Below are 115,343 nucleotides of genomic sequence, written 5' to 3'. Positions count from 1 at the left end.
AAGTCATGATAAATCTTTAAGGTTTCTTGGTAATACTGTTCCACCTCTGCCCGACGGCTTGTATCACTTTGTAACAAATTAGCAAGGTTATTGAGCGTAGTCGCGACATAAGGGAGATAGACAGCAGGTTGTTTGTCGGCTAAGTCATGATAAATCTTTAAGGTTTCTTGGTAATACTGTTCTGCCTCTGCCCGACGGCTTGTATCATCTGCTACTAAATTAGCAAGGTTATTGAGCGTTTGAGCGACATCAGAGAGATAGACCGCAGGTTGTTTATTGGCTAAGTCACGTCTAATTTTTAAAGCTTCTTGGTAATGCTGTTCTGCCTCTGCCCGACGGCTTGTATCACTTGCTACTAGCAATGCAAGGTTATTGAGCGTCATCGCGACATAAGGGAGATAGACCGTAGGTTGTTTGTTGGCTAAGTCACGATAAATCTTTAAGGCTTCTTGGTAATACTTTTCTGCCTCTGCCCGGCGGTTTGTATCACTTGCTACTAATGTAGCAAGGTTATTGAGCGTACCCGCAACATCAGGAAGATAGACCGCAGGTTGTTTGTCGGCTAAGTCGCGTCTAATTTTTAAGGCTTCTTGGTAATACTGTTCTGCCTCTGCCCGACGGTTTGTATCACTTGCTACTAATATAGCAAGGTTATTGAGCGTCCGACCTAAGTCACTTAAACGGGTTTTATCTGTTTCTACTAAGGGGCGTAACCAGTTTAAAATCGTCTGGTACGTTAGGATTGCCGTGTCGCGGTCACGGTAGGTTCTTGGTGATTCTCGGAGTGTATCTGCATAGGTAATGGCGTATTCAAAATTCTCAGGACGTAATTCATACGCCTTTTTTAAATGTGGATAGGCTTCATTCGGTTTAAAGGCAGCCAGTGCAACGCGGGCTTGTGTAAAATGTGCTGCTGCTTTTAAATCAATTTGCTTTTCTACTGATTCCAAAGCGGCTAACAGTTTATCCAGAATCTGTTTTGCTTTTTCCAATTCAGCGGTTGATAAAGCCGTCTGTGCTTCTGTGAGTAATTGGGTTAAGTGTTCATCCGTTTGCGCATTCACCTGTGCTTGCAAGTTTTCGTATGCTTTTCGCAATTCGTTATAATTCTTCACAACTTCTTCAGCAATTTTGGCTTTATCAACCAGTTCATTTCTTTCTTCTAAATATTTAATGCGTTCATCAAGTGATTCAAGTAACTTCTTTTCAAGCTCATGATGTACTACGGGGTCAACACCACAAATAATCGTAACCTTCGCCCCATCAGCATTTTGCACAAGAGAATTACAATATCCATCAGCCTGTTGGCTTTGGTCATTAAACGCATAAACGGGGGGGAATATTGCCCAAATTGCTAAACAAATTGTTGTACGGCGCATAATGGTTCTCGCTTATTTGTTAGGTGTGCAACTACCAGATATCGTAATATTATTTCCACCCGAAATAACTGTATTACAATCACCTGTAGCGGTTTGCGATTTATCGGGAGAAATCACTGCTATTAATACAAGCAATAAAACAATACCAATAAGCCCTATACCCCACCATCGCCATTGATGCACAATCACTTGAATCATATTGTTGTTTCCATTGATTTGATTGCCGTCAATACGAATATTCGAGCCTGTTTGGGGTTTATCTTTGTCTGCTGATGCTGAACTTCCCTCCAATTCACTAATCTGTCTATTCACTATTTCAATCTCTTTTTCTAGCTTAAATTTTCTGGCGGCATCGGTTTCTACTATCCAAGCTTTTTGTAAATATGCTTTCTTTTCTTGCGCTAGCTTAATCAACGGTTGTTGTTCCATTATTTCACGCTTACATTTTCAGAAAATTTAGACAATTAAATAAGAGAGTTATTTGTATAGCAAGCCCTAGAGAAAGCGACGATTCATTGTTTTATCCTTGTTTTGTTCTTGGTAATATCTGTATATGCCACTGTATTATAATGATTTTTACTATTTAATGACATTCCCTACTCTGGTAAATCTTGATTAGGCGTATTTGTTGCCTGCTTTGTTTTTGCCCGTTCTAGGGCGGCGGCAATAACGGCTTGTTTTGAGGCTTGCGCGTTGTCTGTGTTGGTTTCAACTTTATCAGGTAAGATTTTTTTCTGTTGATGTTTGGCGGCTTTAGCCGCTTTTTCTCGTTCTAAACGTTCTAGCCTTGCTTCATGCCGTTGGCGTGCTGTATCCGCTTTATGTTTGGCTTGTTCTGCTTCGCGTATTTCGGCTTTTGCATAACGGTAATAATCAACTAAGGGAATATGGCTAGGACAGACGTAGGCACAACAACCACATTCAATGCAATCAAATAAATGGAGTTCACGTGCTTTGTCAAAGGCTTTCGCTTTAGCGTGCCAATAAAGTTGTTGCGGTAACAGGTTGACAGGACAGCTATTTGCACAAGCACCACAACGGATGCAGGGCATAGGTAATTCGGGTTGCAATATGTCGTCAGCACAGGACGCAATTAGGCAATTGGTCGTTTTTATAATGGGGAGTTCATCGCTAGGTAGCGTAAACCCCATCATGCTTCCCCCCATGATTAAACGGCAGATATCAGGTTTTACATGACATTGGGCGAGTAAATCGCGCATCAGTGTGCCAAACCGAACTTCTATATTTTGTGGGGTTGTTACACCATTACCTGTTACGGTGATAACGCGAGAAATTAAGGGTTTGCCATAAGTTACGGCTTGATAAATAGCGCGTGCGGTTTCAACATTATGCACCACAATGCCAACATGTGCAGGCAATTGACTACGTTCAACTTCTTTATTTGTAAGCACTTTAATGAGTTGTCGTTCCCCGCCTGTTGGGTATAAAGAAGGGATTTGTATTACCTCAATGTCTGTACCTTGCGCAGCTTGTTGTAAGGTTTTAAAAGCAATTGGTTTATTATCTTCTATGGCAATAATGCAACGTTTTGCTCCACCTAACACATGGCGTAAAATCAACGCGCCACCAATCACCTCAGCAGGATGTTCCCGCATTAAACGGTCATCACAGGTAATATAGGGTTCGCATTCCGCACCGTTAAGAATGAGTGTTTCTACACCCTGCGGTTTTAATTTGAGATGTGAGGGAAAGCCTGCACCGCCTAGCCCGACAATGCCTGCTTGGGCAATATGTCGCCGTACAGTTGCAGGTTCTATGCTTGCGTAATTTGCTAAGGGATGAAAAGCAATCGCTTCATCTAGTCCATCGGTTTTAATAATAACGCAAGCGGCGGTTAAGCCTGATGGATGTGGCACAGGGCGCGATTCAATCGCAACCACTGTACCTGATGTGCTGGCATGAATAGGCGCGCTGAAAAATGCGTCGTAGTTATCATTTTGACAACAACGTCCAATAATTTGCCCTTTTAACACGCGCTCGCCAACATGCACAATGGGTTCAGTGGGTATGCCTATATGTTGTAATAAAGGCAGAATTAAATAGGCGGGGATTGTCGCTTGTACGATAGGTGTTTCACTGGAAAGTGTTTTGTGTCCAGCGGTTTTAATGCCGCCCTTGAAATGCCATAACGCCGTAATCATAAACTTGTTTCCATCTGACGCGGGGTATTTAGTCTGTTTAAATGGAAAACAGGGTAAGGCGTTTTCCATGTCTGCGTGGTTGGTAATATGGGCAACAGGCTAATGCAATCGACAGGACACGGCGCAATGCACAATTCACATCCCGTGCATTCAGACGCGATAATCGTGTGCATGTGTTTCGCGCTACCCAAAATCGCATCAACAGGACAGGCTTGAATACATAAGGTGCAACCAATACAAATTTGTTCGTTAATAACGACAATGGCTTTAGGTTTTTCCGCGCTGTGTTCTTCGCTTAAAGGTTTTGGCTCACGGTCTAATAAATGCGCAAGGGCTAACATGCCGTTTTCTCCCCCCGGAGGACATAAATTAATGTCTGCATTTTCCGTAGCAACGGCTTCAGCATAAGGATGACAACCGGGATAACCGCATTTACCGCATTGTAACTGTGGTAAAACATCATTAATTTTATCCACAATCGGGTTGCCTTCTACTTTAAACTTAACAGCGGCTAAACCCAATATTAAGCCAAAAACAAGCGTTAAACCCGCCATGAGTAAAATAGCTAATAAAACACTCATGATTTTACCAACCCCGCAAAGCCCATAAATGCCATAGACATAATTCCTGCTGTAATCAAGGCAATGGGTGCGCCTTTAAAGAGTGCAGGCACATCTGCAACAGCAATCCGTTCACGCATAGCAGCAAATAAAACCAGTACTAATGAAAAACCAATCGATGCACCAAATCCATAAACGCTAGATTGTAAAAAACTATGTTGAGTTTGAACATTTAACAGCGCAACACCCAGTACTGCGCAGTTGGTGGTAATCAAGGGTAAAAAAATACCCAGCGATTGGTACAACAAGGGGCTGGTTTTATGAATAACCATTTCCGTAAATTGCACAACGACGGCAATAACAACAATAAAAGTAATTGTGCGGAGAAAAAGCAAATCTAATGGCACAAGTAACAGTACATCAACTAAATAACTACAGACAGCAGACAAAGTGAGTACAAACGTTGTCGCCAATCCCATGCCCACAGCGGTTTCTAATTTGCTAGACACGCTCATAAACGGGCAAAGCCCCAAAAACTTAACCAGTACAAAGTTATTTACTAACACCGTACTGATAAAAATCAATAAATAATCGGTCATTCGGTTTTACTCTAACAAGCATTACTATTTAAAAACTAATGTAGAAATGAGGGTATCCCTGAGCCTTATTTTAAGGCAATACCATAATGAGTTTACTAGAATCGTAATGGCATATCGACGACTGATGCCAACTATTCCCATTGCGATAAATAAGCATTAATGACAACGTTGTTACATCAAATTGTTTAATTATCCCTTTTGGATATAAATTAACCGATAATGTCATTACTTATAGTCAAAATTGCCGTTGACATGACGGTTCGATAGCATTCTCTATTTATCACGATTAAATATTTTAAGTTAAGGAATTACATGTATGAGTGCCTCTATCGCTATTACCGACGAAACCCTGTTTAATACGACAACAGCCTATCGTTTCACCCTCGACATTGCGTCTAATCATGTGACATTGCGAGAACTTATCCGTTTACGTATTTATCAAGAAGTCACCCAATACAACACTGTTTCCGCAACCCATTTTCAAGGCTTAGTACAACCAACCGCCATAGAAAAGCAGTTAAATGGTGAAGAAAAATCTAAACGCACTCCTGTTGACTGGCAAAAACAATATGCACTCGCATTAGAAGCCTTTCAACACAATGGTTTTATTATACTTATTAATCAAGAACAAATAACAGACTTGGATGCAGAAATTACCCTTTATCCTGATACGCAAGTGAGTTTTTTAAAACTCGTCCCCTTAGTTGGTGGCTAAAAATGGACAATAACACATTGTTATACAAAGAACTCATTACACAAATTGAGGCAAACACCATTGATTATGATTTTTGCAGTGCTTCACCAACAGGACAACACTTACTAAATCTCCCACCAGAGCAAGTAAAAGGCTTTATTTTTTACGCACTTGATTGGTTAAAACAACGTTCTAACAAATCTACAATTTCTGTTTATAACGTTGAAAAGGCTTTATCTCTACTCCTGTTAATGTTAAAAAACACCTTATCTTTTAAAGAAGAAGAAATTATATCGTTGATGCAATTTCTCGCAGATGTCCATTTTCTCACCTACCTCCCCACGTTATTAACCCAATTAGAACGCTTTAAATTCCACAATCCCATTACGCCCGATTTACAACAATCTGTCCAAGGTGTGTTACAAGCATTAATGGACACACCCAGCGCGTACCGCTATCACAGAGTGAAAGAAATGAAAATATTATGTGAAATTACCGATAATGCCCTCCCTATTCTCGCGGGCGAAGCATGGTCGGATGTTGCACTTGCTGATATTCAAGCCCTGCCTAACGACCAGCAACAAGGCTGGAATCTGTTACTCAATCTCTGCACAAAGGCGACAAGCTCTAAACCAAGTGCAAAATGGCTAAAAATGGCAGAAGTGGAATTAATCACGATTGGAATAACCCATTTTAAAACCGCCATCTGTCGCTGGTTTCCACTGGTAGATAAACCACGCACACAAGCGGTTACTGACGTTTTTGGCTACGGCATGAATGGAGAACACTATCTTACTGAAGAAAATATTAATATTCTAAAAGGCTTAGTATGGTTATGTGCATCCCATGCAGACACCGATATTGCACGGGCGTTAATGCAACTGGCCCTAGCAAGCTACCGTAAATTATCAGGTATTGGGGCGCGCTGCTTACGATTGGGCAATGCAACAGTGTGGGCATTGGGGAATATTGAAGGCATGGAAGGCGTTATTCATTTAAGTCTGATAAGACATCGGATTAAATTAAATAGCATTTTAAAACTTATTGATAAAACACTTGTAGAAACCGCGCAACGCTTAGGGATTCCGCCAGAAGAAATCGAGGAAATGGCAATACCCACTTATGGATTACAAACCATTGGTTACGGTGAAGAATCACTGGGCGCGTTTACCGCCATTTTAAGCATTACCGACAGTAACACCGTCAAATTAACATGGCGCAATAGCACAGGAAAGCTTCAAACCAGCGTGCCACAAGCGGTTAAAACAGAATATCCAGAAGAATTAAAACAACTAAACCAAACAATTAAAGACATACGAAAATTACTACCCGTACAAAAAGAACGGTTAGATAACTTATATTTACAACAACGGACTTGGGATAAAAAAACATGGGAAGCCCGTTATATAAATCATCCACTGGTTGGTATATTCGCCCGCCGACTACTCTGGCAATTCCAACAGGGAGACAATATTACCGTTGGTATTTTTCATAAAAACAACTGGTTAAATCATGATGATAAACCACTGGCGGATTTACCTGATAACACCCAAGTCTGTTTATGGCATCCACTCTACAGCACGGTTGACGACGTATTAGCATGGCGCGACTGGTTAATGCGTCATGAAGTACAACAACCGTTTAAACAAGCACATCGTGAAGTTTATTTATTGACCGATGCTGAGCGCAAAACAGATACATATTCCAATCGTTACGCCGCCCATATTTTAAAACAACACCAATTTAATGCCTTATGCAGTGCGCGGGAATGGAAAAACAAATTACGCCTAATGCACGTTGATGATTCATGCCCGCCCGCAACGCGCACACTTCCCCACTGGCAAATTCGCGCCGAATATTGGATAGAAGGAGCGGGGCATACGTATGGCGCAGACACAAATGACACAGGAACATTTTTATATTTAAGCACCGACCAAGTACGTTTTTATCCAATTGATACTGTAGAAAATCATGCCCACATGGGAGGGGGTGGCTACCGTGCATCAAGTTATTTAGGCGGTGTAACACGCGACCCCATTCCGTTAAAAAATATTCCCGCGTTGGTTTTTTCAGAAATCATGCGCGATGTAGATTTATTCGTTGGCGTAGCCAGTGTTGGTAATGACCCTGCATGGTTAGATGGTGGCGTGGAGACACAACAACGAACCTATTGGCATTCTTACTCTTTTGGTGCGCTATCAGAAACGGCGAAAACCCGACGACAAGTCTTAGAAAAATTACTCCCCTGTTTAAAAATTGCCTCTCGTTGCCAATTCACCGATAAGTTTTTACAAGTACGTGGTGATTTACGTACTTATAACATTCACTTAGGAAGTGGCAATATTTTAATGTCACCCAATGACCAATATTTATGTATCGTCCCCGCACGTGGAGAAGCCAGCACGAACATAACGAAAAAAGTTTTTTTACCCTTCGAAGGGGATAGCACCTTAGCCATTATTCTAAGCAAGGCATTTTTACTGGCAGACGATAAAAACATCAAAGATTTATCCATTCTCCGCCAAATACAAGAACGGATATAAAGCGGGATAATTCGCAATTAAACCCAGAAAAATAAACGGAACAATTTTCGCATTGCCTAAAATACTATCCTGACGCATTGCAATGAACCCTTTATAATTGCCCAACTGATTTATAGCGCATTCCACCCACGGCAAGGAACAATAATGACGCAGATTAAACGACTGATTATCATTGTAGTTTTTATCAGTTTTGTTATTTTATTAATGATGATACTTCAAGCACAACAAACCGTTAAAGAAACAGAACAACATGCGCAAGAAACGATTAGTGCATTAGAGAAAAAACAGACTGATTTAACAAAAGCATATCAAGAAAAAACCCAAGAAGCTGCAAACGCATTGCAAAAAATCAGCAGTTTAGAGGCGAATAATCAAACCCTACAAACACAACAAACCAATTTAAAAACAGCGCATGAGCAAAAATTGCAACAACTCAGCCATGACGCACAAAATGCGCAAGAACAAGCCTTAAAACAATTACGGGCAGAACAAACGGAAATTGTTACACAATTACAAAAAGACATGCAAAACGCCCGTGATGCACAAGACCTATTAAAAGTTGAACATGCTCGTCAACTGCGCCAACAACAAGAAGAATCTGTACGTTTACAATCCATTGTCAACGTGGAATTTGATGAAAAACTACGTCAACAACAAGAAGAATGTCAAATTATCCGCCGCGCACTGATTTCTAATTTACAACAAAGTCAGAGTGATAGCGAAAATTTACGCGATGAGTTACAAAAATGTCAGGCGGGAACTAGCCGTGCGGTTGTAGAAGTGCCAACGGTTAATAATCTTGTGCCAACAGCCGATTTAGAAGCCCTACGCCAATTGTTAAAAACAGAATACACACAACAATTGCAAACCATTGAAAAGCAAAATCAACAGCAACAACAGACCTTAACAAATGATTTACAAGTTGCGCGCCAAAATGAGAATGCCGCGAAACAGCAAGTCGAACAATTGCAAACAACGGTTGAAACACTGCAACAAAATGAAGCCCGTTTAAAAGCAGATTATGGACAACAGCTACAAGTTGCACAAAAGACAACCTTAGCTATTCAACAAGCCTTACAACAAGCCCAAATCACGATTGAAAAAATTCAAAAATCCCAACAAGACATTATGGCAGAGTGTCAACGTAACCTTAAGGATTCTGAAGATAAATATATAACTGTGGAAAAATCACGTAATGACCTACAATCGGAATTAACCGCCTTAAAAACACAATCTGCTCGTGATAGCCAGCAAACACAAGAATTAATGCAGACATTAAAAAGTGTTGAAACCGAAAAAGCCCAGTTAGCACAAACCGCCAAAGAAACCGAAAAGGCATTACAATCCAGTGAGATGGCGCAACAACAAGTGGTTAAATTACAAACTGAATTAAGTGCATTACAAACACAGTACACCCATTTGAATGATGCCCATCAAAGCCAGTTAGCACAAGTAAATCAAGCATTACAAGCAGCTATTCAAGACCGCGATGCGTTACGCGCTGAATATGCAACGCAGCTACAGGAAGCCCAAGCAGCTATTCAGTCCGCACAAATTGCACAGGATAAGCTATTAAAAACCCAAGCAGAGTTAAGCACAATACAGCAACAACAAGAAACCCGAGTGCAAGCGCATGGGCAACATTTACAAGCCATGCAAGCAGAGAACGATAGCACGGTTAGCCAGTTAAAAACGGCTTTAGCGCAAGCAGAACAGGCACAAACAGCCCTAACACAGGATTACAAAACGCAGTTAGAAACAGTTCAGCAAGCACTGGTTAGCGCGCAACAACAAATAGCGACACAAGCACAAACAGTAACCGCGTTAAATGCAAAAATAGAGTCGATACAGCAAGAAAAAACTGCATTAACTGAAGAACAGGTAAATTATCAAGCACAAGTAACACAGTTACAGGCAGATTTACAAACCGCATTGCAACAACAAAACGAGATGAAAACCCATTATGAACAGCAATTGCAAATCGCCCAGCAGAATTTACAAGTAACCACCGTACAATTACAACAGTTACAGCAAACACAAACCGAATTATTACAACGGTATGAGTTGCAGTTACAACAATTGACGCAACAATTAGACACCACAGAAACCAATCAAAAACAGGTAGAAGCAAGTTATAATCAGCAGTTGCAACAGATGGAAATAGATTTGCAATCTGCTAAAACCGCGTTGGAAGAAAAGTTTTCGCAATTAGTCGCATTACAAGAGCAAGATGCTTATCACATGCAAGAAAAATCGCGAGCAGAGTATTTAACATCGCAATGTGAAGAAAAATTGCACGCATTGATGAAACCAAAACACAAGCGTTAAATCATCAGCTTAAAAATTTTTATTGCAAAGTTGAATAAAAGCTATTATATTCGCGAGTTCTTATCGGGGCCTGTAGCTCAGTTGGTTAGAGCTGCGGACTCATAATCCGTCGGTCGCAGGTTCAAGTCCTGCCGGGCCCACCACGAATTTAAAGGGATTAGGTATTTTTTACCTAGTCCCTTTTTTATTGGTTATGTAAAAATTGTCTAAATCAGAATTAAAAAATTGAAAAGCAAAAAATGCTTTTATGCTGGGTTATTTTAAAAATTTTGATTCAGACAGATTTTAAGTTTTAAAGATTGTAAATTATCATATTGAACGCATGTTACTTTAGAATCGTGCAAACATCTTAGGACATGATAATGTCATCTATAATGATTCGTCCGCCCGCTGTAGCAGGAACATTTTACCCCGCTAATCCTCTTGAATTACAAACAATGGTTAGGGCATTTTTACAAGCAACAACAATACCCACGCCTGTTGTGCCAAAGGCATTGATTGTGCCTCATGCGGGCTATATTTACTCTGGTGCAATTGCCGCTAGTGCTTATGCTTATTGGCAAACGCTCACACAGGGCATAAACCGTATTATTTTGTTGGGCCCTTCGCACCGTTATCCCTTGCGAGGTATCGCGCTAACCAATGCTCAAGCCTACGCCACGCCATTGGGAAATGTGCCATTAACACAATCAATGCACGATAGTTTATTACGTCTGCCTTATGTTAGCGTCTTAGAACAAGCACATATTGCAGAGCATAGTTTGGAAGTGCATTTACCTTTTTTACAAACGTTATTTCACGATTTTTGCCTAATTCCGCTGGTTGTGGGTGAAGCCAGTCCGCAGCAGGTTGGGCATGTGTTGAATTTATTGTGGGGAGATGAAAAAACATTAATCGTGATTAGTTCTGATTTAAGTCATTATCATCCTTATGCCATCGCGCAAGCAATGGACACAAAAACATCACAAGCCATTGAACAATTAAAGTTTGATGCATTACATTATGAAGACGCTTGTGGACGAAACCCTATTACAGGATTATTGTACGTCGCCAAACAACGTGGTTTAAACGTAAAGATGGTTGATTTACGGAATTCTGGAGATACCGCAGGCACAAAAGAGAGAGTTGTTGGTTATGGCGCATACATCGTTCACTGAACAACAACAAAAAATATTATTATCGGTTGCACGAGAGGCTATTCAACAACGGTTAGCAACGGGTAAAGCCGTAGCAATATCGCCTGATACCTTTGAACCCGCGTTGCAAGCAGTACGTGCGAGTTTTGTAACCTTGATGTTAAAGGGAAATTTGCGTGGTTGTATTGGCACGTTAATCGCCTCGCAATCAGTTATCAGCGATGTCGCGTATCATGCACAAGCCGCCGCTTTTCATGACCCGCGTTTTCCACCTGTCACGAATAATGAATTTTCTTTATTGGATATTCATATTTCTGTCTTAAATCCAGCAGAACCGCTCATCTTTAACAGCGAAGCGATGTTATTACAACAATTGCGTCCGCATATTGATGGCTTGATTTTTGAGGTAGCGGGACACAAGGCAACATTTTTGCCCTCTGTGTGGGAAAGTCTGCCAACGCCCGACGTGTTTTTACGGCAGTTAAAACAAAAAGCGGGGCTTCCCGCTGATTTCTGGTCTGATAGTGTAAAGGCTCAACGTTATACGGTGGAGTCCATCGGCTAATACTCTCTTTATACTGTCTGATACATGCTACATAACGATAACTATGACTTTCCCGCCACTTCTGCGTTTACCCGTTTTACTCCATGATTTTATTATGGTTGCACTTGCGTGGACCTTAGCGTTAATCCTACGCTATGATTTCCCTTTTCCTGAAGAAACAGAAGCCGTTTTTTTACATGGCTTACCCATTGTTGTTTCTTTACAAAGCCTTATTCTATGGTATTACGATGTTTATAAGGGAATTTGGCAATTTTCCAGTTTAACCGACTTATTGATAATTTTACGCGCCGTTGTCGTTGGCACAATTTTAGTCATTTTGGCGTTAGTATTATTTAATCGTTTAGAAGGTATTCCACGGCTGGCATTATTTTTTTATCCCATTGTTTTAATAATATTATTGGGTGTGCCTCGATTATTAACCCGTTTATGGTATGAACATTCATTTCATTTTTTATTAGAAACAAGTTTAGAACGACAGCGGTTGCTGGTTTTGGGAGCAGGCACATCGGGCGAAATGTTAGTCCGTGATATGCGCCGCAGTCATGGCTATAGCTATGTTCCTGTTGGGTTTTTAGATGATAGGCATCGCTTGCATGGCGGACGGGTGCAAGGCTTGCCTGTGCTGGGAAGTATTGAAAATGTTGTTACGATTGTTAAAACCCATGCAATTGATGCCATTGTTATTGCAATGCCCTCAGCAAGTGATAGTGAAATGCAAAGAGTCGTTGACTATTGCGAGCAAGCAGGCGTGCCATTTCGTACTTTGCCAAAATTACAAGAGCTTAGTAGCCAATCGGTGAATTTAAATCATTTACGTGAAGTCGAAATTGATGATTTACTTGGACGGGAAAAAGTTCAATTAGATTGGATGCTTATACAAGCAGGTATTGCAAATAAAGTAGTGATGGTAAGTGGTGGCGGTGGTTCAATAGGGGCTGAATTGTGCCGACAAATTGCCCGTTTAAATCCACAAGCCATTGTTATTTTAGAACAATGTGAGTTTAATTTATACAAAATAGATTTACAATTACGTGCGGAATTTCCACAACTTAGCTTACATATTTGTTTAGGTGATATTGTTGATAGCGTGCTTGTACAACAGGTTTTTCGTCGTTATCAACCACAAGTTGTTTTTCATGCAGCGGCTTATAAACATGTTCCGATGTTGCAAGAACAAACACGTGCGGCGATTCGTAATAATGTATTGGGTACAAAAACACTTGCTGAAATGGCAGTTAAATTTAATTGTCCAATTTTTGTGATGATTTCTACAGATAAAGCGGTAAATCCAACCAATATTATGGGTGCGACAAAACGGGCGGCTGAAATTTTCTGTCAAGGGTTAAATGCTCGTTCAAACACGCATTTTATAACGGTGCGTTTTGGCAATGTGTTAGGGTCTGCGGGGAGTGTTGTCCCCTTGTTTAAAGCCCAAATTGCTAAAGGGGGGCCTGTAACGGTCACAGACCCTGAAATAACTCGTTATTTCATGACGATTCCTGAAGCCTGTCAATTAATCTTACAAGCAGGAACAATGGGCAAAGGTGGTGAAATTTTCGTGTTGGATATGGGGAAACCTATTAAAATTAGTTATCTTGCTGAACAAATGATTCGTTTATCAGGACATGTACCCAACCAAACCATCAAAATAGTTTATACAGGCTTGCGCTCAGGGGAAAAACTGCATGAGGAATTGTTTTATGCAGAGGAAATATTAAACCCAACAACGCACCCGAAGATTTTACTGGCCGCACAACGTCCTATTGACTGGACAAGTTTACAAGGCGCATTAACTGCCTTAAGTCTGGCTTGTAAAAATTATGACGATGAACGATTACAAGTTATTTTAAATGGAATTGTGCCAGAATTAAATTTAACAGATTAATTGAATATTGTTTGCATCAGCGTTTTTAGGCATGAACCATTGTTTGTCTTTTTACGTACAAAACTAAAGATTGTCTGAACCAGAATTTTCAGAATTGATAGAATTTCCAGAATTATTAAAAAATAACGTGGCAGTACCGTGTCACTGATTATTCACGCCACAACGTATATAATGAGAACTAGCAACTAATGTAAAAACGGGAACAGCGTAGAAAAAAGGCAGAACGTAGAGACAGGGATCGCGTTCTGCCCAAAAAGAACATAGATGCGGGACATACTATAAATTGGCGATTTTGCAAAAATGTGACAGGAACATTGCTAGACTATGACAAACAATAATCAAGACAAAAGCATGCAATTACAGGATGGATTATTAAAGGCCTTGTGTGATGGTAAAGTGATGGTATCCATTTATCTCACAAATGGCATCCGTTTAAGTGGTCGGATTAATACATACGATAGGTATTGCATTGTGTTAGAAAATGATACACATACCGCTAGCCAAGTTGTGTATAAACATGCTATTTCAACGATTTCACCACAACATGCAACTCCACATGCAACTCCACCGCAACATGCAGTTGATGACAAACCCCCTCATCATTCATAACGATAGGGTAGTGTTTTGCTGGCTGTAATCACACTTTCTTTTTAGCCCTTCACTGTCAACCAAAGTAAGGGCTGCTCAATTCTTCCTAAATCTCCCATGTCCAAAATAAAAACTGCTTACACCTGTAAAGCCTGTGGTGCTATTGCTTCAAAATGGTTAGGACAATGTCCAGACTGTCACGCATGGAATAGCCTTGAAGAAACTGTATTGGAAGAAACCGCTAAAAATCGGCGATTAAGCGGTTATGCAGGCACACAACCACAAGCAATCTTGATGTTAGACGCGATTGAAGTGCAAGAAGAAACACGGATGTTAAGTGGACTTGCAGAATTAGACCGTGTTTTAGGGGGGGGATTGGTCAGTGGTTCAGTGGTGCTAATAGGGGGCGACCCCGGTATTGGTAAATCCACGTTATTATTGCAAACACTGGCAGAAATGAGCCAGATACATCAACCTGACACAGCACAATCTAAAAAACATAAAGCCCATGATGGCAATATGCCTTTGTATGTAACGGGTGAGGAATCCCCTCAACAAGTCAGTTTACGGGCGCAACGCTTGGGGTTAAATGTTAACAGAATTAAACTATTAACTGAAACGCATATCGAGCGAATTTTGCAGATTGCAAAAACCGAACAACCCAAGATTATGGTTATCGATTCGATTCAAACGGTTTATACCGATGTTTTACAATCTGCACCAGGTTCTGTTGCACAAGTACGTGAAAGTGCTGCTCAATTAGTGCGGTTTGCAAAACAAAGTAATACCGCTATTTTCCTTGTTGGACATGTTACTAAAGAGGGGGCATTGGCGGGCCCGCGTGTATTAGAACACATGGTTGACACCGTATTATATTTTGAGGGCGAGAGTGATAGCCGTTTTCGGGTTATTCGTGCGATTAAAAACCGCTTTGGTGCGGTTAATGAGTTGGGTATTTTTTCAATGACTGATAGAGGGTTAAAAGAAGTTAGCAACCCATCAGCCATTTTTTTATCGCGTCATGAAGAAGAGGTTGCGGGCAGTGTGATTATGGTCACACGAGAAGGCAGTCGCCCGATGTTAGTAGAGGTGCAAGCACTGGTTGATACATCACACATGCCTAATCCGCGCCGTGTAACGTTGGGATTAGATCAAAATCGTTTAGCCATGTTGTTGGCTGTCTTAAGTCGTCATGGTGGCGTAGTAACGTATGACCAAGATGTATTTGTAAATGTTGTTGGCGGTGTACGGGTAAGTGAAACAGGTGCGGATTTAGCCGTATTGTTGGCAATTTTATCCAGTTTAAAAAATGTGCCCTTATCTAAAGAGTTAGTCGTATTTGGTGAAGTTGGATTAGCAGGTGAAATTCGTCCTGTACCAAACGGTTTAGAACGCTTACGTGAAGCAGCAAAGCATGGATTTAAAAGAGCTATTGTTCCTAAGGCAAATGCACCAAAAGAAATATTACCCGATATAGAAGTGATTCCCGTGATTCGCTTAGTCGATGCCTTATATAGCGTGTAGATAAACGTTTATAAGGAATATCCTTAATCACTTAATATTCCCTCACTATCAACAGCAAGGAGAAACTCAGCTATTCTCCTCGTTATGTTGGTGTCATAAATTTATAACTTATTATTTTTAAATAACTTAAGTCTAAGCAAAAATAATTTTTCCCTGTTTACTAAGAGACTTACCCCATCTTATGGCTATTCTTATAAAAATTAAATGATATTGATTATCATTCGCCTTTATGTTTATATAAATAGCCATAACAAAAATATAAAATCATAGTTTTTAGAGATAAATTATATACTTGCTGATTTTTAAGAGGATTTTTGATGTATTCAAGACGCACTCCCCTTGTTGCTGCTTTATTAACTGCTGCAACGGCTCCTTTAGCTTGGTCTGCTTTTGCACAAGACGACGTGACAACCTTACCTGAAGTTAAAGTACAAGCAACCACAACGAATGATGATGATTATGCGCCGACTAAAACCACGGTCGGCGGCAAAGTACCCATGTTATTGCGGGATGTGCCACAGTCAGTCACTGTGATTAATAAAGCCGTTATGGAAGCACAAGGGGCGACAGATTTAACAGAGGCTCTGCGGAATGTACCGGGAATTACTTTATCCGCAGGTGAGGGGGGAGTCATTGGGGATAATATCAATTTACGCGGCTTTTCGGCGCGTACTGATATATTTTTAGACGGATTTCGTGACCGTTCTCAAGTTTCCAGAGAAACCTTTTTTTTAGAAGCGGTCGAGGTGTTAAAAGGGCCTTCATCTATGCAATTTGGACGGGGTTCTACAGGTGGGGTTATTAATCAAGTTAGCAAAGTGGCAAATCTAACATCAAGTAATGAATTTGGCGTTAGTATTGGCACAGATGACTATTACCGTACTACATTAGACATTAATCAAGCCATTTCTCCTACGGCTGCCTTTCGTATTGCAGGCTTAGCACATAGCAATAACTCCACGCGCGATATTACCGAATCGGAACGATTTGGCATTGCACCCTCTATCCGCTTTGGGATTGGTACACCCACAGAATTAACTATTTCCTCTGTTCATCAACGGCGTAGCGATATTCCAGATTATGGTTTTCCATTAATTAACGGTACACCCATTGATGTATCAACCAATAATTTTTATGGCTTGACTGATGATAACTATGACCAAGATAGCGATATTCTCTCGGTTCGTTTAGAGCATCAATTGTCCACAACCTTTCAAATTCGTAGCCAAATTCAATACAACAGCTCGCGTATTGATGCATCACCCACTCCTGTTTCAATTGCAAATTCTGCCAGCGTAACAGCAGCTACACCGTTAGAAGATGTCACCATTACCCGTAGTCGTCGTGACCGCGAAATTGATGATTCTTCCCTTTATAACCAAACTGATTTAATCGCCCGATTTGAAACGGCAGGAATGCGTCATACAGTGACCACAGGTGTTGAAGTTGGGCGCGATAATTATGAAAATCAGGGTTATACATGGACAGGATTACCCTCCACCAATGCGGCCAATCCTTTTTATCAGTCCACACCTGATACAGCGACACGGACTTTAGGCACATACACGGATAGTGAAGGCGATACCTTTGCTCTGTATCTAAATGACCAACTAGAATTAACCAAAGAATGGAAAGTAACCGCTGGGTTACGGTGGGACCGTTATGCGGTGGATAGCTTAAGTCGCACCGCAGCAGGGGTGGACACACAACGGTCGCGGACTGATAAGATGACCAGTGGACGCATTGGCGTTATTTATCAACCATCTGATTTTCAATCCTATTATGCCTCATACGGTACTTCATTCAATCCTTCTGCTGAAGCAATGACATTGAGCGATGCAAACAAAAATCTAGACCCTGAAAAAAACCGCTCTATGGAATTGGGCGGTAAATTAGATTTACTCGACGGTGGCTTGTCCTTAAACGGTGCATTATTCCGTGTTGATAAGACCAACGCACGCACGACAGACCCGCTCAACAGTGATTTACAAATTTTAGATGGTGAAAACCGCGTACAAGGCTTTGAATTAGGCGTAACAGGACGTATTACCGCTAACTGGCAAGTTTTCTCGGGTTACACCTTCTTAGACAGTGAAATTACCAAATCCAATGATGTGCAAAGTAACGTCCCCATACAAGGTAAAAAGTTACAAAACACGCCAAAACATACCGCTTCTTTATGGACAACCTACCGCTTTCTGGGCGATTGGGAAGCGGGTGGCGGTTTGATTTACTCAGCCGACCGTTTTGTGAATAACGCCAACACAGCAACGATTGATGGCTATACCCGTTTTGATGCGACCTTAGCGTATCATCAGCCAGAATATGACATTCGTTTTAATCTGCAAAATCTAACAGATGAAGAATACTTTGAAACCGCTTCATCAGGGCGGGCTGTGCCTGTGGAAGGCAGAACGGGTATTTTAAGCGTCTCATATCGTTTCTAACTGAACTGACGACAAAAATGTAAACCGCTTTCCATCTTGTAAACGGTGGAAAGCATTTTATAAATCTCATTACTATCTATTTCACTTACCATTATGCTGTTATCTATCCCAACAGTTCTCACCGCAGAACAGGTGCAATACTGTCGAGAACGCCTTGCTATCACAGGTTGGATTGACGGACGCGTTACGGCGGGCTATCAAGGCTATCATGTTAAAAATAATCACCAACTTCCTGAAAACTCCCCCATCGCGCAAGAGCTTGGCGAATTAGTGCTTGCGGCAATTGAGCGCAATCCTCTGTTTATCAGTGCTGCATTGCCATTACGTGTTTATCCACCCATGTTTAACTGTTATACCGAAGGCATGTATTTTGGCAACCACATCGACAATGCTGTACGCCTACTGCCTCATAATGCACTAAAAATTCGCACTGACGTATCGGCTACCTTATTTCTGGCAAACCCCGATGAATACGAGGGTGGTGAGTTACTCATAGAAGATACTTATGGTGTAAACGCGGTAAAACTTGCGGCAGGAGATATGGTTGTTTACCCATCAACCAGTTTACACCGTGTTGCTACAGTCACCCGTGGCGCACGCATTGCCTCATTTTTTTGGATTCAAAGCATGATACGTGATGATGCACAACGTGCGATGTTGTTCGACATGGATACGGCTATTCAACGCCTAAACCAAACGAATAGCGATGAAACCGCTCGGGTACAACTCACGGGCTGTTATCACAATCTTTTAAGAATGTGGGCAGATGTATAACACAACACCATTATTTTTTGCAAAAGCATAAACCATATTGTTTAAAACGGTGGTATCCATACTACTTTTGCAACAGGGTTACTAGTCTAGTTTTTTAATTTATTCCTATTTATAAAGGCAATTTTCATGCGATTAAAATTTAATGCGCGTACATGGCATGCTTGGTTATCTATCGTCTTAGCAATCCCTTTTCTCATCGTCGCCCTCAGTGCCATTTTTATCTATCACGGACAAGCCCTTGGTTTTCGGGACATCATGATAAATGTTGGTTGGCTACCTGCTTATCGTGAAGCCCCACGCGACGACCCACAAGCAGATATACGCATTTTTATTCCTGTTGCAGATGGCGCATGGATAGGCACACGCGGCGGTTTAGTTCGTCAAATAGGCGACACGGTGCAATTGATTCCTGCGTTTGCAGGGCAAGAAATACGTGCATTACTACCACTAGCGGAAAAAATCATCGTTTTAACCCAACAAGGCTTATGGATAGAACAAGTAGGCGAGTGGAAACGCATTAGTCCACGCGGTTTTATTCTCAATGCGTTTGTTGCAAATAATCAACTTTATCTCGCTTTACGTGGTAAAGCCTTACAAACCAGCCAAGATGAAGGGAAGAATTGGACAGCGGTAAAAGAATTTAGCCCCATACTTGCCAAACTTCCGCCTAGCGAAAACCAAAGCGGTGAAATTAGCGTTGCACGGTTTATTCGTGATTTACACACAGGTAGTGCGATTGTAGGACATGATGCAGAATGGGTATGGGGAGATGTGATTGCCGCGATTTTTCTATTTTTAATTGGCACAGGTTTTTATTTATGGTGGCGCGGACAATTACGCCGCTTATTATCAAAACGACAAGGATAAACAACGGGTAGTGATAAAACCGTCAAGCTGAAAACGGTTTCCCCTATTTAACACTACCAACGCATTTGTTGGTAACAGAACCGCTGAATCAGGATTAACCATATTATTCACAAACATCCTGATTCAGATAATTAATCCATTAATAGGCTGAAGCCTCATACTCAGCCGCATATAAACATTGCATCGAACCTGCATTCTGCGCCATCGTATAAAAATGTTGCCATGTCATATAGTTTTCTGTATCAACAGGATACGGGTTTGCACTGGCTTTTAGCCCACTGTGTGCGGCTTGGCGGGCAGCTAAAATAATCTGTCTTTTTTCAATAAGGTCTTCATTCATATTTATTTACTCCGCTAACTGGCTAGGAATTTGCCGTTTTTTACCTTTATCATCCAACGCCACAAAGATAAAATTACCTTCCGTCACTTTCACAACTTGATTATCTTTAAGTCGTCTAACCCATGTTTCTATATGCACTGTAATGGACGTATTGCCCGTGCGTAAGGTATGACAATAACAACTCACCTCATCCCCGACATAAACAGGTAAGTGGAAACTCATGGCTTCTATTCCAACCGTTGCAACCCGTCCTTTTGCATGTTGAAACGCATAATTTCCGCCTGCAATGTCCATCTGCGCGAGTAACCAACCACCGAAAACATCACCGTTATAATTCGTGTCGGCAGGCATCGCGATAGTCCGAAAATTTAACGCATCGTTTGCAGGAGGTGTGTTTTGCGGTTGATTCATGTTAATACTCTACTGGTAGTTATAGTAAACGCACTATGAAATGATATGAAGGATTAGCCGTCCTGTCAGGACTGCTAAGCTTAAATTTAAATCACTTTAATGGCTTGTTTGCTATCATTTTTAAAAAATTAAGTAAACAAACAACACCACTTTAAGCGGTAGTATCTGTATTACCTTTGCTAACGTGGCATCATCCAAACACCAGCCAATTGTTCTAACGGTTTAGGTTCGGCAACATGGTAGCCCTGCGCGAAATCCACGCCAATTTCCCGCAATTTGCTTAAAACGCCCTCGTTTTCAACAAATTCTGCAATCGTTTGAAATCCCATGATATGCGCTATGTGATTGATAGAGGCAACTAGTGCGTAATCAATTTCTTCTTTTGCAATGTCTTTAACAAATGCACCATCAATTTTTAAATAATCGACATGTAATTCTTTAAAATAGGAAAAAGAAGACAAACCTCGACCAAAATCATCTACAGAAAAATAACAACCCATGGCATGTAAAGCATGGATAAATTGCGCAGACTTAGCAATATTCGCAATTAATATCGATTCCCCTACTTCAAAGCATAGAATATTGGGCGGGATTTGGTGTTTACTCATCAGTTCGGCAACCAATTTTAAAAAATCCTCATCACCAACAGCCGTTACAGATAAATTCACCATACACAGATGTATCGGATGTTTACCTTGACGGATATAATCACCTAACCACGCCAATGTGTTACGCACAACCCAACGGTCAATTAAGGGCATAATGTTGTAACGTTCTGCCGCAGGAATAAAAGCACCCGGTGGAATTAAGCGATTATTATTGTCTAATAAACTAACGAAAATTTCATAATAACCTGTATTATCATCTAATTCTTTACGTAACGGACACAGTGATTGAAAGAGTAAACGTAACCGATCAGCTTGTAAGGCGTGTTCAATCCGATGTAACCATTGCACAGGCTCAGGCTGCTCTTTCCCTTGTAAGTCATCTTGTTGAAAAACATGAATTCGATTACGTCCTGTATCTTTTGCGATGTAACAAGCGGTATCAGCAGCGGCTTGTAAGCTCGCTAGGGTTTCCCCATTCCCTGTTAGTTCCACCAATCCAATACTGACCCCAACGCCAAAATTTTGATTATTCCAGATAAAGCGAAACTTTTGCACTGCTTCGCGCAACTGTTCTGCAACATTTTCTGCCTGCTCTATCCCGCAATTTTGAAACAAAACGCCAAATTCATCCCCGCCCAATCGTGCAAGGGTGTCCGTACCGCGTACACGGGTTTTAAATAACGCCGTGATTTGTCGTAGCAATTCATCTCCAGCAACGTGTCCACAGGTATCATTAACAATTTTAAAGTTATCTAAGTCCATATAGCATAAAACATGACGCGCGCGCTCTTGTTCGGAGTTTTCTAACAAATAGTGTAGGCGTTGTTCGAATTCTGTGCGGTTGACTAGTCCTGTTAATGCATCGTGTTTGGCTTGATACGAAAGTTGTTGGGCAAGTTTGCGGCTTTTAGTAACATCATGAAATACAACAACCATCCCCATCATCACGCCTTGTTGATTGCGAATAGGCGCGACGGAATCTTCTAGTGCGACTTCATGTCCATCACGACGGATGAGGATGGCATGATTCGTTTTGCTGGTAATATTATTTTGATTTAGGCGTTGGGCAGGTGTTTGTAGGCTATTACGTGTAATTTCATCAATAAGGTGGTAAACAAGGCTAATATTTTGTCCGACAACTTCGTTTTGTTCCCACCCTGTCAAGGTTTCCGCAACGGGATTTAAATAGGTAATTTTGCCTGTAGAATCGGTTGTAATAACGGCATCGCCTATAGAAGCAAGCGTTGTTTGTGCTAATTCTTTTTCAGCGGAAAGTTGTTCTTCCATCCGTTTGCGCTCGGTAATATCACGTATCAATGTCGTGTATATAACTTCGCGTTGTAACCAGCTTTGTGTAACGGTGAGTTCTACCATAAAGACAGTTTGGTCTTGACGTTTGGCGGTAATTTCTCTTTTTGAACCAACAGGCAACGTCATTTCGTAAACATTGGTTAAAAAATGCGGGTCTTCACGTAACCATAAGATAGCAACAGAACGCCCGATAATGGTATTTGCTGAATAACCAAAGAGTTGTTCCGCACCCGTGTTAAAGCTGGTGATAACTCCATTGCGATTAAAAGTAACAACACCATCGCGTATATCATTAATAATCAAACGTAATTGCGCTGTTGCTTTGTCTAGGGCTGTCATCACACGGTTATATTGACGGGCAATTTGTCCAACCTCAGTAAACGGTTCTGCGGGTACATGATTACCAACATAACCTTTTTTTTCATGAGATTGCATGATAGTTAAAAGGTCGATTAAATCTGTTTTTGCCCCATGTTCTGATAGATTTAAGCCTTTTTCTTCATCTTCAAAACTCACACGGAGGGGAAAAAACCGATTAAGCGTGCTTAGAAAAAAGTAAGCACTACCAAATGACCAAAGTGCGCAGACGAGTATGCCCAAGAGTTGGATGCTAATTTGTTCAAAGCGACTTAGCCCTGTATCGAGAATGCTTAAGTCACCCAATATTCCAACGGCGAGCGTTCCCCAAATACCTGCTGCTAAATGTGTTGGTACAGCACCAACCGCATCGTCAATTTTTAAACGGAGTAATAAATTGTCGGCCAGTAGAAAGACTATACCGCCAACAGCACCAATCAACACTGCATCAGCAATGCTAACAGCGTGACAGCCTGCGGTAATGGCCACCAATCCTGCTAACATGCCATTAATGAGGTGGCTCACTTCTGCATAACCATCCCGATACCAGCCAATTGCGGATGTAGTGAGCGAACCTGCAATCCCACTCAGCAGTGTATTGGCAATAATAGCAGGCACTGCATCATTTAAAGCCAGTGTGCTACCGCCATTAAATCCAAACCAACCAAAGAGTAATAAACAGAGTCCAAGCATAGAAAGGGGGAGATTTGAACCATTGACACGACTGACTTGCCCATTGAGAAAACGCCCTGTGCGCGCGCCAATCACTAATAATGCAGCAAGGGAAACCCAGCCACCAACGCTATGTACAACACTAGAACCCGCAAAATCGATAAACCCGCGTGCTTGTAACCAGCCTTGTGTTCCTAGTAATGCGCCCCCCCATGCCCAATGTCCAAACAATGGGTAAATAAGCCCAGAACTAAAGGCCGTTACAAAGAGGTAAGCCACTAAGCGAAAACGTTCGGCCACCGCGCCTGATAAGATGGTGGTTGCTGTCGCGCAGAACATGACTTCAAAAATAAAAAAAGTGGTTGTCCATGCGCTTTCTGTTTGTACGGCAAGAAAAAAATGACTATTGCCAACCCAACCGTAAAAACTTGTTCCAAACATCAGGGCAAAGCCAAACATCCAGTATAAAATCACGGCAATGGAAAAATCGGCAAGATTTTTAAAAGCAACATTAATGGTGTTTTTGCTGCGCGTCAGTCCTGATTCTAGGCATAGAAAACCCGCTTGCATCAAGAACACTAAAAACGCGCTTACGCAAACCCATAACATATTAAGATATAAGTGTATATTGTCCACAGCTATTTTTACGAGTGACTTTCTAGGGGAAAATTATTCATTATCTACGCCAAAAAGCGGGGGTCATTAAAACCAATAACGGGAAAATTTCTAACCGACCTAATAACATGGCAAAGCTAAGAATCCATAAGCCTGTATCGCTGATACTGGTGTAAATAAAGACAACTTTACCCAAGCCCGGACCCGCCATATTAAAACAGGAGGCAACAGCAGAAAATGCCGTGACCATTTCTACACCTGTAGCCATGAGTAAAAAGGAAAGGATGACATAACTGGCGATAAACCACAGAGTAAACTCCCAAACTGTTTGCAACACACTATCAGGCACTGATTTTCCGTCCAATTTAATGGTAAAAATAGCACTCGGATGTATCATGCGCATTAATCCACGCATTGCTTGTTTGTAGATAATAATGAGGCGAATAACACGAAATCCCCCGGCCGTTGAACCGACACATCCGCCAATAAAGGTGCTAAGTATAATAAGTGCAGGTACAAACAAGGGCCATTGACTAAAATCATCGGTTAAAAACCCTGTGGTTGTCATAATAGAAACCAATTGAAAACTGGCATATCTTAAGCTGGTTAAAAAATCGGGATATATTTCTTTTAACCAAAGGGTTATCGTAATAATACCCGTTAAAACAATCACGATATAAAAAAAGACTCGGGTTTGAATATCCCGCCAATAACGTTTTAAGTCCATTTGTACCCATGACATGTAATGCAGGGTAAAACTAAGGCTACCCAGTAGCATAAAAAAGATAGCAATCACTTCAAGTAATGGGCTATGAAAGTATTTAAGACTGTCATCATGAGTGGAAAATCCGCCTGTAGAAACTGTCGAGTAACTATGACCAACCGCATCAAATAATGACATTCCCCCCGCCCAAAAAGCCAAGGTACAGGCGAGCGTGATAATGCAGTAGGTTAAAAGAAACCGCCAAACGGTATGTTGTAACCGAGGGGTGATTTTATCATCGTGCAACGGTCCCGGTGTTTCTGCGCGATAAAGTTGCATTCCCCCAATCCCTAACATGGGCAACACCGCAACCGCGAACACGATAACCCCTAAGCCTCCAATCCATTGCAGTTGTTGGCGATAATAAAGAATGGACTGTGGGAGATAATCTAAACCTAAAATAACCGTTGCGCCCGTCGTAGTAAAACCAGAAACCGCTTCAAATACCGCTTGTGCAATATCTAAGCGGGGCGAGATTAAAAAAGGGACAGCACTGACAATACTCAAGACTATCCAAAATAGCGAAGTAATAATAAAGCCATCATGGAGATACAATTCTTTTTTAACATGGCGCACTGGTAACCAACTAATAATGCCTAATGCCAACATAACTACAAACGAAATCGTAAAAGCGTGCAAACTGTCATCGCCATACCACAGCGATACGAACATGGGCGGAATAAGGGTGACGCTAAACGCCATCAACAATAAGCCGAGAATGCGTTGAATAAGAGAATATTGCATGGGATACAGTAAGACTCGTGGGAGAGAAAAATGGTTTGAACTGTTGTGATAAAGAAGTTTTATGCTTTACAGTGGGGTTATTGTATTGATTTGTGCATTTAACTTACAACACTGTCAGGACGGATTCACTCGTATAATGTGCTTACCTATTATAAATGAGGCGAATAACGTTACATTTATTGGCTAAGAATGCGTTTTAAATAAATAATTGCTAAGCACCGCTATAAGCCTATAGGTTAGCAGGTCTAGTCCAGTGTTGTTTACGAGATAAGAGAATGAATATTTGGGCAGTGAATAAGACAGAAGACATTAAAAAACTATTAATTATGTTGACCAGCCAATTAGGCAAAGAAGCATTTGATATTAGTGAGCGTTGGCAAACAGATTTATCAGCGGTTGGATTATGTAAACGGGGTGATCCAAGTTTAGTCGCGTATATTTACACACATGGGCAAGAACCTGATAAATATGGCGTACATTTACTTTTTCCAGAATTACCCGATGTAAATACACGCGGCATTATCGATGCAAAAGAAAATGTAACATTTGAACAATTACTTGATATTGTAGCGATTCATCTGGATATTGTTGTTTGAGTAAAGATTGAAAAGATTGTCTGAATCAGGATTTTCAGAATTACCAAAATTAAAAACAATTAAAAGAAAATTGTTTAATTAATCTTTTTAATTCTGAAAATTCTGGTAATTCTGAAAATCCTGATTCAGACAATCTTTAAATAAAAAAAGCGCGACAGGTTCGCGCTTTTTTTTAAGATAGGCTTAAAAACTACAATGTTAAGAATACATCATAAATTTCTAAGGGGTCATATTTGGTTGTAACAGCACTATCATCCGAATTCTTAAGGGCCTGAACACTACCCGTATCAGGTACTGTATCATCCGCACGAGTTTCTAGAATTTGCGCGATTTTACCGGGAATAACAGCAAATCCTACATACATACCTGTAATATTCGCTGGTTTTGTTGATGCAACAGTTGGGTCACTAGAAACGCCAATTTTTCCCCCGTAAGGATTTGTTGGCTGTTCAAAAGAATTGAGGTCTGAAGGACTGACCGCACCCGGTACTAATCCTGCGTTACGTAAATGTAACCAAAACAATCTTGACTCATCTGTATCTGTGGTGCTTTTAAACTGTCCTTCAATAATTCCATTTCCACTGCCGATAACTGTACCAGAAGCACTAGCGAAAGCAGGAAAACGTATATTCGCTTTTGCATCATCTCCCGGTAATGCCCTATATCTATCCTGATAACTAAAGATTGCCGCAGAAATACCATTGAATGAATTTTCTATATTCACAACCCGCGCATTAGTGATAATTTCTTGTCCTTTCAGTACACCACCAATCAGCAAGCCAATAATTACTAAAACAATTGCTATTTCAACCAATGTAAAGCCAGACTGTTGCCGTTTCATTATTAAAACCTCAATTTTATCAATTAGGCAATGATAAACGATATTACTATAAAATCGTTACTGTTCATTGCTTACGCCTATTTTTTTTCTTTGGATTTTTATTTCTAACTCATGCAATTCATGCTGAAAAAACTGAACATCAGCGGGTTCTACCAATTCATGTTGTGCAAATAACCGCTCAATCACTGTATATGCTTTTTCCCATTCCCCCATGTCTTCTAAAATGAAGACCTCCATTTCTCGCGTCCATTGTGGCGTATTAACATCAACATAACGTGAAATAGCTTGGGCATACTTAAGCGCGAGCGGCAATTCTTTTAAACGATGTTTCGCTATTACCGTTACGTATGCCAACCAACGCCAACGCTGAGCAGGATTTACAAAAAACTGCGTATAAACAAATTCTAGCATTCTTCGCTGTTTGTGTGGGTCTGCAACATCCGTGTATAGATGACTAGCGGAAAAGAGCGGATAACTGGCAGAAGCATCTAAGTCCAGAATAATCGTCAACCATGCAAGTAAGGTGTCATAATTGAGAGATTGATTTACCAAAAACCGCCCTTTTTGCGCGTTAAAACTTTGTAACCAGAGCATCAACAATTTAGCGGTGACGATTTCATCGCCAAAACTGCTTATTTTTAATAGATTTATATCTGGTGGTTGAGGTAATGCTTGCGGCGTAAAACTGGCGGCAGGGCGGAAGGCATAAGAGAATTGCAACAACACACTAACAAATAACAGCACAATAACAAATGGCGGTACTGCATTCAGCGGGCGAACAAGCTGTTTCATAAGTTTTTTCGGTATAAATCAAACAAACTAGCCATGACTAAAAGGAAAACATAAATCAGTGTTTGTTCTAATAATAGAAGAAATTGCATCAATGTGCCTGTGTGGTAAATAAGCCATGCGGATTGAGTGAATTTTTCTAAATCAGGCAGTAATAACGCTAATAACTGGATAAATCCGCGAACAAATTGGTCATTAAAAGTGTCTGCACTATATAAAACGCCTAAACTCATTATTTGCAAGGTATTAATGCTACGAGCGAGTAAATAAAAGGCAAGTACCGCACTAAAGGCTTGCACCGTGTTGTTGAAACTCAGCACAAATAACAGCGAAACAGTGCTGATTATCAGTAGTTCGCAAAATAATGACCCTGTCCAAAAAATAACTTGTTGGTAATCCGCATAAAATAAAAGAAGCATTCCAAATAATAACGCAGTAATACAAGCGGTTAAACAAAAGCCAAGAAACTTACCTAAAAAATAATGTGTACGTGATAATGGTAAAGACAAGAACAAACTGATGCTATGGTCATTAAATTCACGCACCATACTAGTAATGACAAACAAACTTAATAAATACACTGCACTCAAACGAAAAAATGCCGCTAAAATACTGCTTTGATTCGCCTCTGTTTCTATTAAAGTAATTTGTCCTAAAAATAAAGTTATTCCTAAGCCTATGCTAAACAGCAATAAAATGACGATAAAAAATCGCGTCCGTAAAGCCTCAATCAGGACATAATAAGCCAGTGTTAATATCGGTGAGCGCATGTTAAATCGATTAATCAAAAGTAGGATGAGAAAAATACGCGGGTACAGAACATTGTTGCCATCTTTTCACATCTTCAGGTCTGTCAACATCCCATTGTAGCGGTAATTCATACCACTCCCGTTGTAAATGACGCAAACGTATGCGTGTATCAGCCATCACCTCTGCATGACTCCAACGCATTGCTGTAAAGACATCAATCGGCGCATCACGTAGCCCCACCAACGCATACCCCCCATCTTCTGCTGGGGCAAATACTATCGGATAACCTTGTTCTAACACATTAAATGCCTTATTTATATCATCAACCTGTAAACTAGGGCTATCTGTTCCAATTAAAACCGTTATTGCGGGTAAATTACTTTTTAAGGCGTTAAACATTCGCTCGCCCAATGTTTGCCCCTGTTGGATGCGCAAATTGAGTGCGTATTGCTGTTGGCAATGTTGAAAAAAAGGATGTTGTGTATCTGGCGCACACCATAATTCTACAGAGAAATGTGGTGTAAATTGACATAAACAATTTTGTATCAATCGCTTATGTAATTGAACAGCTTCATCAGGTGAATAAGGCGGGGTTAAACGGGTTTTAACAAAGCCTGCAATGGGGGCTTTAGTAAAAATTTGTAGTTTATTCATCATAATACTTTTTTAACAATTGCGGACTTTTCCCCAAGCGATAGGCGACACGCAAATACCACATTAAAAAAATCGTGCGTAAAATACCATATTTTTCCCAACGACGACTGGATGTTATCACTTTTGCGGTTAAGCAAAGAGGGGAACTACAATTTTTTAACCGTTTACTTAATACAATATCCTCCATTAATGGCTGTTCAGGAAAGCCATTTACCTGTTGAAAAACAGTTTTATAAACAAAAATAGCTTGGTCTCCTGTTGCGATACCCGTTAAACAAGAACGCCAATTCATCAGCCACGCAATGACCCACAATAAAAACCCCCGTCCTGACAAACGCACATTAAACCGCCCCCATAATCGCCTTTTTTGTATTAAACCTTGCAGTATCAACCTATCTGCCATATTAGGTAACTGCGTATCCGCATGAAGAAACACCAAAATGTCATGATGGGCAAAGTGTGCGCCAAAATTCATTTGATACGCACGTCCTCTTTTTGTAATCAATAAGGTATCAACAAATGGCGCGGCGAGTTTGCGAGTATCATCCTGACTATCACCATCCACTAAAATGATTTCATGTCCTGCTACACGCAACGATTGCAACGGCTGCAAAGTTGCGACAATACAGGCTTGTTCATTTAACGTAGGAATGATGATAGATAATTTACTCAAGATAGCGCACCCCCACAACTACTACCCTGACCAGCCGTACAGCCGTAACAATGGTCTGCGATAACAATTGGATTATTATTTAAATTAATCCCCAATAAATCCCGAATATGTTGCTTTTTTCCTTCCACTAACAAAGGCAACCCTAACATCTGGTTAAAATCACAATCATAAACATAACCTTGCCAATCTATGCTTAACAGTTGACGACACATCACCTGTGCCAAATTTTCCACCTGAAAAGCCTGTCGTAGAAGTTGCATATAAGTTGTAAATTGTCCATTAGATAATAACGCACTGCCAAACCGCTGAATGGGCATATTACATAAAGTATAAAGCTGATTAAATACAACATTATATTCTGCACTTAACACTTTTTTATAATCTGCTTCTAAGGTTTTTTGAGGCGGTGGTAAACTCGCTGCTTGCGGGTTAAAGACCAAGTGCAAATGTAATGCCGACCCCGCTTTTCCATAACCTAATGCATTAAGCTGTTGTAATCCTTCAATGCTTTTTTTAAATGTCCCCTTTCCACGTTGTTTATCCACATTATCTATTGAATAACAAGGTAAAGAAGCAATAATTTCAACTTGTTGTTCGGCTAAAAATGCAGCTAAATCGGTCTGTTGCGGTTCAAATAAAACGGTTAAATTACAGCGGTCTATTACTTTTATGCCTAATTGTCGTGCCTCTGTTACCAACCAGCGAAAACAGGGATTTAGTTCAGGCGCGCCCCCCGTCATATCCAAAACGGACGCATCAGAAGCCTGTAAATAGCGGAGAACATCTTCAGCGGTTTCCCGTGTCATGCTTTCCTTGCGCGTTGGGCTTGCATTTACATGACAATGAATACATTGTTGATTACAAACATAACCCAGATTAATTTGTACCGTTGTTAATTCTTGGCGAGAAATAGCGGGAAAATCCGTTTTTTGTAAATGTGGTAATGTTGCGAGCATAAAATAAAACCTTTTACAGAGTTGCGTAGATAACAAGCCATTTTTTAGCTGAATCAGAATTACCTGCATTTTGAAAGAACGATACTTTACTTTTTAATGCTGGAAATACTAAAAACTTTAATTCAGACAATCTTTAAAACCGATAGCACCACTTCAAATATTTTTGCAAGTGGTTAGAGCCTGTCATCAAATAAGAAGGGTTAAAGGTTCAAGCCAAAAGAATCAAGGTAGAAGCCAAATAAACCCCACTTAAGAAATTCCTAGCGCGTTTATCATATCGTGTAGCTATTGCACGATATTGCTTTAATTTACCAAAGAAATGCTCGATTAAATAACGTGCCTTATAAAGAGCTTTATCATAATCAGGTGGATTTAAACGATTTTTCCTGAACGGAATCACAGGTTCTATGCTTTTCTGTTTTAAAACATCTCTAACCCGTTCATCAGCATCATAAGCCTTATCAGCCAATAAAGCGTTTGCCTTTATCTGAGGAATAAGAGCATCAGCCCCTTCAAGGTCGCTTGCCTGTCCCGCAGTCAAAAAAAAAGGGTCGGATTGCCCAGTGCGTCAACAACGGAGTTAATCTTGGTACTTAAACCCCCTGCGCTACGTCCAATGGCTTCATCTGCACCACCACCACTACTATGTTGATGCGCTCTAACTATTGTGCTGTCTATCATGGCATATTCATTATCGGCATCGGCACTTAGTATCTTGAAAACACGTTCCCAGACACCTTTTTTAGACCAACGACTGAAGCGGGTATGGACGACACGGAAATCACCAAAGCGTTCGGGGAGGTCGCGCCAAGGAATGCCACTGCGATAACGGAATAGAACAGCATCAATAAACAAGCGGTTATCTTTAGCCGTCATCCCGACATGTCCTTTACGTCCAGGGAGTAGCGGTTCTAGTTTTGACCATTGTTCATCGGTTAAGGCATAGCGACGACTCATTGTTTTATCCTTGGCGATATCTGGGTATATATTTATAATATAACACTTTTTACTATTTGATGACACGCTCTAAGTAAACGCTTAAATTAGGCTTTCCCCCTCATTTTGAGAACTGTTTATATTGACAATAGATATAGCAGAAGATACAAAAGAAAAGACAATAACAGATATATGAAGAACCCCCTTAAAATAACCTGAGTTCGGGATAAGAAATAGGGAAAAATTAATAAATTTAATTGGTTTATCTCGTTCCCATGCTCCAGCGTGGGAACGAGAATTTCTTATCCCGAACTCAGGTTAAAATAGGTCAGTTTCCAGTCATACCATCCTAATAATAGTTGTTTTCTCTTTTCTATTAAGCCGCTTAATACTTTGTATAATGACACCCACGATTTGAACCCTAACTTACTTCATAAGATAAATAAAAATAGAATTTATTTTTAAATTCAATAACTAATAAAAATGAATATAGGTAAAGTTCAAATAATTTCCTATCCTTATAACTCCTTTAAGCCGACTGAGATTTGTCACAATGTTTAGTACAGAACGCGCACAGCTTTTCCAAACCCTTTTAAAGCAACGTCTTTTATTCCTAGATGGCGCAATGGGTACGATGATTCAACGCTATAAACTTCAAGAAGCCGATTATCGCGGAACACGCTTTGCGACATGGCACACAGATGTCAAAGGTAATAATGATTTATTAGTGCTAACGCAACCGCAGATTATTCGTGAAATTCATCGCCAATATTTAGAAGCGGGTGCCGATATTCTTGAAACAAATACCTTTAATAGCACGCGCATTTCTATGGCGGATTATGACATGCAAGCGTTGGTGTACGAACTAAACTACGCCGCCGCTGCACTCGCTCGCGACGTTGCTGATGAAATAACCGCACAAAACCCTGACAAACCGCGCTTTGTCTCTGGCGTTTTAGGCCCAACCAGTCGCACGGCATCCATTTCACCCGATGTTAATGACCCCGCCTATCGTAATGTCCACTTTGATGATTTAGTCGAGAATTATTACGAAGCAATTGATGGTTTAGTCAATGGTGGCGCGGATATTTTACTCATAGAAACTGTTTTTGATACCTTAAACGCAAAAGCAGCAATTTTCTCTGTAGAAAAATATTTTGATGAGAAAAATATCCGTTTACCCGTGATGATTTCAGGCACGATTACTGACGCATCAGGGCGGACATTATCAGGACAAGTCACGGAAGCCTTTTGGAATTCATTACGCCATGTCCAGCCAATATCCATCGGCTTAAACTGCGCATTAGGGGCGAAACAATTACGCCAATATGTCGAAGAATTATCCAGAATTGCAAATACCTATGTGTCTGCACATCCAAATGCAGGGCTACCTAACGAATTTGGTGAATATGACGAATCGCCCGAAGTCATGGCAACAGAGATTGAAGATTGGGCAAAAAGTGGTTTTTTAAATATTATCGGTGGGTGCTGTGGCACAACGCCCCCACATATCAAGGCAATCTACGACGCGCTGCACCGCTACCCGCCCCGCGTTGTGCCTGATATTCCGCCCGCCTGCCGTCTCGCAGGACTAGAACCGTTTAACATTACCGCCGATTCGCTATTCGTCAATGTTGGCGAACGGACAAACGTCACAGGCTCGGCACAATTCAAGCGATTAATTAAAGAAGAAAATTACGAAGCCGCATTAGAGGTTGCCCGCCAACAGGTAGAAAATGGTGCACAAGTTATCGACATCAATATGGATGAGGGCTTGTTAGATTCTAAAGCGGTAATGGTTAAGTTTTTAAATTTATTAGCCTCAGAGCCTGATATTGCCCGCGTTCCCATTATGTTGGACTCTTCTAAATGGGATATTTTAGAAGCCGCCCTAAAATGTATTCAAGGCAAGGGGATTGTCAACTCGATTAGCATGAAAGAGGGCGAGGCAAAGTTTATCGAGCAAGCAAAACTCGTGCGTCGTTATGGTGCTGCGGTTGTGGTTATGGCTTTTGATGCTGTCGGACAAGCCGATACATTTGCACGGAAAGTTGAAATTTGTACCCGTTCTTATGAGCTACTTACACAAGTAGTTGGTTTTCCTGCTGAAGACATTATTTTTGACCCAAATATTTTCGCCGTTGCCACAGGGATTGAAGAACATAATAATTACGCCGTAGATTTTATTGAAGCGGCGAAAGTGATTACTGCAACCTTGCCACACGCCCTGATTTCTGGCGGTGTTTCTAACGTTTCTTTCTCGTTTCGGGGCAATAATCCTGTCCGTGAAGCGATACATTCCGTTTTTCTCTATCATGCGATTAAAGCGGGTTTATCGATGGGAATTGTCAATGCAGGGCAGTTGGCCATTTATGAAGATTTACCCAGCGAACTGCGCGAGCGAGTTGAGGATGTGGTACTCAATCGTCGTGCTGATTCAACTGAACGCTTGTTAGAAATCGCGGATAAATATAAAGGCGGTAGCAGTGTTCAGGAAAATCAACAAGATTTAACATGGCGCACATTGCCTGTTGGTAAACGGTTGGAACATGCCTTAGTCAAAGGAATTACTGATTTTATTGAAGTTGATACTGAGGAAGCACGCCAACAATACACCCGACCATTACAAGTTATTGAAGAACCTTTAATGAATGGGATGAATGTTGTTGGTGATTTATTCGGCGAAGGTAAAATGTTTTTGCCACAAGTCGTTAAATCGGCACGAGTCATGAAAAAAGCGGTTGCGTATTTAATGCCTTATATTGAAGCGGAAAAAGCCGCAGGCGATAAAATGGGCAATAACGGCAAAATTCTCATGGCGACAGTAAAAGGGGATGTGCATGATATTGGCAAAAATATTGTCGGCGTTGTCTTGCAATGTAATAATTTTGAAGTCGTTGATTTGGGCGTGATGGTTTCCGCAGAAAAGATTTTGCAAACAGCGCGTGATGAGCAGTGTGACATCATCGGTTTATCAGGCTTAATCACTCCATCGTTAGATGAAATGGTGCATGTTGCAAAAGAAATGCAACGTCAAGGGTTTGAATTACCTTTATTAATTGGTGGCGCAACCACTTCTAAAGTGCATACAGCGGTTAAAATTGAACCCGCTTATTCACATCCTGTGGTTTATGTCCCTGATGCATCGCGGGCGGTAGGGGTTGCACAAAGTTTGCTTTCACCCGATTTAAAAACCCATTATGCCAATACGATACGGACAGAATACGCGACAATTCGAGAAAATCGCGCTAATCAACAAAATCAACGGCAAAAATCCAGTTTATCTGCTGCGCGAGCCAATAAATGGCAAGGTGATTGGGCGAATTATCAACCGCCAAAACCTAGCTTTTTAGGCGTGCGGGTATTTGAAAATTATCCGTTAGCAACTTTACGTGAACGCATTGATTGGACACCCTTTTTTCGTGCTTGGGAATTAGCAGGGCATTATCCCACCATTTTTGATGATGCGGTTGTAGGTGACGAAGCGCGTAAACTTTATGCTGATGCACAAGTGATGCTTGACCAATTGATTGCTGAAAAATGGTTATCTGCCAGTGCAGTGTTAGGTTTTTTCCCTGCTAATAGTGTGAATGAGGATGATATAGAGCTATATGCTGATGAACAACGAACTGAAGTAAAAACAGTTTTACATCATTTACGGCAACAAATGGCAAAAACAGCCGACCGTCCGAATTTGTGTTTGAGCGATTATGTCGCGCCAAAAACAACGGGCTTGTCGGATTATATAGGTGCGTTTGCTGTCACCGCAGGCATAGGCATTGATGAACACACGAAACGTTTTGAAGCAGCGCACGATGATTACAACAGTATTCTTTTAAAAGCCCTTGCTGACCGTTTAGCGGAAGCCTTTGCCGAACATTTGCATGAACAAGTGCGCAAAATTTTCTGGGGATATGCACCAACAGAAAACTTTAGTAATGCTGAGTTGATAAAAGAAAATTATCAAGGTATTCGCCCTGCCCCCGGTTATCCTGCTTGTCCTGACCACACGGAAAAAGCAACATTATGGGATTTGTTGCAACCTACGGATAATATTGGCTTACAAATCACCGAAAGTTTTGCCATGTTTCCTACAGCAGCGGTATCAGGTTGGTATTTTTCGCATCCTGATGCGCGCTATTTTGGCGTAGGTAAAATTGAACGTGACCAAGTGATTGATTATGCAAAGCGTAAAGGGATGAGCATAGAAGTTGCGGAAAAATGGTTGTCGCCAAATTTAGGATATGAGCGACAATAGGGTAAAAAATACGCTATTGTGATGTATTAAGACCTGACAGGTTTTGAAAATCTGTTAGGTCTTTTCTATTTGTCTTCGGCATTCTCAGCGGATTCTTCTACCGCAGGCATACTGAGATGACAGGAAAAACACGCTATTTTAACCGCAACATAGGTATGACACGCATTACAAAAATGCTGTGAACTGCTTATTTTTGGATATAAACCTGTTGCCGCATCAGGTGCAACATGACAAGAAATACAGGCAGTTATACTGTATTTTGAAGGGCGAATGCCTTGATTAACGGTTTCATTATGCTGTTTTTTTAGCACATCGCCATGTTGTCGACGAATAACATCTAGCGTATCGACACAAGCTTGTGTTTTAGAAACAGTCCGTTTCGCAGGTGGTAAAAGGGGCGCGGCAGCATTGACAAAAACAGATAAACTGCCGAGTAAACAAATAAGTAAAAAAATAGCTTTCATTTTTGTCCCTTAACTTATTCAAGCATAAATTGTCTAAACCAGAATTTGCGATGTTTCCTGAATGGGTACTGCTAAACAAGTCGAGATGGGAATTTTTCTTATCCCTACTACTTTATCGTCATCAAGTATTTTTCTTATTGATGCGGTTAATTGACAATACGCCCTAGCTTTTTCTCTACTGTTTTCGTTATTATTTAACATTTTTTTATTCAAGGAAGCCGATGAAAAGCGATACCTTTCCTTATCCTTTACAGCGTATAGGCATTATTGGGGGCGGGCAATTGGGCAAGATGACTGCTCAAGTTGCAAAACGCATGGGGTTTTATGTCACCGTGTTAGACCGCTCAGCAAATTGTCCTTCGGCACATGTTGCTGATGCATTGATTGTAGGGGATTTATATGATGGCGAAAAACTACGCGAATTAGCAAGCGTTAGTGACGTACTCACTTATGAAATTGAGCATATAGATACAGAAACCCTAAAAGCCTTGTATGCAGAGGGTAAGCGAATTTATCCCGCGCCTCGTGTTCTTGAAGTTATTCAAGATAAATTTAAACAAAAGCAATTGCTTGAAAAAGCAGGTGTGCCTGTACCCCGTTATCAACAAGTTGATCATGTAACGCTTGAATATTTACAACAAGCGACATTACCCCTTGTGCAAAAAGCCCGCACGGGTGGATATGATGGCAAAGGGGTTGCGATTATTAAAAGCCTTGCCGATATTGATAAAGTGTTGCCTGTGCCATCGATGGTTGAGGAATACATTCCTTTTAGTAAAGAAATTGCCGTGATGGTCGCCCGTAGTCGTACACGAGAAGTGGCTTGTTATCCTGTGGTCGAAATGGTGTTTGATGAACGGACTAATATTTGTGATATTGTTGCTGTGCCTGCTCGAGTTAGCAATACTGTTGCAGAGCGCGCAAAACAAATTGCAATGCAATCTATTGAGGCTTTAGATGGAGTGGGTGTTTTTGGCGTAGAGATGTTTTTGACTGAAAACGAGGAAATTTTAGTTAATGAAATCGCGCCACGTCCACATAATTCAGGGCATTACACTATAGAAGCCAGTGTTACCAGTCAGTTTGAACAGTTAGTGCGTATTGTGTGCGATTTGCCGTTAGGTTCAAGCCGTTTATTAAGCCCTGTGGCAATGTGGAATTTGTTAGGTGAGGAAGGTTATCAAGGACAACCTGTTATAGAAGGATTGCGCAGTGCTTTGAGTATTAAAGGATTATCTTTTCATTTATATGGTAAAGATACTACACAAGCCTTTCGCAAAATGGGACATATCACGATTGTTGATGAAAGCGTGACAGCGGCATTGGAAAAAGTTGAACAAGTAAAAACCATGCTAAAAATCAAAGCGGAATAAGGAGGATGACACCATGAGACAACCATTGGTGGGAATTATTATGGGTAGCGATTCTGATTTACCCGTCATGCAAGATGCCGCGAAAATTTTGGATAGTTTTATTATTATTTATGAAATAACCATTGTTTCTGCCCACCGCACCCCACAACGGATGTTTGACTATGCACAAACAGCGGAACAACGCGGGCTAGAAGTGATTATTGCAGGAGCAGGTGGCGCGGCGCATTTACCGGGGATGGTTGCCGCCATTACGGCTTTACCTGTTATTGGTGTCCCCGTTAAAACCAGTAGTTTACAGGGGTTAGATTCACTCTTATCCATTGTACAAATGCCTGCGGGAGTACCCGTTGCAAGCGTTGCGATTAATAACGCAAAAAATGCGGGTTTATTAGCTGCGCAGATTTTAGGGGTGAAATTCCCAGAAATTCGCAGACAAGTCAGCGATTATAAAAAATCCTTAGAAAAAATGGTGTTAGATAAAGCCCTTAAACTAGAAACCGAAGGGTTACCGTCGGATATTTCTTAAAATCTATTACATCCATTTTTTTTAAAAACAATAACTAAACCTGTTTATTGTTACAGCCATCTTCTATTGAGGATTACCAGATAGTGTAACCCTCAAAAACCTAAATTCAGAACAAGAAAAGCAACCGCTTTAAAACCTGAGAAAATATAAAGTTTTTTAGATTTTGTAATTCTCAATTAAGGTTGCTTTTTTATCTCAACCTCAGATTTTCACAAGAGATAGATTAATATCTTTGTTTTTATACCTTATCTAGTTAAGATAATTTCTCTACTGTTTCTATACTTAACCCCGTTACTTTTACAATAATTTCGTTGGGAATACCTTCCTGTTTCAGTTGCAATGCGGTTAAACGAATCGCTGCATCTTTACCTTTTTCTATTCCCTCAGCTAATCCCACCGCCTTACCTTCAGCCAATCCCTCAGCTTTACCTTTTTCAACCCCTTCAGCCAGTCCTTCAGCTAATCCCTCAGCTTTACCCTCATCAAAAGCCGTATCAATCACATTTTTTAAATCCCGATAGACTTTTAAACTTTCCTCATACTCTGCATATTCTTGGTCGGTATAATTTGCGATTTCTGCTTGTTCAAACAGCTTGCCGAATATCTTCTCTTGCAGTTTTTTCGGGCGGTTGGTTAAATTTTCTAAATTCCGTAAAATATATAGCCATTTGTCAAAATGCGTTTCTAATTCATTTTCAGTTTTGGTGAATTTAGGCATTTCTAAATAGATATAAGTCAATTTGTCATAAAAGACTCTTTTGGTACTTTGGTCTATCAATTTAACTTCATGATGAAAAACGTCTTGGTCTTCTTTATCCTCATCAAAGACAAAATCTAAAATGCCAACGGTATAAATTGCGTTTAATTTAAAATCCCATTGACCTTTTTCAGCTTGTTGTTGAATCGGAAACGTAGAGTAATAAATACTACGGTCTTTAAAATAGTTTTGTTTCGCCTTTTGTAATTCAACGATAAACCTTTCCCCGTATTCGTTTTCGCAATAAATATCAAAAATTGCTTTACGATTATCGATGTGTCGTCCAAGTTGTTCAGGAGGAAGATAAGTCAAGTCAATAATTTGTCCTGTCTTTTTCTGCAATAGCTCATTAAGAAAATCGACAAGCAAGTCTTTATTTGGTTCACTCCCAAACAACTTTTTAAACCCAAAATCAGTAAAGGGGTTAATGTATTTGTCTTTTACGCGCATAAAATCCCTCTTATATCAAACAATTTTATCTACTGCGCAGCTTTTTTTGTTACTTAGCTAGAAACTAAACTTAAAAACGCTTGCCGAGTCCACTCAAGATAATTCATTGATTATTTTGATGGTTAAGCCAGTTACTTTCGCAATAGTCTCATGAGGAATACCTTCCTGTTTCAACTGCAATGCAGTTAAACGAATCGCTGCATCTTTACTTTTTTCTATTCCCTCAGCTAATCCCACCGCCTTACCTTCAGCTAATCCTTCAGCTTTACCCTCATCAAAAGCCGTATCAATCACATTTTTTAAATCCCGATAGACTTTTAAACTTTCCTCATACTCTGCATATTCTTGGTCGGTATAATTTGCGATTTCTGCTTGTTCAAACAGCTTGCCGAATATCTTCTCTTGCAGTTTTTTCGGGCGGTTGGTCAGGTTTTCTAAATTCCGTAAAATATACAGCCATTTGTCAAAATGCGTTTCTAATTCATTTTCAGTTTTGGTGAATTTAGGCATTTCTAAATAGATATAAGTCAATTTGTCATAAAAGACTCTTTTGGTACTTTGGTCTATCAATTTAACTTCATGATGAAAAACGTCTTGGTCTTCTTTATCCTCATCAAACACAAAATCTAAAATGCCAACGGTATAAATTGCATTTAATTTAAAGTCCCATTGACCCTTCTCAGCTTGTTGTTGAATTGGAAACGTAGAGTAATAAATACTACGGTCTTTGAAATAGTTTTGTTTCGCTTTTTGTAATTCAACGATAAACCTTTCCCCGTATTCGTTTTCGCAATAAATATCAAAAATTGCTTTACGATTATCGATGTGTCGTCCAAGTTGTTCAGGAGGAAGATAAGTCAAGTCAATAATTTGTCCTGTCTTTTTCTGCAATAGCTCATTAAGAAAATCGACAAGCAAGTCCTTATTTGGCTCACTCCCAAACAACTTTTTAAACCCAAAATCGGTAAAGGGGTTGATGTATTTGTCTTTTACGCGCATAAAATCACTCACCAAAAAATAAATTGTTTATCTCTATATTATGAATAATACACTGTGATTAAAGAATAAAAACAATCATTATTAAATACTATAAATAAAAAAAGGTAATTTACATTGCAATTTTTTTAATCATCAACTACAGTTTTCAGCAGTTTGTACAACCCTTGTGGCATAGCCACTTAAACCAATTAGGAGAAATTCAACATGCTACTTAGTCACTTTCACCCAAATAACCAATAGCCTTCTGCATGTTGTGCGCTAGAAGGCAACCGTTGTCTTCTAGCGATTTCTCCGCCTCTGTTGGGCAAGAAAACCTCAGTTGACAACTTGAATGTTGCGCTGGGGTTTTTTTATGCCCTAGCATTTTGTTTTACTTGTTGTACAAGGATATACACCATGCCTGTAAAAATGGTTTTAGAAAAAGGCAATGTTCCCGTTAATATTTACACAGATGATATTGAATCCTCTGCTTTAGACCAGTTAATACAAATTTCGCGCTTGCCTTTTGTGCATCATCATGTTGCTGCGATGCCTGATGTCCATCTGGGTATTGGGGCAACAGTTGGGTCAGTGATTCCAACCAAATCTGCAATTATTCCCGCTGCTGTAGGGGTGGATATTGGTTGTGGCATGAATGCGTTACGCTTGTCTTTAACCGCAAGTCAATTGCCCGATAATTTAAAACCGCTGCGTTTGGCGATTGAGGCAGCAATTCCCGTTGGTTTTAATCATCACAAGCGCGCAAGTGTTGCAAGTTCAACACTTAAACAGTTAAATCAAGGTATTGATACCATTTTAAGCAAGCATCCTGCTATTGGTAAGATGATGAAGCGAATTCATGATACATGGACGTGTCAACTGGGTTCGTTAGGAGGTGGCAACCATTTTATCGAGCTGTGTTTGGATGAAAATCAGGATGTATGGGTGATGTTGCACTCGGGCAGCCGTGGCGTAGGCAATACGATTGGAACTTACTTTATTGATTTGGCGAAGAAAGACATGGAGAATTTGCAGGTGCAGTTGCCGCATCGGGATTTGGCTTATTTTCCTGAGGGGGCTGCGCATTTTGATGATTATGTAGAGGCCGTTCATTGGGCGCAGGATTATGCGATGGAAAATCGTCGGGAAATGATGCGGTTAATTTTAGAAGCCTTGCGTAAAGTCTTCCCTTATTTTGAGATTACTAAGGAAGCCATTAATTGCCATCATAATTATGTATCCATAGAAGAACATTTCGGGGCGCAGGTTTATCTAACCCGTAAAGGGGCTATTAGCGCGCAAGCAGGGCAATTAGGCATTATTCCCGGTAGCATGGGTGCGAAGTCGTATATTGTGCGTGGCAAGGGTAATGCCGATTCGTTTTGTTCTTGCTCACATGGTGCGGGGCGACGGATGAGCCGTAGTGCAGCAAAACGTCATTTTAATACGGAAGATGTTGCACACCAAACGCAAGGGGTTGAGTGTCGTAAGGATAGTGGGATTATTGATGAAATTCCCGGTGCTTATAAAGACATTGATGTCGTTATGGAAAATCAACATGATTTAGTGGAAGTTATACACACGCTGAAACAGGTTGTTTGTGTAAAAGGTTAATTTTTTAGTCGTGCTAAATAAGTAAAGATAGCTTTCCCCTTAATCCCTTTGTTAATAGCAGGATTAAGGGGGAATCGCTTCAGCATCCCCCGCTATTTTTGTCTTTTTAATCTCAGCCATTGCAAAAACGCGGCAAATCCTAATAATCCAAATATTAAAATAATGGTTAATATTCCCACCGTGCATTATGGCGAATAGGTAGATTTAGCCAAAGTGCGACATAAAGACGGCTGTCTGTAACGGTCACTGTTTCATCTAAAATACCTGCTTTTATATAGTCTGTAGTGAGGCGTTGTAGGGTTTCTTGTAAGGATAAATGCGCTAATTCTTGATGATTATGTTGATGTAATGTGAGAAGTTTTTTTAGTTTGGTTTGTCTGCCATCAAACCGTCGCCAACCTTGTGATTGTAGGGCTTGAATTGTGTCGGTAGAAAATTGTTCCGTTATTTCTTTAACCGTTGGCAAGGTTGTTTGAAAGGAAACGAGCATGTCATTTTGTGCGCGAGGCAGATGTTTATGAACGTTAGTATGACTTTCTAAGTATTCAAAGTTTTCAAATTCTGCTTTGATAGCATTAATCACATCTGCATCGCGGATATCATTTTCATCATGGGGCTTTTCTGCGGTTAAAACATCGGTGACAGCAATATACGGCGAATGGGTAGCTGTTGGTAAGCATTGCCAGTAGGGGACAAGATTATATTTACCTAATGAACTGATTAGTCCCATTTCTACTAGTAAGCGAATCGCCGCATGGCGTGCATCCACTTCTGTAATTGAGGTTAAATGCCCAATGGATTGTGAGTTAATGCTGATTCCAAACGATAAATCATGCGCATTTTGATATAACAAAAGTGTGTTAGTCGCGGAAGCGTGATTGACTATATCGCCTGTTCCGTTAAAAACAATCCGAAAATCCATCGTGATACGTGCAATATTGGTGACTGTCGCAGTGGAAAAATCTACCGTTGTCGCGCCCTTCCCACCGCCAAAATCTGACCCCGCATTAAATGAACGTTTTGCATTGTCTAGTAAGCGGTCATATTCTGTGAGCGCGCCATAAATAACAATGGCATCACTTAAATATTGTTTTACTTTAAAAGCTTGTTCATATTGTGTAAAGCCCAATTGCTTCAGCCGTAACGCATTGGTAATTTCTTCATCAGCGGGAATGTTAGCAATGCGTAACGCACCGCCAATTTTTGCGGCAACGCCTAACGCTAACTCAGTCATATTAGAGGGAACTTCATGATTATATTCTTCAGAAGAAATACCCGTTGCGTCCTTAACTGACACGATTGCGATATTCAAAGGGCGCAATTGCTGTCCAAAGGTTTCTAAACGGCGATATTCTGCCAACATATCGCCAAAACAGGCAAGACCGTCACTCAAAACGGTCTTTCTGGGGGTTGGAAGCGTCTCGGGTTCTTTTACACGTTGCAACTGGTCTGTTGTAGAACAACTGATTAGGAGTAAATTTAATAGACCAATAAGATAGCTTGTAAACTGTTTTTTTTTAACGGCTGATAACATTGGTGTCGCCTGTATTTATCACGACAATATCCCCAACGGTGCTGCCCGCGCCAACAACAACGCTATTTACAACCGTATTGCCATCTTGATTCCCTAAAGCACTTTCTAAACTTTGATTAACAAGGTTAGTGACACGGTTCATGGTGCGAGCCATTAAATATTCGGCATTAGCTGGTATAGAGGTATCATCAAAACGGGCTTGTACCTCACGATGTGCTGCGTTAGGGTCAGTTGCTTTAAAGCGGTCAGCAGCAAGGGTTGTATTATTTATAAATCCAATGCTTAAAAAAAGTATGATAAATTGTTTGCGTTGCATAAACCCTACCTCACTTAATGCAAAAAGCCATGATATAATGTCGTTCCATATCATGGCTTTCTAACGAAAAAACAATAGATTACTTATTGTTTACAATCTTCACCGAAGCGGCTAAACCATTGCCAATCACTAAGGCTTCGCCTTCTAACTTATTGACAATATTGTTTTTACAACCACCGTCAGTGCAGTTATTGATGATTTCAACACTACCTGCTAAGCCTTCACCGTAGGAAGTACCGTTTAAACCGATACCACCACCATCTGTATAGTATTCGCCACTGAAACCACCCGCAGAACCAGCACCCAGTGTTGCAGAACCATTAGAAGATAAAACAGTTGCTTTGCCTTTAACAAGGTTGCTGACGTTATTTTCAATATCGCCTGCAAAAGATAAAGTGGGTAAAACAGCTAATGTTGCAATTACAATAATTTTTTTCATGATCTATCTGTCCAAAATGCAAGTCAATCTAACCAATAAGATAATTAAATAATCAATGGGGTAGCATACATAACCCCATCAAAAAGCATAATTACTTGTTGTTAACCACTTTAACAGCAGCAGCTTTGCCTACACCCAATACTAAGGCTTCGCCTTCTAACTTGTTGGTAATATTGTTCTTGCAACCGCCATTAGCGCAGTTATTAATCACTTCGACGCTCGCCGCTAAGCCTTCGCCATAAGATTCGCCTTCAACACCAATACCACTTGCGCCATCACCTGCACCCACTGTGCCTGTCCCATTGATGGACAGGACAGTTGCTGTGCCTTTGGTGACATTATTGATATTGTTTTCAATGTCGCTAGCGAAAGAAACAACGGGTAAGGCAGCTAAAACGGCAATGACGAATAAGTTTTTCATAGTGAACCCTAGTTAATTTAATAGTTAGTAAAAGACCGCTTAAATACGCTTAATTCATGCCAAATGTTTCGCAATTAACTATTTGTTTATACTGTTAATTATTAACAGTGCTAAAATTAAGCAACGCTAGGGTAACAAAATTAACGGTAAATTTTAATAGGGGTATTTACGGGGTGTTCCATAAAAATAAATAATGGTTCATTCTCATCTAGCGTCATTCAGCCAAGCGGGCTAATAATCCATAAGCCATGGGATACTCAACATTATCTGTGCCATTGGTTGCTAAGCTGATTAACAATAATTGAATAGCTTTTTCACGTTGTCCATCGGCTGCCGCCATCCCCCCCATAAAGTAGTAAATTTCATTACGACGCAAGTCGTCTGTCATCTGCGGCATGAGGCTTTCCATTGGAATATTTCCTAGTAGTGCATTGACTTTTTGTTGTGTCCAACTGTCTTGATTGGGTGGATCTGCAAGTGCTTTGGTAATAAAATTTTTACCTTCAGGTTGTTGCGAGCCAAAACGCCACGCAACGGCTAACATAACCAGCGTTGTACCGCGACCATATTTATGTGCAAAGCCTTCATATAGTGCTTTATTAACCGCAAATGCTGCATCGTAATGTCCTAATTTGGTGAGTTCTATCCCCAATGGTTCTAACATGCCGATACCCATTTTTTTATAGACCTCAATTAATTCACTAACAATGGGTTGTAAGTTTTTTTCACCTGAAGTAATCACGGCATCAATGTAGTGCGCGCCGTAGTAATAAGGAAGGTTTTCTCGTGGGTTTTCAGCATCCATTGCCAAACTTTTTAAGACGCTTATTTCTAGTTCGGGTAAGCCTTTTTGACGAAAAGTCCGCGCAAGCACGGATAAACGATCTCTTATATATCCTTCAGGGATACGCTTAAGAATGTCTATTGCCATTTCGGGTTGATTTTTTTCCTGATAATATTCAACCAGTGCAGAGCAGTAATAACAAAGATATTGAATATGAGCATATTTTTTAAATGTTGCTAATGCCTTTTCCAATTGTTGCTGACGCAGATAATATAAGCCTAATTCGGTCACTGCGTGTGATGATTGTGGATAACGGTCAGCGGCTTGTTGAAACAAAGTTTCTGCGGGTTTGCCCATTTTTTCGCTGGCTTTGGCAAAACCAATTAAACCGATGGCTTGCCCAAATTCTTTACTAATATCAAAAGCACGATACGCATTTTCATAATCATGTTGCAAAAGATATATTTCTCCAATTTTGCCTAACGCAAAATAAGCAGAAAAATCATCATCATCATTGTCCTCTAAATAGGTAGAGAAAACGTCCATCGCCGCTTTATATTGCTTGTTGTTTTCATAATATTTGCTTAGCTTTTGATACGCTGAAAATTCGTTAGGAAAGGCTTTAATCGCTTGTTCGTAAGTCGCAATCACTTCCGCATCTTTCTTTTGTGCAACTGCCCAATCACCAATAATCATCAGCGCACCGTAGCTATTGCCTAAATTGGCTTTCAGCTTAGTGATAAACTCGCCTTGTTTGTCATAAAGCGATATGTCTTCCCATACGGTCAATTCGTATGGATTCACTTTTTCCGCATTACTCAAATAACGACGCGCAACAGGTTCGTACTTAAGCAGGGCATAAGCATAATAAAGCATTAACATATCTGATATATTGGGGTTAGCACGCTGACGATATTTATCTAACCAAGCCACCAAATTGGGACGATCATCCCAAGCATTTTCACCATGCCGATAAAATACATAAGCATCAACAACTTTCTTTAGTGCATAATCATCCAGCGTGTCAACATCCAATTGCTGAATCAATTGTAGCGTTTTGTCTCCCTGTGTAGTCTCTCTAAAATCATCTAGTTGCAACGCAATTTGCAGGGTTGAGTTGTGATAATAGGTATTTACAACATCTAAAATTGCTTCTGTTTGCGGACGACGTGCCAACACATTGGCTTCTAGGCTATACCAACTTGTAATAGCACTTTGCATGTCTAAATCAATTATTTGCTTTAATAAATCGCCAGAAAATAACACATTAGCGGGGTAAGTAAACTCGGCTGCTTTCTGCAATTGTTGTTGATAAAGGGAGATGACAGAGGCTAATGGCGGTTGTTCTTTCGCAACGGTTGTCAGTTGTGTAACGAGTTTTTCTAAGGGGTTAGAAATAGAAACATTGAAAAAAGTAGCGAGTAGTGTTTGTTGTTGCTTCAGTAAAGACTTGAAATAGTAAGGTATGCTAACACGTTGTAAACCCAACGAGCCATTCTTCATCGCGTATTCTATCCCCAGCAAAAAGTAGGGATATTTTCTTATTAATTGCTCGCTGTATGCTTGAGTCAGTTCGTATTCAGTCTGTGATGTACTTGTTCTTATCAACAGGTAAATTGCCAGTGGCGTATTTTGTTTTTTCAGACTTTCTACATTGTGACGAATAAAAGCTTGTAACAATGCGATTATCTTCATTTCCCGTGTTCCTGCTGGCGGTTGTGATTGCCACACTGTTAATGCCATAGCAGGATAATCTAGGGCTAATAACAATAAACCACGCTGATAATTATCTTCAGGTAAACTGGATTTAAATGCCTGTGCTAATAAGTAGAGACTAGCAGACTGTGTGACTAATTTATTTGCCAATGTTTGGTTGGCCTGTGTCATTTTAAAAAAAGCAAGCCATGACCATAATTCGCTGGCAGTTAAGAGCGATTCAGCAGAGCCAGTGCCTTGTTTAATAGCTTGTTCAATGTTACTTAACTCCGTAAAAACAGTTTCATAATTAATTTCTTGCAGAATTTTATCCATGTCCAACACTTGCGGCTTATTCCCTAATACCTGTGATGTTGGAAAATCACGCGCGACAGCATTCATTACCGCAGATAATCCGCTGATATTTTTATCCACTTCATCCGCGTCCGTTGACAACGTCACAGGATAAGATTTTATAACTTGCCCCTGTTGCACCTGATAAATTGCTTGATAACGCCACTCATCCGTTTGCTTTACCGTATAACTGGCTACTAATGGCTTTTCTTTTAAAAACAAATTACTATACTGCGTTACTGCCAATTGTAACCCGCTGGCTAAGCGTTTGTCATAAGACAAGGCATGGGCAAAGTAAAAATTTTCTAATGAATCTACTTGATGTGCCGTAATGGTTAATTCTGGTTTCAGCGGTTTGACGGGAGGCGGTTCTAGGTTTTTTGCTAAATAAGTATCTAGCTGATTTTTAACGGGGTTATCTATATAAAATAATCCTGCTAATAAACCCACTAAGGCTAATAACAGCAACCAGACAGGCTGTACAAGCCGTTGTTGTGGCTTTGTTGTGATGGTTGTTACTTTTTTATTGGGTAGGCTCAGACCTTGCGCGTAACGGCGTTTGTTATATATCAAACCATTTTCAACCTGACGCAAACGGCTTGCCATTTGTCGAAAATCACCGTTTAAAATAGCCAAAACATACGAAAATGGCATTACTAAAGTATTAATTAATTGGTCTCTAAAGGTAATATCCGCAGTGGTGGAGCGTAAGCCAAAAGTGCGTTTTATCCCAATGATATACAATGGGTTTTCACGCAGATAACGCACATTTTTGCGCCCGATATAAACCTGTTTAATACGGGGTTCTATTGCAAATTGTTTTGCAAGTTCTTGTATTTGTTTATCTGTTAAATCATGTGGTAATAGCACATCGTTTTGTTTTACTGTTTGTCGTTCTTCACGGGCTTGTTGTTCCAATAAAATACGGGCTTCTCGTTTCTGGTGATAAGGATTTGCTGCTTTAGTTTCCTGTTTTTTCTCAAAATAGTTAATAATCAGGCGATAGCCCTCTATTAAAACATTTGCATCTTGCTGCACCGCTTTTTCAATACATGCAATCCCTTTTTCTTGTTGATTATCCAGTAGAATCCGACCAACGTGATAATGCGCCGCTGTTGTAAATGTTTCGTTAGACAATAAGCGTTTATACAATGGAAAGGCTTGTTTATCACCAACAAGCTCGGCGGTTGTTTGTGCTAATTGCCATAATTCATCAGGCGTTAAAAGATTTTGACGGTCTTTTTCCTGTAGTGTTTGCAATTGTTGCGTTGTTTGTTGCACATATTCATGCCGAGATTGCCAACTACTCGCAATACTGGCGTGCCATTGTTGACTAATTTGTGTTTGTAAGGTGGCTAATTGCGCGGTGAGTAGCACTTGGGCTGCACTGTTGGTAAAAGGTGCGGGAATCACTGCGCTTTCCCCTAATGCAGCGAGTCTGTCTTGCAATGCGGGATGAGTGTCTGCGGTATCAGTCTTGATTTGCAAAGCATTTTGTAACCATTGATTGATTAAGGCAGGTTGGCTGTAACTTTTTTGTAGGGTTTGCGGTAGTAAGGGATAAAGTGCGGGCGGTTCGAACCGTTTATCCGCTAATTTATAGAGCTTGTCCCAAAACTTTTCAGTTAAAAATTGCCCTTGAATCACACTATTAATCAAGGCTTCAGCGGTTGCTCGCGTACCAACAACATCAGCAGAACTGCGGTCTGCTTCATATTCATTCGCACGTGCTAATACAAAGGTGTAGGCGGAAAAAAATGGGATGTACCAGTGAAAAAAACGTCTAAATAAAATCATTGCCCAGCTTTCATTGACCGCTAACGCATCCATCAAGCGATACCATGATTGACGGATACGATAAATCCATGAACCAAATTGACCATGTGCACCCGATAAATGCCCATATTCATGTGCTAATACGGCCGTGAATTGTTCGGGCGATAGGGCGTGCATCAATGGTAATCCTATCAATAAATAGTTTTTTTGCCATCCAAAAATACCCAGCCGTGGGCGTTGCATGATACCCGCATTAAAGGTGTTATTAATAACAACTTGATGAATTTTAGGACCTTTTAAACGTTGGCGAATATCCTCTAAAACGGCAAATAGGGGTTTAGCTTGTTGGGGTTTAAGCAAAATTCCTTCAGGTGGCGGCAGACGCACCCATAAGGCTTGTAAAACAAGAAAAGTAACAATACCTAAGCCTAATATGAACTTAGCAAAGAGTGCAACATGATGAAAAACAATAGCGAAATAAAGTAACGCACCAAGACTGGCAAATAAAAGGATAATAATTAGAAAAACATAGGCATAGCCAAGAATGGCAAGCAATAATACGCGAAATTTATATTTTTCAGGATATTCTTTAGCAAAAACTGTTAGTTGTTGAACAAGTATGTCAAAATCAGGTTTTTCCATTATAAACCACCATGATTATTAAAGGGTTTTATCTTCGGTGGTGATAATGACGAAAAAGCAGTTAATTTTCAAGTGTTTTATAGCAATGTATATTTTCCCTTGCTTTTATACATCGTGGCTTATTAATTGCCTGCGTCTTAGATAAATAACAATGTGTCCATAAAATGCGTTATATAGGTAAAGAGAAAATATGAAAAAACCTTTAATTATCACGGGTACAGATACTGATATTGGTAAAACTTATTGCACCCTTAAAATAATTAACCTGCTAAAACAAGAAGGATTACAAGTTGCTAGTATGAAACCCGTTGCGACAGGTTGCACGATAAGCAGTGCAGGATTACGCAACCATGATGCGTTACAATTACAACGTGCGGCTAACATACAATTGCCTTATGAATGGGTAAATCCCTATGCGTTTGAACCCCCTATTGCACCACATATTGCTGCTAATATTGTCTGTCAGGAAATAGATATTGAGCATATTTATGTTAATTACCTAAAGGTTGCACAACAGGCAGACATTGTGGTGATAGAGGGGATTGGTGGTTGGTGTGTGCCTTTTAACCCATTGGATAGTTTAAAAGATTTAGCACTGTATTTAGGCGGACAAGTTATTCTAGTGGTAGGTTTGCGTTTAGGATGTATTAATCACGCATTATTAACGGCTGAGCGTATTCAACAAGATGGATTACCGCTGATAGGATGGATAGCAAACCATATAGACCCACAATTTACTGCACAAACCACCGTTCTAAGTTTGCGTGAAAGAATTAACGCCCCCTTGCTCGCTTCTATTCCTTATCAAGCACATGCACAGCCCGCAGAAGCAATCATGTTTAGTGAATTACTCATGAAAACCATTCATTCTGTCGCCCTCTAAAATCTAAATAACTTTTTGATAGTAAATGATAAAAATTGGTCGTTTTACCCTAACAAATAATTTAATTGTTGCTCCAATGGCAGGGGTAACAGACCGTCCTTTTCGCCAACTCTGCAAACATTTGGGTGCGGGCATGGCGGTGTCAGAAATGGTGTCTGTCAATCCGCAGCTACGTCATACCGTTAAAACACAACGCCGTACTGACCATTTGGGTGAAGTAGAACCGCGTTGTGTACAAATTGCAGGGGCAGACCCGCAGTTGATGGCAGAAGCTGCGCAAATTAACGTTGATAATGGTGCAGATATTATCGACATTAATATGGGTTGTCCTGCAAAAAAAGTCTGTCACATCATGGCGGGGTCAGCACTGTTACGCGATGAAAAATTAGTCGCGCGTATTTTAGAAGCCGTTGTGAGTGCCGTTAATGTTCCTGTCACGCTCAAGATTCGCACGGGCTGGGACACGCATAATCGCAATGGGGTACAAATTGCTAAAATAGCAGAAAATGCTGGTATTCAATCGCTTGCTGTACATGGCAGAACCCGTGCTTGTGCTTATACGGGCGCGGTGGAATATGACACCATCGCAACTATCAAGGCCAGCATCAACATTCCTGTTATTGCGAATGGGGACATTGATAGCCCTGAAAAAGCACGCTATGTGTTAGAAAAAACAGGGGTAGATGGATTAATGATAGGGCGGGCGGCACAAGGTCGCCCATGGATTTTCCGCGAGATACAGCATTATTTAATGACGGGTGAATTCTTAGCCCCGCCAACCTTGGAGGAAGTGCAACGTATCTTGACAACCCATTTAAATAATCTCTATGAATTTTATGGAGAATATAGCGGGGTACGTATTGCGCGTAAGCATTTATCTTGGTATTTGAATAAACATCATGCGGAGACGGCGGCATTCCGTCATGCCCTGAACAGTGTGACGCGGGCGGAGGAGCAATTACAAGGAATGCAGGGATTTTTAAGGACGCAACAAGAAATAATGAATTTATAAGGTCTTAGCTGTTAAGTAAGGTTAAAAATTGGGGTAACACGATTGCTGTTAGCCATACACCATTATCCGATTGAAAAAATTCAATGCCTTGTTCGTACATAACAGGTGCATCAACCGCAAATATAACAGGCTTACCGTGTCGCATCCCCACGCGCCGTGCAGTTTCTATGTCTGCCGACAGATGCACATGATGACGTTGCATCGGTAACAAACCTGCGTCCTTAATGGCTAAAACAAATTGTTCTGCCGTTCCATGATATAACACATGGGGAGGACTGACGGCGGTTAGTTGTAAATCAACTGGCACGCTATGCCCTTGATTAGCTCTAATTAAGGTTTTTGTTGAATCAAATGAATAGCGTTGTTTATCACTGGTTTCCACTACTTCACATAGCTCTTCGTGAGTAAAAGCCACACCCATCGCTAAAGCCCTATTAATCAAATCTGTTACCAATACCCACCCGCCCACTTGTAAGGTTAAACCAAGGGTTTCAGGCTCATGCCGTAAGTGTTTAGAGATGAATTTACTCAGGAATATTTTGCGCTTATTGTTCATGTGGCGGACATTCTTGCGTTTCAACCAAAAAACTGGAATTAACCCAACCTTTCACATTATCAAATTGTACTAACACCCATACGGCGTTTTTAAAAACATAAAAAGTGTCTAAATATAAAACACATTTGCTAGCAGGGGGGATAATCCCAACGATACCCGCGCGTGGGTTTGGAAATTGACGGACATTCAACACATCATCATCCGCAACTTTCGCGCTGACCTTAAAGTAGTGAGAACTTGGTGTATTAGAAACATTGTTGCTGGGTAAAGGCTCACCATTTTCAACGTTAGCAATGAAGCTTTCCATTGCCGTTTGTACGCCAAATTTACTTAATTGTTCAATGGTATTTTGTAGCTGTCGAGCGTTTTTTTCAACATTACTAATTGCATCAGATTGTTCTGCAAGCTGTGTAGTAAAGCGGGTACGTTCTGTTTGTAACGTTGTTTCATACGTATTCTTTTGGGTTTCTAAGGCAGCGATTAATTCCCTATGTTTGTCAAGTAGTACCCCAACCGTTAATGCAAGCCCAACAATCGTAATACCCGCAATAATTGCAACATAGCGTTGCGCTTGGTTTAAACGTAATAAGTGGTCAATTTTCTTTTGGGGACTATGTTGCACCTGTTCTGGTGGAGGCAACATAATTTTTTCCCGCCATGCCACAATACTACGTGGGCGGTCTTCTTCGCTTAATGCTAATGCCCAATCAATGGCTTGTAATAGGGCTTGACGGTAACGATTTTTCCCAATTTCTACAGCGGGTATCATTGGGTCTTTAATGACACGGCGGGTTGCGGCGGGCGGGTCTTCGCCACTGATGGAGCGATACATCACCGCACCCAGTGCGTAAATATCTGTCCAAGCTCCTTGAATATCAAGAATATTATCGTATTGTTCTAAAGGGGCATAACCGGGACTTACAATGCTTGTCACGCTGCGGCTGCGTTGGCTAACTGCGTAACGTGCAGAACCAAAGTCGAGCAGAACAGGGGAACGGTCATGACGGATATAAATATTATTGGGTTTAATATCGCGGTGTAATAACCCCATTTCATGAACTTGTTGTAAACCATCCATTAAGGGAAGGGCTATATCTAGTAATTCATTTTCAACCAGTTTTTCTTTTTCTTTTAAATAGTCAGCTAAACAGTAACCCTCTTGATACTCCATTACCATGTAAGCTGTGCCATTTTCTTCAAAAAAGCGCAACACACGGACGATATTTGGATGTTTAAATTTTGCTAAAATGCGCGCTTCGTCTAAAAAACATTGTAATCCCCATTGAAAAGAAGATTCATCGATTTGGGAACGCACACATACGCTACTAACCCCATCACGGACGGCAAAGTCACCCGGCATGTATTCTTTTATCGCAACCGATTGGTGCAAATTAGTATCTAGGGCTAAATAAGTGACACCAAATCCACCGGGTTTACCTAGCACCCTTTCTATTTGATATTCCTGAAGTTTAAAGCCTTTCGGTAAAGTGTGGCGGTGTTCTTGCGTATCCAAGCGAGTGGTCATTCCTGATTGATGAATATCTATAAGAGAGATTGGGTCGGAGAAGTTTAATAATAGAGGGGTGTATTAGACAAGCGGTAATTTGAAAGCAGGGTTTCTCGATGTTAAATGGTGATTATTTTAAGTGGGAATAAGGTATTTTTTGGATTAAAAGCAGTCTGAATCAGAATTTTTCAATTTTAAAAATGCTGATTCAAACAATGCTTGTTTCTTGCTTGTATCATCCGCACAAGTTACGTTATAACTCTTCAATATATATCAGAATAATGCGTTTTTTGGTAAAATACAGTCTGAATCAGACGACATCAGATTAATCTTAAAAATGCTGACTCAGAAAATCCTTTTATTCCTGTGACCAGTTACCAATATCCATGTTTTCCCCTGTGCCATCGGGTTGTTTGTCTGCACCTAATGACCAGATGTCTATCTCACCATGTACACCGGGACTCATATATTGATAGGGTGAACCCCACGCATCTATTGGTAAACGCTCTAAATATCCCCCTTCTTTCCACTTACGTGGTTCTGGGGTAGTCATTGGACGATTGACTAATGCTTCTAGCCCTTGGTCCGTAGAGGGATAAACATAGTTATCTAATTTATATAGCTTTAGCGCGGCTTCTATTGCATGAATGTCATGTCTGGTTTTTGTTTGGCGTGCATCCGCTGTGCGCCCCATAATGCTGGGAACAACAAGGGTTGCAAGAATACTTAAAATGACAATAACAACCATTACTTCAATTAAAGTAAAGCCTTGTTGTTGGCGAACTTTCATTAAAAAAATGCGATTTCTCATACAAGCATTAAGTAAAAACATAAGGGTTAATTAAGGTGGAATGATTAATGTGGTGAAAATAGATAGAACGCCACAGCACCTGCGCCTAAAAGTAGAATGAAAACTGACCATTCCCATGGTTGTATGCGCCGATAATCTTTTTCTGGTGCTTTCACCACAGGTTCTGGCGACACTTTTGGCGTGGGTTTGGTAGCTTCAGGCGATGGTACGGAGAGGCTTGGGCTTGGTGTAACTTGTTCTGTGATGGGCGCGGTTGTCGGGATTGTTGGTATGGTTTGCGATAAATAACGTTCACGTCTTAAACGTCGCGCACTTTTGAAAATACCTGAGCAAACAGTGCATTGACCTGTCGCGGTGTGGTTGGATAAATGTCGCTCTCTACGGACTCTTCTCGCACTTTTTGCGATACCATCATACATTGCCATTCCTATTCTCCTTTTGTTCAGCGATTTAGCATAATATTATTAGGCAAGCATTAACCAAACACTTATAAGCATCAAGCAACGCCATTCGCCTTTTAGTATATCCTATAAACTGGCTTGTATTCATGGCTAAGATACCCCACAATAATTTCATCTGTCGCAGGTGCTTATTGTGTAACTATAATAGAATACTATAAATTTTTTTTAATACTCACTCTTAATTCTTGCTTAATCCTTTCTCAAACGGGGTCATGTCTTCCCATGCAGTTGTACGTTGTTGGTTTAAATCACACCACCGCACCTGTTGCGGTTCGTGAACAGGTTTCATTTTCCCCTGAACGGTTATGTCACGCATTACACGATTTAACACAGCATGAACTGGTTGAAGAAGCTGTGATTGTGTCCACTTGTAATCGGACGGAATTATATTGCGCGTTAGGACACGATACACGTGAGCCTGTTTTAGCGTGGTTAGGACGCTATCATCACATTACCCTTGAGAAGCTGAATAATTACCTTTATACATACGAACATACCGATGCAGTGCGTCATTTATTACGTGTAGCAAGCGGTTTAGATTCTCTTATTTTGGGCGAACCGCAAATTTTAGGACAGATTAAAACGGCTTATCAAAGCGCGCGCGAGGCAAATACGATAGGACGTTCATTAGGTAAGTTATTTGAACATAGCTTTTCTGTTGCAAAACAAATTCGTACAGATACTGCAATTGGTTCAAGCCCCGTCTCTGTTGCTTTTGCTGCTGTACGCCTTGCTCAACAAATATTTGGTGATTTGCAACACAATACCGCTTTACTCATTGGTGCGGGTGAAACAATAGAGCTTGCAGCTCGACATTTACATGAAAAAAATTTAGGCAAAATGATAGTTGCAAACCGTACCCTAGATCGGGCGCGAAATGTTGCTAAAGAATTTGGGGGTTATGCGATTACGTTAGAAGAGATTTCTGGTCATTTAGCAGAGGCGGATGTTGTAATTTCCTCTACGGCTAGCCCTGTGCCTATTTTAAGCCAAGCAATGGTGAAACAAGCTATTAAAACCCGAAAACATCGTCCAATGTTTATTGTTGATATTGCCGTGCCGCGCGATGTGGAGGAGAGCGTTAGTAAAGTAGAAGATGTTTATCTTTATACGGTTGATGATTTAAATGAAGTGATTCAGGAAAATCTACGCACCCGTGAACAAGCGGCACGTCAAGCCGAAGAAATTATCGATACGCAAGTCACGCATTTTATTGGCTGGCTCAAGTCACTCAGTGCGATTGAAACTATCTGTGATATTCGTGAACGCGCGCAAGACAAGCGCGTAGAATTAGTCGCTAAGGCAAAAAAAATGTTAGATAACGGTAAAGCCCCACATGATGTAATTGATTATCTTGCTCATACGCTAACAAATACCATTATTCACACCCCCTGTACGCAGTTGCGCCAAGCGAGCTATAACGGACGTGATGATTTAGTTTCTGCCGCGCAACAATTATTCCAGTTACAACAAAAATAACTCCATAAAGCCTGTCTAAATCAGAATTTACCAACTTAATAAAAACATTGTCTTTTCATCTTTTTAATGCTGAAAGCATTGTGAGTCCTGAACATGTTGATTCAGACAGGCTTTAATCAAAAAAATGATAAGTCTTTTTATCTTATCCCCTTACATTAAAATTGTTATAAATCTCACAATTTATACAAAATTCCCACATAAAAACTTTTAAATCATACGATTAAATGTATGGCTTACACTTTGCTAGTTCTGACTTTTCCAGTTCATAAGCATAGTGAGTCAGCATCAGCATGAAACTTCAAATTGAACGTACTTATGTCGAGGCGATGGTTGCACAATATCCAGCGCTTCACATCCTAGCAGAGCAACTTAAATTCGGTAATAAAGCCGAAATTCCTTTTCATCACTTTTCTGCACAACAGTTGGGTTATCTCCATTCTCTGTATGTTGTTGCGGGTGAAAAAATGCGGGGACAAGCTGCGCAAATTGCAACGCTACAACAAGCATTGATGGATAACGGTAAACGATTTGAAGAAGGGCAATTAGAGGAGTTAATCCCCGCTGTTGCCGAATTTTTATTAAAAGATGCCATACGTGGGTGGGTTTTTAAAGCCAATGCAGCCGGTAAACCCTTAGCTTACTTAGTTGTACGCATTGATTTTACCCCCGCTGGTGAGGAAGAAAGCGGTCGGATTTTGTTAGATTTAAAAGCCAACAGTTTAACTAAAATTGTGACTGTCGCGCTGGTGATTCGAGAACGCGATATTGTTGGTAAAACCATAGCCGAAATTTTTGCGGCGAATGGTTTTCTTAAAGAAACACCTGAATTAATTGCTGCTTATGATTACTCTAGCGAGCGTTATTTTAAATGGCGTTCTGATTATAGCCGTCAGTTTTCTGCGCGGGGAACGGGTATTTTTACGGATGATCCAACTGCTTCGCATCGTAATACAGACTGGACACGTAAAAGTAGCATTGTATTGTCTTCGGGTGGCGGTTGGGCGCGATTGGTTAATGATGAGGAAGTTCTGAAAGAAAGAGAACTAACCTTAGACAGCTCGGGAGATATTTTTGCTAAATACTTACGCAAAGCAGGGCGAAGTAGTAATTACAATGTGAAAGTTGAAGCCATTGTTGAAAAATTACAAGATAAAATTCCCGCGAGTTTATTCACTGAATTACCCATACACGGTTATATCTTAATGTTTCATTTGGAGTTACATCATCATGTATGGGTGCATGTGGATGATATGCAACCTTATGTTTATCAGCCTGATTTAAAAGAAAAGCTAATTTTACCGCCTGAGCAAACGGATTTAATTGACATCCTAACGGCTGAAATGGATGTTCTCATGGATGACATTATTGAAGGTAAATCAGGGGGAACAACCGTATTGTGTGCAGGTCCTGCGGGAGTAGGAAAAACACTCACGGCTGAAGTTTATTCCGAAATTATTAAACGCCCGTTATATCGTGTGCATTCTGGGCAGTTGGGTCTAAACGTTGCAGAAATGGAGATTGCATTAAAAAATACATTAATGCGGGCGCAACGTTGGGGGGCCGTGATGTTAATTGATGAGGCGGATGTTTATATCAAACGCCGTAATGACAATATTGCTGCAAATGCCGTGGTTGGGGTGTTCTTGCGCGTGTTGGAATATTTTAATGGCTTATTATTTTTAACAACGAATCGGGTTGGCGATATTGACGAGGCGATTATTTCGCGCTGTATTGCAATGATTCGTTATCATCCACCACAACTCGAGGATAGACGCAAAATTTGGGGGGTGATGGTGGAGCAGTTTGGATTACAAATTGAACCGTCATTACTAAATACGTTAGCAGAAATCTTTCCTGAAGCCAGTGGTCGAGATATTAAAGGTCTAACCAAATTAGTGGCGAAATACTGCCATCATAAATCTGTACCACCCAGCTTAGACGTGTTTAAACGGTGTAGTATTTTTCGTGGCATGGAATCGGGTTCTATAGCATAACCAATGGAATACTAAGGCATTTAGAATAAACAACACGGATAACGCTACTTTTAGTGGTGTTATCCGCTTTCTTGTTAGTTATGACAACTATAAATTCCGCAATCCTGCTAAATAAGTATGAATTAACGTTTCTAACAATTCTTGTACAGAATTTGTTCCTACAACAGCTAATTTTTCTGTCAGTGCTAAGATACAAATGCCATGCACACTTCCCCATAACGCATGAGTAGCGTTGGTTAGCTGGGGTAAATTGGATACGGGTAGTAACGGTTTTAAACGTGAGGCAACCAGCGAGAATAATTGTGCAATTTTTGGGTAGTACCACGTTGGTAACACAGGGTCTGCTTGACGGCTATATTCAAAAATCATAAGCCAACGTTGCGTATTTTCCGTTGCAAAAGTTAAATAGGCTTGTCCTAATGCACACAAACATGTTTCAGCATCTTTTTGATTAATAGCAATATCTGCAACAACGGCATAGAGTTCATCTAAGGTGCGTCCGTTGACTTGCATGATTAAATCATCCAAGTTCTCAAAAACTAAATATAAACTACCTACGGTATAACCAATTTCTTTTGCAACTTTACGTGTACTTAAAGCACGCCAACCTTGTTCTGTAACAATTTTTTCCGCTGCTTGTATCGCTAACAGTTGGATTTCTTCCCGACTATGATCATTCCGTCTGCCCATTAACAAAAATTCCTTAAACTTAATAATATTTTAAATGTATAAAAATCATGATTTATACCGCATATCACTTGTGCGCAAAGTATAACAGTAATAGCCTCAAATCTTTTACCTAACATAAAACCTGATAGCAATCGGCTTTATCATTTCTTAAAATTTATGCAACAATCAAAAACGTGAAATATGCGATAAATAATTTGAGGATAACTTGTCATAAATAGGGTTTAGCGCGTAAATCTTAAATAAATACACATTCACTTTATTAATTCACGAGGTATGGAATGTTGACACCAGAAGAGAAAAAACAACAAGTTGCAAAAGCTGCTTTAAAATATGTTGAACCTAACACCGTTATTGGCGTTGGTACGGGAAGTACCGCTAATTGCTTTATTGATGAACTCGCTAAACTAAAGTTTCAGATTGAAGGTGCTGTAGCAAGCTCGCAAGCAACCGCTGACCGCTTAAAATCGCATGGTATTCCCGTTTTAAACTTAAATGGCGTTGGGGAATTATCGGTGTATGTTGATGGTGCTGATGAGGCAAATCATCATTTGCAATTGATTAAAGGCGGTGGCGGTGCATTAACCCGTGAAAAAATCGTGGCGGCAGCCAGTGCCAAGTTTGTCTGTATTGCGGACGAAAGCAAGCTAGTGGAACAATTGGGAACTAAGTTTTATTTACCTGTTGAAGTCATTCCGATGGCACGGAGTTTTGTTGCGCGTCAGATTGTGAAACTAGGCGGGAATCCGATGTGGCGTGAAAATTTCATCACGGATAATGGCAATATGATTTTAGATGTTTATAACTTGAATATCATAGAGCCATTGAAGTTAGAAACAGCAATAAACTCGATTGTTGGCGTGGTTGAAAATGGTCTTTTTGCGCATCGTCATGCAGATGTTTTGTTGTTAGGAACTGATAACGGCGTAAAAGAGTTAATGATTTAATTATTAGCCTGATTAGCCTTTATAGTGTGTTAAATATTATAAAGGCTATTGTTATTATGTGTAATCGCTAAGGTATTCATGTTAAATTCAAAAATAAATCAAAATGATGTTATTAACGATAAAAAATACCGTTTTATCATCATTTCTATTTTGTTATTCATTACCATTGATGTGGGCGTGTTAATTCCAAACTTTATTTTATCTTCTCAAATTAAAGAAGATGCTTTAGCTATCAATTTAGCGGGCAGACAGCGGATGTTGTCCCAACGCATGGTTAAAGCCTTGTTACAATTACAAGTTGCACAACAAATTGGCATTGCTGCAAAATCCTCTCTGCATGAGTTGGAAAAAACTGTTGTTTTATTTGATTCAACATTAAGCATATTTAATAATGGCTTACCCCCTGTGGTACAGCCGCCTGTCTCAGTTATGCAATCGCTGATTGCAGATAAGGCAAGACTGGCTTTACCTGTAGCAGAATTAAAAAAAACCGTTGATTTATTCGATTTAACGCTCAACGCTTTTGATAAAGGCAATATTACAAAAGGTGGCGATGGGCAGACGGTTCATTTATCTGCGGTGAATACACCCGTTGCACGTAATGCTGTTGCGCAAGCAATAACTATTTGGCAGCCTTACCGCATGAAATTAGAAGTAATTTTAAATACAGAACAAACCATTAACACTGAAAAATTACAGATAGTCGTGGATTATGCAATTAAGAATAATTTAACTTTATTAGACTTAATGAATCAATTAACGTCGGAGTTAGAATCTATTGCAAATAAGAAAGCAGCGACTATTCAACTTATTCAAATTATAGGGATTATTTTAGTTGCGCTTAATTTTATTTTTCTTGTTTTTCAGGTATTACGAAAATTAAAACGCCGAGATAGCGCATTATTAAACGCACATGAGCATATTAAAGCGTTAAATAAAACCCTCACTTCTGAAAATTTACGGATGAGTATGGAGTTATCAATTGCTCGTCAGTTACAACAAATTTTATTACCAAAAACCAAAGAATTACATACGATTAGTCATTTAGATATTTCTGATTATATGCTACCTGCTAATGAGGTTGGTGGCGATTATTATGATATTTTACAGTGTGATGGGCATGTTATTATCAGCATTGGTGATGTGACGGGGCATGGCTTGGAAAGTGGCATTTTTACAGTGATGGTGCAAGCGGCTGTTCGTACTTTACTAGTCACTCAAGAACGTAATTACACGCATTTTTTAGAATCTATCAATAAAGTGATTTATGAAAATGCACAACGCATGGATTCAGATAGGAATTTAACATTTGCTTTATTGGATTATCAGTATAAAAACGATGGAACAGGATGTTTAAAAATTACGGGGCAACATGAAAATATCATCCTCGTGCAAGCGGGATTAGTGCAGTTAATTGATACTATTGATTTAGGTTTTCCGATTGGTTTGGTGGATTCGGTTATTGAATACGTTAATACTTTAAAAGTTATCTTGCAACCAGATGATGTGGTTGTACTTTATACAGATGGTGTAACAGAAGCAGAACGCATCAATGCAGGCGTGCGAGAACAGTATGGTATAAAACGGTTGTGCGAAACAATTGAACAGTGTTGGCAAGCATCCGCTTTAACAATACGTGAACGTATTATAATGAATGTATTTGATTTTATTGGAAAAGGCGAGCAGTTTGATGATATTACCCTGATTGTCCTCAAACAACGAGAACATTAATAATGATTAATTATTTTAGAAACAAAAAGATAGTAAAACCCACGATAACATAATGGTTGTTATATTGATTTAAGTAAGTTACATTCCTAAATCTTGCATTATTTGCATGGTTTGAGAATATGTCCTGATGGTTAAAAAATCATTTGTTCCTTTAGTCGCAAGCGTATCATTATTAGCTATTATCATCGGCATAGGGATTGGTTTTTGGTTTAGTCAACATTATCCACCTAAAGCACCGATTGAAGGCTTGTTACCACAAACACAACCATTAACTGCCTTCAGTTTAGTCAACCAGCAAGAAAAACCGTTTACCTTGGATAGTTTGCGTGGTAAATGGACATTTCTGTTTTTTGGTTATACACATTGTCCCGATATTTGCCCATTAGCATTAAGTGTATTGAAAGGTGTTAAGCAATCATTAGCGACCTTGCCTGAGGCAGCGGATACGCAATTTGTTTTTGTGTCTGTGGATGGAGAGCGTGATACGCCTGCGTTATTAGCACAATATGTACATTTTTTTGACCCTGATTTTATAGGGGTGAGTGGTGTTGCAAGTCACACACTAGAATTAACCCGCCAACTGGGGGTTATTTATTTTCGTGCGCCACAACAAGCCGATGGGTCTTACTTAGTTGACCATTCCTCTGCCATATTGCTAGTGAATCCAGATGCACAATTTGTGGGGTTATTTCCTGCTCCGCATGTTGCAAATAGTGTGTTGAACCATTACTTAAAAATACGCCATTATTTAGAGAAAAAATCATAACATGAAAAAATTTCTGTTTGCTTTTATTTGTATATGCTGTAGCGTAACCAGTACATTGGTTTACGCAGAGTCCCCACTGATGATTCATCAGACATGGGTACGCGAAGCACCACCCAATATGATGATGAATGCTGCTTATATGGCATTACATAACCCCACTGATACCGATATTGTGATTGTGGGGGGAAGCAGTAAGGATTTTGGCAGTGTCGAAGTGCATAACACCGTGTTGGATAATGGTATAGCAAAAATGTTGCCAGTTCCAGAACTGATTATTCCTGCACAGCAATCCGTGATTCTTGCACCGGGTGGTTTGCACATCATGTTGTTAAACCGTCAACATGTGGTGAAAGCAGGCGATAGTATCGAACTCACCCTAAACCTCAAAGATGGACAAACGATTCCGCTTACTATTGAAGTAAAGAACACACTTACAGAAAACCCGACAGAAGAACATCACCAGCATTGATTACCTGCAAGAATGCCATTGATATTCCTGTTGTTACTTAATTAGGATAACCGTTTAGCATGATGAATATTGACGCAAATACTGCGCCTGATGAAGTTTTATAGTAATGTTGAAAGCAAGTTCATTCACTGACAAATTTAAAACACTACCACAGTATGTGATTCCACAACATTTTCTCTCGCGTTTAATGTGTGCTGTGACACGTTGGAAAGGGGGAAAAGTGACACATTGGATAATTCGCCAATTTATTCGTCATTACCATGTGGATATGCAAGTAGCAGCATTGTCTAAACCGACAGACTACAACAGTTTTAATGCGTTTTTCACCCGTGCATTATGTGCTGATGCACGACCCATTGCCGATGGTATTGTAAGCCCTGTTGACGGTGTCATTAGTCAATTAGGGATGATTAAAAATAATCAAATCTTACAAGCCAAAGGACACGATTTTTCCTTAACTGCATTACTAGGAGGTTCTACACATCTTAGTACGTACTTTAACAATGGATTGTTCTGTACCATTTATCTATCCCCTAAAGATTATCACCGTATTCATAGCCCTATTACGGGGCAAGTGCGGGAAATGATTTATGTACCGGGGAAACTATTCAGTGTAAATAAACGCACGACAACTGTTGTACCCCAACTATTTGCCCGTAATGAACGATTGATTTGTATCCTCGAAACCGCTATAGGCAAGGTTGCTGTTATTTTTGTGGGTGCATTATTTGTGGGCAGCATGGAAACAAAATGGGCAGGGACTATTACGCCACCTTATCAAGGAAAGGTGCAATCTTGGCAATATTTATCAAATGAGCTAAGTCTGCAATGTGGTGAAGAAATGGGTCGTTTTAATATGGGGTCAACAGTCATTCTTCTGTTACCGCCAGATAAAGCCCATTGGTTAAGCCAACACGCCCCCGATACAGCATTGCTAATGGGGCAAGCACTGGCTCAACTGGCTACCTGATTTGGTAGGAAATACTGGATAAAGGCTGTTTTTTGGAGACATTTTCTCTCCCACCTTATCCAGCGTCATAAACACCATTCTCTCAAAGAGTGTAATGTCAACAGACAGTATCATGCCGATTGTGCATCTTCATACTGTACGACCAACCGTTGACCGCTTACTGTCTCGTTAATACGTAACTTAATAGATATGAAAACCTGTAAAGTAACATTAATTATCATTTACTTACTGAGTACTTGGGGCTGTTCTACATTAGATACCCAAAACGACTCATTATTTGCAGGCGATGCAAATCTCTATTCAACTTTGCAAAATCGCGTTGTGTCTGCTTTAGAACTGCATAAAACCCTACCCGCCTTTCAACTGGATCAATACTTAAAAAAACCTGTAGAGACAGTTGCAGAAATTGATGACGACTTATGGAATCGGGTGCGAGCGGGTTATCGTTTAGGGACAATGGACAACGTTGCTATCCGTGAAGCGTTGACTAAATATCAAAAATCTCCCCGTTATTTCAACCAATTTACCAGCAATGCAGAACCTTATTTATACTATATTGTTGAAGAATTAGAATATCGTGGAATGCCCCTAGAACTGGCCTTGTTGCCTGCGATAGAAAGTAGTTTTGAACCGACATTAGTTTCTTCTGAACGCGCCTCGGGCATTTGGCAATTTATCCCAAGTACCGCAAAAAATATCGGGTTGCGCCTAGATAATTGGTATGACGGCAGACGCGATATTATTGAATCTACACAAGCAGCGTTAGATTACTTACAGGAACTACACGACCAATTTGATGACGATTGGCTATTAGCATTAGCCGCTTACAATTACGGACAAGGCAATATTAAAAAAGCCATACAACGCAATCGACAAGCAGGTAAGTTAACAGACTACTGGTCATTGGATTTACCCGCAGAAACCCGCGCATTTGTTCCCCGCTTACTGGCCATTGCACGTATTGTTGCTACGCCTGAAAAATATGGGGTAAAACTCTACGCTATTCCAAATAAAACCTATTTTGAACAAATTGACGTAGGGCAACAAATAGATATTTCCACAGCAGCACAGCTCGTCGGGCTATCTACATCTACCCTAAAACGTCTCAATCCTGCCTATAGTAATGCAGTGACTGCGCCAGATGGACCACATTATTTAACATTACCCGTCGGCAAGGCTTCTGTTTTTAAAGAAAATCTATCTCAATTAGCAGAAAACCAGTCATTAGTCACGCATGAGTTTACCGCATCGGCACTAACATTAAATCCTCAGCTACTTGATAAACCAGTACAAATTCATCAAGTTAAAAGGGGAGAATCGCTAGGCAAAATTGCCCAGCGTTATGACACCACCGCTGACACACTACGTCAGCTCAACCAATTATCAAGTAAACCGCGTTTACGTGCAGGGCAAAAACTCCGTGTTCCTATAGAAAAAGCAGTAACGCCATTAGAAACACTCATTGCTAAATCAACGACACATGCGACAACAGCAAAAGGGAAAGCAACAAGCAATCTACGACAAAGAATTACCTACACTGTGAAAGCGGGTGATAGCCCAACAACCATTGCGCGTCGTTATAGTGTCAGTGTTGCAGATATAAACCAATGGAATAAGTTGAAAAAAGGCAAGTTGAAACAAGGACAAAAGCTCGTTATTTGGCAAGATGGATAGGCATCTTCTTGTTTAAACTACACATAAAAAAAGCACGCCATTGGCGTGCTAAGGTTTATTAGGAGTGGTTTACAAAAGCTTATTTGTAGCGGCTGCCTTCAGGTTTGTCAGTTGCGTAACTGTGGATTGTGTAACGAATTGTCCGCCCCTCACATTCTTGACGTACCAAACCAAACCCCGGTTCTTCTGCGGGGCGGTTGACAATAAAAGACATCGCTAACGATTCCCGCCAACGGCTAGAATCAAAGGCATTCACTTTAATATAATGATTCGGGTAGGCTTTACGACACGCATTGATTTCATACAGAATTGCAGCAGCATCTTTTAAATCAAACATGGGCATTTGCCACATATCCCAGTAACTATTGCGTGGGTGTGGGTCATCCGTAAACTCGACCCCAATTGCCCAGTTGTTTTGCAAACAATATTCGACTTGGGCGCGAATTTGCTCATCGGTTAAATCAGGTAAAAAAGAAAAAGTACCTTGGGTGACGCGCATAATTGGTATTCCTCTTAATAACTAGCGGTTGGAGTAGGAGCAAAATCGGCTGTATCCGTGGATTCGTAATTAAACGTCACATCTTTCCACGTTTCTAAAGCGGCGCGTAAAGGGCTACACCATTTCGCGGCTTGCTCCAAAATTTCCCCGCCTTCGTTTTCAATATCACGTCCTTCGTTCCGTGCTAATACCATTGCTTCTAACGCTACACGGTTTGCGGTTGCACCTGCTTGAATTCCCATAGGGTGTCCAATTGTCCCACCCCCAAATTGCAGAATAACATCGTCACCAAACAGTTTTAATAATTGGTGCATTTGTCCTGCATGAATCCCACCCGAAGCAACAGGCATGACACTGCGTAAGGATGCCCAATCTTGTTCAAAAAACACCCCATTTTCTAAACACACGGGAACAACAGGGTCGCGTAAAATATCGTAAAATCCTTTTACTGTATTGGGGTCACCTTCTAACTTACCGACAACTGTTCCCGCATGAATATGGTCAACCCCCGCTAGACGCATCCACTTAGAAATCACACGGAAGCTAACCCCATGATTTTTCTGGCGTGTATAGGTGGAGTGTCCTGCACGGTGTAAATGCACCAACATGTCATTTTTCCGCGCCCATTTTGCCATTGATTGAATCGCGGTATAACCGATAACCAAGTCAATCATTACGACAACGCTACCCAGTTCCTTCGCAAACTCGGCGCGTTCATACATATCTTCCATCGTAGCGGCGGTGATATTGAGATAATGCCCTTTTACCTCACCTGTTGCAGCAGAGGCGCGGTTAACGGCTTCCATCGCAAATAAAAAGCGTTCCCGCCAGTGCATAAAGGCTTGAGAATTAATGTTTTCGTCATCTTTAACGAAATCTAATCCCCCTTTTAAGGCTTCATAAATAACCCGACCGTAGTTTTTACCAGACAAACCCAATTTCGGTTTTACTGTCGCGCCAAGTAAAGGACGACCGAATTTATCTAATCGTTCCCGTTCTACAACGATACCTGTTGGTGGACCTTGGAACGTTTTGATATAAGCGGGGGGTAGGCGCATGTCTTCCAAACGTAACGCTTTTAATGGTTTAAAACCGAAGACATTGCCAATAATTGAGGCGGATAAGTTGGAAATTGAACCATCTTCAAACAAATCTAAATCATAAGCGATATAAGCGAAATATTGACCGGGTGTATTTGGCACGGGGTCAACACGGTAGGCTTTAGCACGATACATATCGCAGGCGGTTAAACGGTCTGTCCACACCACCGTCCATGTTGCAGTGGAAGATTCACCTGCGACGGCTGCCGCTGCCTCAATTGCATCCACACCTTCTTGTGGGGTAATCCGAAATAAAGCAATGATATCTGTTGCTTTAGGTTCATAATCAGGTTGCCAATAACCCATTTGCGCGTAAGGCATGACCCCCGCCTTGTAGCGGTCTTTGGGGTTAATTACCGTATTCATATCTGTTGTCATTATTAATGTCCTCCCTTGTGTGTATTACGGGGTATAGACTAAATGAGATTAATCATGAATAAAAATGAATAATTATAATTATATTGATATATTTTTATTTATGATTATTTTTAGTTTGATAAAAATAGCTAATGTTTTCTGTCTAAATCAGAATTCACAGCATGATTAAAGACAAAAACAATGCTGTTAATAGTCTGATTTAGATAGTTTTAAAGTGACGTAACTGTTGGTAAAGACGGGCGACTTTACCCCATTAACCGTTGTTGTGCTTCACGATATTTTTCAGCGGTTTTAGCCAACACGGCTTCAGGCAATACGGGGGCGGGGGGTTGCTTATTCCAGTCCAAGGTTTCTAAATAATCGCGGACGAATTGCTTATCAAAACTGGGGGGGCTGATGCCCGTTTGATATTCATCAGCTAACCAAAAACGCGAAGAATCAGGCGTTAAAATTTCGTCAATCAAGACTAAATTGCCTGCTGCATCCACACCAAACTCAAATTTAGTATCGGCAATGATGATGCCTTTGGTCAATGCGTAATCACGGGCTTTGCAATAAATCGCAATACTTGCCGCTTGTACTTGCGCGGCTAAGTCTTTACCAATAAGCTGGTTTACTGCATCAAGGCTAATATTTTCATCATGTTGACCAACAGCCGCTTTACTTGACGGTGTAAAAATCGGCTCGGCAAGGCGGGCGGCTTGGGGTAAACCATCGGGTAAGCGAATCCCGCAAATTGCGCCTGTTTTTTGATAATCTTTCCAGCCAGACCCTGCTACATAACCACGCACAATTGCTTCTACAGGCAAAGGTGTTAACTTGCGGGTTACAATTGCCCGCCCTTCTACCTGCGCCCGTTCTGCGGGATTGGTTAGCACTTGTTCTAAAGAAATATCGGTTAAATGATTAGGGATAACCGCACGCATCATGGCAAACCAAAAATTAGAGAGGGTTGTCAGGATTTTGCCTTTTTCAGGAATCGGGGTTGGGAGAATAACATCAAAAGCAGATAAACGGTCGCTTGCAACAATTAGCAAGTGTTGGTCATCAACGCCATAAATATCGCGCACTTTTCCCCGATGTAATAAGGGCAGTTGCGTTAAGTGAGATTCAAATAGAGCAGTTGTCATTGTTTAAGCATCCATCAACAGGTTTAATCGGGCAATTATCCCATAAGTTCTTTATTTACGCTGTAGGATGCAAAAAAGACTGGCGGAAATAGCGCAATCTCTACAACCTCCTCAAAAAGCAGGTGCGCTACGCTCGGTCACGGAGAAAAGTTAATACCAACATGGCGTTTATAACGGATACCACCGTTGATAATGATGGTATCCAGACAACATTATTTTTTAATAAATTGTTGACTAATTTCTTTAAATTCAGGTGTACTTGCACGCTGTAACCATTCAAACATTACCATTTCTTGACTAACAATACTGACACCCGCTTCTCGCATTCTTGCCAAAGCAAGGGTTTTATCATTCATCTTACGAGAAGAAACCGCTTCCTCAACTAAAAAAACATCGTATCCCATATCAATCAAGCCTAACGCGGTTTGTTGCACACAGACATGTGATTCGATACCCCCTAAAACAAATTGTTGTTTATGCGTTGATTGAATATGTTGGCGACAATTTTCAGATTCTGTACAACTAAAATGGACTTTTTCCATTACATTATTAACAGGGACTAACTCACGTAATGCTGTAACAGTAACCCCCAACCCTTTGGGATATTGCTCGGACATTAAAACGGGAACTTGTAAGCGATTTGCAACTTTTATTAAAGTTTGACAAGTAGTTATCACCTGTTCCGATTCTACCGTTGCATGAATTAATCGCTCTTGCACGTCAATAATAAGTAAACAAGCCTGTGTTGCTCGCATCAGCATCATGATGGACTCCTCTGATTTATTTTTTCTTACCAATTAATAACCTTGTGAATTATCGCTAAAAATAAATTCACTTCTATTATTAAATCCTTACTACTAACACATCACAATTAGCTTCTTCTAAAATATCTGTTGTATCAGAACCTACTAACTTAAAAAAACCATGTTTACCATGACTTGCAACAATAATTAAATCAATTTGTTGTTCTACCGCTAAACGGTGTATTTGCAGGGCAACATGTCCAGAGTTGAGCAGCCATTTTTCTATAATGACTGACATATCAAGTTGTTGTGCTAACATTTCCAAGCGTTTATGGGCATCTTGTACGCATAATAAATCGGCTTCCGTCAAAATTTGCGGTGCAAGGTTTACATCCGCTCCTATGTCTAAGCCTACGACAACATGCGCTAAACTGAGTTTTGCATGAAACAAATGTGCAAGCTCAACAGCACGTCGAGCCGCAATAACTGTGTCGGTATTTAAATCTGTTGCAAACAAGATGTTCTGATAATGTTGCATCTGCATCTCCCTACATTAGCCTGTGGTTGAAGTAGGTGTTACTGCTTTTTTAGGGTTACGAAATAAGCGATTGCGTTTTTTTGGCTTATCGCTACCGTCTGCTGTAGGCATTGTTGATGTGGATGTTGTTGCTGGCGGTAACGATTTTTTTGGGGGAGCAGGTCGGCGTTGTTGTTTTTGGGGGGTAGGCGTTGCGAATTTTGGCAATGGTGCGGGTTTAATTAATAAATTATCTTCCACAGGCAAAACGGGAATTTTATGCCCAATATATTCCTCAATATCACTGAGTGAATAAACATACTCTTCACATCCAAAACTAATCGCTTGCCCTGATGCGCCTGCGCGTGCGGTGCGTCCAATCCGATGCACATAATCCTCCGCATCTTGCGGTAAATCATAGTTAATAACATGTGTAACAGCGGGAATATGTAATCCACGTGCCGCGACATCGGTTGCAACCATAATTGCAATTTTTCCTAGCGCAAATTGTTGTAATAACTGCATACGTCGTTTTTGCACAACATCGCCCGACATCAATGCGACAGCATAGCCCTCATTTCCTAACGTTTGGCAAATTTTCTCAGCCGTGCGTTTCGTATTGATAAAAATCAAAATACGAAAAACCGTTGGTATTTCGCTCTGTTGTGGCGGTAATTGTTCACGCTTTAAAATACCCAGTAACAACGATAATTTTTCTTCAGAACCAACATGATACAAATGCTCTATCATTTTATCCGCAATCACTGCTTCACTGTCTATTTTAACAAACTGCGGATTATTTAAACTTTCATACGCAAGTTCTTGAACACGCCATGAAAGTGTTGCAGAAAACATTAAGTTTAAGCGGGTGCTGGGTTTGGGAAGTTGCCGAAGTAAAAAACGTAAATCTTTGATAAATCCTAAGTCAAACATACGGTCGGCTTCGTCTAACACAACAGCCTGCACCGCTTTTAAATTAAAAACATGTTGTTTGTAATAGTCAATAATACGCCCCGGTGTGCCAATCAATACATCAATACCAGTAACCAATTGATTACGTTGTTGATGATAACCTTCTCCGCCATAAACAGCTAAGGATTTTAGCGTAAGATGTTCACTTAACAAGGTACAATCCTTTGCGATTTGAATCGCTAATTCACGTGTTGGCGCAAGAATTAATGCACGCGGTTGATTCGCTTGTCGTCTTTCGCTGGGTGGATTTTTTAACAAATGCGCTAAGACCGCTAATAAAAATGCAATTGTCTTTCCTGTTCCTGTTTGCGCCTGTCCTGCAACATCTTGTCCTGAAAGGGCGAGTGGTAAGGTGCTGGCTTGGATGGGGGTACAATGCTTAAAGCCTGCATCGGCTAAGCCCTGTAGTAAGGCAGGAGATAAAGCCAGAGAATCAAAAGCAATATCTGTTAAATAGGTTTCTGTGCTCATATTTTTACTTATTGTTAGTCGCTTAGTCGCAAGGTGTTGTTGTTATATAAAGTGAGCGAAGCGACATAAAATGGCTACACCTTACACGCTAAAAATGGCTAGACTCATTTTAACCCCATTTCATCGCGTTTTATGGAAAAGATTAACAATAGCATTGTCGACATCAGGATTTAAAAGGATGGCTACTGTCTAACGGCATTAATTTTTTAATTCTGAAAATCCTGTGAATTCTGTCTCAGACAACCCTTTTTTATATTACTGATTGGTTTTTCTTGCCGTTACGCGGTGGGTAATCCCAAATAAAATGTACAAAAAAGACAATGCAAATGCGAAAGCAAACCATTGATAAGCATAAGCATAATATTTATTGGGCGTAGTATCATAACTATCAGGAAAACGTTGAAAACGTTCTTCTTGAGGCGTTAATAGCAGTAAGACATAGGGGGGGGTTGCTCGTTGCAGAGTTTGGCTGAGTTGCTGATAATCTAACGCTTGCACTTGCAATAATTGCGTACTGTATTGTTTGCTTGTGTTATTTGTGAGTTGTTGCGTTGGCGCGGGCGGTTGTGTTAATACGCCCATTAACGTTTGCGGTGTCGTCTCAGCCGTCAGAGAAGGAATTATTTGATTAACATCTATTGCTAACCATCCACGATTAACCCAAATAATACTGTTACTGTTTTCAATTTGAAAAGGGCTAAATACCACATATCCTGCTTGTCCTTGCAGATACTGCTCATCTAGTAACACATGTAATTCATTAAGATATTGTCCTTTTATTTTTACGCGCTGTCCTTGTTTTAATATCTTAATCTGTTCGGCATCATTGATAAGAAGTGCGGGGCTACGACTATATTCTTGATAATCCTTTTTTTCTTGCTGTTTTTGTTGGGCATAGTCTAACTGCCAAATACCCAAACCAATAAAGAGAGGACATAATACTAAAAAACTGGTTGTTCCGAGAAAAGATATTTTAATCATGGCGTAACTCAACAAATTGACGAATTTTTTCGGGTAAAGGAATGGATTTACCTATTTGGTGATTAACCCACACAATAACAGTATGTCCTTGTGCATAAATCAATTCTTTTTCTTGTTCAGCATAAATTGTATGGAATAACGACAAACTACTACGCCCTATTTGCCCTGCATAAATTTGAATGATAAGTGTCATCGGCGCGAAAATAGGCAAGTGATAGGCACAATTTGCTTTAGCCGTTACAGGACTTTCTTTCGCGGATAAATTAATGCCTAGACTCTCTAACCATGCTGTTTCAGCTTGTTCCATGTAAGTAAAATATAGCGCATGATTAACCCGTCCGTACTTATCCATATCCGACCAACGAACTTGTAATCTATGCGTAAATAATAATTTTGTTGGTGGATAATTAATCATATTTGACAAAATTCCATTACTATAATGTGTCTGTCAAAGCACAGCAAAAAAGATATTGATTAATGTGACACAAGATTTATCACTTTTTAGGATATTTATAAATGTTGAAACAAATAATATTGTTATGTTTTACCGTGTTTGCGACGAGCTTGCAAGCGGCGAGTTTTGATTGTAAGAAAGCGCGGGCAGAGTTAGAACAAACAATTTGTAATGATGCAGATTTAAGCGCGCTAGATAGCCAGCTAGGTGATACATACAAAACCTTATTGAAAAGTGCCTCTAAAAGAGAAACCGAATATTTACGTGAAACACAACGTTATTGGGCGCAAACGCGCGGAAATAATTGCGATATTAGAAACGCCGATTGTTTAGCTGCCCTGTATCGTCAGCGAATTGCAACACTGACTTTCTACGGCGACCAAGATTACGCCAATTCAGCGACGGGAAAAGTCAGCGGTATTTATACCTACGGCAAAACGATGGAAATGATGATTGAGGCCTTATCAGATACAGAATTATCTGTTCACATTACAGGTGCTGAACCCAGCACCGCCCGTTGGATTTGTGATTTTGGCGGACAAGGCACATTAGAAGAGGATATTTTAAAAATGAATGCCTTAGATGATGTCATTATTACCGTTACTTTCCATAAAGGAAAAGCCAGTGTTAATGAGGGGGCTGATAACTTATTTTGTGGCGCGGGCGGGACACTAAACGGTGACTATCAAAAAAAAGCAAGTAACTAACTACTCGTAAAGATTATTATTAATAATACCTTGTTAAAAATAACGAACTGAATGTTGACGTTTTGAAATAAGGTTTCATCATGATTTTTTCATTGTGTACAGTCGTAAATCAGGAGATATGAATGGCTAACCCCATCAACAAATATAGTGCCAAAATCACCCAACCCAAATCACAAGGCGCGTCGCAAGCCATGCTTTATGGCACAGGTATGCAAGAAGCCGATATGAACAAGGCACAAATTGGTATTGCCAGCGTTTGGTACGAAGGTAATCCTTGCAATATTCACTTGTTAGACCTCGCGCAAAGAGTCAAAGAAGGTGTTACTGCGGCGGGCATGGTGGGAATGCGCTTTAATACAATTGGTGTCAGTGATGGGATTTCTATGGGAACACGCGGAATGAGTTTTTCCCTACAATCCCGTGATTTAATTGCAGACTCTATTGAAACCATTATGGGCGGTCAATGGTACGATGCCAACATATCTTTACCGGGTTGCGATAAAAATATGCCGGGATGTTTAATCGCAATGGGACGCTTAAACCGTCCATCCCTAATGGTTTACGGGGGGACGATTCGCCCCGGATATAATAAAAAACACGAAACCATTGATATTGTAACGGCTTTTCAATCCTACGGCGCGTATATCACAGGCAAGATTACTGAAGAAGAACGACAAGACATCGTGCGTCACGCCTGTCCCGGTGCGGGAGCCTGCGGCGGAATGTACACGGCAAACACCATGGCATCTGCTATTGAAGCACTAGGCATGAGCTTACCCTACAGCTCATCCACCCCTGCAACAGAAGCCTATAAAATGGATGAATGTTTCCGTGCAGGTGCAGCCATTCGCAACCTACTAGAAAAAGACATCAAACCCCGCGACATCATGACCCGCGCAGCCTTTGAAAATGCAATGGTCATGGTTATGGCATTAGGCGGGTCAACCAATGCCGTACTCCACCTAATCGCTATCGCCCGCTCCGTCGACGTTAACCTAACAATTGATGATTTCCAAGCAGTTAGCGACCGTATTCCCTTCATTGCCGATTTAAAACCAAGCGGTTTATACGTCATGGAAGACCTACATAATATCGGTGGCACACCCGCTATTATGAAATACCTGCTAGAAAAAGGCTTATTAGATGGCGATTGCCTAACCGTGACAGGCAAAACCGTTGCAGAAAATTTAGCCGATTTACCGGGATTAAGTGCAGGACAACAAGTTATTCGTCCCCTAGAAAATCCCATTAAAGCAACAGGACACATCCAAATTCTTAAGGGCAATCTTGCCCCCGGTGGCTCTGTCGCCAAAATCACAGGAAAAGAAGGTCTAAAATTCACAGGCACAGCAAAAGTCTATGACTGTGAAGAAGACATGCTCGTTGCCCTAGAACAAAAAGCAATCCAAAAAGGGGATGTTGTCATCATACGCTACGAAGGCCCTAAAGGTGGCCCCGGTATGCCCGAAATGCTAACGCCCACCTCAGCCATTATGGGCGCAGGCTTAGGACAAGACGTAGCACTGCTTACTGATGGTCGATTCTCGGGTGGTTCACACGGCTTTATTGTTGGACACATCGTCCCTGAAGCCCAAGAAGGCGGCCCTATCGCGCTGGTAAAAGATGGCGACATCATCACCATTGATGCAGAAAATAAACGATTAGATATGAATGTCAGCGATGAAGAACTCGCAAAACGTCGCGCTACATGGCAACAACCGCCCTACAATGCCTCGCGTGGGACATTATACAAATACATTAAAAACGTCAAAAATGCGTCCGAAGGTTGTGTAACAGACGAGTAGCAACAATATTTAAGCGGTACAAATTTATCTGTGCCTCTTTAAAAAATATGGGCAATACGAATAAATAAGGATTTCTCCTAGCCCCTGTTTACCAAAGGGTGAGAGAAATCCTTTTTTGTCTTTGTCTAATTAACACCACCTAATATTTATAGGCATAAATTATTTGTACACAATTGATTATAATTCCATAACTAATTGAAAGGAAAGCGTATGAATAAATATATCGCTGAATTAATTGGAACATTTTGGCTTGTTTTTGGTGGATGTGGCAGTGCAATTTTTGCAGCAGCCTTTCCAACCCTAGGCATTGGTTTTGTTGGCGTATCACTAGCCTTTGGTTTAACTGTTTTAACAATGGCTTATGCTATTGGGCATATTTCAGGTTGTCACCTCAATCCTGCTGTATCCATCGGATTATGGGCAGGTGGGCGTTTCCCAACCAAACAACTACTACCTTACATCGTTGCACAAGTAGTGGGTGGGCTGATTGCAGGGGGGGCTTTATATCTCATTGCGACAGGTAAAACGGGTTTTGATGTTTCCGCAGGATTTGCTTCAAATGGTTACGGTGAACATTCACCCAATGGATATTCGCTACAATCCGCATTAATCACAGAAATTGTATTAACCATGATATTTCTTTTCGTAATTATGGGTTCAACAGACAGTCGTGCGCCACACGGCATGGCACCTATTGCCATTGGACTTTGTCTAACCCTCATTCATCTTATTAGCATTCCTATTACAAATACTTCCGTAAATCCTGCACGCAGTACAGGTGTTGCACTATTCGTTGGTGATTGGGCAATTGCACAACTATGGCTATTCTGGGTTGCGCCAATCATAGGTGCTGTATTGGGTGCTATTACTTATCGTTTTATTAGTCAAGAAACCAATTAATACAGAACAAAGCCTTGCAGAATTATTGCGACTTTAATTTAACCCAAGTTTAACAACCAAGACGGATATCACCGCTTCAAATGGTGTTATCCGTTTTTATCTGGTTTAGTAAAATACACGTTCATCAGTCTTACTTGCATATTGGGGCTAAATCACTAAGAATAAGCCATATTATCCCCTGCGAGCCCAGACCATGCCCCAACAAGTCCATGTCTCCCCGTTTATCATCAATCCTCCCGCTGAGTTATACACCCCTGCCCGTCGTCGGGTTTCGGCTGATTTTGCTTTGCGGTATGCCAATCGGCAGAAAATTGAAGAAAATGAATTAAAAGCCTTTGGGTTGGATTTATGGCGGGCTTTAAATATCGACGAGGCATTTGATACCGCTTATCGACAAGCTTGCCCCGCTATATTACCGATTATTCTCGAAAGCCAAGACGCACAACTGCAACAGCTTGCATGGGAATGTTTATACCATCCGCAACATGGTTTTTTAGCCAAACAGCCACATTTTACCCTGTCGCGCCGTGTTCCGACGCAATGTGTTGTAACGCCTATTCAGCAACGCCCCTTAAAAGTCCTGTTATTCACCAGTTTGCCCGAAAATCTCACCGAACAGGGGCGATTAAATGTTGAAAATGAACAAGCCCATGTTTTAGAAGCCTTACTCGAGCCAGTTCAGCGCGGTATTGTACAGTTAGAAGTGCCAGACGATGGACGCTTTCAGACTTTACAACAGTTTTTAAAACAAGGGTTTGATGTGGTGTTTTTAAGCGGGCATGGGGTGTTTCATGACGAACAGCATTTAACGGAAAAATATGGCGAATTTTGTTTCGAGGATGACAATGGCAATGCTGTGATGGTGCGCGATAGCGAGCTGGCAAAGGCTTTTCGCGGGCAGGGGGTGCAGTGTGTTGTGTTGTCGGCGTGCGAATCGGGACAAAGTGCATCGGCAGATTTAAGTACAGGTTTGGCGCAATCGTTGGTAAATATCGGTTTACCGCATGTCGTTGGGATGCGCGAATCAGTATTAGATATTGCAGGCATTGCTTTTGCGCGGGCATTTTGTGAAGCCATTGCCCAACAAGCGCGGGTTGATGAGGCGGTACAAGCAGGACGGCAAGCGATTGAGCGCGGGGATACAGTCGGCGAAGATTTAAAAAATCATTGGCGTGAATTGAGTGTAACGCAATGGTCTTTGCCAATATTGTGGAGTCGTGACCCTGCTATGCCTTTGGTAGATTGGGGATTTGAGGTTAAACCACTGGCTGATACGGTTTTATCTTCCTCATTATCAGGATTACCACCTTTACAACGTTTTATCGGACGACGGCGCGAACTGCGGGAATGGCGCAACCGTTTAGAAAGCCGTCAAGTTAAACAGTTGCTTATCACAGGCGAAGGGGGACAGGGAAAAACCGCGCTTGTCACCTATTTAGCGCAACGGTTACAGCAAAAAGGCTTTATTGTTCATGTATATTCAGCGCGTCCCGAAAATAGTTGGACAGAGTTTGAAACACTTTTACAGTTTAGTTTAAATGAAGTACATACGCCTGAATTTACAGCGAAACAGGAAAAATGCAAGACTGCAAAATTATTTGCCCAGTTATTAATCTCAACCTTACAGAAACAAACCCAACGTAAATTAGTATTGATTTTTGACAATTTAGAGTCTTTACAAGATTTAAAAACACATGCATTAACTGATGAAACAATAACAACATGGTTAAGCGTTATTCAGCAAATGGGCGACAGTGCGCCAACAGTTTTATTAACATCGCGTTGGAAATTACCGAATTGGCAAACAGGGCATTTGTCTTTATGTCATGTAAATTATGGTGATTTTATTCAGTTCATTTATTTACACAATATCCCTTTGCCCAGTGAAAAAGAAGCGCGGTTTAAATTACTTCGTGAACTTTATCAAGCCTTTCAGGGTAATTTTCGTGGCTTAGAGTTCTTTCTTAAATTGCTCCCCGATTTAAGCCAAACTGACCGCGAGCAGTTATTAACAAGCATTAAAACTGCTCAAACAGATTTACAAACTAATCAACTTTTAGAAAAAATCATTCAAACCGCGTTAGAAGCAGATGAACGCGAGTTATTAAGACGTTTAACGGTTTATACAACCGCTGTCCCACAAGAAGGGGTGAAAAAAATCGCTTTGAGTGAGCCACAATTAAAGCCTGTCGAGCACTTGCTTCAACGCTTAAGTCATTATTCTTTAATAGAATGTATTTTTAACCCGCCTTTACAACGCGAGATTTTCTATTGTGGTGCAATGGTGCGTTTATGGATACAAGCACATTTACCCCCCATCACCACCACGTTATACAGTCAAGCGGCTGACTATCAACGCTATCTTTTTGAAACTGATAAAAAAAATTATGAACAAGCCCTTGCAGTGCATGAAGCCTTGACACTGGCAGGAAAAAAAGCAGAGGCGGATAACTTTGCCTTAGATGAACTTGTGCCCTATTTCTACCGCGTGGGTTTATATCGTACCTTGTTGGAATGGGTAGAGCCGATGCAAGGTGGAGAAGATAAAGCAATTGAGGGGCGAGTTTTAAATTGGCTAGGCACGACAAACCACGCACTAGGAAACTACGAAACCGCCCTGCGCTACTTGCAACAGTCTTTAGCGATAAGACAAGAAATCGGCGATAAACGTGGCGAAGGCATGACGCTCAACAATATTTCTGGAATTTATTGGTCTCAAGGCGACTACGAAACCGCCCTGCGCTACTTGCAACAGTCCTTAGCGATTCAACAAGAAATCGGCGATAAAAGTGGCGAAGGCACGACGCTCAACAATATTTCTCAAATCTATGATGCCCGAGGCGACTACGAAACCGCCCTGCGCTACTTGCAACAGTCCTTAGCGATAAGACAAGAAATCGGCGATAAAAGTGGCGAAGGCACGACGCTCAACAATATTTCTCAAATCTATTCAGCCCGAGGCGACACCGAAACCGCCCTGCGCTACTTGCAACAGTCCTTAGCGATTGCACAAGAAATCGGCGATAAAAGTGGCGAAGGCACGACGCTCAACAATATGGCAACAACGGCTTATGCCCGAGGCGACTACGAAACCGCCCTGCGCTACTTGCAACAGTCCTTAGCGATTCAACAAGAAATCGGCGATGTGGCGGGCCTATGTGCGACCTTGTTTAATATGGGACATATTCATTTGCAAAATGAGGAAGTGCAGGAAGGAATCGCGAAATTTATAGAAGTGTATCGAATTGCTCATAAGATTGGTGAAGCACAAGTCTTACAGGCATTGGAACAGTTGGCGAAGGATTGGGGACAGGATGGCTTAAATTATTGGGAACAGGTAAGTCAACAAATGTCTGAACCGTAATTTTCATAATTTACTTAATTTTCTTAATTATGCTAATTTTATAATTGAGAAAATTAAGGTTCAGACCCAAAAGAGGACATCATGCAATCTACGCAATACGAAACCCTTTTACAGAAACTTGATGGTTTAATGAATGAAATAAGCCAATTACGTGCTGATGTTGCAACACTCAAACGACCCGTGCGGAAAACTAAAAAATCTCCACCAATTCAAGCCAGTAATTGGCAAACCGTTTTCCAAATTGCAGAGCAATTCAGTGATGATTTTATGCAGGAAGAAAGAAAACAACCTGAAATACAAATTCGGGAAATATTTTAATGCGTTATTTACTAGATACTAATATCTGCATTTATTTGATAAAACAACATTATCCAAGCGTACAACAGTGTTTTGAAAAACATCCCATAGAAAAGATATTTCTTTCATCTATCACTGTTTATGAGTTATTTTATGGTGCAGAAAAAAGCCAATATCGTGAGAAAAACAAAAGAAATTTAAAGCTTTTTTGTGAGCAATTTACGATTATTAATTTTGATGAAGAAGCGGCTTATATCACTGCAAATATTAGAAGTCAGCTAGAGAAAAAAGGTCAAGTTATTGGTTCATACGATTTACAAATAGCGGGGATTGCACTTGCTCATCAGCTTACTTTAGTGAGCAATAATCTTAAAGAATTTGAGCGAATTCCTGAGCTTTTATTAGAAAACTGGTTAGTTTTACCATCACCATAATTGACCTATATGCAACCCTACATTGAAGATAATAAGCACGGAAAATAAAAAACTGGGTAATACAATCATCATGACCAATCAATCCCCTATCCAAACTCGGGCCCCTTCCGAACTTGATAAATTCCTCCAGCAAAAATTTACAGAGGAAATCGTACAACAGGCAAATCGTTTGGATGAATTAGCAAAACAATTGTTTACCTTAGAATTGGCTGTGCCTAGTGTTTATATTACGGTGTTGCAATTGGTGCAGGGTGAAAAAGTAGTTTTAGGTTTAAATGCTTATTTAATCGCTGCATTTGGATGTTGGTTTCTCGCGCTACTTTTAACGTTTTTTACCCTATTTCCGAATAATCGTTACAACGTTAAACGCAATCTTATCCGCCGTGAATCTGTTAGTCATCCAGATGAGGGCATTAGTATTGAGGAATTTTTTCAAAAAAGTGCGCGGGATAAATATTGGGAGTTAGTCGCGGGTAGTGTGTGCTTTTTTCTGGGTTTAGCCTGTGCAGGCTTGAGCATCTTTATTCGTTAAACAAGGCTATAAAATGGCAAAACAAAAACAAACTTTTCAGTGTTATCAGTGTAAAGAAACCTTTGATTTATTGATTGATTTAGAGGAGCAACCCGTTTTAATGGGTTATTGTCCGTATTGTAAAGCTGATTGGGAGGTAGATTTTACGCCCGAAAATAGCACCGTCATCATTCATAAAAATACGACACAGAAAACGGCAGGTATAAAACAATTGCCCGCCATTATTGTGACTGAGCCAAGAAAAACTGAAAAATAATGCGTTATTAGCGTAAAACAACTTGTAGGGTGCGTTAGTATCAGCTAATACATCCTATAAAGTTGATTTTAAAAAAATAAAATAAGATAATACTTTGTTTTTTCCTCGTTCCCAAACTCTGTTTGGGAACGAGAGAGACCAACTTAGCTAACTCCAAAACAAATCAATTTCATACTGATAAAACACGCTATCTGCACTCGCTAATTTTAAATCTTCTAATTTAGCCTGCGTGATAATTAACCGGTCAAAGGGGTCTTTATGCTGGCCACACTGAGAAATACCACATTGTTTAAATCATAATAAGCCGCCAATAATTTTTCAGGTACTTTTTCTGGGTTACTTCTCAACCACAAAAACGCATGAGTATCTAACAAAATATTCATTTTTCCCCTAACCAAAAATCATCAGACAACGGCGCATCAAAATCCTCGTGCATCACAATTTTATCTTGATATTCACCCACCGTTCTTTTTTGAACAATTCGCTGTTGATTGCGTAAGAATAAAACAAAATCATAAACTTGCTTTTGCAATTCTGGCGGTAACACTTCGATTTCGTGTAATAATTTTTGACTATACATTTATATTCCCCAAACCGTGCATTGTTTGAATCAATCTTTCACATGGGAATAATCTTAGCCAATAAAAATTGAAAAATAATGCGTTATTAGCGTAAAACAACTTGTAGGGTGCATTAGTATGAGCCAACACATCCTACAAGGTTGATTCTTAAGGTTATGTCCGATACTCTGCATTAATCTTGACATAATCATAAGAAAAATCACAAGTCCATACAATCTCTTGTGCTTGTCCACGTCCTAGCAAAATCCGAATGCTAATATCTGAATTCGCCATAACGGCTTGTCCGCGTTCTTCTGTGTAATCTGTCGCCCGCCCGCCATGTCGCACAATGCAAACATCGCCTAAATAAATCACAATGTCTTCTAAAACGAGTTTAGATAATCCTGCCCGTCCAACCGCTGCTAAAATGCGTCCCCAGTTTGCGTCGCTGGCAAAAAATGCCGTTTTAACCAGTGGTGAATGGGCTATTGTGTAGGCAACGTCTAAACATTCTTGGCTGGTCGCGCCTTGTTCAACATGAATGCTGATAAATTTGGTCGCACCTTCTCCATCGCGCACAATGGCTTGTGCAAGTTGTTGGCAGAGGTGGGTAAGCTGTTGGACAAAGAGTGGAAAATGAGGATGTTGTTCGTTATCAATGCTAACTTCACCTTGTCCACTGGCAACAAGGACACAGGCATCATTGGTTGAGGTATCGCCATCAACACTGATTCGATTAAAACTTTGATTCACCGCTAAATTCAGCCCTGCTTGTAGGACAGTAGCGGGAATTTTTGCATCTGTCGCTATAAACGCAAGCATTGTTGCCATGTCTGGGCGTATCATGCCCGCCCCTTTGGCAATGCCTGTAATAGTAAGGGCTTGACCTTGTAGCGTGGTTTGTAATGATGCGGCTTTGGGCAGGGTGTCGGTGGTCATAATGGCATTTGCTGCATTTTGCCAGCCATTTTCACTGAGGGCTTGTATTGCGGTAGGCAAGGCGGCACTCAGTTTGTCAACGGGTAGTGGTTGACCAATGACCCCTGTAGAAAAAGGTAATACTTTATTTTTTTCGGTATTGCCTAGCGTTGCGAGTGCGCTACAGCTTGCTAGTCCGTCTTGTAAGCCTTGTTCACCGGTCCCTGCATTTGCATTGCCTGAATTTATCAGTAAGTAGCGGGGCATGGTTTGGTTTAAATGTTGACGGGCAAGTATGACAGGGGCAGCACAAAAAGCATTGCGGGTGAAAACTGCCGCACAGGTGCTGGTTGGGGCGAGTTCAAATAGGGTGATGTCATCACGGGTTGCAGTGGGTTTTATTTTCGCCAAGGCAGTGCCGAGTTTAATGCCTTTAATGGGGTGTAAAACGGGAAAGGGGGGAAAGTTGACAGCCATAGTATCCGCGCAGGTTGTGAAGGTGAAAAGAAGAGCGTTCAAGCAATGATTGCTGTTTTTGTCTTAATGTCCTGACGTTAAGGAAACATTATGACAGGCATACAATCATTGTTTTGAGCTTTCTATTATTCTAATTTACCATGACACAATTTGTATTTTTTGCCAGACCCACAAGGACATGGCTCGTTACGTCCTACTTTTGGGACTTGGCGAACATAGGGGGCTTGTTGTGCGGATTCGTTCTTGCTAGCGGTTTCGTCAGCAGGTTCGTTGGTGAGTTCATTGGTTAGTCCGTCCACTTGGGCGTGTTGAAATTGCATAGATGCCAGTGCGGCGGCTTGTTTGCGTCTTTCTTCTTCAACAGCATCCACTTCTTCTTGGGTGCGAACATGAACTTTTGATACCACGCTAATCAATTCTTGTTTAAAACGTTCTAGTAATTTGGAGAACATTTCAAACGCTTCCCGTTTGTATTCTTGCTTGGGATTTTTTTGGGCATAACCGCGTAGGTGTATCCCTTGACGGAGGTAGTCCATTGCAGCAAGGTGTTCTTTCCATTGTGAATCTAGCAGTTGTAACATGACTGCTTTTTCAAAATGGCGTAGTACATCTTCACCCGCTTGTTGGGCTTTTTCTGTGTAGGCGGTTTCTAGCGTGTCCGCAATTTTTTGCCGTAAACTGGTTTCGTGTAAGTTGTGGTCTTCTGCTAGCCATTGCGCAATGGGTAATTTTGCGCCAAAGGTTTCTTCAATCGCCTTCTCTAGCCCTGTGATATTCCATAATTCGTCTAAACTTTGTGGCGGAATATGGGTGTCGATAATTTCATTTAGAACGTCTAAACGAACCGCTTGAATGGTTTCATAAACATTGTCCGATTCCATTAATTCGTTGCGTTGGTCGTAGATAACTTTGCGTTGGTCATTGGCAACATCATCATATTCGAGCAGTTGTTTACGAATATCGAAGTTGCGTCCTTCTACTTTGCGCTGTGCGTTTTCAATCGCTTTTGTTACCCAAGGGTGTTCAATGGCTTCGCCTTCTTCCATCCCTAGTTTTTGCATGAGTCCTGTAATGCGGTCGGAGGCAAAAATCCGCATTAGGTTGTCTTCTAAAGAGAGGTAAAAACGGCTAGAACCGGGGTCGCCTTGTCGTCCAGAACGTCCGCGTAATTGGTTGTCAATCCGTCGGGATTCATGGCGTTCTGTGCCAATAATGTGTAAACCACCACTGGCTAAAACGGCTTCATGTTGGATTTTCCACGCATCGCGTAATTCAATTTCTTTGGCTTGTAGTTGCGCTTCGGTTAGGGCTTCTTTATTTTCGTGTAGTTGTTGCGTTTCTGCTTCAATATTTCCGCCTAAAATAATATCTGTCCCACGTCCTGCCATGTTGGTGGCAATGGTAACAGCCCCTGTGCGTCCTGCTTGGGCGATGATGTGGGCTTCTTGTTCGTGATATTTGGCATTAAGAACTTGGTGTTGAATGTTTTCTTGTGTCAAGAAGTTAGACAGGGTTTCTGAGCTTTCAATAGAGGCTGTACCAACTAAAACGGGTTGCCCACGTTTGCGACAATCAACTATATCATTCAGAATTGCTTTGTATTTTTCTTCTTTAGTTAGGTAAACTAAATCGCCCATGTCTTTGCGTATCATCGGACGATGAGGGGGAATAACGACGACTTCTAAGCCATAAATTTGTTGAAATTCATAGGCTTCTGTATCTGCCGTTCCTGTCATACCTGAGAGTTTTTTGTACAGGCGGAATAAGTTTTGGAAGGTGATAGAGGCGAGGGTTTGGTTTTCGTTTTGAACAGGTACGCCTTCTTTGGCTTCTACGGCTTGGTGTAAGCCTTCTGACCAGCGACGACCCTGCATGGTGCGCCCTGTAAATTCGTCAACAATGATGATTTGTCCATCTTTAACGATGTAATCAATGTTCCGTTGGAAAAGGCTATGGGCGCGAAGGGCGGCATGAATATGGTGCATTTTGCTGATATTGGCGGAGTCATACAAACTCTCGCCTTCATTTAGCAAGCCTTCGTGCATGAGTAATTCTTCAATATGTTGATGCCCTTCATCACTGATAAGCACTTGTTTGGCTTTTTCATCAACATAGTAATCCCCCGGTACTTCTTCTTCATCATCTTTTTGCGGTTCACGCAGTTGGGGTTTTAGACGGGGGACAATGGTGTTAATCCGTTGGTATAATTCTGAATTATCATCTGTTGGCCCTGAGATAATCAGGGGGGTGCGAGCTTCATCAATTAAAATGGAGTCCACTTCATCAACAATTGCGTAATTCAGTTTGCGTTGCATCCTATCAGTAATGCTAAACGCCATGTTATCGCGTAAGTAATCAAAACCAAATTCGTTATTTGTGCCGTAGGTAATATCGGCTAAATAAGCGTCACGTTTTTCTTCAGCGGGCATGTTTGGCACGACAACACCAACGCTCATTCCTAAAAAGCGATAAACCCGTCCCATCCATTCCGCGTCACGTCGTGCGAGATAGTCATTGACCGTGACCACATGCACGCCATCGCCCGATAAGGCGTTTAAGTAGGCGGGTAAGGTCGCAACAAGGGTTTTCCCTTCCCCTGTACGCATTTCAGCAATTTTACCTTGATGGAGTACCATACCACCGATAAGTTGCATGTCGAAATGGCGCATATTTAGCACCCGTTTCCCCGTTTCACGGACAACGGCAAAGGCTTCAGGTAATAAATCGTCTAGTGTCGCGCCCTGTTTCAAACGCTCCCGAAACTCAATTGTTTTATGACTCAGTTCTGCATCGCTTAAACCGCTGAGGCTTGGTTCGAGCGCGTTAATTTGCTCGACTGTTTTCATCATGCGTTTGACCAGCCGTTCATTACGGCTACCGAAGATTTTTTTTAGCAGGTTTCCTAACATGGGTTGTTGATGTCTTTAAAATGTAGGCTGAAGAAACGGGAGAGTTAGTGTTATTTTCTCTATAAAAAAGAAACACAAAAACGGTTAAATGCGTAGTCCAAAATGACATCGCATACGCGAAACGCGCTTTATCTGTATAGTTTACCGTAATGGGCTTATGACTGACAAAATAAAGGCGAAATAATCCTCAAGTTTTTAAGGAATAAGATTGCGAGGCAATATAAAGCGCGTGTAAAAATTTATAATGTGGTGAGAAATCAGCTAGAATGAGTGACATGAAAAACTAATTTTATTTGAATAAATAATGAAAACTGTTTTACAAATTTTGAATCATTCTAGTCATATAGTACACACCGTTATCGAGCGGTGCGCCGCTTTACAACAGATTGATCGAGCCTTAAAAGAACATTTGCCCACAGTCTTACGTCATCATTGTTCTGTTGCGAATGTGCGTGAACAGGTTGTTGTTCTTTGGGCGGATAGCGCACCGTATGCAACCCGTTTACGTTATATGAGTGAAGAGATTTTACACACTTGGCAAAGCGACCCTTTTTTGCAACCATTACGCATCAAAAAGATAGAAATTAAAGTGCATTCGCTTGATACCGCCTTAGTAAAACCCTCACTCATGCAGACTGACAAACGTCGTCCATCCTTATCACATGAAACCGCAATGCTCCTACAAAATGTAGCTCACAATTTAAAAGATCAAGGATTGCGAAATGCTTTATTGCGCCTAGCTCGTCATACAAATAAGGGTTGAAGACATCCGATGGGCAGGCTATGTACTTGTTCATCATCAAATGTAACCAGTTCCCACGCTTTTTTGTCCGCTAATAAGGTTCTGAGCAGTAAGTTATTTAATTCATGCCCTGACTTATGACCGCTGAATGCACCTATAAGCCCATGTCCTAATAGGTAAATGTCACCAAGGACATCTAAGATTTTATGGCGAACAAATTCATCATCGTAGCGTAAGCCGTCCTCATTAAGAATGCGATAGTCATCCACCACAATCGCATTGTCTAAACTACCGCCTAAGGCTAATTTATTTTCACGTAATAATTCGATTTCGTGCATAAAACCAAAGGTTCGTGCGCGACTAATTTCTTTTACAAAAGATGTTTTAGAAAAATCCATTTCCGCGTATTGGCGCGTGCGTTTAAAAACGGGGTGGTCAAACTCTATGCGAAAGTTGACTTTAAACCCGTTGAAGGGTTCAAATTTTGCCCACTTATCACCTTGTTGTACTTGAATTTTACGTTTGATGCGTATATAGCGTTTTGGGGCGTGTTGTTCTTCAATACCCGCTGACTGAATTAAGAAAACAAAAGGCCCTGCACTCCCGTCCATAATGGGAACTTCGGGCGCGCTAATATCAACATAAGCATTATCAATACCTAAGCCCGCAAAAGCAGATAGTAAATGTTCAACCGTTGAGATTTTGACATGTCCATTCACTAGGGTTGTAGAAAGGCGGGTATCCCCCACGTTTTCTGCATGGGCGGCAATATCTACTGGCGGAGATACATCAACGCGTCGAAAAACAATACCTGTATCAGGCGCGGCAGGACGTAGGGTAAGAAAAACCTTTTCTCCTGTGTGCAAGCCAACACCCGTGGCTCGAATCACATTTTTCAAGGTACGTTGCTTTATCATTGTTTTTTATATCTCCACGATAGCTCGGATAGGCAGCGACTAACCATCACGATAATCCTGCTAGGCTATCCATTGTATAGATAGGTAAAAAATTTCTAAAAATTACTACTAAAGGGGTTATTAAATAAAACTATTTAGTTAGTATGAAATTTTCATACCAGATGGGCTTGTAAGTCTATTGTATTGCGTATAGGGGCTAAAAAACAGTGTATATAACCGACAAAGCCTCTATACAGGCTTAAGTATAAAGAATGAAATTTTTTGTTGCAGTGCAACAATACGATTAATCTGACTATCTGTCAAGTTATTACGTCACGTCATAAGTAATTTTCAGACATTAAAAAAACAAGTAGGGACTGTTTGTCTCAGAAAGTGGCTGATACAAACGTCCCTCTCGTTTTAAGCATTATACGATGATGACCGTATTGTGTTGGGAATAAAACTAATCCGCTTGACGGCGCAAAAAAGCGGGAATATCCAAGTAGGTTTCACTAGGATGGTTATTATCTGAATGTTCTAAGGTTTTTTCATGCCCGTCGGATTGACGGCGCACTAATGGGGATTTATCGTAATCCTTATAATCATCAACCTTGCTGGCGACCCGCTCGCGTTCTGCTGGCATACTCTTACTATTTGTAAACGGTAGGGTTTTTACATTAGGCGCGTGACGATTTTCAGTAATGGTTTGACGACCTGTCGTAAAATGCGCACCACTATTTTGTTGGCTTACGCCTGTTGCAATAACCGTAACTCGTAATTCTTCTTTGATATCAGGGTCAAGTACAGTACCAACTACCACGGTTGCATTTTCTGAGGCGAATTCTTCAATGACATCGCCCATTTCTTCAAATTCACCAATGGTTAAATCTAAACCAGCGGTCATATTGACTAAAATGCCACGCGCACCTGATAAATCTATATCTTCAAGTAAGGGGCTGGAAATGGCTTCCATTGCGGCTTTTCGCGCCCTACCCTCACCTTTTGCTTTACCTGTTCCCATCATCGCCATGCCCATTTCCTGCATAACGGTTTTTACGTCTGCAAAGTCAACGTTAATCAAACCGGGGCGTGTGATGAGTTCAGAAATCCCTTGTACCGCACTGTAAAGTACGTTATTAGCCGCTTTAAATGCATCTAATAAACTAGAATCTTTACCTAACACACTTAATAATTTTTCATTGGGAATAACAATCAATGAATCAACATGTTGTGCTAAATCTTTAATTCCTTGTTCCGCAACAGATGAGCGTTTTCTTCCTTCAAAAGGGAAGGGACGGGTTACAACGGCAACGGTTAAAACACCCAATTCTTTAGCAACTTGTGCAACAACAGGTGCTGCACCTGTTCCTGTACCGCCGCCCATCCCTGCGGTAATAAATACCATGTCTGTGCCTTCTAACACAGCCATGATACGTTCCCTATCTTCAAGCGCGGATTGTTGTCCAACTTCAGGATTGGCACCTGCCCCTAAGCCTTTAGTAACATCTGTGCCTAATTGTAAAACGGTACGTGCAGAAGAGTTACGCAGTGCTTGTGCATCGGTGTTGGCACAAATAAACTCAACACCTTCAATGCTGCCTGCTAACATGTGTTCAACTGCATTACCACCACCGCCCCCCACGCCGATGACTTTAATCACCGCGTTTTGGCTAAAAGTATCCATTAATTCAAACACAATAAAGACCTCCTATGCGCTAGCGCATGGCTATGATAACTGTTAAGAATCCTTGTAATCTAATCCGAATTATAGCTTTATAGCAAGATGTTCAGTATCTGCGAAGCGTTTTTTTTTCTAATGGGCAATTATCGCAGAAATTATGCCATTCTTTTCTAAGCAGTCTTATATCTACTTTAATTTTGTAATGACGCATAATGACTGTAGATAAGGCTAAAAAAACATTTTATTGATATACATCAAAAATTACCTTGAAACCAGTTTTTCATACGGGTAAAGACATTTTTAAATCCCCCGCCCGTGCTGGCAATATCTGACATTCGTTCATGACGGTGATGATGTCCGAAAAGCAACAAACCGACACCCGTCGCGTGCATGGGGTTACGTACCACATCAACCAAGCCAGATACATAACGCGGGTAGCCAATGCGGACGGGCATGTGAAAGACTTCTTCAGCCAATTCAACAACACCATCCATTTTGGCACTCCCCCCTGTAATCACCAAACCAGCCGCAATTAAATCTTCATAACCGCTACGCCGTAAGACTGATTGTACAAGGGTAAATAGTTCTTCATAACGGGGTTCAACCACATCAGCCAAGGTTTGACGCGCTAAATAACGGGGCGGACGCGCACCAACACTGGGTACTTCTATCATTTCATCTGCATTGGCTAAGTTTGCTAACGCACACGCATATTTAATTTTAATTTCTTCTGCATATTGGGTTGGTGTGCGCATCGCTACAGCAATATCATTAGTGACTTGGTCGCCTGCAATGGGAATAACGGCGGTGTAACGAATTGCCCCTTCAATAAATATAGCAATATCTGTCGTTCCCCCCCCTATGTCGACTAAACAAACGCCTAAATCTTTTTCATCTTCGGTTAAAACGGCTTCGCTAGACGCTAATTGTTGCAAAATAATATCGTCAACTTCTAAACCGCATAAACGTACACAACGGACAATATTTTGTGCCGCACTGACCGCTCCAGAAACCAGATGTACTTTTGCTTCCAAACGCACGCCAGACATACCAATTGGCTCACGTACCCCTTCTTGATTATCAATGACAAACTCTTGGGCTAGGACGTGAATAATTTTTTGGTCGGCAGGAATGGCAACCGCACGTGCTGCGTCTAAAACACGGTCGATATCATCTTGGGTGACTTCTTTATCCCGAATTGCAACAATACCATGTGAATTCATACTCCGAATATGGCTGCCAGAAATGCCTGTAAAGACGGAGTGAATTTCACAACCCGACATCAATTCTGCTTCTTCAATGGCGCGTTGAATAGAATGAACCGTAGATTCAATATTGACAACAACCCCTTTTTTCAGTCCCCGTGAGGGATGTTGTCCGATGCCGATAATTTCAACTTCATTACCTTCTGCGGGAATTTCTCCAACAATGGCAACTACTTTAGAAGTGCCAATATCTAAGCCTACGATTAAATTTTTATCTTTTGCCATTTTATTCCTCGCTCTACTGAGCCAAGCGTACTGCAACGCCGTTGGTATAACGTAAATCTACCATTAATTTTACGCTTTTACTGATTGCTGGTTGACAGGTGGTTGGGGACTTTTTACTTTTCTTTTGTGCTGATTGACTCGTCGAACAAAGTGGAAACTGTGTCGTTAGCTTATCGTAAATTTCTAAAAACCGTTGTAATCGTTGGGTATTATCACCACGCCCCAGTATTAGTTTGATGCCATTGTTTAAAACAATATACCACGCATAGCGTTGATTACAGCCAAACTCATTAATTTGTAGTCCTTTAGTACGTAACAAATCTTGTGCCGTTTTATACAATGCCGCAACTTCTGGTGCGTTATCTTCTAATCCTTGTAATTGCGGTAAGGTAATAGTTTGTTCGGGGACTTCAAATATAATGCCTTTTTCGCTGACTAACTGTAATATCCCTTTAGGGGAGGAGACGGGATTATTGGTGGTTGCACTTGCGACACGCCAATGTCCAACAGCCTGATACTCTTCTATTTTAACTAAAAGCGTATCCATCCATTGCCGTTCAATACTAACCGTTGCTATCCAAGCAATTTTTGCCAGTGTGGTTTGAATCGCTTGTTCATCCACTTGCCATAAACTGCCAGTAACATAAGGGGCGATAGCTTCACGCACAGATTGCGTGCTAACTCGCTGATTACCTTCAATTACTACTTCATGAATAGGGACGTTGCGAGGATTTTGTATCCATACGACACCGCCTGCAATTAATCCCAATAAAAAGAAGACGAAAACAATATTTTTCCAGTAAGGCAATATATAAGGGATAACAAAGATTATGCCTTGAACAAAATAGGCAAAACCCGTTTGAATATTATCAATTATCTTGTTAAGAAAATTGTATATTCCTAGCGTGGTATGAGTAACTGCGCGCCGTGCTTGCCCATTGCCGCGCTTAACAACGGCGCGTTTTTCGTCTGTACGTCGTGTGCTGCGTAAAGACAAGGTTTTTTTCATGTGCTTGCTAGGATTTGTAACACTAAATTATCAAAATCAATGCCTGCCGCCTTAGCCGCCATAGGAACAAGACTATGGTCGGTCATACCGGGAACGGTATTAACTTCTAACAACCAAGCTTGTCCCGTTGCATCACACATTAAATCTACTCGTCCCCATCCTGTTGCACCAACGGCTAAAAAAGCTTGTAACGCTAATTGTTGCAAGGTGGTTTCTTGGTCGGGTGCTAGACCAGATGGGCAAATATAACGGGTTTGTGTATTGTCGCTGTACTTCGCTTCATAATCATAGAAAACCCTTGGGGTTTCTAAGCGGATGATAGGCAAGGATTGGTTTTGTACAATGCTGGCTGTATATTCTACACCACTAATGTATTTTTCAGCGATAACTACTTGATCAAACTGCTTTGCAAGTTCATAGGCTTGTTGTATTTCTACAACATCATTAACTTTACTCATGCCAACGCTAGAGCCTTCACTGGCAGGTTTTACCATCAGTGGTAAGCCTAATTTGGTAACAACATTGTTAAAATCAGTTTTTTCCGTTAGCAGTACACACGGCGGCGTGGGTAATCCTAAGCCTTCCCAAACGAGTTTTGTACGGTATTTATCCATTGCCAAAGCAGAGCCTAATACGCCGCTGCCCGTGTAGGGTAATCCTAACTGTTCTAACAGCCCTTGTACCGTACCATCTTCACCACCGCGCCCATGTAGGGCAATAAACACGTGATCGTAACTGTTTTCAGTTAATTTCTCTAATAAGCTACCCACGCCTGTATCGATACCTATCGCATCAACCTCTTGATTTAATAGGGCTGTTAATACAGCGCGCCCACTTTTTAAAGACACATCACGTTCTGCGGATGTTCCCCCCATTAATACGGCAACTTTTCCCCAGTGGGTTGTATTCACAGTCATTTTTTTATCATTCAATTGGTTAAAAAATATTGCCCGTTATAATGGCAGAAAATGGTGTTCAACTAATATTCACCCACAATACGCACTTCGGGTACTAAACGTATTCCATATTGTTGTTCTACAGAGACAATAATTTGCGTAATTAAGGCTTCAACATCTGCCGCCGAAGCCGATTGTTGATTAATAATAAAATTGGCGTGCTTTTCTGAAACACAGGCACCGCCAATGCTACGACCTTTCCATCCAGCTTGTTCAATAAGACGTGCGGCATGGTCATTAGACGGGTTACGAAAGACTGAGCCACAACTGGGCAATCCTACAGGTTGTGTTTCTCCGCGTTGGCGTAATAGGGCTTTAATTTTTTCTTGCCCTTCTTCAACGGGTGCGGGTAGCAGTTTTAATACGGCTGCCACAAACCATTCATTTTCAGGCCCTTTTACATGGCGATAACGGACTTCATAATCGGTGACAGAACGGCGTTGATGTTGCCCTTGACGGTTAACCGTTTCCACGCTACGAACAATAGACCATGTATCACTTCCCCACGCGCCCGCATTCATCGCAAGCGCGCCACCGATAGTGCCGGGAATACCCGCCAGAAATTCCGCCCCGCCTAGCCCTGCATTTACCGCAAGGCGGGCAACTTTGGCACAGCTCACGCCCGCTTCAACACGCAAAGTATGTTCGTCCACAAAAATGATGTCGTCCAATAACCCCGAGGTTAGGATGACCATACCACGCACACCACCATCACGCACCAACAGATTACTACCCAATCCCATCCATAAAATAGGCATGGTATCAGGGATTTGTGGCATTAATTGCGCGAGGTCTTCTAAATCCGCTGGTTCATAAAACCATTCGGCAGGCCCGCCAATACGCCATGATGTATGTTTGGAGAGCGGTTCATTATGGCGTAACGTACCACGTCCATTAAACGGTACAAAATTGGGGTTATGCCCAATAATCACTGTCATACCTGATTCACCCAGTATTGCAAGAAGAAAGCAGGAGGAAAACTATCAAGATTCCTCTACATTTACAGACTGTTGTATTGTCAGTTGTGCAGGTAAATTGGCTGAAATTGTCCCAATATTGCCCGCGCCTAGGGTTAATAAAATATCTTGGTCTTGTAATAGAGAAGGCAATAATGTGACCAACTCGTCCGCTTGTGCAACAAAACGTGGTTTGACTTGTCCTTTAGTTTGTAACGCATGACACAAGGCTTGTCCGTCTGCACCTTCTATACGGCTTTCACCGGCTGCATAGACATCTAGGAGTAATAACACGTCGATGGTTGATAAAACTTGGACAAAATCGTCAAATAAATCACGGGTACGGGTATAGCGGTGCGGCTGAAAGACCACGACTAAACGACGTTCTGCCCATCCTGCACGAATCGCTTGTAAAACAGCTTCTATTTCACGCGGATGATGTCCGTAGTCATCAATCAACATGATATTACCTTGTGCCGTGTGTAGGTGTTGGGTTTGAAAGCGTCGTCCAATGCCACTGAATTGTTGTAATCCACGTTGAATAGCGGCATCTTCCACCCCCACTTCATGCGCAATAGCAATGGCGGCTAGGGCATTACGCACGTTATGCACGCCCGCTAAATTTAAAGTAACATCCATCCAATAGCTATTATCACGCCACACTTGAAAGTGTGTTTTATCACGAATTTGTTGCACTTGTACTGCACGGATTTCAGCTTCTTCTGCTGTTCCATAGGTCAATAAAGGTTTAGTTAATTGCGGTAGTAATTGACGAATCACAGGGTCATCAATACAGACCACAGCCAAGCCATAAAACGGTAATTGTTGTAAAAACTTAATAAAGGTTTCTTGCAGTTTATTAAAATCGTTTTGATAGGTTTCTAAATGGTCAGCATCAATGTTAGTAACAACGGCCATAACGGGTTTTAAATATAAAAATGAGGCATCACTTTCATCCGCTTCTGCCACTAAATACGCGCCTGCACCTAAATTAGCATGTCGTCCAACACTGTTTAATTTACCGCCGATAACAAACGTTGGATCTAAGTTCCCTTCTGCCAACAAACTGGTGATTAAACTGGTTGTCGTGGTTTTACCATGTGTCCCCGCAATGGCAATACCCTGACGAAAACGCATCAATTCGCCCAACATTTCAGCACGTGGAATAACGGGAATATGTTGGGCGCGCGCAGCAACTACCTCAGGATTATCTGCTTTTACCGCGCTAGAAATAACAACAACATCACAGCCATAAATATTATTCGCATCATGCCCGCAATACAGTTTAATCCCTAAACTGCTTAAATGGCGTGTCGTAGCACTTTTATGCAAATCAGACCCCGAAACCGCATAGCCGACATGGTGCATCACTTCAGCAATACCACACATCCCCGCCCCTCCAATACCAACAAAGTGAATCCGTCGTCCACGTTTAGGCAAATTAACTGGATGGTGAGTCATTTTCATACTGAATCCTTATGAGATGCGCTCAAAGCAGATGGATAAGCGTGTTGTAAAATTAATTGAAGTATGTCATCAGTCGCCGTCGGATGAGCTAATTGCCATGCTTTTTCAGACATTTGCATTAAACGAGTGGGATTACTGACCAAAGATTGCACTAATTCGGTTAAATCAGTTGCTTTAAGTGATGATTGTGCGACCAAAATAGCCGCATTTTGATGACTTAAAAAACGAGCATTCGCTGTTTGATGGTCATCCACTGCGTGTGGGTAAGGCACTAAAATACTCGCTTTGCCCGCCTGCGCTAGCTCGCATACAGTCAACGCACCCGCTCGACAAATAACCAAATCAGCCCATTGATAGGCGGCTGACATATCAGTGATGAAAGGTTCAACCAATGCATCAAATGTCGCCGTTGCATAAACATCGCGTGTTGCCTCAAAATGCGCCTCACCCGTTTGATGCCACACATTGATTTTACTATTCACGGACAATAAGGCTTGAGGCACAATTTCATTAAGTGCTTTCGCCCCTAAACTACCACCCACAATTAAAATACGAACAGGTGATAAAATCGGCGATGTTGTTACCGTCGTTTGTGCTAACTGTAAAATTGCGTCACGCAATGGATTACCTGTTGCAATAGCATGAACAGAAGCAGGAAAGGTATAAGGAAAGGCCTCCATCACACAAGTAGCAATCCGCGATAATAAACGATTTGTTAAACCTACAATTGCATTTTGTTCATGGATTAAAACAGGAATACGCAACAACCACGCAGCAACCGCCGCAGGTCCTGTAACAAACCCCCCCATGCCAACAACCGCTGCGGGTTGATGACGACGCATAATTTGAATGGACTGCCACAAAGCCTTGCTCAATTGAAAAGGTGCGGTTAATCGCCGTACTAATCCCTTACCGCGTAAGCCACCAACATCAATATAATCAATGGCAATGCCCGTACTAGGAATAATTTTTGCCTCCAAGCCCTTTGCAGTCCCTATCCAACGCACAGGGATATTTTGCTGACGTAATCTCTCTGCAATCGCCAATGCAGGAAACACATGTCCACCTGTTCCACCCGCCATCAACAAAATAGGTTTAATACCCGTTTTTATCCTGTCCACAACCTAAAACACCTTCAAATCATGCTAAGAAATAATGTGATCTGCTATTATGCCATTAGTTACCCTATAAAATGAATTTTATCATGCGTCAGTTTAACGCATCATCTTTAATTTCATTAAAACTCAATCTATTAACAACAAACAGAAAGGATTTAGCAACGCTAGGGTAAGCACTCCCCATCCTAACCACAAGTGCGCTACGCCTGCCAAAAGAAACCCTTACACAAACTACAGATAATCGCCTTTCTACCAACTTTCATTCAAAACCCTGTATATCGTCAGACAATAGCCCTATTCTTAAACTATCCCAACACAACACTTTATCAAGTATTCAATTGACGATTATCAGGTTTATTCCAATAGACGGCAAATTTATAAAAATAAAGATAATAACCTGTTTGATGGACTTGCTTAACACTGTTATATTTAGCATGTTGTTTCAGAAATTTTACAAGCGCGAACTGACTGCCGTTTGAAATTTAATCAACCCGTTTTATCATTAAGTGCAAAGAGAACCTGAACAACTGAAAGAGTGCAAGAATACGGCATCCAATTCACCAACACTAACTGTGAAAAGGATAAGTAACGTGAGTAGTGCTGATTTTACATAGTTGATAAATTTAAACAAAACGAATGAACTACGTAAAATACATGCAATTACCACTGAGTCGCCAATAGCATGGAAAAGGTGGGCAGAATTTATGGTAACAAGATGGTTAATGTGTCTATTCATCAAACACGTTGCAACTGAAATCTATCTATTTTAGCTATCGCGGTTATTCCCCTCTGAGAATGTGGGTATAGATTACACCTCTTACTGTCACCCCTCTCACGTTACACATTTCATAACGCACTCACCACGCCATCCAGCAGGAACACTGGAATGGTAATTACTCAATATCCATAGTATTACGCTCCCGCCTTCAGTGAAGAAGGCTTGCTCGCAGACTGAGCGGGAAACACAAACCCACACTCTCAGCCGTGTCGACTCGCACACCAGAAGGGGTTGAGCGTTCTTACTTTTTAGGGACACAACCGTGAAGAGAATATTAATCAACGCAACCCAGCCAGAAGAGTTGCGTGTAGCGATGGTCGATGGACAGCGGTTATACAACTTCGACATCGAAACCGCCGCACGCAAGCAAACCAAATCCAATATTTACAAAGGTCGTATTACCCGCATTGAACCCAGCTTAGAAGCCGCATTTATTGATTATGGCGCAGATAGACATGGCTTTTTACCACTCAAAGACATTTCCCGCAGCTACTTTCAAATTCCTGTCACCTATGCACCACTGCCAGATGAACTATTAGACGGCGAAAATGGCGACGACGACATCCACACCATTCCCCAACCGCTACCTGTGCGGGGCAACATCAAAGAACTGCTCAAAGAAGGGCAAGAACTGATTGTTCAAGTGGACAAAGAAGAACGTGGCAATAAAGGTGCGGCACTTACCACCTTTATCAGCCTAGCAGGACGTTATGTCGTTTTAATGCCAAACAACCCACGTGCGGGTGGCGTTTCACGACGCATAGAAGGCGATGACCGTAGCGAAGCCCGTGAAGTATTAGGGAGTTTGGACATTCCCGACGGCATGGGTGTCATTCTGCGCACCGCAGGCATGGGCAAAACCGCCGAAGAACTAAAATGGGACTTAGAATATCTACTCGGTTTATGGCGAGCGATAGAAGACTCATCCCGCGACAGAATCGCGCCCTTCCTGATTTATCAAGAAAGCAACGTTATCATCCGTGCGATTCGTGACTACTTCCGCGAAGATATTAACGAAATTCTCGTTGATGACGAAGAAATCTATGCAGAAGCCATGGATTTTATGCGTCAAGTCATGCCCCAATACCTGACAAAAGTCAAACTATACAACGATAACGTGCCACTCTTTACCCGTTATCAAATTGAAAGCCAAATCGAATCCGCATTTCAGCGTGAAGTTCGCTTACCATCAGGTGGTGCAATTGTTTTAGACCACACGGAAGCCCTACTATCCATAGATATCAACTCCTCAAAAGCGACAAAAGGCGTAGATATTGAAGAAACCGCGTTAAACACCAACCTAGAAGCCGTAGAAGAAGTTGCCCGTCAACTCCGTTTACGCGACTTAGGCGGACTTATCGTTATCGACTTCATCGACATGATGAGCCATAAAAATCAACGCGAAGTAGAAAGCCGTCTAAAAGAAGCGTTAAAAATGGACAGAGCGCGTGTTCAAGTAGGACGCATCTCACGTTTTGGCTTACTTGAAATGTCTCGCCAACGTCTGCGCCCCTCGCTTGGCGAATCCAGCCATATCATGTGTCCCCGCTGTAGTGGACAAGGCAAAATTCGCAGCGTCGAATCCCTCTCACTCGCTATTCTGCGCCTCATCGAAGAAGAAGCGATGAAAGAACGCACCATAAAAGTGATTGCCCAAGTACCTGTTGACGTTGCAACCTACTTACTAAACGAAAAACGTAAAACCATTCAAGAGATTGAAGAACGTCAAAAAATTGACGTAGCCCTCATCCCTAACCCCCATTTTGAAACGCCAAAATACGAAGTTCAACGCCTACGACAAGATGACAAAGTTATCAACAGCGACAAACCCAGCTATCAAACTGTTGTAGAACCAACGGAAAGCAAAACCGTTGTAGAACATTATACCCATGTCCCCAAACCCCAAACCAGCACCGAAGAACCTGCGGTAAAAAGTTTGGCGTACAGCCAACCCCCTGTGCAAATCATCCGCCAGACAGAAGAAGTACAAAATCATGGCATCCTAAAACGGATGTGGAGCCTATTATTTGGCAATGAAACCATTGTTAAACCGATAGAACCTGTTTTATTAGCCCCTCCCACGCCACCCGCACGCGCGCCACGTAACAACAACCCACGCAATAACAACACCGCCGCCCGTAATGGACGCAAAAATACAACAGGACGGGATAACAATAATAACGGACGTAATCCTAACAATCGCACGCAACAACCAGCGGTTATAGAAGCCGTTACTGAAAAAGCCTTACCCCCCGTTGCGGCAGATGTTAGCGACAACAACATTAAAAAAGAACGTCCAACCATGCGACGGAGTCGACGCGGTGGCAGACGCAAGCGTACAGATAACGGCGTGATTGAGTCCATTGAAGGCATGATATTACCAACGGAAAATAATGTGTCGCATGTTCCTAATGTTCAGAACGTTCCCAACATTCCTAACACGCCGATGAATACACCCAGTATTCCCACAATAACGAATGTTGCCCCACCACAACATACGCCTGAACCCACTTATGCCGCGACGTATGAAAACCGTAATGAAACCCATACGGATAACAAGGCAGATGACAAAGACGTAAACTAAAAACCGTTTGAATTAATATTATTAATATAGCTAACGCAACTTAAAAAGCAGCTTAATGTAGGGTGGAATAGCGTAGCGTATTCCACCATAAAACGCCAAAAATAGCTGAGTTTATGCAGAAAGCTTGCACTGTTGTGGAATACGGCTTACGCCTATTCCACCCTACAATAATCATTTTATAATCATTTTAAAGTGCGTTAGCTATACCGCTAGTTTTTAACATTGATTCTTGCTTAGTAAAACCAAAAAAGGGTTATTTCTGAAGAAATAACCCTTTTTTATTCACAAGAACAGATAATTCACCTACGAACGACAACGTTGCAACAACTGAGTCATCTCTTTCTCAACCAATGGTTTATAAAAGAAAAACCCCTGCACAAAATCACAACCATTTGCACGCAATAAATTAAACTGCTGTTCTGTTTCCACCCCTTCCGCCACCACCTGCATATTTAAACCATGCGCCATTTTAATCAACGACGTTACTAGCGTAATATCATTTTGAGTACTCATATCCGCAATAAACGACCTATCTATTTTTAAAATATCCAGATTAAATTGCTTAAGATAACTGAGTGAAGAATACCCCGTTCCAAAATCATCAATCGCTAAATGAACACCTAACGACTTTAAAATTTTTAACGTTTGCACTGTTTTAGTCGCACAATTCATCGCTAAACTCTCAGTAATTTCTAGCTTTAACCAATGCGGTGATAAGCCTGTCTGTTTTAATACATTAACAATGCGTTCAATCAAATCAGGTTGATTAAACTGACGCACAGAAAGATTAACCGCCATACGTATAGGCATAAGCCCTTGTTGTTGCCACTGATAGCTTTGTCGACAAGCCGTTTCTAAAACCCATTCACCAATCGGAATAATCAAACCACTTTCCTCAGCAAGCGGAATAAACTCTATCGGCGAAATCAAGCCAAAAGTAGGATGTTGCCAGCGTAACAAAGCCTCCACCCCCGTGATTTTTTGCGTATTTGCCTCTAATAACGGCTGATAACAAAGAAATAATTCCTCTCGCTCCAACGCATAACGTAACGCATTTTGCAAAGTAAGGCGTTTATGTGCCTCAGCATTATCATTTTTAGTAAAAAAGCGATAACTATTCCGTCCCTTACTTTTCGCCTCATACTTAGCAATATCCACATTTTTTAACAAATTGCTTAATTCCGTTCCATCTTGTGGATAAATCGCAATACCAATACTAATGCTTAGAAAAATTTCATGTCCTTCAATGATAACAGCATGATTTAAACTACTTAAAATACGGGTTGCAATATGCGCAGTAATCTCAATTTCATCTTGAATGCGCTCTAAATTATCCAATAATACGGCAAACTCATCGCCCCCCATACGAGCAATCATAGGGGCTTCATGCTCTAAAGTATGCGTTAAACATTTTCCCAAATGACATAACACTTGGTCGCCAACAGGATGCCCGAGCGCGTCATTAATATCCTTAAAACCATCAATATTAATCAACAACAGCGCAACACGATGATTCTCACGATAAGCCCGTTTAAGAACCTGAGTCAGATTTTCTTGAAATAATAATCTATTCGGTAATCCCGTTAATGCGTCGTAATACGCCAACTGTTTAATTTTTTCTTCCGACCGTTTTTGTAAAGAATTATCCGTCACAATGCCGACAAAATGCGTAATTTCCTTACGTTCATTTTTAACCGCACTAATACTAAGCCATGCAGGATAAACCTCTTTAGATTTACGTCGATTCCAAATCTCACCACTCCAATGCCCAATAGTTAAAATGGATTCCCACATCCGCTGATAAAACGAATTAGGATGCTTACCCGATGTCATAAAGCGCGGATTTTCCCCCAAACATTCAGCCTCAGTATAACCCGTAATATCCGTATAGGCTTGATTAACACTGATAATATTAGCGTGTGAATCAGTAATAATAATGCCTTCACGACTGGCCTGAAATACACTAGCCGCAAGATGCAATTGCGCTTCAATCTTTTTACGCTCTTGTACTTCTAATTGTAAACAATGATTTTGCCGCTCCAATTCTTGAGTACGTGTATCAATTTCCGCCTCTAACCGTTGACGATTATTGAGCAAATCTTGTTGAAAAATATCCGTTGTTTCCGTAATAGTATCAAGGGAAATCTCTAAATCCGCTTTATCACGGTATAAACCCTGTTTTTCAGATTCAAACTTTTCTAATTGTTGGCGAAACTCATGCAATTTTATTAGCAATTCCTGCGTGACCAAATCGCTATGCTCAGTAGTTGTATCTAAAGCAATTGTCAAATCTTGCTTATCTTGTTCAATTGTTGAAAGTTTTTCATACAATTGTTTTAATTCATCTAATAATTGCAAACGTAATTCATCATGAGGTAATTGATTAAGGTTCATAGCAGACAACGGGAATACTAATAGGAGTGGTAGGGTTATTTTACGCAACTAGACGAAAAGAGAGTGAATAGTTTTTATCCTGTTTTGTACAAGAAATTTACCACAACATGCAACTAGAATTTAAAATGAGATGGCACAGTGGAGGAAAGGTGGCGCGAGAAAATGCACTGAAAGGCGAATACTTTCATTCTGTTGTGTGTGTGGAATAGGAGTTTCGTTTTGCTGGGGGAGTAATCCACGTTGTAGTGCGGGGAAATTGCGCCCTTAATGTCAACACTCACTGTAATCGCATTATCACAACAAACTAATTTACGATTTTCCCACACCTGTCCGCCTAAATTACGAATTTCCCATATTTTCTCAAATGCTTGTCCCGCCGTCACAATAGAGTTATCAGGATAAGTAACATCAGCAATAAAACCCGTTACATCTTTATAAATACTGTGCATTAGTTGAAGGCTTAACAGGAAATTCCCCGCGTTTGAATAAACAACGTAATAGGTCTAAAGAATGTACTTGTAACGCACGGGCAAGTTGTTCAATGGTTGATAGCCGCACTTATTGTATTTCACCATCTAACAATTCATGGAGTGCCGAACAACTAATACCTATTTGAATTAAAATATATTTAGTAAAGTCATTAATTATCATGTTAGCTCCCATTAGGAATACCATCCCGTTGAGCGGTGTTATCCCAATATCCTAATGAGAATGAAAGTTTTTTTCCAGATTAGAAACCAAGATGGGTCCTTTCTCATGTTAAGATGTCATTATTCTGTAGGTTAATTATTTATCACTTTACTTTAAGGATAAAAATATGATACTGCGCAATATGATACGGTTAATTTTGCTCTTGCTGATGAGCATAATCTCATCAACATCATTTGCTGATGATTATATTCAGGTGGATGCAAGTGGCAATTATACTTGTGGCGTAAAAACTGATGGTAGTGTGGTTTGCTGGGGGGATAACAGGAATGGTCAAGCCATACCCCCCGAAGGCAGTTTTACCCAAGTCAGTGGTGTAGGTGGCAATCACGCTTGTGGCGTAAAAACTGATGGTAGTGTGGTTTGCTGGGGGGATAACAGCGATGGTCAAGCCACCCCCCCCGAAGGCAGTTTTACCCAAGTCAGTGCAGGGGGCTTTTTTACTTGTGGACTAAAAACCGATAGCAGTGTGGCTTGCTGGGGGCGCAACGAGTATGGTAAACCCACGCCCTCATCAGGCGGTTTTACCCAGGTTAGTGTAGGTAGCTATCATACTTGTGGCGTAAAAACTGATGGTAGCGTGGTTTGCTGGGGATATAATAATTATGGTAAAGCCACACCTCCCGAAGGCAGTTTTACGCAAGTCAGTGCTGGTTACAATTATACTTGTGGCGTAAAAACCGATGGTAGTATGGTTTGCTGGGGGAATTATAATGAAGCCATTATTCTCGAAGGCAGTTTTACCCAAATCAGTGTCAGTGCAGGTGGCAATTATATTTGTGGCGTAAAAACCGATAGTAGCGTAGCTTGCTCGGGGAGTAATTATACCCCCCCCGAAGGCAGTTTTACCCAAGTCAGTACAGGTGACAATCATGTTTGTGGCGTAAAAACTGATAGTAGCGTGGTTTGCTGGGGAGGATATAACACTTATGGTCAAGCCACCCCACCATCAGTCGGCTTTGCCCACCCCTTGGGCAGTTTTATCCAAGTCAGTGCAGGTGACAATCATGCTTGTGGCGTAAAAACTGATAGCAGCGTGGCTTGTTGGGGGGATAATTATTATGACCAAGCCGCCCCACTCTCTGGCAGTTTTACTCAAGTCAGTGCAGGTAGCTTTTTTACTTGTGGCGTAAAAACTGATGGTAGTGTGGCTTGCTGGGGAAATAACAATTTTGGTACCCCACCCGCAGGTAGTTTTACCCAAGTCAGTGCCGGTTACAGTCATACTTGTGGCATAAAAACTGATGGCAGTGTGGCTTGTTGGGGGAATAATTATTATGACCAAGCTACCCCACCCGAAGGCAGTTTTACCCAAGTCAGTGCTGGTTACGATCATACTTGTGGCGTAAAAATCGATGGTAGCGTGGCTTGCTGGGGAGGATATGACTACGGTTCCCCCCCCGAAGGCAGTTTTACCCAAGTTAGTGTAGGTGGCTTTTTTACTTGTGGCGTAAAAACCGATGGCAGCGTGGCTTGCTGGGGGGATAACAGCAATGGTCAAGCCACACCCCCCACAGGCAATTTTACCCAAGTCAGTGCAGGTTACTCTCATGCTTGTGGTGTAAAAACTGATAGCACCGTAGCTTGCTGGGGGGATAACTATAGTGGTAAAGCCACTCCTCCTGACCCTCCCAAAAGCAGTTTTATCCAGGTCAGTGCAGGTGAAAATCACACTTGTGGCATAAAAACCGATGGCAATCTCGTCTGCTGGGGTTGGCACGTGAGCAACCTTTGGATTGATGGAACGGTAGCACCGCTTGAATTTGCAACGATAATGTTAAATGGGACACGCTTCAGCCTACCTACCTTATCAGCGGTTAGTGCGTTAACCACAACAGATTTACTCCCGAATATTAAATTCGCGGGGGGGATTTCCGTCAAGGGTGGTACATTCGTGAAGAGCGGGACACTACAAGGCTTTACAGGTAATCCTGTGGTCATTGCAGGTAGCCTACAAGTTGACCCCAGCCAAGTAGGACAAACAGCAGAAATTATTGTTCTGGGAGTCTCTCGCCCAACGGAAACTTGGTACATGATGGATAATACAAGACCACTTGTCTGGGATGGTAATTTTGCCATGCTCACTGTTCGTCAAATGCAAGTAGCATTACGAACAATTCAACCAATTATTTTATATGAAGGTGAACTTGTTACAACAGGTCAGTTGTCTATCTACTTTGGCTATCGTTTATTAAACGATGAACAAATTATTTATGCAAATGAGAGTATCGATGTCACGACTGAGTAAGTCCGTTTGTTAGTTTAAAAAATGAGGATAACACCGCTACATAGTGGTGTTATCTTTTTTTTGGCTTCATTCTAGGGCGTGTCATCAAATAGTAAAAAATGTTATATTATAATCATATACCCAGATATCGCCAAGGATAAAACAATGAGTCGTCGCTATGCCTTAACCGATGAACAATGGTCAAAACTAGAACCGCTACTCCCTGGGCGTAAAGGACATGTCGGGATGACGGCTAAAGATAACCGCTTGTTTATTGATGCTGTTCTATTCCGTTATCGCAGTGGCATTCCTTGGCGCGACCTCCCCGAACGCTTTGGTGATTTCCGTGTCGTCCATACCCGCTTCAGTCGTTGGTCTAAGAAAGGTGTCTGGGAACGTGTTTTCAAGATACTAAGTGCCGATGCCGATAATGAATATGCCATGATAGACAGCACAATAGTTAGAGCGCATCAACATAGTAGTGGTGGTGGCGCAGATGAAGCCATTGGACGTAGCGCAGGGGGTTTAAGTACCAAGATTAACTCCGTTGTTGACGCACTGGGCAATCCGACCCTTTTTTTTTGACTGCGGGACAGGCAAGCGACCTTGAGGGGGCTGATGCTCTTATTCCTCAGATAAAGGCAAACGCTTTATTGGCTGATAAGGCTTATGATGCAGATGAACGGGTTAGAGATGTTTTAAAACAGCAAGGCATAGAACCTGTGATTCCGTTCAGGAAAAATCGTTTAAATCCACCTTATTATGATAAAGTCCTTTATAAGGCACGTTATTTAATCGAGCATTTCTTTGGTAAATTAAAGCAATACCGCGCTATAGCTACACGATATGATAAACGCGCTAGGAATTTCTTAAGTGGGGTTTATTTGGCTTCTACCTTGATTCTTTTAGCTTGAACCTTTAACCCTTCTTATTTGATGACAGGCTCTACCTATTCAATAAAAATTGTCTGAATCAGAATTGCTCAGTATAAAAAATATGTATTTATAATATAGTTAGTTATAAAAACCTTGAGCATTCTGATTCAGACCGTTTTTAGATTACACTTTGTCCCCGCGTCCTATCGCATAATAACTAAATCCGTTTTTCTTCAAACGGTTGTAGTTATATAAATTTCGTCCATCAAAAATAACGGGGTTTTTCAACTGGCTGTGAATCAGTTTAAAGTCAGGACTACGGAAAACTTGCCATTCTGTAACGACTAATAGCGCGTCTGCCCCTTGTAATGCGGCTTCAGGACTGTCGCACAGGGTTAAATCTGCGCGCTCACCATAAATCCGCCTTGTTTCATCCATTGCTTTTGGGTCATAGGCTTGCACTTGCGCACCTGCTTGCCACAAGGCTTCCATTAATGGACGGCTGGGGGCTTCGCGCATATCGTCTGTGTTGGGTTTAAACGCTAATCCCCATAATGCAAACCGTTTTCCTTGTAAATCGCCTTTAAAATGGTTATGAATTTTGGCAAACATAACTTGTTGTTGACGCTGATTAACTGCACTGACTGCTGTTAAAAGTTGGGCTTCCATTCCATATTCGCGGAATGTTCTTTCTAACGCATTTACGTCTTTTGGAAAACAAGAACCGCCATAGCCGCAGCCCGCATAAATAAAGCCAAATCCAATGCGGGGGTCTGAGCCTATGCCTAATCGCACTTGTTCAATATCTGCGCCCACACGTTCCGCAAGATTTGCCATTTCGTTCATAAAGCTGATTTTGGTGGCTAACATGGCATTTGCCGCATATTTTGTTAGTTCTGCCGAGCGAATATCCATGATTAATAAGCGGTCATGATTGCGATTAAATGGCGCGTACAGTTCGTGCATCAGTTCTTCAACATCGGCATTGTCTGCACCAATGATAATGCGGTCAGGGCGCATAAAATCGCCAATGGCCGCACCTTCCTTAAGAAATTCGGGGTTAGATATCACATCAAACCGTTGTTGCACGCCCCGTTTGTTTAGTTCTGCTTGCACAGTTGCGCGTACTTTATCCGCAGTGCCAACGGGAACGGTGGATTTATCAATAATCGCTTTATATTCTGTAAGATGTTGTCCTATGCTTTGCGCAACAGCTAATACATAGCGTAAATCGGCAGAGCCGTCTTCATCAGGGGGCGTACCTACAGCGATAAAAATAACTTCACTAAATGCAATGGCCTTTATCGCATCGGTTGTGAATTCTAGCCGTTTTTCTGCCATATTATTTTTAATTAAATCATCCAATCCCGGCTCATGAATAGGAACATGCCCTTGATTTAAGCGGGCAACTTTTTGTGCATCAACATCAACACAAATCACATGGTTGCCAACTTCTGCTAAACATGCCCCCGTTACTAATCCAACATAGCCAGACCCAAAAATACTAATCCGCATCTTATTATTCTCCTAAATGAGCTGAAAAGCGGTTAAAGATAAATGCCAATATGACTATAGCGTAACATGATAAGTAAAAAGCAAAATGACAAGTTATATAGCTTCTGTCTGAATCAGAATTCTTAGGGTTTTCAGAATATCCAGATAATAGTGATATCTGATTGAATAGACGCGATGCTGACAATAATGGCATGGCACAAAGACTTCCCCTCATCAAGCGATAGAGCTGTGCTACAATTTGCGTTTAATTTTTGCGGCACGCGCCAGACTTCTCTGAATTTACTATGCAAAACATCCACGCTCATCGAATCCTGATTTTAGATTTTGGCTCACAATATACTCAATTAATTGCGCGTCGTATCCGCGAAATAGGCGTTTATTGTGAAATTCATGCTTATGATATGCCAGCAGAGGCTATTCAAGCATTTAATCCTAAAGGAGTTATCTTATCTGGCAGTCCTGAGTCAGTAACGGACACTGCCACAAACTATCGCGCGCCTGATTGTGTGTTTAGCTTGGGCGTACCTGTGTTAGGAATTTGTTATGGGATGCAAACAATGGCGGTGCAGTTAGGCGGTAAGGTGGAATCGTCTAATTTACGCGAGTTTGGGTATGCACAAATTCGTGCGCGGGGGCATTCGCGTTTGTTAAAAGACATTGCGGATTACGTTACGCCTGAAGGACATGGCATATTAGACGTGTGGATGAGTCATGGCGATAAAGTAACTGAATTACCAAGTAATTTTACACTAATCGCAACCAGTGATAATTCCCCCATTGCAGGCATGGCGGATGAAAGCCGTCAATTTTATGGGGTGCAATTTCACCCTGAAGTGACCCATACTAAGCAAGGATTGCATATTTTACAACGCTTTGCGCATGATATTTGTCACTGCCAAGCGTTATGGAATTCGCTTAATATTATTGAAGATAGTATTAAAAATATTCGTGAACAAGTTGGACAAGATGAAGTTTTACTGGCGTTGTCTGGTGGGGTTGATTCTTCTGTGGTAGCAATGTTGTTGCATCGGGCGATTGGTCAACAACTGACATGTGTTTTTGTCGATAATGGCTTGTTACGTTTGCATGAGGGTGAACAAGTCATGGCGATGTTTGCGCAACACTTGGGAATTAAAGTGATTCGAGTGGATGCGGAGCAACGTTTTTTAGGCGTGTTGCAAGGCGTAAGCGACCCTGAACAGAAGCGTAAAATTATTGGCAATTTATTTATTCAAGTTTTTGAAGAAGAAGCAAAACGCTTAGATACTGAAGGTCATCAACGTGGAGCTGGTTTTCGCTGGTTGGCGCAGGGGACGATTTATCCTGATGTGATTGAATCCGCAGGTTCCAAAACGGGTAAGGCGCATGTGATTAAATCTCATCATAATGTCGGTGGTTTACCCGAAAAAATGCACTTGAAGTTAGTTGAGCCATTACGTGAGTTATTTAAGGATGAAGTGCGGAAACTAGGGTTAGAACTGGGGCTACCGCTGGAGATGGTGTACCGTCACCCGTTCCCAGGCCCGGGCTTAGGGGTGCGAATTTTAGGTGAAGTGAAAAAAGAGTATGCGGATATTTTGCGTCTTGCCGATGCTATTTTTATTGAAGAATTGCGTAAACAGGGCTGGTATGACAAGACCAGTCAGGCTTTTGCTGTCTTTCTTCCTGTGCGTTCTGTTGGGGTTATGGGGGATGCACGGAAATATGAATATGTTGTGTCTTTGCGCGCTGTGGAAACCATTGATTTTATGACAGCTCGTTGGGCGCATTTGCCCTATGCGTTGTTGGAAACCTTATCCAATCGGATTATTAATGAGGTGTCTGGTATTTCGCGGGTTTGCTACGACGTGTCGAGTAAGCCACCTGCAACAATTGAATGGGAATAAGTCACGTCAGAATTAAAGATTGTCTGGATCAGGATTTTCAGAATTAACAAGTATTAGTTATTTTGTAATTCTGTTAATTCTGGAAATTCAGTGAATCCTGATTCAGACAATCTTTAAATTTTTTCTTTATAAACAGTCTATTATAATAGTTATGTTACTGACACATTTAGAAACCCATCGTTTACGCTTACGTCCTCTAACGCTAGAGGATGTACCAACATTAATGTCGTTTTGGGAAAATCCTGTTGCTACCCGTTATTTATCCGTAACAGAGGATAAGCAACAGCATTGTGTAACGTGGGTTAATCGTCAGTTGGTACGGTATGAGAATGACGCGCTAGGCTTGATGGCGTTGATTTGTAAAACGACGGGGGCATTTATTGGACAATGTGGGCTAGTGTGGCAATTTGTTGATAATCTGGATGAATTAGAAGTGGGTTATCATATTCAGCCGTCATATTGGGGGCAGGGTTATGCAACGGAAGCAGCAAAAGCCTGTCAGGAAAAAGCCTTTGCAGAAAATATCGCACCGTCCATTATTTCTATTATTCATGTGGATAATATCGCTTCACAAAAAGTGGCAACTCGTAACGGGTTACAACGGGAAAAAGCAATTTCGTTTAAAGGTTTTCCTGTTTATTTATATCGCAGACAGAATCGTTATTTAACGACATCACAATAAACAACTTGGTCACGTCCTTGCGCTTTTGCAATGTAGAGTGCTTTGTCAGCAGTACCGACTAAATCCAGTGGGTTTAAAGCAATGTTCGGTATGATACTGGCAACGCCTAAACTAACGGTAACATAATTTTTTAGGGGAGAGTGTTCGTAGGGAATATTTAATATTTCAATCGCTTGATGAATAACTTCTCCTACTTGTATCGCACCTTCAGTTTTTGTATTCGGTAAAATAACGATAAATTCTTCTCCACCATATCGCGCCACAATATCTGTTGAGCGGTGCAATGCGTTTTGGATTCCTTTTGCAATCAATTGTAAACAGCTATCACCGGCAAGATGTCCATAGTTATCGTTGTAATTTTTAAAGTGGTCAACATCGCACAAGATAATGGATAGGGTTTGTTGTTCGCGCAAATGTCGTCGCCATTCTTGTTCTATTTGGCGGTCAAATAGCCTGCGATTGGCTACTTGTGTTAAACCGTCTAAATTGGCGAGCCGTTGTAATTCACGGTTAGCTTCTTCTAATCGGGCTTCTGCTAATTTACGTTCTGCAATTTCTGCCTGTAGCTTTTGATTTTGAATTTGTAATTGACGTTGTAACTTACGAATCTTTAAATGGGCATTGATTCGGGCTAATACTTCTTCATGTTTTAATGGTTTTGTAATGTAGTCGGCGGCACCTGCTTCAAAAGCTCTTAATTTATCAAGGGTATCTGTTAGTGCTGTCATGAATATAACAGGAATTTCTGTTGTCTGATTTTTGTTTTTTAGGCGGTCACATACATCAAAACCATTCATTCCGGGCATCATGACATCAAGGAGTATTAAATCGGGTAGCATTGTTGTAGCGATTTCAATCCCTTCTTCACCTGATTTTGCCGATATGACTTTAAAACCCGCTTGCCCTAAAAAACGGGTGAGAATAAGTGTATCAACCAAGCGGTCTTCAATAATCAGTAATACGTCAGGTGAATTTGTCATACGAAATACTCAATAATGGGATAAAAGTGGATGAACAAGTAATGGATTTTTCCATGTTGTTTCCCTTGTGATATGCAATGGCTATTGAATATAAGGATTTAATAGAGCTAGCAAAATCAAACCGCCCCATTATAGGCTGTATGGATATTATTCATATTATTTTTTGGTTTTAAGATTGTTTTTTAACGATTTATTATGTTTGGAAAAACTTATTTATCTATATTATAAACGAGCTTAGATACTTCCCCTATAGGTTGTTGCCATGCTTGTATAAGGAGAAATACGTACTTATAGTTGTCGTTATCTTCAGCGGGTGTATTAGACAATACTAAATGTTGTGCATTCTCAGGATTATTCTGGTTTTCAGTCTTTATTCATCTCAAAATATCACTTGCCATCTTATTGAGCGCACATTAGGCTTATGCGCTAATTGAATTTTGCTTAAATAACCCTTTAGAAATCATTATGAGCTTAAGATTTATTCACGAATTAAAACGTGCAACCGCTAAAAAACGCATGAAAATGCTGATGGAAATGCAGGAGAAGAATTTTACACTGTTAAAAAAGCGTAATCCTGAACTTGCCAATGCGATTAAACATATAGGGACAGGCGAGTTTCGAATTAGCATTACAGATGATTTTCTTGAAGTTTCGCATATTCCTACTAAAGCACTTTGTCACCCTGATGAGGGTTTATTTAAATATATAACAGAGTTAGGACATTGGCATCACACAGGTTGGATAGACAAGCTCAAGGTACTACATGAAATCCCGACAGGTATTGAACACGGGCAACGGTTGATGAGTTTTGCGGAGAAATTACATACTGCCTTTCCTGCGATTTATCATCGTATGGCAACAGGTTCAATCAGTTTGCCACGTTTAGCTGATGGTCGTCGATTTTCGGGAGCTACCGTTTTTTTAGGGACTTTTATGGGCTTGCAGATTTTACATTATCTACAAACCACAGAAATTCGAGATATTGTTATTGTTGAACCTGATGTTACACGTTTTTCCCTGTCGTGTTTTTTTGTGGATTACGCGGAAATAGAAAAACGCTTTGGGCGGTTAGTGTTACATGTGGGTCCTGATATGCCTGAAAACCCGCAAGCTTTGTTAATCGACCACGCGCCTGTCACCTCAACGGTTTGGTTGCGCCTTTTGCCTGCTTATCCCTCTGATGAATTTACTAATCTAATTCAGCGATTTGAGTTACATTGGCGCGGGTTATCCGAAGTTTTTGTACCGTTTGACCGTGAAGTGCGTAACTTGTGTTATGGAGCACGAAACCTGCAAAATGGCACGCCAATCAATTATCAATCGCCTGTTTTATCAGATAATAGTCGCATTGTAATTGTTGCTAGCGGCCCTTCTTTGGATAAAGAAATCCCGTGGCTTAAAGAAAATCAAGATAAGCTCATCATCTTTGCAGCACATTCGGCGGTTCGCACATTAAAGCGGAATGGCATTCGTCCTGACTATCAATGCAGTTTAGATACTGAGTTGCAACCAGAATTATTAGATAAGTTAGAGTTAGACCCTGATATTCCTTTCGTTTCTTACTATAAAGCGAATCCTGATTCGTTAAAACGCTTCAAAACAGTTTTGTTGGTGAATGAAGCAGGTAAGGCTAACCCCGTTCGTTTTACACGACCTTTAACTTATACCCATCCCACGACAGGGAATTTAATGGTTGCAACCGCTTCTTTTGCAAAACCCAAACAACTTTATTTAATCGGATTAGATTTAGGGTTTCATCAAGCGGCTGAACGCGATCACGTTAAAGATTATTGGGCGCATCAAACCACAGATGATGAGAAAGCGAGTGAAACTGAAATCGCTAAACCAAGTCTTACCGAAAAAGAAGGTATTCTACCCGCTTCGGCTAACTTTACGGAAAGTGAAGGAAAAATCTACACACAAGCCTATCATAATATTGCTAGAAGAGCGGTAGAAGCACAGTTTAGTACCTTAGGCTCTCAAATGAGCATTTTTAATTTATCCGATGGGGTAAAAATTGAAAATGCTGAACCTTGTCATAGTGAAACGCTATTTCTCACCGACTATCCAGAAAAATCAGCCGATTTAGCTTTATTCCAAGCCGCGTTTACTGGCGAGCAAGAAGGGGTTTGGACAGTTTATCGCACACCGGGTAAGCAGGTAGTGGAATCTTTACGGAATGCAATTAGTAAAGCCATGACTTTGAAAAAATTTGACTGGCTTTCTTTTGCACAGGCTTTAGACCATACATGGTCATTTGCATTAGGTGACTGTCTGCGAGCGGAAATGGGGGATTTACGAGTAGAGGCTTATAGCAAACTTATTCAAGATTTATTAGTAACGTGGTACAGAGTTATCATTTTTACCGAAACCCCCAGAGAAACGGAACAGGTTTATAAACAAGGCTTAGAAATACTCATGTCTGTTTTGGGCGAGTTAGAATGGCAAGCAGAACTGACCACTTTTGAAGAAGCGTTTAATACACCTACATCATCAAAGGACAGCACAATTCCCTCATCTTTATGATGCTAAAACTGAGATAATTTTCAGACAGTTTTTAGTTTCTTTATCTAAATTTTGAAATAAGTTGGCTTTAGTATGTTATGAGTAGCTTCACTTATATATCTGGATAATTTTCTCTACTACTATATTTAAATTATCAATAAGATAGTGGAGATACGCAGTTGAGTTTTATAACACCATCTATCTTCTTAACAATACCGTTTAGTCATGAGCTAAACCGTTTTATTCCTATTCTTTTGCTAAGTTGGTACTACATATTCTGTTAGATAAGGTAAAATAAACTCGCGTTTTTTATCCATTTCTAACATCAATTGAAATCACAGTTAATATAGTTTATGCTAGGGATATACGTGATTACTGCGTGTTTTTAGTCTGCGTAAATCGGTATTGACTAACTTGATTCAGGAGTTAACACAATGAAAATGAAAAATACTACCCTTACGGTAGCTATTGCAACAGCATTAGGTCTGATATCCACTAATGCTTTGGCAAGTGTGTTTATCAATAATACAAGCACATCAGGTACGATTCTTCTTGCTGAAGAAGCACCCATTGGTACAGGTGTGATTGTTAACACAGCATCTGACCGGTTGCTTCTTGGTTTTAATACTGTTCCCGGTTATACAGTTAACTCAACCAACCCTTTGTTTGTCAAAATTGCACTTAAGGGTGGAATTAAGTTCCCTACAGGGACTGCACCTAAATTAGTTTGTGCTGTTGACTCAGCTGGAACGACCACAACTACTTCTGCGGCGTTTTCTACACAGGTTAATGCTGCAAGAACCCAAGTAACTTTTAGTATTAAAACAGGTTACAAAATGGTTAGCTCTTGCGTTATCTATCCTCAAGGGACTGCAACAGATACCGCGATATATAATGGTCTAACAAAAACAACACAATCTATTTCTGCATTGATTGAGTATAAAAACGCACTTGCTAATGCAACGACTGCTTATGTCGGCGACTTTATTACTTTTAAACAAGCAGCAACTGTTGTTGTCTCCCCTGCAACAACAACAACAGCCGCAAATGCTGTTATTGATGTTAAACAAAGCTCTAAAAAATTCACTACCGCTA

At 41.0% G+C, this 115,343-nt stretch carries 94 protein-coding genes, 1 tRNA gene and 1 pseudogene (2 of these 96 cut by a window edge); 43 read left to right on the top strand and 53 right to left on the bottom strand.

Annotated elements, in window-relative coordinates:
- From AL038_RS00795 to rsxA, 5 genes are all read right to left on the bottom strand, one after another.
- Positions 1 to 1,379: the 5' portion of a tetratricopeptide repeat protein gene (locus tag AL038_RS00795; RefSeq protein ID WP_062147596.1), read on the bottom strand. 1,033 nt of this gene lie to the left of the window's left edge; the window shows 1,379 of its 2,412 coding nt (coding positions 1-1,379); it begins with the start codon at positions 1,377 to 1,379; its stop codon lies beyond the left edge, outside the window.
- Positions 1,380 to 1,391: 12 nt separating this feature from the next.
- Positions 1,392 to 1,808 (bottom strand): hypothetical protein, encoded by a 417-nt coding sequence (locus AL038_RS00790; protein WP_062147593.1) that lies wholly within the window; start codon positions 1,806 to 1,808, stop codon positions 1,392 to 1,394.
- A gap of 167 nt (positions 1,809 to 1,975) precedes the next feature.
- On the bottom strand, positions 1,976 to 3,541 hold the full coding sequence (gene rsxC, locus AL038_RS00785; RefSeq protein ID WP_062147591.1) for an electron transport complex subunit RsxC: 1,566 nt from the start codon (positions 3,539 to 3,541) through the stop codon (positions 1,976 to 1,978).
- Positions 3,538 to 4,122, bottom strand: a complete 585-nt coding sequence (gene rsxB / locus AL038_RS00780) for an electron transport complex subunit RsxB (protein ID WP_062147588.1) — start codon at positions 4,120 to 4,122, stop codon at positions 3,538 to 3,540. The genes rsxC and rsxB overlap by 4 nt, the downstream gene beginning before the upstream one ends.
- Complete coding sequence (gene rsxA / locus AL038_RS00775; RefSeq protein WP_062147585.1) at positions 4,119 to 4,700, bottom strand: electron transport complex subunit RsxA; 582 nt, start codon at positions 4,698 to 4,700, stop codon at positions 4,119 to 4,121. The genes rsxB and rsxA overlap by 4 nt, the downstream gene beginning before the upstream one ends.
- Positions 4,701 to 5,016: 316 nt before the next feature.
- Here rsxA and AL038_RS00770 point away from each other — a divergent pair, with 316 nt between their 5' ends.
- The 12 genes and pseudogenes from AL038_RS00770 (at position 5,017) to AL038_RS00715 (ending at position 20,051) form a co-directional block, all read left to right on the top strand.
- Entirely contained in the window at positions 5,017 to 5,415 is a 399-nt protein-coding gene (locus AL038_RS00770; RefSeq protein WP_066246083.1) for a hypothetical protein, read from the top strand.
- A 2-nt stretch (positions 5,416 to 5,417) separates the two neighbouring features.
- The gene (locus tag AL038_RS00765) at positions 5,418 to 7,937 is read left to right on the top strand and encodes a DUF4132 domain-containing protein (protein WP_062147582.1); all 2,520 of its coding nucleotides are present in this window, start codon (positions 5,418 to 5,420) and stop codon (positions 7,935 to 7,937) included.
- A gap of 144 nt (positions 7,938 to 8,081) precedes the next feature.
- Positions 8,082 to 10,265 (top strand): coiled-coil domain-containing protein, encoded by a 2,184-nt coding sequence (locus AL038_RS00760; protein WP_062147579.1) that lies wholly within the window; start codon positions 8,082 to 8,084, stop codon positions 10,263 to 10,265.
- A 66-nt stretch (positions 10,266 to 10,331) separates the two neighbouring features.
- Positions 10,332 to 10,408: transfer RNA gene (locus AL038_RS00755), tRNA-Ile, on the top strand.
- 219 nt (positions 10,409 to 10,627) lie between these two features.
- The gene (gene amrB / locus AL038_RS00750) at positions 10,628 to 11,422 is read left to right on the top strand and encodes an AmmeMemoRadiSam system protein B (protein WP_062147576.1); all 795 of its coding nucleotides are present in this window, start codon (positions 10,628 to 10,630) and stop codon (positions 11,420 to 11,422) included.
- Complete coding sequence (gene amrA, locus AL038_RS00745; RefSeq protein ID WP_062147573.1) at positions 11,400 to 11,966, top strand: AmmeMemoRadiSam system protein A; 567 nt, start codon at positions 11,400 to 11,402, stop codon at positions 11,964 to 11,966. The genes amrB and amrA overlap by 23 nt, the downstream gene beginning before the upstream one ends.
- A gap of 43 nt (positions 11,967 to 12,009) precedes the next feature.
- The gene (locus tag AL038_RS00740; RefSeq protein WP_062147570.1) at positions 12,010 to 13,851 is read left to right on the top strand and encodes a polysaccharide biosynthesis protein; all 1,842 of its coding nucleotides are present in this window, start codon (positions 12,010 to 12,012) and stop codon (positions 13,849 to 13,851) included.
- Between the two features lie 351 nt (positions 13,852 to 14,202).
- A pseudogene (gene hfq / locus AL038_RS00735) lies at positions 14,203 to 14,391 on the top strand (RNA chaperone Hfq); the annotation flags it as partial.
- A gap of 165 nt (positions 14,392 to 14,556) precedes the next feature.
- On the top strand, positions 14,557 to 15,963 hold the full coding sequence (gene radA, locus AL038_RS00730; protein WP_062147564.1) for a DNA repair protein RadA: 1,407 nt from the start codon (positions 14,557 to 14,559) through the stop codon (positions 15,961 to 15,963).
- A 317-nt stretch (positions 15,964 to 16,280) separates the two neighbouring features.
- Entirely contained in the window at positions 16,281 to 18,410 is a 2,130-nt protein-coding gene (locus AL038_RS00725) for a TonB-dependent receptor (protein ID WP_062147561.1), read from the top strand.
- Between the two features lie 93 nt (positions 18,411 to 18,503).
- Positions 18,504 to 19,184 (top strand): Fe2+-dependent dioxygenase, encoded by a 681-nt coding sequence (locus AL038_RS00720; protein WP_062147559.1) that lies wholly within the window; start codon positions 18,504 to 18,506, stop codon positions 19,182 to 19,184.
- 126 nt (positions 19,185 to 19,310) lie between these two features.
- Positions 19,311 to 20,051: a PepSY domain-containing protein gene (locus tag AL038_RS00715; RefSeq protein WP_062147556.1), complete on the top strand. Its 741-nt coding sequence runs from the start codon at positions 19,311 to 19,313 to the stop codon at positions 20,049 to 20,051.
- A 139-nt stretch (positions 20,052 to 20,190) separates the two neighbouring features.
- On the opposite strand, the gene AL038_RS00710 is transcribed toward AL038_RS00715, so the two are convergent.
- The 4 genes from AL038_RS00710 to AL038_RS00695 all read right to left on the bottom strand — a co-directional run bounded on the left by AL038_RS00710 (position 20,191) and on the right by AL038_RS00695 (position 25,872).
- A complete protein-coding gene (locus AL038_RS00710) occupies positions 20,191 to 20,391 on the bottom strand; it encodes a hypothetical protein (protein ID WP_062147553.1) in 201 nt (66 codons plus the stop codon).
- 6 nt (positions 20,392 to 20,397) lie between these two features.
- Positions 20,398 to 20,802, bottom strand: coding sequence for an acyl-CoA thioesterase (locus AL038_RS00705; RefSeq protein ID WP_062147550.1), 405 nt, complete (start codon positions 20,800 to 20,802; stop codon positions 20,398 to 20,400).
- A 179-nt stretch (positions 20,803 to 20,981) separates the two neighbouring features.
- The gene (gene amt, locus AL038_RS00700; protein ID WP_062147547.1) at positions 20,982 to 24,359 is read right to left on the bottom strand and encodes an ammonium transporter; all 3,378 of its coding nucleotides are present in this window, start codon (positions 24,357 to 24,359) and stop codon (positions 20,982 to 20,984) included.
- A 67-nt stretch (positions 24,360 to 24,426) separates the two neighbouring features.
- Positions 24,427 to 25,872: a TrkH family potassium uptake protein gene (locus tag AL038_RS00695; RefSeq protein ID WP_062147543.1), complete on the bottom strand. Its 1,446-nt coding sequence runs from the start codon at positions 25,870 to 25,872 to the stop codon at positions 24,427 to 24,429.
- A gap of 275 nt (positions 25,873 to 26,147) precedes the next feature.
- Between AL038_RS00695 and AL038_RS00690 the strand changes: the two genes are divergently transcribed.
- Positions 26,148 to 26,468 carry a hypothetical protein gene (locus AL038_RS00690; protein WP_062147540.1) on the top strand — a complete coding sequence of 107 codons (321 nt, stop codon included), beginning with the start codon at positions 26,148 to 26,150 and terminating at the stop codon, positions 26,466 to 26,468.
- A 190-nt stretch (positions 26,469 to 26,658) separates the two neighbouring features.
- Here the strand turns inward: AL038_RS00690 and AL038_RS00685 are convergent, their stop codons facing one another.
- From AL038_RS00685 to AL038_RS00655, 7 genes are all read right to left on the bottom strand, one after another.
- Positions 26,659 to 27,309: a type II secretion system protein gene (locus AL038_RS00685; RefSeq protein WP_062147536.1), complete on the bottom strand. Its 651-nt coding sequence runs from the start codon at positions 27,307 to 27,309 to the stop codon at positions 26,659 to 26,661.
- A gap of 57 nt (positions 27,310 to 27,366) precedes the next feature.
- Positions 27,367 to 28,101, bottom strand: a complete 735-nt coding sequence (locus tag AL038_RS00680) for a hypothetical protein (protein WP_062147534.1) — start codon at positions 28,099 to 28,101, stop codon at positions 27,367 to 27,369.
- A complete protein-coding gene (locus AL038_RS00675; protein WP_062147531.1) occupies positions 28,098 to 28,868 on the bottom strand; it encodes an ABC transporter permease in 771 nt (256 codons plus the stop codon). The genes AL038_RS00680 and AL038_RS00675 overlap by 4 nt, the downstream gene beginning before the upstream one ends.
- Positions 28,869 to 28,878: 10 nt before the next feature.
- On the bottom strand, positions 28,879 to 29,505 hold the full coding sequence (locus tag AL038_RS00670) for a TIGR04282 family arsenosugar biosynthesis glycosyltransferase (RefSeq protein ID WP_066246082.1): 627 nt from the start codon (positions 29,503 to 29,505) through the stop codon (positions 28,879 to 28,881).
- A complete protein-coding gene (locus AL038_RS00665; protein ID WP_062147525.1) occupies positions 29,495 to 30,175 on the bottom strand; it encodes a TIGR04283 family arsenosugar biosynthesis glycosyltransferase in 681 nt (226 codons plus the stop codon). Before AL038_RS00665 ends, AL038_RS00670 begins: the two co-directional genes overlap by 11 nt.
- Positions 30,172 to 31,131 (bottom strand): arsenosugar biosynthesis radical SAM (seleno)protein ArsS, encoded by a 960-nt coding sequence (arsS, locus tag AL038_RS00660; RefSeq protein ID WP_062147521.1) that lies wholly within the window; start codon positions 31,129 to 31,131, stop codon positions 30,172 to 30,174. Before arsS ends, AL038_RS00665 begins: the two co-directional genes overlap by 4 nt.
- A gap of 208 nt (positions 31,132 to 31,339) precedes the next feature.
- Positions 31,340 to 32,088, bottom strand: a protein-coding gene (locus tag AL038_RS00655) for an IS5 family transposase (protein ID WP_101539186.1) whose coding sequence is annotated in 2 segments (ribosomal slippage) — positions 31,340 to 31,674 and positions 31,674 to 32,088 — 750 coding nt in all. Because the reading frame shifts where the segments join, the coding sequence is not laid out codon by codon here.
- A 532-nt stretch (positions 32,089 to 32,620) separates the two neighbouring features.
- Here AL038_RS00655 and metH point away from each other — a divergent pair.
- On the top strand, positions 32,621 to 36,325 hold the full coding sequence (metH, locus tag AL038_RS00650) for a methionine synthase (protein WP_062147518.1): 3,705 nt from the start codon (positions 32,621 to 32,623) through the stop codon (positions 36,323 to 36,325).
- Positions 36,326 to 36,390: 65 nt separating this feature from the next.
- On the opposite strand, the gene AL038_RS00645 is transcribed toward metH, so the two are convergent.
- The gene (locus AL038_RS00645; RefSeq protein ID WP_062147515.1) at positions 36,391 to 36,789 is read right to left on the bottom strand and encodes a hypothetical protein; all 399 of its coding nucleotides are present in this window, start codon (positions 36,787 to 36,789) and stop codon (positions 36,391 to 36,393) included.
- A gap of 221 nt (positions 36,790 to 37,010) precedes the next feature.
- Here AL038_RS00645 and AL038_RS00640 point away from each other — a divergent pair, with 221 nt between their 5' ends.
- Positions 37,011 to 38,162: a 5-(carboxyamino)imidazole ribonucleotide synthase gene (locus AL038_RS00640; protein ID WP_062147512.1), complete on the top strand. Its 1,152-nt coding sequence runs from the start codon at positions 37,011 to 37,013 to the stop codon at positions 38,160 to 38,162.
- 13 nt (positions 38,163 to 38,175) lie between these two features.
- Entirely contained in the window at positions 38,176 to 38,688 is a 513-nt protein-coding gene (gene purE, locus AL038_RS00635) for a 5-(carboxyamino)imidazole ribonucleotide mutase (protein WP_062147509.1), read from the top strand.
- A 253-nt stretch (positions 38,689 to 38,941) separates the two neighbouring features.
- Here the strand turns inward: purE and AL038_RS00630 are convergent, their stop codons facing one another.
- Together AL038_RS00630 and AL038_RS00625 are read right to left on the bottom strand one after the other, a co-directional pair.
- On the bottom strand, positions 38,942 to 39,895 hold the full coding sequence (locus AL038_RS00630; protein WP_062147506.1) for an Rpn family recombination-promoting nuclease/putative transposase: 954 nt from the start codon (positions 39,893 to 39,895) through the stop codon (positions 38,942 to 38,944).
- A gap of 93 nt (positions 39,896 to 39,988) precedes the next feature.
- Positions 39,989 to 40,894, bottom strand: coding sequence for an Rpn family recombination-promoting nuclease/putative transposase (locus tag AL038_RS00625; RefSeq protein WP_062147503.1), 906 nt, complete (start codon positions 40,892 to 40,894; stop codon positions 39,989 to 39,991).
- Positions 40,895 to 41,290: 396 nt separating this feature from the next.
- On the opposite strand from AL038_RS00625, the gene AL038_RS00620 reads away from it, so the two are divergent.
- Positions 41,291 to 42,487 carry an RtcB family protein gene (locus tag AL038_RS00620; protein WP_062147499.1) on the top strand — a complete coding sequence of 399 codons (1,197 nt, stop codon included), beginning with the start codon at positions 41,291 to 41,293 and terminating at the stop codon, positions 42,485 to 42,487.
- 166 nt (positions 42,488 to 42,653) lie between these two features.
- Here the strand turns inward: AL038_RS00620 and AL038_RS00615 are convergent, their stop codons facing one another.
- From AL038_RS00615 to AL038_RS00595, 5 genes are all read right to left on the bottom strand, one after another.
- On the bottom strand, positions 42,654 to 44,021 hold the full coding sequence (locus AL038_RS00615; protein ID WP_062147497.1) for a hypothetical protein: 1,368 nt from the start codon (positions 44,019 to 44,021) through the stop codon (positions 42,654 to 42,656).
- Positions 44,005 to 44,337, bottom strand: a complete 333-nt coding sequence (locus tag AL038_RS00610; protein WP_062147494.1) for a hypothetical protein — start codon at positions 44,335 to 44,337, stop codon at positions 44,005 to 44,007. Before AL038_RS00610 ends, AL038_RS00615 begins: the two co-directional genes overlap by 17 nt.
- A 79-nt stretch (positions 44,338 to 44,416) precedes the next feature.
- A complete protein-coding gene (locus AL038_RS00605; RefSeq protein WP_062147490.1) occupies positions 44,417 to 44,776 on the bottom strand; it encodes a hypothetical protein in 360 nt (119 codons plus the stop codon).
- A 91-nt stretch (positions 44,777 to 44,867) separates the two neighbouring features.
- Entirely contained in the window at positions 44,868 to 45,197 is a 330-nt protein-coding gene (locus AL038_RS00600; protein WP_062147487.1) for a hypothetical protein, read from the bottom strand.
- A gap of 214 nt (positions 45,198 to 45,411) precedes the next feature.
- A complete protein-coding gene (locus AL038_RS00595) occupies positions 45,412 to 50,448 on the bottom strand; it encodes a M48 family metallopeptidase (protein ID WP_062147484.1) in 5,037 nt (1,678 codons plus the stop codon).
- A 190-nt stretch (positions 50,449 to 50,638) separates the two neighbouring features.
- Between AL038_RS00595 and bioD the strand changes: the two genes are divergently transcribed.
- Positions 50,639 to 51,331 carry a dethiobiotin synthase gene (gene bioD, locus AL038_RS00590; RefSeq protein WP_066246081.1) on the top strand — a complete coding sequence of 231 codons (693 nt, stop codon included), beginning with the start codon at positions 50,639 to 50,641 and terminating at the stop codon, positions 51,329 to 51,331.
- Between the two features lie 25 nt (positions 51,332 to 51,356).
- Complete coding sequence (gene dusB / locus AL038_RS00585; RefSeq protein WP_062147480.1) at positions 51,357 to 52,343, top strand: tRNA dihydrouridine synthase DusB; 987 nt, start codon at positions 51,357 to 51,359, stop codon at positions 52,341 to 52,343.
- Positions 52,344 to 52,347: 4 nt separating this feature from the next.
- On the opposite strand, the gene AL038_RS00580 is transcribed toward dusB, so the two are convergent.
- From AL038_RS00580 to AL038_RS00565, 4 genes are all read right to left on the bottom strand, one after another.
- Entirely contained in the window at positions 52,348 to 52,899 is a 552-nt protein-coding gene (locus AL038_RS00580; RefSeq protein WP_062147477.1) for an RNA 2'-phosphotransferase, read from the bottom strand.
- Positions 52,889 to 54,424: a serine/threonine protein kinase gene (locus AL038_RS00575; RefSeq protein WP_062147473.1), complete on the bottom strand. Its 1,536-nt coding sequence runs from the start codon at positions 54,422 to 54,424 to the stop codon at positions 52,889 to 52,891. The genes AL038_RS00580 and AL038_RS00575 overlap by 11 nt, the downstream gene beginning before the upstream one ends.
- Before the next feature lie 340 nt (positions 54,425 to 54,764).
- Positions 54,765 to 55,217 carry a type II secretion system major pseudopilin GspG gene (gene gspG, locus AL038_RS00570; RefSeq protein WP_083991374.1) on the bottom strand — a complete coding sequence of 151 codons (453 nt, stop codon included), beginning with the start codon at positions 55,215 to 55,217 and terminating at the stop codon, positions 54,765 to 54,767.
- A 44-nt stretch (positions 55,218 to 55,261) separates the two neighbouring features.
- Positions 55,262 to 55,642 (bottom strand): hypothetical protein, encoded by a 381-nt coding sequence (locus AL038_RS00565; protein WP_062147466.1) that lies wholly within the window; start codon positions 55,640 to 55,642, stop codon positions 55,262 to 55,264.
- A 258-nt stretch (positions 55,643 to 55,900) separates the two neighbouring features.
- On the opposite strand from AL038_RS00565, the gene hemA reads away from it, so the two are divergent.
- The gene (hemA, locus tag AL038_RS00560) at positions 55,901 to 57,157 is read left to right on the top strand and encodes a glutamyl-tRNA reductase (protein ID WP_062147463.1); all 1,257 of its coding nucleotides are present in this window, start codon (positions 55,901 to 55,903) and stop codon (positions 57,155 to 57,157) included.
- Positions 57,158 to 57,447: 290 nt separating this feature from the next.
- The gene (locus AL038_RS00555) at positions 57,448 to 59,151 is read left to right on the top strand and encodes an AAA family ATPase (RefSeq protein ID WP_062147460.1); all 1,704 of its coding nucleotides are present in this window, start codon (positions 57,448 to 57,450) and stop codon (positions 59,149 to 59,151) included.
- Positions 59,152 to 59,238: 87 nt separating this feature from the next.
- Here AL038_RS00555 and AL038_RS00550 read toward each other — a convergent pair whose 3' ends face one another.
- Complete coding sequence (locus AL038_RS00550) at positions 59,239 to 59,841, bottom strand: TetR/AcrR family transcriptional regulator (protein ID WP_062147456.1); 603 nt, start codon at positions 59,839 to 59,841, stop codon at positions 59,239 to 59,241.
- A 281-nt stretch (positions 59,842 to 60,122) separates the two neighbouring features.
- Here AL038_RS00550 and rpiA point away from each other — a divergent pair, with 281 nt between their 5' ends.
- The 6 genes from rpiA to AL038_RS00520 all read left to right on the top strand — a co-directional run bounded on the left by rpiA (position 60,123) and on the right by AL038_RS00520 (position 66,395).
- On the top strand, positions 60,123 to 60,785 hold the full coding sequence (rpiA, locus tag AL038_RS00545) for a ribose-5-phosphate isomerase RpiA (protein ID WP_062155281.1): 663 nt from the start codon (positions 60,123 to 60,125) through the stop codon (positions 60,783 to 60,785).
- 78 nt (positions 60,786 to 60,863) lie between these two features.
- The gene (locus AL038_RS00540) at positions 60,864 to 62,516 is read left to right on the top strand and encodes a SpoIIE family protein phosphatase (RefSeq protein WP_062147454.1); all 1,653 of its coding nucleotides are present in this window, start codon (positions 60,864 to 60,866) and stop codon (positions 62,514 to 62,516) included.
- Positions 62,517 to 62,643: 127 nt separating this feature from the next.
- Positions 62,644 to 63,282, top strand: a complete 639-nt coding sequence (locus tag AL038_RS00535; protein WP_062147451.1) for an SCO family protein — start codon at positions 62,644 to 62,646, stop codon at positions 63,280 to 63,282.
- A gap of 1 nt (position 63,283) precedes the next feature.
- Positions 63,284 to 63,751, top strand: a complete 468-nt coding sequence (locus AL038_RS00530) for a copper chaperone PCu(A)C (protein WP_062147448.1) — start codon at positions 63,284 to 63,286, stop codon at positions 63,749 to 63,751.
- Between the two features lie 106 nt (positions 63,752 to 63,857).
- The gene (asd, locus tag AL038_RS00525; protein WP_062147445.1) at positions 63,858 to 64,721 is read left to right on the top strand and encodes an archaetidylserine decarboxylase; all 864 of its coding nucleotides are present in this window, start codon (positions 63,858 to 63,860) and stop codon (positions 64,719 to 64,721) included.
- Between the two features lie 189 nt (positions 64,722 to 64,910).
- Positions 64,911 to 66,395, top strand: a complete 1,485-nt coding sequence (locus tag AL038_RS00520) for a transglycosylase SLT domain-containing protein (RefSeq protein ID WP_062147441.1) — start codon at positions 64,911 to 64,913, stop codon at positions 66,393 to 66,395.
- A gap of 79 nt (positions 66,396 to 66,474) precedes the next feature.
- On the opposite strand, the gene AL038_RS00515 is transcribed toward AL038_RS00520, so the two are convergent.
- The 8 genes from AL038_RS00515 to AL038_RS00480 all read right to left on the bottom strand — a co-directional run bounded on the left by AL038_RS00515 (position 66,475) and on the right by AL038_RS00480 (position 73,601).
- Positions 66,475 to 66,894, bottom strand: a complete 420-nt coding sequence (locus AL038_RS00515) for a ribulose bisphosphate carboxylase small subunit (RefSeq protein ID WP_062147438.1) — start codon at positions 66,892 to 66,894, stop codon at positions 66,475 to 66,477.
- Between the two features lie 14 nt (positions 66,895 to 66,908).
- Positions 66,909 to 68,372, bottom strand: a complete 1,464-nt coding sequence (locus AL038_RS00510) for a form I ribulose bisphosphate carboxylase large subunit (RefSeq protein ID WP_201800114.1) — start codon at positions 68,370 to 68,372, stop codon at positions 66,909 to 66,911.
- A gap of 245 nt (positions 68,373 to 68,617) precedes the next feature.
- Positions 68,618 to 69,502: a phosphoribosylaminoimidazolesuccinocarboxamide synthase gene (locus tag AL038_RS00505; RefSeq protein WP_062147434.1), complete on the bottom strand. Its 885-nt coding sequence runs from the start codon at positions 69,500 to 69,502 to the stop codon at positions 68,618 to 68,620.
- A 212-nt stretch (positions 69,503 to 69,714) separates the two neighbouring features.
- A complete protein-coding gene (locus AL038_RS00500) occupies positions 69,715 to 70,266 on the bottom strand; it encodes a hydrolase (protein WP_236839431.1) in 552 nt (183 codons plus the stop codon).
- A gap of 79 nt (positions 70,267 to 70,345) precedes the next feature.
- The gene (locus AL038_RS00495) at positions 70,346 to 70,783 is read right to left on the bottom strand and encodes a universal stress protein (protein ID WP_062147431.1); all 438 of its coding nucleotides are present in this window, start codon (positions 70,781 to 70,783) and stop codon (positions 70,346 to 70,348) included.
- 15 nt (positions 70,784 to 70,798) lie between these two features.
- The gene (locus AL038_RS00490; RefSeq protein WP_083991372.1) at positions 70,799 to 72,205 is read right to left on the bottom strand and encodes a DEAD/DEAH box helicase; all 1,407 of its coding nucleotides are present in this window, start codon (positions 72,203 to 72,205) and stop codon (positions 70,799 to 70,801) included.
- 255 nt (positions 72,206 to 72,460) lie between these two features.
- Complete coding sequence (locus AL038_RS00485; protein WP_062147428.1) at positions 72,461 to 73,186, bottom strand: SURF1 family protein; 726 nt, start codon at positions 73,184 to 73,186, stop codon at positions 72,461 to 72,463.
- Entirely contained in the window at positions 73,179 to 73,601 is a 423-nt protein-coding gene (locus tag AL038_RS00480; protein WP_062147425.1) for an acyl-CoA thioesterase, read from the bottom strand. Before AL038_RS00480 ends, AL038_RS00485 begins: the two co-directional genes overlap by 8 nt.
- 101 nt (positions 73,602 to 73,702) lie before the next feature.
- Here AL038_RS00480 and AL038_RS00475 point away from each other — a divergent pair, with 101 nt between their 5' ends.
- From AL038_RS00475 to AL038_RS00440, 8 genes are all read left to right on the top strand, one after another.
- Positions 73,703 to 74,347 (top strand): lysozyme inhibitor LprI family protein, encoded by a 645-nt coding sequence (locus tag AL038_RS00475; RefSeq protein ID WP_062147422.1) that lies wholly within the window; start codon positions 73,703 to 73,705, stop codon positions 74,345 to 74,347.
- A gap of 122 nt (positions 74,348 to 74,469) precedes the next feature.
- Positions 74,470 to 76,152, top strand: a complete 1,683-nt coding sequence (ilvD, locus tag AL038_RS00470; RefSeq protein ID WP_062147419.1) for a dihydroxy-acid dehydratase — start codon at positions 74,470 to 74,472, stop codon at positions 76,150 to 76,152.
- 210 nt (positions 76,153 to 76,362) lie between these two features.
- Positions 76,363 to 77,052, top strand: coding sequence for an aquaporin Z (aqpZ, locus tag AL038_RS00465; protein WP_062147416.1), 690 nt, complete (start codon positions 76,363 to 76,365; stop codon positions 77,050 to 77,052).
- A gap of 193 nt (positions 77,053 to 77,245) precedes the next feature.
- Positions 77,246 to 80,416, top strand: a complete 3,171-nt coding sequence (locus tag AL038_RS00460; RefSeq protein WP_062147413.1) for a tetratricopeptide repeat protein — start codon at positions 77,246 to 77,248, stop codon at positions 80,414 to 80,416.
- An 81-nt stretch (positions 80,417 to 80,497) separates the two neighbouring features.
- Entirely contained in the window at positions 80,498 to 80,734 is a 237-nt protein-coding gene (locus AL038_RS00455; RefSeq protein WP_062147410.1) for an AbrB/MazE/SpoVT family DNA-binding domain-containing protein, read from the top strand.
- Positions 80,734 to 81,147, top strand: a complete 414-nt coding sequence (gene vapC / locus AL038_RS00450; RefSeq protein ID WP_201800113.1) for a type II toxin-antitoxin system tRNA(fMet)-specific endonuclease VapC — start codon at positions 80,734 to 80,736, stop codon at positions 81,145 to 81,147. Before AL038_RS00455 ends, vapC begins: the two co-directional genes overlap by 1 nt.
- 70 nt (positions 81,148 to 81,217) lie before the next feature.
- Positions 81,218 to 81,679, top strand: coding sequence for a hypothetical protein (locus AL038_RS00445; RefSeq protein ID WP_062147400.1), 462 nt, complete (start codon positions 81,218 to 81,220; stop codon positions 81,677 to 81,679).
- Positions 81,680 to 81,692: 13 nt separating this feature from the next.
- Entirely contained in the window at positions 81,693 to 81,935 is a 243-nt protein-coding gene (locus tag AL038_RS00440; RefSeq protein WP_062147395.1) for a hypothetical protein, read from the top strand.
- 379 nt (positions 81,936 to 82,314) lie between these two features.
- Here AL038_RS00440 and AL038_RS00435 read toward each other — a convergent pair whose 3' ends face one another.
- The 3 genes from AL038_RS00435 to secA all read right to left on the bottom strand — a co-directional run bounded on the left by AL038_RS00435 (position 82,315) and on the right by secA (position 86,799).
- Positions 82,315 to 82,515 (bottom strand): DUF2281 domain-containing protein, encoded by a 201-nt coding sequence (locus AL038_RS00435; RefSeq protein WP_062147392.1) that lies wholly within the window; start codon positions 82,513 to 82,515, stop codon positions 82,315 to 82,317.
- Between the two features lie 154 nt (positions 82,516 to 82,669).
- Positions 82,670 to 83,890 (bottom strand): bifunctional glutamate N-acetyltransferase/amino-acid acetyltransferase ArgJ, encoded by a 1,221-nt coding sequence (argJ, locus tag AL038_RS00430; protein WP_062147389.1) that lies wholly within the window; start codon positions 83,888 to 83,890, stop codon positions 82,670 to 82,672.
- A 125-nt stretch (positions 83,891 to 84,015) separates the two neighbouring features.
- Entirely contained in the window at positions 84,016 to 86,799 is a 2,784-nt protein-coding gene (gene secA / locus AL038_RS00425) for a preprotein translocase subunit SecA (protein ID WP_062147386.1), read from the bottom strand.
- 304 nt (positions 86,800 to 87,103) lie between these two features.
- On the opposite strand from secA, the gene AL038_RS00420 reads away from it, so the two are divergent.
- Complete coding sequence (locus AL038_RS00420; protein ID WP_062147383.1) at positions 87,104 to 87,562, top strand: DciA family protein; 459 nt, start codon at positions 87,104 to 87,106, stop codon at positions 87,560 to 87,562.
- Here the strand turns inward: AL038_RS00420 and lpxC are convergent.
- The 8 genes from lpxC to murG form a co-directional block, all read right to left on the bottom strand.
- Positions 87,544 to 88,458: a UDP-3-O-acyl-N-acetylglucosamine deacetylase gene (gene lpxC / locus AL038_RS00415; protein WP_062147380.1), complete on the bottom strand. Its 915-nt coding sequence runs from the start codon at positions 88,456 to 88,458 to the stop codon at positions 87,544 to 87,546. The genes AL038_RS00420 and lpxC overlap by 19 nt on opposite strands.
- A gap of 442 nt (positions 88,459 to 88,900) precedes the next feature.
- A complete protein-coding gene (gene ftsZ / locus AL038_RS00410) occupies positions 88,901 to 90,133 on the bottom strand; it encodes a cell division protein FtsZ (protein ID WP_062147377.1) in 1,233 nt (410 codons plus the stop codon).
- 239 nt (positions 90,134 to 90,372) lie between these two features.
- Positions 90,373 to 91,608 carry a cell division protein FtsA gene (gene ftsA / locus AL038_RS00405; RefSeq protein ID WP_161575405.1) on the bottom strand — a complete coding sequence of 412 codons (1,236 nt, stop codon included), beginning with the start codon at positions 91,606 to 91,608 and terminating at the stop codon, positions 90,373 to 90,375.
- 13 nt (positions 91,609 to 91,621) lie between these two features.
- Positions 91,622 to 92,617 (bottom strand): cell division protein FtsQ/DivIB, encoded by a 996-nt coding sequence (locus AL038_RS00400; RefSeq protein WP_062147375.1) that lies wholly within the window; start codon positions 92,615 to 92,617, stop codon positions 91,622 to 91,624.
- A complete protein-coding gene (locus AL038_RS00395; RefSeq protein ID WP_062147372.1) occupies positions 92,614 to 93,534 on the bottom strand; it encodes a D-alanine--D-alanine ligase in 921 nt (306 codons plus the stop codon). Before AL038_RS00395 ends, AL038_RS00400 begins: the two co-directional genes overlap by 4 nt.
- A 62-nt stretch (positions 93,535 to 93,596) precedes the next feature.
- Positions 93,597 to 94,511 carry a UDP-N-acetylmuramate dehydrogenase gene (gene murB, locus AL038_RS00390; RefSeq protein WP_062147369.1) on the bottom strand — a complete coding sequence of 305 codons (915 nt, stop codon included), beginning with the start codon at positions 94,509 to 94,511 and terminating at the stop codon, positions 93,597 to 93,599.
- A gap of 45 nt (positions 94,512 to 94,556) precedes the next feature.
- Positions 94,557 to 95,996 carry a UDP-N-acetylmuramate--L-alanine ligase gene (murC, locus tag AL038_RS00385; RefSeq protein ID WP_062147362.1) on the bottom strand — a complete coding sequence of 480 codons (1,440 nt, stop codon included), beginning with the start codon at positions 95,994 to 95,996 and terminating at the stop codon, positions 94,557 to 94,559.
- Positions 95,993 to 97,117 (bottom strand): undecaprenyldiphospho-muramoylpentapeptide beta-N-acetylglucosaminyltransferase, encoded by a 1,125-nt coding sequence (gene murG / locus AL038_RS00380; protein ID WP_101539133.1) that lies wholly within the window; start codon positions 97,115 to 97,117, stop codon positions 95,993 to 95,995. The genes murC and murG overlap by 4 nt, the downstream gene beginning before the upstream one ends.
- A 1,037-nt stretch (positions 97,118 to 98,154) precedes the next feature.
- Between murG and AL038_RS00375 the strand changes: the two genes are divergently transcribed.
- Entirely contained in the window at positions 98,155 to 100,476 is a 2,322-nt protein-coding gene (locus AL038_RS00375) for an Rne/Rng family ribonuclease (RefSeq protein ID WP_083991371.1), read from the top strand.
- Positions 100,477 to 100,779: 303 nt separating this feature from the next.
- Here AL038_RS00375 and AL038_RS00370 read toward each other — a convergent pair whose 3' ends face one another.
- From AL038_RS00370 to AL038_RS18700, 3 genes are all read right to left on the bottom strand, one after another.
- On the bottom strand, positions 100,780 to 102,870 hold the full coding sequence (locus AL038_RS00370; protein WP_062147356.1) for a GGDEF domain-containing phosphodiesterase: 2,091 nt from the start codon (positions 102,868 to 102,870) through the stop codon (positions 100,780 to 100,782).
- Between the two features lie 113 nt (positions 102,871 to 102,983).
- Positions 102,984 to 103,319, bottom strand: a complete 336-nt coding sequence (locus AL038_RS00365; RefSeq protein ID WP_062147353.1) for an NBR1-Ig-like domain-containing protein — start codon at positions 103,317 to 103,319, stop codon at positions 102,984 to 102,986.
- Positions 103,303 to 103,428, bottom strand: a complete 126-nt coding sequence (locus AL038_RS18700) for a hypothetical protein (protein ID WP_272898031.1) — start codon at positions 103,426 to 103,428, stop codon at positions 103,303 to 103,305. The genes AL038_RS00365 and AL038_RS18700 overlap by 17 nt, the downstream gene beginning before the upstream one ends.
- 259 nt (positions 103,429 to 103,687) lie before the next feature.
- Between AL038_RS18700 and AL038_RS00360 the strand changes: the two genes are divergently transcribed.
- Complete coding sequence (locus AL038_RS00360; RefSeq protein WP_062147351.1) at positions 103,688 to 105,826, top strand: hypothetical protein; 2,139 nt, start codon at positions 103,688 to 103,690, stop codon at positions 105,824 to 105,826.
- 144 nt (positions 105,827 to 105,970) lie between these two features.
- A protein-coding gene (locus tag AL038_RS00355; protein WP_201800099.1) for an IS5 family transposase occupies positions 105,971 to 106,719 on the top strand; the annotation gives its coding sequence in 2 pieces (ribosomal slippage) (positions 105,971 to 106,385 and positions 106,385 to 106,719; 750 coding nt in all).
- 144 nt (positions 106,720 to 106,863) lie between these two features.
- Here AL038_RS00355 and AL038_RS00350 read toward each other — a convergent pair.
- A complete protein-coding gene (locus AL038_RS00350) occupies positions 106,864 to 108,195 on the bottom strand; it encodes a UDP-glucose dehydrogenase family protein (protein WP_062147348.1) in 1,332 nt (443 codons plus the stop codon).
- A 284-nt stretch (positions 108,196 to 108,479) separates the two neighbouring features.
- On the opposite strand from AL038_RS00350, the gene guaA reads away from it, so the two are divergent.
- Positions 108,480 to 110,081, top strand: coding sequence for a glutamine-hydrolyzing GMP synthase (gene guaA, locus AL038_RS00345; protein WP_062147345.1), 1,602 nt, complete (start codon positions 108,480 to 108,482; stop codon positions 110,079 to 110,081).
- Between the two features lie 151 nt (positions 110,082 to 110,232).
- Positions 110,233 to 110,763: a GNAT family N-acetyltransferase gene (locus tag AL038_RS00340; RefSeq protein ID WP_062147342.1), complete on the top strand. Its 531-nt coding sequence runs from the start codon at positions 110,233 to 110,235 to the stop codon at positions 110,761 to 110,763.
- Here AL038_RS00340 and AL038_RS00335 read toward each other — a convergent pair.
- Complete coding sequence (locus tag AL038_RS00335; protein ID WP_062147339.1) at positions 110,742 to 111,743, bottom strand: diguanylate cyclase domain-containing protein; 1,002 nt, start codon at positions 111,741 to 111,743, stop codon at positions 110,742 to 110,744. The two genes, AL038_RS00340 and AL038_RS00335, sit on opposite strands and share 22 nt — an antisense overlap.
- A 465-nt stretch (positions 111,744 to 112,208) precedes the next feature.
- Between AL038_RS00335 and AL038_RS00330 the strand changes: the two genes are divergently transcribed.
- Entirely contained in the window at positions 112,209 to 114,269 is a 2,061-nt protein-coding gene (locus tag AL038_RS00330; protein ID WP_062147336.1) for a motility associated factor glycosyltransferase family protein, read from the top strand.
- 413 nt (positions 114,270 to 114,682) lie between these two features.
- Positions 114,683 to 115,343, top strand: the beginning of a protein-coding gene (locus tag AL038_RS00325; protein ID WP_062147333.1) for a hypothetical protein. The gene runs 740 nt beyond the window's last position; the window shows 661 of its 1,401 coding nt (coding positions 1-661); the start codon lies at positions 114,683 to 114,685; its stop codon lies beyond the right edge, outside the window.

The sequence above is a fragment of the Beggiatoa leptomitoformis genome, from assembly GCF_001305575.3.
Classification (GTDB): domain Bacteria; phylum Pseudomonadota; class Gammaproteobacteria; order Beggiatoales; family Beggiatoaceae; genus Beggiatoa; species Beggiatoa leptomitoformis.
The sequence above is the reverse complement of the archived record's forward strand: the minus strand, read 5'-3'. Positions and strand labels throughout refer to the sequence as shown.

Excerpts from the sequence above, each read along its gene's own strand:
- aqpZ (WP_062147416.1), top strand. The coding sequence starts at position 76,363 with ATGAATAAATATATCGCTGAATTAATTGGAACATTTTGGCTTGTTTTT.
- amrA (WP_062147573.1), top strand. The coding sequence starts at position 11,400 with ATGGCGCATACATCGTTCACTGAACAACAACAAAAAATATTATTATCG.
- AL038_RS00505 (WP_062147434.1), bottom strand. The coding sequence starts at position 69,502 with ATGACAACTGCTCTATTTGAATCTCACTTAACGCAACTGCCCTTATTA.
- AL038_RS00330 (WP_062147336.1), top strand. The coding sequence starts at position 112,209 with ATGAGCTTAAGATTTATTCACGAATTAAAACGTGCAACCGCTAAAAAA.
- gspG (WP_083991374.1), bottom strand. The coding sequence starts at position 55,217 with ATGAGAAATCGCATTTTTTTAATGAAAGTTCGCCAACAACAAGGCTTT.
- AL038_RS00565 (WP_062147466.1), bottom strand. The coding sequence starts at position 55,642 with ATGGCAATGTATGATGGTATCGCAAAAAGTGCGAGAAGAGTCCGTAGA.
- AL038_RS00740 (WP_062147570.1), top strand. The coding sequence starts at position 12,010 with ATGACTTTCCCGCCACTTCTGCGTTTACCCGTTTTACTCCATGATTTT.
- AL038_RS00610 (WP_062147494.1), bottom strand. The coding sequence starts at position 44,337 with ATGCAACGCAAACAATTTATCATACTTTTTTTAAGCATTGGATTTATA.
- AL038_RS00640 (WP_062147512.1), top strand. The coding sequence starts at position 37,011 with ATGAAAAGCGATACCTTTCCTTATCCTTTACAGCGTATAGGCATTATT.
- rsxA (WP_062147585.1), bottom strand. The coding sequence starts at position 4,700 with ATGACCGATTATTTATTGATTTTTATCAGTACGGTGTTAGTAAATAAC.
- dusB (WP_062147480.1), top strand. The coding sequence starts at position 51,357 with ATGATAAAAATTGGTCGTTTTACCCTAACAAATAATTTAATTGTTGCT.
- AL038_RS00765 (WP_062147582.1), top strand. The coding sequence starts at position 5,418 with ATGGACAATAACACATTGTTATACAAAGAACTCATTACACAAATTGAG.
- AL038_RS00340 (WP_062147342.1), top strand. The coding sequence starts at position 110,233 with ATGTTACTGACACATTTAGAAACCCATCGTTTACGCTTACGTCCTCTA.
- murB (WP_062147369.1), bottom strand. The coding sequence starts at position 94,511 with ATGACAGTGATTATTGGGCATAACCCCAATTTTGTACCGTTTAATGGA.
- AL038_RS00335 (WP_062147339.1), bottom strand. The coding sequence starts at position 111,743 with ATGACAAATTCACCTGACGTATTACTGATTATTGAAGACCGCTTGGTT.
- radA (WP_062147564.1), top strand. The coding sequence starts at position 14,557 with ATGTCCAAAATAAAAACTGCTTACACCTGTAAAGCCTGTGGTGCTATT.
- AL038_RS00490 (WP_083991372.1), bottom strand. The coding sequence starts at position 72,205 with ATGAGCACAGAAACCTATTTAACAGATATTGCTTTTGATTCTCTGGCT.
- AL038_RS00420 (WP_062147383.1), top strand. The coding sequence starts at position 87,104 with ATGAAAACTGTTTTACAAATTTTGAATCATTCTAGTCATATAGTACAC.
- AL038_RS00725 (WP_062147561.1), top strand. The coding sequence starts at position 16,281 with ATGTATTCAAGACGCACTCCCCTTGTTGCTGCTTTATTAACTGCTGCA.
- AL038_RS00790 (WP_062147593.1), bottom strand. The coding sequence starts at position 1,808 with ATGGAACAACAACCGTTGATTAAGCTAGCGCAAGAAAAGAAAGCATAT.
- AL038_RS00485 (WP_062147428.1), bottom strand. The coding sequence starts at position 73,186 with ATGATTAAAATATCTTTTCTCGGAACAACCAGTTTTTTAGTATTATGT.
- AL038_RS00605 (WP_062147490.1), bottom strand. The coding sequence starts at position 44,776 with ATGAAAAAAATTATTGTAATTGCAACATTAGCTGTTTTACCCACTTTA.
- AL038_RS00475 (WP_062147422.1), top strand. The coding sequence starts at position 73,703 with ATGTTGAAACAAATAATATTGTTATGTTTTACCGTGTTTGCGACGAGC.
- purE (WP_062147509.1), top strand. The coding sequence starts at position 38,176 with ATGAGACAACCATTGGTGGGAATTATTATGGGTAGCGATTCTGATTTA.
- AL038_RS00555 (WP_062147460.1), top strand. The coding sequence starts at position 57,448 with ATGAAACTTCAAATTGAACGTACTTATGTCGAGGCGATGGTTGCACAA.
- AL038_RS00675 (WP_062147531.1), bottom strand. The coding sequence starts at position 28,868 with ATGCGCTCACCGATATTAACACTGGCTTATTATGTCCTGATTGAGGCT.
- AL038_RS00480 (WP_062147425.1), bottom strand. The coding sequence starts at position 73,601 with ATGATTAATTATCCACCAACAAAATTATTATTTACGCATAGATTACAA.
- rsxC (WP_062147591.1), bottom strand. The coding sequence starts at position 3,541 with ATGATTACGGCGTTATGGCATTTCAAGGGCGGCATTAAAACCGCTGGA.
- vapC (WP_201800113.1), top strand. The coding sequence starts at position 80,734 with ATGCGTTATTTACTAGATACTAATATCTGCATTTATTTGATAAAACAA.
- AL038_RS00710 (WP_062147553.1), bottom strand. The coding sequence starts at position 20,391 with ATGAATGAAGACCTTATTGAAAAAAGACAGATTATTTTAGCTGCCCGC.
- AL038_RS00695 (WP_062147543.1), bottom strand. The coding sequence starts at position 25,872 with ATGCAATATTCTCTTATTCAACGCATTCTCGGCTTATTGTTGATGGCG.
- ilvD (WP_062147419.1), top strand. The coding sequence starts at position 74,470 with ATGGCTAACCCCATCAACAAATATAGTGCCAAAATCACCCAACCCAAA.
- AL038_RS00400 (WP_062147375.1), bottom strand. The coding sequence starts at position 92,617 with ATGAAAAAAACCTTGTCTTTACGCAGCACACGACGTACAGACGAAAAA.
- AL038_RS00455 (WP_062147410.1), top strand. The coding sequence starts at position 80,498 with ATGCAATCTACGCAATACGAAACCCTTTTACAGAAACTTGATGGTTTA.
- AL038_RS00705 (WP_062147550.1), bottom strand. The coding sequence starts at position 20,802 with ATGAATCAACCGCAAAACACACCTCCTGCAAACGATGCGTTAAATTTT.
- arsS (WP_062147521.1), bottom strand. The coding sequence starts at position 31,131 with ATGCTCGCAACATTACCACATTTACAAAAAACGGATTTTCCCGCTATT.
- AL038_RS00440 (WP_062147395.1), top strand. The coding sequence starts at position 81,693 with ATGGCAAAACAAAAACAAACTTTTCAGTGTTATCAGTGTAAAGAAACC.
- AL038_RS00350 (WP_062147348.1), bottom strand. The coding sequence starts at position 108,195 with ATGCGGATTAGTATTTTTGGGTCTGGCTATGTTGGATTAGTAACGGGG.
- AL038_RS00530 (WP_062147448.1), top strand. The coding sequence starts at position 63,284 with ATGAAAAAATTTCTGTTTGCTTTTATTTGTATATGCTGTAGCGTAACC.
- lpxC (WP_062147380.1), bottom strand. The coding sequence starts at position 88,458 with ATGATAAAGCAACGTACCTTGAAAAATGTGATTCGAGCCACGGGTGTT.
- AL038_RS00370 (WP_062147356.1), bottom strand. The coding sequence starts at position 102,870 with ATGAACCTTAATCAATTACCTCATGATGAATTACGTTTGCAATTATTA.
- rsxB (WP_062147588.1), bottom strand. The coding sequence starts at position 4,122 with ATGAGTGTTTTATTAGCTATTTTACTCATGGCGGGTTTAACGCTTGTT.
- AL038_RS00600 (WP_062147487.1), bottom strand. The coding sequence starts at position 45,197 with ATGAAAAACTTATTCGTCATTGCCGTTTTAGCTGCCTTACCCGTTGTT.
- AL038_RS00645 (WP_062147515.1), bottom strand. The coding sequence starts at position 36,789 with ATGAAAGCTATTTTTTTACTTATTTGTTTACTCGGCAGTTTATCTGTT.
- AL038_RS00620 (WP_062147499.1), top strand. The coding sequence starts at position 41,291 with ATGCCTGTAAAAATGGTTTTAGAAAAAGGCAATGTTCCCGTTAATATT.
- AL038_RS00760 (WP_062147579.1), top strand. The coding sequence starts at position 8,082 with ATGACGCAGATTAAACGACTGATTATCATTGTAGTTTTTATCAGTTTT.
- secA (WP_062147386.1), bottom strand. The coding sequence starts at position 86,799 with ATGTTAGGAAACCTGCTAAAAAAAATCTTCGGTAGCCGTAATGAACGG.
- AL038_RS00680 (WP_062147534.1), bottom strand. The coding sequence starts at position 28,101 with ATGAAACAGCTTGTTCGCCCGCTGAATGCAGTACCGCCATTTGTTATT.
- AL038_RS00500 (WP_236839431.1), bottom strand. The coding sequence starts at position 70,266 with ATGATGCTGATGCGAGCAACACAGGCTTGTTTACTTATTATTGACGTG.
- murC (WP_062147362.1), bottom strand. The coding sequence starts at position 95,996 with ATGAAAATGACTCACCATCCAGTTAATTTGCCTAAACGTGGACGACGG.
- AL038_RS00595 (WP_062147484.1), bottom strand. The coding sequence starts at position 50,448 with ATGGAAAAACCTGATTTTGACATACTTGTTCAACAACTAACAGTTTTT.
- hemA (WP_062147463.1), top strand. The coding sequence starts at position 55,901 with ATGCAGTTGTACGTTGTTGGTTTAAATCACACCACCGCACCTGTTGCG.
- amrB (WP_062147576.1), top strand. The coding sequence starts at position 10,628 with ATGTCATCTATAATGATTCGTCCGCCCGCTGTAGCAGGAACATTTTAC.
- AL038_RS00445 (WP_062147400.1), top strand. The coding sequence starts at position 81,218 with ATGACCAATCAATCCCCTATCCAAACTCGGGCCCCTTCCGAACTTGAT.
- AL038_RS00535 (WP_062147451.1), top strand. The coding sequence starts at position 62,644 with ATGGTTAAAAAATCATTTGTTCCTTTAGTCGCAAGCGTATCATTATTA.
- AL038_RS00575 (WP_062147473.1), bottom strand. The coding sequence starts at position 54,424 with ATGACCACTCGCTTGGATACGCAAGAACACCGCCACACTTTACCGAAA.
- AL038_RS00435 (WP_062147392.1), bottom strand. The coding sequence starts at position 82,515 with ATGTATAGTCAAAAATTATTACACGAAATCGAAGTGTTACCGCCAGAA.
- AL038_RS00715 (WP_062147556.1), top strand. The coding sequence starts at position 19,311 with ATGCGATTAAAATTTAATGCGCGTACATGGCATGCTTGGTTATCTATC.
- AL038_RS00515 (WP_062147438.1), bottom strand. The coding sequence starts at position 66,894 with ATGCGCGTCACCCAAGGTACTTTTTCTTTTTTACCTGATTTAACCGAT.
- asd (WP_062147445.1), top strand. The coding sequence starts at position 63,858 with ATGTTGAAAGCAAGTTCATTCACTGACAAATTTAAAACACTACCACAG.
- AL038_RS00395 (WP_062147372.1), bottom strand. The coding sequence starts at position 93,534 with ATGACTGTGAATACAACCCACTGGGGAAAAGTTGCCGTATTAATGGGG.
- argJ (WP_062147389.1), bottom strand. The coding sequence starts at position 83,890 with ATGGCTGTCAACTTTCCCCCCTTTCCCGTTTTACACCCCATTAAAGGC.
- AL038_RS00580 (WP_062147477.1), bottom strand. The coding sequence starts at position 52,899 with ATGAACAATAAGCGCAAAATATTCCTGAGTAAATTCATCTCTAAACAC.
- bioD (WP_066246081.1), top strand. The coding sequence starts at position 50,639 with ATGAAAAAACCTTTAATTATCACGGGTACAGATACTGATATTGGTAAA.
- AL038_RS00540 (WP_062147454.1), top strand. The coding sequence starts at position 60,864 with ATGTTAAATTCAAAAATAAATCAAAATGATGTTATTAACGATAAAAAA.
- AL038_RS00495 (WP_062147431.1), bottom strand. The coding sequence starts at position 70,783 with ATGCAACATTATCAGAACATCTTGTTTGCAACAGATTTAAATACCGAC.
- ftsA (WP_161575405.1), bottom strand. The coding sequence starts at position 91,608 with ATGGCAAAAGATAAAAATTTAATCGTAGGCTTAGATATTGGCACTTCT.
- AL038_RS00770 (WP_066246083.1), top strand. The coding sequence starts at position 5,017 with ATGAGTGCCTCTATCGCTATTACCGACGAAACCCTGTTTAATACGACA.
- metH (WP_062147518.1), top strand. The coding sequence starts at position 32,621 with ATGTTTAGTACAGAACGCGCACAGCTTTTCCAAACCCTTTTAAAGCAA.
- AL038_RS00460 (WP_062147413.1), top strand. The coding sequence starts at position 77,246 with ATGCCCCAACAAGTCCATGTCTCCCCGTTTATCATCAATCCTCCCGCT.
- amt (WP_062147547.1), bottom strand. The coding sequence starts at position 24,359 with ATGTTATGGGTTTGCGTAAGCGCGTTTTTAGTGTTCTTGATGCAAGCG.
- AL038_RS00625 (WP_062147503.1), bottom strand. The coding sequence starts at position 40,894 with ATGCGCGTAAAAGACAAATACATCAACCCCTTTACCGATTTTGGGTTT.
- AL038_RS00630 (WP_062147506.1), bottom strand. The coding sequence starts at position 39,895 with ATGCGCGTAAAAGACAAATACATTAACCCCTTTACTGATTTTGGGTTT.
- guaA (WP_062147345.1), top strand. The coding sequence starts at position 108,480 with ATGCAAAACATCCACGCTCATCGAATCCTGATTTTAGATTTTGGCTCA.
- AL038_RS00365 (WP_062147353.1), bottom strand. The coding sequence starts at position 103,319 with ATGCACAGTATTTATAAAGATGTAACGGGTTTTATTGCTGATGTTACT.
- AL038_RS00520 (WP_062147441.1), top strand. The coding sequence starts at position 64,911 with ATGAAAACCTGTAAAGTAACATTAATTATCATTTACTTACTGAGTACT.
- AL038_RS00510 (WP_201800114.1), bottom strand. The coding sequence starts at position 68,372 with ATGACAACAGATATGAATACGGTAATTAACCCCAAAGACCGCTACAAG.
- AL038_RS00550 (WP_062147456.1), bottom strand. The coding sequence starts at position 59,841 with ATGGGCAGACGGAATGATCATAGTCGGGAAGAAATCCAACTGTTAGCG.
- AL038_RS00685 (WP_062147536.1), bottom strand. The coding sequence starts at position 27,309 with ATGAAACGGCAACAGTCTGGCTTTACATTGGTTGAAATAGCAATTGTT.
- AL038_RS00360 (WP_062147351.1), top strand. The coding sequence starts at position 103,688 with ATGATACTGCGCAATATGATACGGTTAATTTTGCTCTTGCTGATGAGC.
- AL038_RS00670 (WP_066246082.1), bottom strand. The coding sequence starts at position 29,505 with ATGATGAATAAACTACAAATTTTTACTAAAGCCCCCATTGCAGGCTTT.
- AL038_RS00690 (WP_062147540.1), top strand. The coding sequence starts at position 26,148 with ATGAATATTTGGGCAGTGAATAAGACAGAAGACATTAAAAAACTATTA.
- AL038_RS00720 (WP_062147559.1), top strand. The coding sequence starts at position 18,504 with ATGCTGTTATCTATCCCAACAGTTCTCACCGCAGAACAGGTGCAATAC.
- AL038_RS00615 (WP_062147497.1), bottom strand. The coding sequence starts at position 44,021 with ATGTTATCAGCCGTTAAAAAAAAACAGTTTACAAGCTATCTTATTGGT.